At 46.8% G+C, this 83,906-nt stretch carries 63 protein-coding genes, 1 tRNA gene and 1 pseudogene; 40 read left to right on the forward strand and 25 right to left on the reverse strand.

Translation table 11 applies throughout. From position 1 onward, the window contains the following. Window positions 1-175 precede the first annotated feature (175 nt). Window positions 176-1,660, reverse strand: a complete 1,485-nt coding sequence (locus tag Xets_RS14970; protein WP_187652037.1) for an MFS transporter — start codon at window positions 1,658-1,660, stop codon at window positions 176-178. Window positions 1,661-1,759: 99 nt separating this feature from the next. Between Xets_RS14970 and Xets_RS14975 the strand changes: the two genes are divergently transcribed. Together Xets_RS14975 and Xets_RS14980 are read left to right on the forward strand one after the other, a co-directional pair. After that, a complete protein-coding gene (locus Xets_RS14975; RefSeq protein ID WP_099131776.1) occupies window positions 1,760-2,299 on the forward strand; it encodes a TetR/AcrR family transcriptional regulator in 540 nt (179 codons plus the stop codon). A 202-nt stretch (window positions 2,300-2,501) separates the two neighbouring features. Continuing rightward, on the forward strand, window positions 2,502-3,839 hold the full coding sequence (locus Xets_RS14980; RefSeq protein ID WP_187652038.1) for an NCS2 family permease: 1,338 nt from the start codon (window positions 2,502-2,504) through the stop codon (window positions 3,837-3,839). A gap of 62 nt (window positions 3,840-3,901) precedes the next feature. On the opposite strand, the gene Xets_RS14985 is transcribed toward Xets_RS14980, so the two are convergent. Beyond that, window positions 3,902-5,371 carry a glycosyltransferase family 39 protein gene (locus tag Xets_RS14985; protein WP_187652039.1) on the reverse strand — a complete coding sequence of 490 codons (1,470 nt, stop codon included), beginning with the start codon at window positions 5,369-5,371 and terminating at the stop codon, window positions 3,902-3,904. Window positions 5,372-5,520: 149 nt separating this feature from the next. Between Xets_RS14985 and yihI the strand changes: the two genes are divergently transcribed. Both yihI and hemN read left to right on the forward strand, forming a co-directional pair. Then, window positions 5,521-6,069: a Der GTPase-activating protein YihI gene (yihI, locus tag Xets_RS14990; RefSeq protein ID WP_099131773.1), complete on the forward strand. Its 549-nt coding sequence runs from the start codon at window positions 5,521-5,523 to the stop codon at window positions 6,067-6,069. A gap of 219 nt (window positions 6,070-6,288) precedes the next feature. Next, window positions 6,289-7,662: an oxygen-independent coproporphyrinogen III oxidase gene (gene hemN / locus Xets_RS14995; RefSeq protein WP_187652040.1), complete on the forward strand. Its 1,374-nt coding sequence runs from the start codon at window positions 6,289-6,291 to the stop codon at window positions 7,660-7,662. A gap of 145 nt (window positions 7,663-7,807) precedes the next feature. Here the strand turns inward: hemN and glnG are convergent, their stop codons facing one another. The 3 genes from glnG to glnA form a co-directional block, all read right to left on the reverse strand. Then, on the reverse strand, window positions 7,808-9,238 hold the full coding sequence (gene glnG, locus Xets_RS15000; protein WP_099131770.1) for a nitrogen regulation protein NR(I): 1,431 nt from the start codon (window positions 9,236-9,238) through the stop codon (window positions 7,808-7,810). Between the two features lie 20 nt (window positions 9,239-9,258). Beyond that, window positions 9,259-10,308, reverse strand: a complete 1,050-nt coding sequence (gene glnL, locus Xets_RS15005) for a nitrogen regulation protein NR(II) (protein WP_099131769.1) — start codon at window positions 10,306-10,308, stop codon at window positions 9,259-9,261. A gap of 201 nt (window positions 10,309-10,509) precedes the next feature. Next, a complete protein-coding gene (gene glnA / locus Xets_RS15010; protein ID WP_099131768.1) occupies window positions 10,510-11,919 on the reverse strand; it encodes a glutamate--ammonia ligase in 1,410 nt (469 codons plus the stop codon). A 693-nt stretch (window positions 11,920-12,612) separates the two neighbouring features. Here glnA and typA point away from each other — a divergent pair. The 4 genes from typA to fabY all read left to right on the forward strand — a co-directional run bounded on the left by typA (window position 12,613) and on the right by fabY (window position 16,746). Further along, window positions 12,613-14,442 carry a ribosome-dependent GTPase TypA gene (gene typA / locus Xets_RS15015; RefSeq protein ID WP_099131767.1) on the forward strand — a complete coding sequence of 610 codons (1,830 nt, stop codon included), beginning with the start codon at window positions 12,613-12,615 and terminating at the stop codon, window positions 14,440-14,442. 265 nt (window positions 14,443-14,707) lie between these two features. After that, window positions 14,708-15,325 (forward strand): glucose-1-phosphatase, encoded by a 618-nt coding sequence (gene yihX, locus Xets_RS15020; protein WP_099131766.1) that lies wholly within the window; start codon window positions 14,708-14,710, stop codon window positions 15,323-15,325. A 39-nt stretch (window positions 15,326-15,364) separates the two neighbouring features. Then, window positions 15,365-15,802 (forward strand): D-aminoacyl-tRNA deacylase, encoded by a 438-nt coding sequence (gene dtd, locus Xets_RS15025; RefSeq protein WP_099131765.1) that lies wholly within the window; start codon window positions 15,365-15,367, stop codon window positions 15,800-15,802. A 26-nt stretch (window positions 15,803-15,828) separates the two neighbouring features. Beyond that, window positions 15,829-16,746, forward strand: coding sequence for a fatty acid biosynthesis protein FabY (gene fabY, locus Xets_RS15030; RefSeq protein WP_187652041.1), 918 nt, complete (start codon window positions 15,829-15,831; stop codon window positions 16,744-16,746). Here the strand turns inward: fabY and Xets_RS15035 are convergent. Both Xets_RS15035 and Xets_RS15040 read right to left on the reverse strand, forming a co-directional pair. After that, window positions 16,736-18,517 (reverse strand): AsmA family protein, encoded by a 1,782-nt coding sequence (locus Xets_RS15035; protein WP_099131763.1) that lies wholly within the window; start codon window positions 18,515-18,517, stop codon window positions 16,736-16,738. The two genes, fabY and Xets_RS15035, sit on opposite strands and share 11 nt — an antisense overlap. A gap of 139 nt (window positions 18,518-18,656) precedes the next feature. Further along, on the reverse strand, window positions 18,657-20,042 hold the full coding sequence (locus tag Xets_RS15040; protein ID WP_099131762.1) for an NCS2 family protein: 1,386 nt from the start codon (window positions 20,040-20,042) through the stop codon (window positions 18,657-18,659). A gap of 241 nt (window positions 20,043-20,283) precedes the next feature. Here Xets_RS15040 and gltS point away from each other — a divergent pair, with 241 nt between their 5' ends. Next, on the forward strand, window positions 20,284-21,498 hold the full coding sequence (gene gltS / locus Xets_RS15045; RefSeq protein WP_187652042.1) for a sodium/glutamate symporter: 1,215 nt from the start codon (window positions 20,284-20,286) through the stop codon (window positions 21,496-21,498). Between the two features lie 68 nt (window positions 21,499-21,566). On the opposite strand, the gene recG is transcribed toward gltS, so the two are convergent. Genes recG through gmk form a run of 5 tightly spaced genes read right to left on the reverse strand, consistent with a single transcriptional unit; the run spans window position 21,567 to window position 27,488 of the window. Then, the gene (gene recG / locus Xets_RS15050; protein WP_187652043.1) at window positions 21,567-23,648 is read right to left on the reverse strand and encodes an ATP-dependent DNA helicase RecG; all 2,082 of its coding nucleotides are present in this window, start codon (window positions 23,646-23,648) and stop codon (window positions 21,567-21,569) included. A 22-nt stretch (window positions 23,649-23,670) separates the two neighbouring features. Further along, the gene (gene trmH / locus Xets_RS15055; protein WP_099131759.1) at window positions 23,671-24,396 is read right to left on the reverse strand and encodes a tRNA (guanosine(18)-2'-O)-methyltransferase TrmH; all 726 of its coding nucleotides are present in this window, start codon (window positions 24,394-24,396) and stop codon (window positions 23,671-23,673) included. A 5-nt stretch (window positions 24,397-24,401) separates the two neighbouring features. Then, window positions 24,402-26,516, reverse strand: a complete 2,115-nt coding sequence (gene spoT / locus Xets_RS15060; protein ID WP_099131758.1) for a bifunctional GTP diphosphokinase/guanosine-3',5'-bis pyrophosphate 3'-pyrophosphohydrolase — start codon at window positions 26,514-26,516, stop codon at window positions 24,402-24,404. Window positions 26,517-26,534: 18 nt separating this feature from the next. Beyond that, a complete protein-coding gene (gene rpoZ / locus Xets_RS15065; protein ID WP_074020086.1) occupies window positions 26,535-26,810 on the reverse strand; it encodes a DNA-directed RNA polymerase subunit omega in 276 nt (91 codons plus the stop codon). A gap of 54 nt (window positions 26,811-26,864) precedes the next feature. Next, on the reverse strand, window positions 26,865-27,488 hold the full coding sequence (gene gmk / locus Xets_RS15070; RefSeq protein ID WP_099131757.1) for a guanylate kinase: 624 nt from the start codon (window positions 27,486-27,488) through the stop codon (window positions 26,865-26,867). A gap of 333 nt (window positions 27,489-27,821) precedes the next feature. On the opposite strand from gmk, the gene Xets_RS24805 reads away from it, so the two are divergent. Both Xets_RS24805 and ligB read left to right on the forward strand, forming a co-directional pair. After that, a complete protein-coding gene (locus tag Xets_RS24805) occupies window positions 27,822-27,995 on the forward strand; it encodes a hypothetical protein (RefSeq protein ID WP_255430671.1) in 174 nt (57 codons plus the stop codon). Between the two features lie 48 nt (window positions 27,996-28,043). Then, complete coding sequence (gene ligB / locus Xets_RS15075) at window positions 28,044-29,603, forward strand: NAD-dependent DNA ligase LigB (RefSeq protein ID WP_370588250.1); 1,560 nt, start codon at window positions 28,044-28,046, stop codon at window positions 29,601-29,603. 31 nt (window positions 29,604-29,634) lie between these two features. On the opposite strand, the gene Xets_RS15080 is transcribed toward ligB, so the two are convergent. Then, the gene (locus Xets_RS15080) at window positions 29,635-30,252 is read right to left on the reverse strand and encodes a trimeric intracellular cation channel family protein (RefSeq protein WP_074020083.1); all 618 of its coding nucleotides are present in this window, start codon (window positions 30,250-30,252) and stop codon (window positions 29,635-29,637) included. A 135-nt stretch (window positions 30,253-30,387) separates the two neighbouring features. On the opposite strand from Xets_RS15080, the gene Xets_RS15085 reads away from it, so the two are divergent. After that, window positions 30,388-31,677, forward strand: a complete 1,290-nt coding sequence (locus tag Xets_RS15085; protein ID WP_187652044.1) for a DUF3748 domain-containing protein — start codon at window positions 30,388-30,390, stop codon at window positions 31,675-31,677. 78 nt (window positions 31,678-31,755) lie between these two features. Here the strand turns inward: Xets_RS15085 and Xets_RS15090 are convergent, their stop codons facing one another. Beyond that, window positions 31,756-32,103: a YceK/YidQ family lipoprotein gene (locus Xets_RS15090; protein WP_167450636.1), complete on the reverse strand. Its 348-nt coding sequence runs from the start codon at window positions 32,101-32,103 to the stop codon at window positions 31,756-31,758. A 369-nt stretch (window positions 32,104-32,472) separates the two neighbouring features. Between Xets_RS15090 and Xets_RS15095 the strand changes: the two genes are divergently transcribed. Continuing rightward, the gene (locus Xets_RS15095; protein WP_187652045.1) at window positions 32,473-34,134 is read left to right on the forward strand and encodes a putative transporter; all 1,662 of its coding nucleotides are present in this window, start codon (window positions 32,473-32,475) and stop codon (window positions 34,132-34,134) included. A gap of 355 nt (window positions 34,135-34,489) precedes the next feature. Here the strand turns inward: Xets_RS15095 and Xets_RS15100 are convergent, their stop codons facing one another. Next, the gene (locus tag Xets_RS15100; RefSeq protein ID WP_099131752.1) at window positions 34,490-35,746 is read right to left on the reverse strand and encodes a valine--pyruvate transaminase; all 1,257 of its coding nucleotides are present in this window, start codon (window positions 35,744-35,746) and stop codon (window positions 34,490-34,492) included. Between the two features lie 130 nt (window positions 35,747-35,876). Then, the gene (locus Xets_RS15105; protein WP_187652046.1) at window positions 35,877-36,440 is read right to left on the reverse strand and encodes a DNA-3-methyladenine glycosylase I; all 564 of its coding nucleotides are present in this window, start codon (window positions 36,438-36,440) and stop codon (window positions 35,877-35,879) included. A 193-nt stretch (window positions 36,441-36,633) separates the two neighbouring features. Here Xets_RS15105 and glyQ point away from each other — a divergent pair, with 193 nt between their 5' ends. The 11 genes from glyQ to Xets_RS15160 all read left to right on the forward strand — a co-directional run bounded on the left by glyQ (window position 36,634) and on the right by Xets_RS15160 (window position 50,913). Further along, window positions 36,634-37,542 carry a glycine--tRNA ligase subunit alpha gene (glyQ, locus tag Xets_RS15110; RefSeq protein WP_074020078.1) on the forward strand — a complete coding sequence of 303 codons (909 nt, stop codon included), beginning with the start codon at window positions 36,634-36,636 and terminating at the stop codon, window positions 37,540-37,542. A gap of 9 nt (window positions 37,543-37,551) precedes the next feature. Further along, complete coding sequence (gene glyS / locus Xets_RS15115; protein ID WP_187652047.1) at window positions 37,552-39,621, forward strand: glycine--tRNA ligase subunit beta; 2,070 nt, start codon at window positions 37,552-37,554, stop codon at window positions 39,619-39,621. Window positions 39,622-39,818: 197 nt separating this feature from the next. Next, window positions 39,819-39,895, forward strand: a tRNA-Pro gene (locus Xets_RS15120). A gap of 584 nt (window positions 39,896-40,479) precedes the next feature. Beyond that, window positions 40,480-42,090 (forward strand): dipeptide ABC transporter periplasmic-binding protein DppA, encoded by a 1,611-nt coding sequence (gene dppA, locus Xets_RS15125; protein ID WP_187652048.1) that lies wholly within the window; start codon window positions 40,480-40,482, stop codon window positions 42,088-42,090. A 142-nt stretch (window positions 42,091-42,232) separates the two neighbouring features. Continuing rightward, window positions 42,233-43,252, forward strand: coding sequence for a dipeptide ABC transporter permease DppB (gene dppB / locus Xets_RS15130; RefSeq protein WP_099131748.1), 1,020 nt, complete (start codon window positions 42,233-42,235; stop codon window positions 43,250-43,252). A 9-nt stretch (window positions 43,253-43,261) separates the two neighbouring features. Next, entirely contained in the window at window positions 43,262-44,164 is a 903-nt protein-coding gene (dppC, locus tag Xets_RS15135; RefSeq protein WP_187652062.1) for a dipeptide ABC transporter permease DppC, read from the forward strand. A gap of 13 nt (window positions 44,165-44,177) precedes the next feature. After that, window positions 44,178-45,158, forward strand: coding sequence for a dipeptide ABC transporter ATP-binding protein (dppD, locus tag Xets_RS15140; protein ID WP_099131746.1), 981 nt, complete (start codon window positions 44,178-44,180; stop codon window positions 45,156-45,158). Beyond that, window positions 45,155-46,171 (forward strand): dipeptide ABC transporter ATP-binding subunit DppF, encoded by a 1,017-nt coding sequence (gene dppF / locus Xets_RS15145; protein ID WP_099131745.1) that lies wholly within the window; start codon window positions 45,155-45,157, stop codon window positions 46,169-46,171. The genes dppD and dppF overlap by 4 nt, the downstream gene beginning before the upstream one ends. A 217-nt stretch (window positions 46,172-46,388) precedes the next feature. After that, window positions 46,389-47,096, forward strand: coding sequence for a HAMP domain-containing protein (locus Xets_RS15150; RefSeq protein WP_099131744.1), 708 nt, complete (start codon window positions 46,389-46,391; stop codon window positions 47,094-47,096). Between the two features lie 106 nt (window positions 47,097-47,202). Further along, window positions 47,203-48,672 carry a pitrilysin family protein gene (locus tag Xets_RS15155; RefSeq protein WP_099131743.1) on the forward strand — a complete coding sequence of 490 codons (1,470 nt, stop codon included), beginning with the start codon at window positions 47,203-47,205 and terminating at the stop codon, window positions 48,670-48,672. 96 nt (window positions 48,673-48,768) lie between these two features. Further along, the gene (locus tag Xets_RS15160) at window positions 48,769-50,913 is read left to right on the forward strand and encodes a phosphocholine-specific phospholipase C (RefSeq protein WP_187652049.1); all 2,145 of its coding nucleotides are present in this window, start codon (window positions 48,769-48,771) and stop codon (window positions 50,911-50,913) included. 110 nt (window positions 50,914-51,023) lie between these two features. Here Xets_RS15160 and Xets_RS15165 read toward each other — a convergent pair whose 3' ends face one another. The 5 genes from Xets_RS15165 to Xets_RS15185 all read right to left on the reverse strand — a co-directional run bounded on the left by Xets_RS15165 (window position 51,024) and on the right by Xets_RS15185 (window position 59,815). Continuing rightward, window positions 51,024-51,230, reverse strand: coding sequence for a 2-hydroxymuconate tautomerase family protein (locus tag Xets_RS15165; RefSeq protein ID WP_045957420.1), 207 nt, complete (start codon window positions 51,228-51,230; stop codon window positions 51,024-51,026). A 76-nt stretch (window positions 51,231-51,306) separates the two neighbouring features. Beyond that, window positions 51,307-52,284 (reverse strand): inner membrane protein YhjD, encoded by a 978-nt coding sequence (yhjD, locus tag Xets_RS15170; RefSeq protein WP_099131741.1) that lies wholly within the window; start codon window positions 52,282-52,284, stop codon window positions 51,307-51,309. Between the two features lie 138 nt (window positions 52,285-52,422). Next, entirely contained in the window at window positions 52,423-56,871 is a 4,449-nt protein-coding gene (locus tag Xets_RS15175; protein ID WP_187652050.1) for a hemagglutinin repeat-containing protein, read from the reverse strand. A 108-nt stretch (window positions 56,872-56,979) separates the two neighbouring features. Then, on the reverse strand, window positions 56,980-58,671 hold the full coding sequence (locus Xets_RS15180) for a ShlB/FhaC/HecB family hemolysin secretion/activation protein (protein ID WP_099131739.1): 1,692 nt from the start codon (window positions 58,669-58,671) through the stop codon (window positions 56,980-56,982). Between the two features lie 625 nt (window positions 58,672-59,296). Next, the gene (locus Xets_RS15185; RefSeq protein WP_099131738.1) at window positions 59,297-59,815 is read right to left on the reverse strand and encodes an Hcp family type VI secretion system effector; all 519 of its coding nucleotides are present in this window, start codon (window positions 59,813-59,815) and stop codon (window positions 59,297-59,299) included. Between the two features lie 918 nt (window positions 59,816-60,733). On the opposite strand from Xets_RS15185, the gene tssB reads away from it, so the two are divergent. The 16 genes and pseudogenes from tssB to vgrG form a co-directional block, all read left to right on the forward strand. Beyond that, window positions 60,734-61,231, forward strand: a complete 498-nt coding sequence (gene tssB, locus Xets_RS15190; protein WP_099131737.1) for a type VI secretion system contractile sheath small subunit — start codon at window positions 60,734-60,736, stop codon at window positions 61,229-61,231. 20 nt (window positions 61,232-61,251) lie between these two features. Continuing rightward, entirely contained in the window at window positions 61,252-62,730 is a 1,479-nt protein-coding gene (gene tssC / locus Xets_RS15195) for a type VI secretion system contractile sheath large subunit (RefSeq protein ID WP_099131736.1), read from the forward strand. A gap of 2 nt (window positions 62,731-62,732) precedes the next feature. Further along, window positions 62,733-63,173 (forward strand): type VI secretion system baseplate subunit TssE, encoded by a 441-nt coding sequence (gene tssE / locus Xets_RS15200; RefSeq protein ID WP_099131735.1) that lies wholly within the window; start codon window positions 62,733-62,735, stop codon window positions 63,171-63,173. Continuing rightward, the gene (tssF, locus tag Xets_RS15205; RefSeq protein ID WP_187652051.1) at window positions 63,174-65,006 is read left to right on the forward strand and encodes a type VI secretion system baseplate subunit TssF; all 1,833 of its coding nucleotides are present in this window, start codon (window positions 63,174-63,176) and stop codon (window positions 65,004-65,006) included. Beyond that, complete coding sequence (gene tssG / locus Xets_RS15210; protein WP_099131733.1) at window positions 64,970-66,022, forward strand: type VI secretion system baseplate subunit TssG; 1,053 nt, start codon at window positions 64,970-64,972, stop codon at window positions 66,020-66,022. Before tssF ends, tssG begins: the two co-directional genes overlap by 37 nt. A 5-nt stretch (window positions 66,023-66,027) precedes the next feature. Next, the gene (gene tagH / locus Xets_RS15215; RefSeq protein ID WP_099131732.1) at window positions 66,028-67,323 is read left to right on the forward strand and encodes a type VI secretion system-associated FHA domain protein TagH; all 1,296 of its coding nucleotides are present in this window, start codon (window positions 66,028-66,030) and stop codon (window positions 67,321-67,323) included. After that, window positions 67,307-67,861 (forward strand): type VI secretion system lipoprotein TssJ, encoded by a 555-nt coding sequence (tssJ, locus tag Xets_RS15220; RefSeq protein WP_099131731.1) that lies wholly within the window; start codon window positions 67,307-67,309, stop codon window positions 67,859-67,861. Before tagH ends, tssJ begins: the two co-directional genes overlap by 17 nt. Window positions 67,862-67,863: 2 nt before the next feature. Next, window positions 67,864-69,216: a type VI secretion system baseplate subunit TssK gene (tssK, locus tag Xets_RS15225; RefSeq protein WP_099131730.1), complete on the forward strand. Its 1,353-nt coding sequence runs from the start codon at window positions 67,864-67,866 to the stop codon at window positions 69,214-69,216. Window positions 69,217-69,218: 2 nt separating this feature from the next. After that, window positions 69,219-69,986, forward strand: a complete 768-nt coding sequence (gene icmH / locus Xets_RS15230; RefSeq protein ID WP_099131729.1) for a type IVB secretion system protein IcmH/DotU — start codon at window positions 69,219-69,221, stop codon at window positions 69,984-69,986. 9 nt (window positions 69,987-69,995) lie between these two features. Beyond that, window positions 69,996-72,704 carry a type VI secretion system ATPase TssH gene (gene tssH / locus Xets_RS15235; RefSeq protein ID WP_187652052.1) on the forward strand — a complete coding sequence of 903 codons (2,709 nt, stop codon included), beginning with the start codon at window positions 69,996-69,998 and terminating at the stop codon, window positions 72,702-72,704. Then, window positions 72,704-73,501: a Fis family transcriptional regulator gene (locus Xets_RS15240; protein ID WP_099131727.1), complete on the forward strand. Its 798-nt coding sequence runs from the start codon at window positions 72,704-72,706 to the stop codon at window positions 73,499-73,501. Before tssH ends, Xets_RS15240 begins: the two co-directional genes overlap by 1 nt. Next, window positions 73,498-74,166 (forward strand): type VI secretion system-associated protein VasI, encoded by a 669-nt coding sequence (vasI, locus tag Xets_RS15245; RefSeq protein WP_187652053.1) that lies wholly within the window; start codon window positions 73,498-73,500, stop codon window positions 74,164-74,166. The genes Xets_RS15240 and vasI overlap by 4 nt, the downstream gene beginning before the upstream one ends. A 5-nt stretch (window positions 74,167-74,171) precedes the next feature. After that, entirely contained in the window at window positions 74,172-75,617 is a 1,446-nt protein-coding gene (gene tssA / locus Xets_RS15250; RefSeq protein WP_187652054.1) for a type VI secretion system protein TssA, read from the forward strand. Next, the gene (tssM, locus tag Xets_RS15255; protein ID WP_187652055.1) at window positions 75,614-79,222 is read left to right on the forward strand and encodes a type VI secretion system membrane subunit TssM; all 3,609 of its coding nucleotides are present in this window, start codon (window positions 75,614-75,616) and stop codon (window positions 79,220-79,222) included. The genes tssA and tssM overlap by 4 nt, the downstream gene beginning before the upstream one ends. Before the next feature lie 81 nt (window positions 79,223-79,303). After that, entirely contained in the window at window positions 79,304-80,710 is a 1,407-nt protein-coding gene (locus Xets_RS15260) for a VasL domain-containing protein (RefSeq protein WP_187652056.1), read from the forward strand. Window positions 80,711-80,725: 15 nt separating this feature from the next. Continuing rightward, a pseudogene (vgrG, locus tag Xets_RS15265) lies at window positions 80,726-81,433 on the forward strand (type VI secretion system tip protein VgrG); the annotation flags it as partial. A gap of 267 nt (window positions 81,434-81,700) precedes the next feature. Here vgrG and Xets_RS15270 read toward each other — a convergent pair. The 4 genes from Xets_RS15270 to Xets_RS15285 form a co-directional block, all read right to left on the reverse strand. Next, the gene (locus Xets_RS15270) at window positions 81,701-81,970 is read right to left on the reverse strand and encodes a helix-turn-helix transcriptional regulator (protein ID WP_187652058.1); all 270 of its coding nucleotides are present in this window, start codon (window positions 81,968-81,970) and stop codon (window positions 81,701-81,703) included. 260 nt (window positions 81,971-82,230) lie between these two features. Further along, complete coding sequence (locus tag Xets_RS15275; RefSeq protein WP_187652059.1) at window positions 82,231-83,100, reverse strand: integrase domain-containing protein; 870 nt, start codon at window positions 83,098-83,100, stop codon at window positions 82,231-82,233. Beyond that, window positions 83,097-83,249: a hypothetical protein gene (locus Xets_RS15280; RefSeq protein ID WP_187652060.1), complete on the reverse strand. Its 153-nt coding sequence runs from the start codon at window positions 83,247-83,249 to the stop codon at window positions 83,097-83,099. The genes Xets_RS15275 and Xets_RS15280 overlap by 4 nt, the downstream gene beginning before the upstream one ends. Window positions 83,250-83,699: 450 nt before the next feature. Next, a partial coding sequence (locus Xets_RS15285; protein WP_222941612.1) for a hypothetical protein occupies window positions 83,700-83,906 on the reverse strand: 207 nt, incomplete at its 5' end.

Consider the following 83,906-nt stretch of genomic DNA (forward strand, 5'->3'; position numbering starts at 1 on the left):
TTATCCTCTACCCAACAAAACACCCAAATGATAAAATCTTGTTGTGACATAGCCTTTTGTTCCTTTATTTCTCTTTGTTTGTCAACTTAAAGTTATAAAAGAGCGGCTATGTCATTTCAACTCACCATAAAAGTCGAGCATCGCGTTTATTTAGAAAATTACCTAATTGATTCAATTAATGGCGTTTCTCTTTTCCAAACACAGCAATGAGCACAGAGGACAACAACAGCAATGTCCCTGCTGCGATCAATACCGACAGGAATGAGTGATTGAAAGCCTGTTTTGCTGCTTGGATCAGCGACAGTGCGGCCTCTCCCTCCTTTAGCCCTTCTGCGACAATAAGAGCCTCATCAATACTGTTTCGTGCCAATTCTGGGATGCTCATAGCAGCTGGAAGGGTGAATGAGGCAGAATAAACTGCGACCATCAGGCTGCCGAGAACGGCTATCCCAATTAGGCTTCCCAACTCATAGGCGACTTCTTCGATAGAGGCGGCGGTGCCTGCGTTGTTTTCTGGTGCATTCAGCATGATGGATGTGGAAGCGGCGGTCATTGCCGCACCAATACCAAATCCAATTATGCAAAATGCAGTGATTTGCACGAAAAGCCTGGATTGCAGGCCAGCGAGATAAACAAAGATCCCCAGTCCGGCAAAGGCGAGCGAGAGCCACATGATCCGCTCAGAGCCAAATTTTGGTATCGCAATCCCAGCCAGGGGGCCGGCAATAAAAGAGGCAATCGGAATGGGCAGAATAAATAATCCCGCCAGCAAGGGAGATAGGCCCATGGCGAGTTGGAAGCGTTGGCTAACAGCAAGTTCCATACCGACCAGTGCTGCAGTGGAAACGAAAGCAGCGGCAACTCCCGCGGTGAAAGTACGATTGCGGAAAAGCTTGAAATCGATCATGGGGGTTGATGAACTTAACTGGCGACGAATGAATATGGCCGTAAAAATAATGCCTACAATGCCCACTGTCGCGGCAGTTACTAATGAAGGTACTGGTTTGCTTAACTCCTTGATCGCATAGGTGATACTTACCAGGCCAATCATGATTTGCACAGAAGCAATAAGGTCAAAGGAATGGTCTGGATTGTTTGGGCTTTTAGAAATAACGACCAGTGCAAAGCCAAATGCAATGAGGGCAATCGGGATGTTGATCAGGAAAACCGAACCCCACCAGTAATATTCGAGCAGGAATCCGCCGATAACCGGACCAAGTGCGGCCCCGCCTGAAGCTATGGCAGACCAGATGCCAATGGCAAGTGCCCTTTCGTTTGGATCTTCAAACTCTTGCCGGACTATCGCGAGTGTCGCAGGCATCATCATTGCCGCGCCAAAAGCAAGCACCACACGTGCAGCAATCAGGGTGGCAGGATTGGGGGAAAATGCAGCCATCAGCGATGCAACACCGAAAATGGCTAACCCGTTAGTAAACAGTTTCTTTGCACCAAAACGGTCACTCAACGCCCCCATAGCGGGAAGTAACCCTGCAATGGTCAACGTATAGGCATTCATGATCCACAATTTCTCTGAAGCAGAAGCATGTAAATCATGTGTCAACCGTGGCAAAGCGGTGTATAGCACGGTCATATCAATAACAACTAAGAAAAGTGCACTGGAAATAATAGCAAGTACAAGCCAGCGGATATTCGATTTCATAAGCAAATTCACCAATGCGGTTCGGCAACTTTGCCGAACCTTGACTAAATTGTTGGCGATCATTATAAATACATACGTATTTAATGAAAAGGGATTCGCATGGGACGACGTAAAACAATTGACCGGGAAGCTCTGCTGGATGCAGCGGAACATATTGTCACAACACATGGTGCTGCGGCTCTCACGATTGATGCGCTGGCGAAGGCGGTTGGCATTACCAAGGGGGGAGTGCAATACAGTTTTAGCACAAAAGATGGCCTTATTGATGCGATGTTTGAGCGTTGGGAGGCGAGTTATGATAAACAGTTTCATGAAATTGCCGGGAATGATCCCCACCCTCTAACAGCCGTGCGTGCGCATATTGAAGCAACCAAGCGATCTGATGAAGCATCGACCGCAAAGGCGGCTGGTTTGATGGCTACTTTATTACAAACACCAGAACATCTCGAATCAACCCGTATCTGGTATCGACAACGCATAGCAGGCTTGGACACAACGACGGAAGAAGGTCGGCAGGCGCGTTTGGCATTTTTAGCGACAGAGGGGGCATTCGTTCTGCGTTTCTTCGGTTTAATGGATATGACAGAAGATGAGTGGGGAAATATCTTTAACGACATTCTTGCTGCTATGTCACCCTGAATTTTTTTTGCAAGACCAATAACGGACTAATCGAATAAAATATCGTCACAAAATGAATTCCCTCAAGAATCATAATGTTATTTAACCTATTGATTACACGTGTCGCAAACGTTTTCTTTTTTTGCTGTTTCAGGGTAACGATTTATATGGGTTTCCTGTAGGATAGGTCGAAAACTTCGCTTTTTTTGGGAAACAATATTACATGAGCACAATAAATTCTGGCTCTGCTCATCGTCAGGGCTTGCTTCAGCGCGTGTTTAAATTAGGGGAACATGGCACAACAGTTCGTACTGAAATAATTGCCGGGCTGACAACTTTTCTAACGATGGTTTATATCGTCTTTGTTAACCCGCAAATTCTGGCGGTTGCAGGCATGGATATTAAAGCGGTATTTGTCACGACCTGTTTAATCACCGCAGTTGGCAGCATTATGATGGGATTGATGGCGAATCTGCCTGTTGCTGTTGCACCTGCGATGGGACTGAATGCGTTTTTTGCCTTTGTTGTGGTCGGTGCGATGGGGCTTTCATGGCAGGTGGCGATGGGGGCCATTTTCTGGGGTGCAGTGGGGTTGTTTATATTGACTCTCTTTCGTATCCGTTACTGGATGATCGCTAATATTCCATTGAGCCTGCGTGTGGGTATTACCAGTGGTATCGGTCTTTTCATTACCATGATGGGGCTGAAAAATGCGGGTATTATCGTGCCTAATCCCGACACGATTGTCTCAATCGGTAACTTTGCTTCCCATAACGTTTTGTTGGGAACATTGGGCTTTTTCATTATTGCCATTTTAGCGGCACGTAATTTCCATGCTGCGGTGTTGGTTTCGATTATTGTGACAACCGGCATTGGGTTGATGATGGGATATGTGGAATATCACGGTATTTTTGATCTGCCGCCTAATGTGATGAGCGTGGTGGGTAACGTTGATATAAAAGGCGCATTGGATGTCGCTTTGGCTGGCGTTATTTTCTCATTTATGCTGGTGAACTTATTTGATTCTTCCGGCACATTGATTGGTGTGACGGATAAAGCGGGTATTGCTGACAGTAATGGCAAATTCCCACGTATGAAACAAGCCTTATACGTGGACAGTATCAGTTCGGTGGCGGGTTCTTACATTGGAACGTCTTCGGTTACCGCTTATATTGAAAGTTCTTCGGGCGTTTCTGTTGGTGGCCGGACGGGTTTGACGGCGATTGTCGTGGGTATTTTATTCCTGCTGGTCATGTTTATCTCTCCACTGGCAAGCATGGTGCCTGCCTATGCCACAGCGGGAGCCTTGATTTATGTGGGCGTCTTGATGACTTCCAGCCTGACAAGGGTGAAATGGAACGATCTGACTGAATCCGTCCCTGCTTTTATTACCGCAGTGATGATGCCATTTAGCTTCTCCATTACCGAAGGCATTGCACTGGGTTTTATCGCCTACTGTGCCATGAAATTGGGCACGGGCAAATGGCGTGAAGTTGGCCCATGTGTTTTTGTCGTGACACTATTGTTTGTATTGAAAATGGTGTTTGTGGATGCCTACTGATCACGACCGAAACAGTGGTTAAGAGAAAGCCTGACAGCAATTTATGTCAGGTTTGCAACTTATCATTGAATATTTTTAGGTGCGACAAAGCCAATGCAAACAGTATCTAACTCAGCATTTGGTTGGGCTTGGAAGGAGAACTCTTCTTTGTGACTGAGCACCAATGATGGCCATTCTGCAAGCGTATGTTGAAAATCTTCCTCTGCACAACTCTTTCCTCGCTCTCCCACTAGCAAGGCACCATATTTCACAATATTGTCCTGTTTGATATGGCGGTTATAGATATTCGGTGGCGCACCATTATCTAATTCCCAGGGTTGTATCGTTTCTGGGTGATAGTGGCTATAAAATGTCAGCCATTGATGCAGATATTCGCCACCAACATAACGTAATGGTGTTGGATACAGTTCGTTCCAACGTTGATCAAGTTGGCTGGCAAAGGTTTTTATACCAACAAATTTTTGCCCCGCATCACGGACATTTGCCATCATTACACCGACATAACCAATCAACACGAATACCCCAAACACGGTCAATGCTCGTAATGTGCCTCGCAGGGGTTTGTTGGGAAAGACCGTTATCGATCCCACCAACAGTGCTGGCGAAACGACCATAAAAGGTTGTACCCATTCGGTCATACGTCCACCCTGATTGAAGGAGAACCAGCCGTAAATAATCAGCAGAGGCAGCAGTATCACGATATTAGCCAGCGCATTGGATTGCTGCCTGGGCCAGCCAATCCGGCCACTCAGCAGATAAATAATGACACTGAGGATAATTAACGGGTAGAACACGGAAAATAGGGCGCGTGTAGTATGTAAGTTGAATCCTTTCTGAATTTGGGAACCTACCCACTTAAATGCGACAAAGTCGTTATGCACCAGCCACCAAACATTCGGCAGTATCAGCGCGAACCAGATGACAATGGCGAGATAAAACAGTGGCTCCCGATAGTTGCGGCGTATTTTAGGCACAAACAGGGAGAGCAAAAAGACCGAGCCGACGATAGCAAGCGAAGAGTACTTTGCCATTGTTGCCAGCCCTGTGGTAAGGGCGAATGCCAGCCACCATTTGGGGTGATCGTCAATGGCACGCAGAAAAAACAGCAATGCCCAAGGCCAGAGCATAACTAAAAGGTAATTATCATTATAAGGAATGATATCAAAATTGATGACACCGGATAGGTTCAAAGTCAGCATAGCAAGCCATGCGAGTACAACTTTGCCCGTCAACCGGAAAGCCAGTTGCCAAACCCCAAGCATACCGATGGCAATAGCAACAAAGTGGGTGAAATACCAATAAAAATTGAGAGAAATGTCACTGATAGAGATAGCGGGTAGCATGATGGCTCCCACTAGCCATGGGTTTTTGGGCGAACCCCATTCCCCATTAATGCCCCAGTTTAAAGCTTCTACGGCATCATAAGGAACGGTGGGATCGAGAGAGTAACTTGCTATTATCCACAAAACGGCATAACCAGTGACCCAAAGATACAATGGTATGCGATAAGAAGGAGTATCAAAAAAACGCATGGTAGTCTGATGATCATATTATTTGAGTTAAATCTATCTAGAATACTAGACGAAATTTAAACTATAGGTGAATGACATTGGATGTTAAAGGGAGTTTCTGTTAGATTCCGCCGAAAATATCTTGATAAAAATGAGTTGAGTCACAAGCTATGAGCCCGTTAAAGAAAAAATCACCAGCGAAGTTTTCCGCTGGTCAGCAAAAGCAAAAAAGAAAAAGTCGTGCAGAGCTGGATGCAGAAGGACGCGAGCGTAAGCGCCAGAAGAAACGTCGTGGTAATGGTAATCCGACCGGTAGCCGTCAGAGCGATAATGGCAGCAATAAAAAGCGTTCAGTAGTCAAACAGGAAAAAGATCCACGTATCGGTAGTAAAGTTCCGGTTCCTCTGTTCGTTGATGGGAAAGTCGCAGGTGAAAAAGCACCAACGGTGAAACCAACGACTAAGCCGGCTATAGAGCAACAGAAACCTCGCCTGTCCCCACAGGAAGAGCTGGAAATGCTGGAACATGATGAGCGATTGGATGACTTGCTGGCACGTCTTGAGCAAGGTGAAAAACTGTCCCAGGAAGACAATGCTTATGTCGACAATACGCTCGATCGCATTGATACCCTGATGGAAGAGTTGGGCATCGAGCTGGAAGAAGAGGACAGTGAAGAAGAACCACAGGAAGATATCATGCAATTACTGAAGGGTAAGTAACACCTTCAAGCAATGAATTGTGATCGTAAAAGGCGGGTTCATACTGATAACCATGATATTAATAACCACAGTATTAGTATGTTATTTATTGTGGTTATTGGGTAAACTATGGCAGCTATCGCGACGTAAGTGTCGGTTGCGCACGATCATCATGGCACGGCATTTCAGTTCCACGAAAATGTTGCGTTTTGATGGGCGAAAACAGCGGAAGGAATAAGCATGTCAGAGCAAGCCATTGTTTGGGATCTGCCTTTGATCCAAAAATACAACTATTCAGGGCCTCGTTATACGTCGTATCCAACAGCATTGGAGTTTAATCAACAGTACGATGCGACTGCTTTTGCACAGGCCGCTGCCCGTTATCCTGGGCGCCCGCTTTCCCTCTATATTCATATCCCGTTCTGCCATAAGCTTTGTTATTTCTGTGGTTGCAATAAGCTGGTTACGCGCCAAAAGCACAAGGCGGATGAATATCTGAATGTGTTGGAAAAAGAGATTGCTGCCCGTGCCAAATTATTTTCCCAGCGGAAAATTAGCCAGATGCACTGGGGCGGAGGCACGCCAACCTATCTGGATAAAACACAGATCAGCCGATTGATGTCGATGCTGCGCAACCATTTCCATTTTCTGCCCGATGCTGAGCTTTCCATTGAAATTGATCCGCGTGAAATTGAGCTTGATGTCATTGATCATTTGCATCACGAAGGCTTTAACCGCCTGAGTATGGGCGTGCAGGATTTTAATAAAGATGTGCAGCGCTTGGTTAATCGAGAGCAAGATGAAGCATTTATTTTCGAACTGATCAAACGTGCTCGTGAAACAGGCTTTACATCCACCAGCATTGATTTGATTTATGGTCTGCCGAAACAGACACCTGAAAGTTTTGCTTTTACATTGCAGCGGGTATTGGCATTGTCTCCTGATCGTTTAAGTGTATTTAACTATGCTCACTTACCGGATTTATTTGCGGCACAGCGCAAGATTAAGGAACAGGATTTACCAACTGCAACACAGAAGCTAAATATTTTGCACGAAACGATTGTGACCCTGACAGGTGATGGCTATCAGTTTATTGGTATGGATCACTTTGCTCGCCCTGATGATGAATTGGCAATTGCCCAACGCCAAGGCATCTTACACCGAAATTTTCAGGGATATACCACGCAGGGGGAATGCGATTTACTTGGTATGGGCGTTTCTGCGATCAGTATGCTGGGAGATAGCTATGCCCAGAACCAGAAAGACCTGAAAACCTACTACGCTGCGGTGGCAGCACAAGGCCATGCTTTGTGGCGTGGTTTAGCGTTGACACAGGATGATTGCATTCGTCGTGATGTGATTAAGGCGTTAATCTGTAACTTTCGGCTGAATTTTGCGGATATTGAGCGGCATTATGGGCTGAATTTCGCGGGTTACTTTGCCGAAGATCTGCAATTATTGGCACCATTGGCAGAAGATGGGTTGGTTGAAGTAACCGAATCGCAGATTCAAGTATCCCCGAAAGGCCGCTTGTTGATACGTAATGTTTGTATGTGTTTTGATAGTTATCTACGTAATCAGATGCGACAGCGGCAATTTTCGCGGGTGATATAAATATCAGTGAGAATAGGGTTGAGTGTGTTGCTGGTTTGTACTAAATACGAACAGTATCCAGCGTGAGCTGCAACTATGAGAATTGGTCTCTCAACGGGGTTAACCTTTAACCTGACGGTCACTTGGGATAGCAAAGCAACATGTATCACAACCCCAGTTCCTTCAATTTCCGCGTTATTGTATTTCTTCCCCAGCCCAGCAGGCGAGCGGCTTCTTGTTTATGTCCATTTGTATATTCCAGTGCGCAATTAAGCAGAGTGCGTTCCAGCAATGGCAGAGCATCGGCAAGGAGATCGGTTTTTCCCTCTTTTAAGGCATGTTGCGCCCATTCAGCCAGCAGTTGTGGCCAATCCTCCGATGGTGATGTAGAGCGTGTAACAGAGGCGTTCCCTGCCTGCCCTGCGAGTTGGTTGCCAATCAGGTCAGCGGGTAGATCCTGTACCAGCACCTCCTTGCTTGCCGCCATCACGGTCAGCCAGCGGCAAACATTTTCCAACTGGCGGACATTGCCTGACCACGGCAGGCGCATCAAGGCAAGTTCAGTATCAGGATGCAGCACTTTGGCTTCAACACCTAGTTCTTTGGCGGTTTGTTGCAGGAAATGGTGTGCCAGACGAGGAATGTCTTCCACTCTGTCCCGCAAAGGGGGTAACTGAACACGAATCACATTCAGGCGATGGTAGAGGTCTTCCCTGAATTTACCTTCTGCAACACGTTGCTCAAGGTTCTGGTGAGTGGCGGCGATAATACGGACATTAACTTTCACGGGTGCATAGCCCCCGACTCGATAGAATTGTCCTTCGGCCAGCACTCGCAGTAGGCGAGTTTGGATATCCAGCGGCATATCACCAATTTCATCCAAAAACAGTGAGCCACCATTGGCTTGCTCAAAACGACCGTGACGTACTTGATTTGCACCTGTGAACGCGCCTTTTTCGTGACCAAAGAGTTCAGATTCAATCAGGTCTTTCGGGATTGCCGCCATATTCAGGGCAATAAATGGTGCAGAAGCGCGTGGACTATGACGGTGAAGGGCATGGGCAACCAGCTCTTTTCCTGTGCCGGATTCACCATTGATTAACACACTGATGGAGGAACGGGAAAGGCGGCCGATAATCCGGTATACCTCCTGCATGGCAGGGGCTTCTCCGATCATATCTGAAACTGATACCGGCAACTGCGGACTCGAAGCTGATTGATGTTGTTCCCGATAATGACTTAGTGCCCGTTCAACCAATGCAACAGTTTCATCAATATCAAAAGGTTTTGGCAGATAATCAAATGCACCGTGTTGATAGGCACTGACAGCGGCATCCAGATCAGAATGGGCAGTCATAATGATGACCGGAAGCTGTGGATGGCTCTGCTTTATCTGGTTGAGTAAACTAAGTCCGTCTAATCCTGGCATACGGATATCCGACAGAATAACCTCTGGATTACTTTGTCCTAGCGCGGTTAATACGGCATCGGCATTTTCAAAACTGATACACTCCATGCCAGCGCCACTCAGCGCCCGTTCAAGTACCCAGCGGATAGAACTATCATCATCAACGATCCAAACTTTCCCTCGTTGCATTGTCACCCCCTACTTAACGGTTATTTCTTGATCGGCAGGTAAATGGAGAATTCCGTATGTCCTGGCCAACTGGTAAATTCAATTTTGCCAGCATGTTGGTCGATAAGATTACGTGCTATGGATAAGCCAAGTCCAGTTCCTCCTGCATACCCGCTGACCATCGGGTAAAAAAGCGTATCCTGAATATTGGGAGGAATACCTGGCCCATTATCTTCAATATCAATTCGGGCTGCCAATCGGTAACGTTCACCCTGTAAGGTAATCTGGAATGCTGTTCGTGTTCTCAGGGTGATAATCCCTCCCTTCTCACCCAGTGCTTGTAGGGCATTGCGGGTGATATTCAGTAATACCTGCTCAACTTGGTCAGGATAATGTGCCAGCTCAGGCAAGCTCGGATCATAATCTTTAATCAGCGTGACATTGGCAGGCATTTCCAGTGAGACCAGTTGATAGACCCGTTCGACTACATGGTGAATGCTTTGGCGGGTTTGGGAGCCTGGATGCTGTGGCCCCAATAATCGATCAACGAGGTTGCGTAGCCTGTCTGCCTGCTCAATGATCACTTGGGTATATTCCCTCAAGGCCGGATCTGGCAGTGCTTTGGCAAGCAACTGTGCGGCTCCCCGCAATCCGCCAAGAGGGTTCTTGATTTCATGTGCCAGCCCCCGAACCAGTTCCCGCGCAGCCGCCTGCTGTGCTTGTTGGATCTGCTCTTGGCTTAACCGGCGTTGACTGTCCATAGATGCCAGTTCCAGCAGGATAAACTGTTCGGAAATTGGTTGGGCACTGAGCGACATCACATGAGAGTGATTATTGATCACTAATATGACTTCGTTATCGGTAAAGCCATGACCGTTGATCAAACTGGAACGCATCAATTCTGTATCCAGTGAAATATAGCTAAACAGGATGGGAAGAGGCGTGCCGAATAATTTACGGGAACTTTGTGCCAGAAGTTGCATAGCAGAATGATTGGCGTAGCGAATAACCAAATCATTATCCAGTACCAGGACGCTGTTTATCTGTGAGTCGAGAATCTGTTCTGCTTTGGGCAAACTAACCATTGTCATTCAGTTCCTGCACTTTTTTGGTGCATTGTAGCTTATTCAAGCATAGTTTGATAAATCCTTCCGCTCAGCATATATCCTCATGGGTAATACAATTGTGTATATATGAGGAAAAAAGCCCATCCAAGGATGGGCCAAAAGTTTCACGGCAACAAAAAAACAAGAGTAATGCCATCACGTTATGGGGCATTACCTGATAAGGCACTACACACTGTAATACAGTTCAAACTCCAGGGGATGTGGTGTCATGCGGACACGTTCAATTTCCCCATTCAATAAATTGATATAAGCATCAATCGTGTCGTCAGTGAAAACACCACCGCGTGTCAGGAATTCGCGGTCTGCATCCAATGCGGCCAGCGCTTCTTCCAAAGAAGAGGCCACAGTTGGGATCTCTTGGGCTTCTTCTGCGGGCAGGTCATATAAGTTTTTATCCATTGCATCACCTGGATGGATTTTGTTGATGATGCCATCCAAACCTGCCATCAACAGCGCAGAGAAGGCCAGATAAGGGTTCGCTGCGGGATCAGGGTAGCGCACTTCAATACGGCGAGCTTTGGCGCTGGCGACCACAGGAATACGGATAGAAGCAGAGCGGTTACGAGCAGAATACGCCAGCATAACCGGGGCTTCAAAACCAGGTACCAGACGTTTGTACGAGTTAGTGGTTGGGTTGGTAAAGGCATTTAGCGCACGGGCGTGTTTGATGACGCCGCCGATATAGTAAAGCGCCATTTCGGACAGGCCGCCGTACTTGTCACCCGCAAACAGGTTAGTGCCATTTTTGGACAGTGACATGTGACAGTGCATACCTGAACCATTATCGCCCACCAACGGTTTTGGCATAAATGTGGCGGTCTTACCAAATTTATGGGCAACGTTATGAACCACATATTTATAAATCTGGGTTTCATCCGCTTTTTTGGTCATGGTATTAAAGCGGGTGGCAATTTCGTTTTGTCCGGCAGTTGCGACCTCATGGTGGTGGGCTTCAACTACCAAACCCATTTTTTCCATTGTTAAGCACATGGCTGAACGCAGGTCTTGGGAAGAGTCCACAGGAGGAACAGGAAAATACCCTCCTTTAATGCCAGGACGATGGCCTTTGTTACCGCCTTCATAACGTGTGCCGCTGTTCCATGCAGCTTCCGTATCATCAATATGGTAGTAAGAGCCAGAGATGGAGCTGCCGAAACGGATATCATCGAACAAGAAGAATTCGGGTTCTGGCCCAAATAAAACGGTATCAGCAATATCGCTTGCCCGCAGGAAATCTTCGGCGCGTTTCGCAATGGAGCGAGGATCGCGGCTATAGCCTTGCATGGTGCCAGGTTCGAGGATATCACAACGCAGGATCAGGGTGGCATCATTAAAGAAGGGATCAAGCATCGCGGTGCTCGGATCTGGCATTAGCACCATGTCGGATTCATTGATACCTTTCCAGCCACCGATAGATGAACCGTCAAACATTTTGCCATCTTCAAAGAAGTCTTCATCAACTTGGTGGGCAGGAATAGTGATATGTTGTTCTTTACCTTTAGTGTCGGTAAAACGTAAGTCAATAAACTTCACCTGATGTTCTTCAATCATGGACAAAACATGTTCAGCGGACATACTGGCTCTCCTGGTTACGTCGGCCTGATAAAACAGGGCAAGAAATAAACTGTTTTATCTTAAAAGTTAAGGACAATTGTGGATCTCTGTGTGATCAATTTTATGAAACCACTATTGCCAGGAATAAATGCGAAAAGTGTGCCAATATTTAAAAAATATTTAATATCAATATGATAAAAATATATGGCGGGGGGGAGAGAAAAAAGTGAATAAGATAAGTGTGTGGTTTTAGGCGTTTTGCACCAAAGTGGTGAATAATGGCAGCGTGATTGCATTATTATAGTGCGACTGGCCGACTGAAATTTCGTGAACTTGCTCGTTACGTCATCAATTGATATGTTAATACTATATCAATTGACTATTTGGCTCTCCCCAACGTAAACGTAGTTGTCCCGCGTGACTTGAACTACATAATCAATCCAGCTCACCCCCTGTTCTAGCAGGTCACTGGTGACGCTACTGAGCTTGATTTCCAGCCAGATGGATGCCTCTTTATACCTCAATAGGTATAGATTCCAACGATGTTTCTAAATAAAGAGAAAACCACCAATACTGTACAACTTTTAATACCAGTGCAACCATCCAAAGTGTATAATGCTGCACTTTTGTTCGGCGGCGGCCAAGTAAAACAGAATTCTTTTTGTGTACTCAATCTGAGTACATAAATGATTTTAGCATTATTGGAATTTTTAAATGTCAAATGAAATCAGTAAATTAAGAAATATAGCAATTATTGCTCACGTCGACCATGGCAAAACCACGCTGGTTGATAAACTCCTGCAGCAGTCCGGTACCTTTGGGGAGCGTGCTGCAACAACTGAGCGTGTGATGGATTCCAATGATCTGGAAAAAGAACGTGGTATTACCATCCTTGCAAAGAACACTGCCATCAGATGGAATGACTATCGTATCAATATCGTAGACACCCCAGGCCACGCCGACTTTGGTGGCGAGGTTGAGCGTGTAATGTCAATGGTAGACAGTGTCCTGTTGCTGGTTGATGCGATGGATGGCCCAATGCCACAGACTCGCTTTGTAACCCAGAAAGCGTTTGCTCACGGCCTGAAGCCTATTGTGGTGATCAACAAGGTTGACCGTCCTGGTGCTCGCCCTGACTGGGTGGTGGATCAGGTGTTTGATTTGTTTGTGAATCTCGGTGCAACCGATGAACAGTTGGATTTCCCAATCATTTATGCTTCTGCGTTGATGGGGGTTGCTGGTAACGAGCATACCGATATGGCTGAAGACATGACTCCGCTGTATCAGGCAATCGTTGATCATGTTGAGCCACCTAAGGTTGACCTTGATGGCCCATTCCAGATGCAAATTTCGCAGTTGGATTACAACAACTATGTTGGGGTTATCGGTATCGGTCGCATTAAGCGTGGTATGGTAAAAACAAACCAAAATATCACTATCATCGACAGCGAAGGTAAAACTCGCAACGGTAAAGTCGGCAAGGTCTTTAGCCATCTGGGATTGGAGCGTATTGAGTCTGATAAGGCGGAAGCTGGTGATATCATCGCCATTACCGGCCTGGGTGATCTGAACATTTCCGATACCCTGTGTGAAGTCAATGCGGTTGAAGCGTTGCCAGCACTGGCAGTTGATGAACCTACCGTAAGCATGTACTTCTGTGTTAATACTTCACCGTTCTGTGGTCGTGAAGGTAAGTACGTGACTTCTCGCCAGATCCTTGATCGTCTGAAAAAAGAGCTGGTTCATAACGTAGCACTGCGTGTTGAAGAAACTGAAGATCCAGACGCCTTCCGTGTATCAGGCCGTGGTGAACTGCACCTGTCCGTTCTGATCGAGAACATGCGTCGTGAAGGTTTCGAGTTAGCGGTTTCCCGTCCAAAAGTTATTTTCCGTGAAATTGATGGCCGTAAGCAGGAGCCTTTCGAGCAGGTAACTCTGGATATCGAAGAACAGCATCAAGGCGATGTAATGCAGGCATTGGGTGAGCGTAAAGGTGAAATGCGTGACATGCTGCCAGATGGCAAAGGTCGCGTTCGTCTTGATTACGTCATTCCAAGCCGTGGCCTGATCGGCTTCCGTACTGAATTCATGACCATGACTTCGGGTACTGGTTTGTTGTATGCCACATTCAGCCACTATGATGACATCCGCCCAGGTGAGATTGGCCGTCGCCAAAATGGTGTGCTGATTTCCAACGGACAAGGCAAGGCAGTTGCTTACGCGCTGTATGGTTTGCAGGAGCGTGGTAAATTGTTCCTGGGTCATGGTACTGAAGTGTATGAAGGCCAGATTATTGGTATTCACTCACGTTCAAATGACCTGACTGTTAACTGTCTGACCGGTAAGAAACTGACTAACGTGCGTGCATCAGGTACGGATGAAGCAACAACACTGTCTCCACATATTAAGAAAACATTGGAGCAGGCGTTGGAGTTTATTGACGACGACGAGTTGGTTGAAGTAACTCCAGTGTCAATTCGCTTGCGTAAGCGTCATTTGACCGAAAACGATCGCCGTCGTGCAAATCGTAGCAAAGAAGTTTAATTTCTGGATTATGCGTTGCATATGACAGTTTGAACATCAACGGCTTAGGGCGCTTCGGTGCCCTGAGTTCTTTTATGATATCCCCTTCCAACCATTTTGTTATCTATTCCTACTGATCGGTCGGTAGCCAGTCAAGAGCTTCAACGACGATTTATAAGACGCTTCATAAGAAGAACAATTTATTTGTTTTTTTATCTCTTCATTCTTTTTTCTTAATAAAAGTATGATAAAAGTACTAAACAATAAGCGTCAGTCAGGAGGGATTATGTTGTATATTTTCGATCTGGGTAACGTGATTATTGATATTGATTTTAAAAGAGTACTGGCTGTTTGGAGTAATCTGAGTGGGACACCACTGGCAACATTGACCCCAAAATTTTCTCAGGGAGAGACTATTGAAAAACATGAGTGTGGACAAATTAGTGACACTGAATTTGCAGAAATGATGTGTGATGAAATGGAGGTCTCACTCAGTTTTGAACAATTTGCGGAAGGCTGGAATACAATCTTTATCGGTGTCAGGCAGGAAGTCATTGAGTTAATGAATAAATTGCGTGCTCAAGGGCATCGTGTGGTTGTGCTGTCAAATACAAATCGTCTGCATATTGATTACTGCTCAGTGCATTATCCTGAGATTGCAGTATCAGCGGATTTCCTTTACCTATCCCACGAATTGAGGATGCGTAAACCCAATCTTGATATTTTTAACTATGTGCTTGCAGTGGAAGGCGTGACAGCAGATCAAGCCATATTCTTTGATGATCTTTTAGAAAACGTCGAAGCAGCAAAAAAATCAGGCATCAATGCAATTCATGTGGCTGACAGGAGTGTAATCCCTGATTATTTTCAGTCACATGATTTCTCGCTTCCCTCAAAAAATTAACATCGTTTGCTTATTGCAACGGAATAACAGGCAAGAGAAATGATCGCATTAATTCAGCGTGTAACACAGGCAAAGGTTGTTGTTGAAGGTGAGACGATTGGAGAAATTGGACAAGGGTTGCTGGTGTTGCTGGGGGTTGAAAAAGACGATACCCCACAGAAAGCGCAACGTTTATGCGACAAGGTAATGGGATATCGGGTATTCAGCGATGAGCAGGGAAAAATGAACCTTAATGTTCAGCAGGCTGGCGGTAGTTTGTTGGTGGTATCGCAATTTACATTAGTCGCGGACACACAGAAAGGCTTAAGACCCAGCTTTTCTGGCGGTGCTGAGCCACAAAAAGCAGAAGAGCTTTATCGCGATTTTGTTGAACAGTGCCGTGTAACTGGTGTAAAAACAGAAAAGGGGAAATTTGCGGCAGACATGAAAGTCAGTTTGACAAATGACGGGCCGGTAACTTTCTGGTTGCAAGTATGATGTGTTTCAAGAAAGGGGTTGTTTCTATGTACCATCTGAGAGTACCTCAAACAGAACAAGAGTTGGAAATTTATTACCAATTTCGTTGGGAGATGTTGCGTAAACCGCTTCATCAGCCCGTCGGATCAGAGAAAGATGGTTACGATTCGATGGCTCATCACCAAATGGTGGTGGATGAACAGGGTAATCCGCTGGCTGTTGGGCGTTTATATATAAACGCGGATAATGAAGGCGCTATTCGTTTTCTGGCTGTTCATCCCCATGTGCAACGAAAAGGTTTGGGGACACTGATTGCGATGGCATTGGAATCGGTAGCCAGACAGGAAGGTGTGAAACGAATTGTTTGCGGCGCACGGGAAGATGCGGTTGATTTCTTCGACAAGTTGGGTTTTCAAAACCGTGGTTTGATCAATGGTGCTAAGGCGTCACCGATTAACCACTTCCTCATGATAAAACCGATAATAAGCCTTGATGATATCTTGCACCGTCCTGATTGGTGTGCAGAGTTGCAGCAGGCATGGCATAAGCAAATCCCTTTGAGTGAAAAGATGGGGCTGAGGATCACCCAATATACCGGGCAACATTTCATCACAACGATGCCCGAAGCCGGAAACCAGAATCCACATCATACTATTTTCGCCGGTAGCTTATTTTCTCAGGCCACCTTAACGGCATGGGGATTGATTTGGTTGTTGCTACAGGAGCGCCAGTTAGGGGGAGATATCGTTTTGGTGGATGCCAATATTCGTTATCGGCAACCGATTACAGGGCGCCCCTGTGCAACTGCCGATTTCAATAATATGAGCGGAGACCTTGCCCGTCTTGCCCGCGGCAATAAAGCCCGCGTAACGGTGGAAGTGCAGGTTAGCGGTGAACATGGCGTAGGTAGTGTGTTCACCGGTACTTATATCGTCCTGCCTCCCGAACGTCTTACTAAAGCTTGATTTTTGCGCAGGTTTGGCTCTCCGTAGAATGGCCTGTTGTTGAGTTCCCAGCTTCAGGGTTATCTACGGAAGAGGGGACTGTTAGGGTACAGCGGTTCGTTGAGATCAAACCTTGCTCAACAGATTGTGACTCTTTGTCCGATGATTTATCTTCAGCAACTAATGTCCCGGTTATTGTTCCCTTCACATCGTCAGCGGAGAGATCTCCCGTGATAGCGAGTGAGAAATTTCCTTCTCCCTGAATCTTAAGCGGTATCCAACCCCATTGTGGCAAGATGTTCAAATCCGCATTCATACCTTTGAAATTGAGGTTAAAAGGCGTATGAGCAGTTTGTTGTTCCGCCGAGCCAGTAACTTGCAGCAGTCCTTCATGTGTAAAGCCATTCAATTTATCAATGATGACTTTGCCGTCGGTGGCGTGTAGTTGCAGATAAGGACGGGTTATTTCGATTTTGTTAAATGTTCCCGCAGCCGCTTGCAGCGATGCCTGACCATTCCACAATCCCCACTTGCCATTTTTCAAGATATCCATATTGTCAATATGGGCTGAAAGAGTGGTGAGCTGGAACGGGAAATTGGGATTGGTATCAATCAGCAGCGTATTATTGATAGTAATATCATTGAGTTTTACTCCTGAAATCCATTCTGGCGCAGGCTGTTTGAAATAGTTGAGCCATGTTGGTGGCAGAGCATAAAGCAGCCCTGTTACAGAGCTCTCTTTGAGGGTAAGGAGCCGACTTTTGCGATCCCATTGAGACTGGATATTGAACAACCCTTTTTGATAGTGGGTTGTCAGGTTTGCGATGGTAAAGGTATCACCAGAAAAGCGGAATTTTCCAAGCGTGTCGCTGAACTGTGCATTATCCAACGTCATGTTCATCGCATTAAAATCAATCAACCCATCTTCGGCGCTCCAACTGCCGTTGACTAAGCCTAAATTTTTGATGGCGCTATCCAGATAATCAACAGACCAATTTTGCCCTTGCAGTTTGGCATTAGTGATATTGAGATTTTTGATATACATAGCCGGCAGATGGCTGATTTTTTCTTTCAACTCACCCAGTGTCATTGGTGTTTGCCAGCGAATGTCACTGAGCAGGATATTGTTCCAGCGCCAACTGCCGTCCGGCAATTGCTGACCATCGCCAGAAATGGCGCCTCGCAGAAATGTTGCGCCAAAAGAGTCGATAGTCAGGGCTTTATTCTGGTAACTACCTTGTACAACGGCGTTTTTAACAGATATGTCATTTAAACGGATCGTACTGGCACTGAATTGATATTTTCCATTACCAAATGGGTTGCCCACAGCAGGAACCCAAGGTGTAATTCCGCCTGTGATATTCTCCCCCTGGATACGCGTGTTGGGACTCTCTAGCTGAATATTCATCTGGTTTAGTTGCAGGATATCCGCTTGTAAAAGAGGAGGAAGCTGATTTCCAGAGAGTATCAATGTCCCTTGTTGCAATGTCAGACGACGGAGATTTTGGGGGGACAGTAAATGCTGCCATTTGAAATCGAGATTAATGGTATCGGCATTGAGTGAGAAAGGACTTTGTTTGTCACTAATGTCAATGTAGTTAAGTGATATGGTAGCAGGCTGCTGCCAGCTATGGCTGATGTGTTCAATACTGACTTGATAATGTCCTTGTCTGCTGAGCCATTGGCTTAACTGTTTGGCTCCCCAATGCGTCTGGGCAACAACATAAATAACTATGATTGCCAAAATTAGCACTAATAGAAGAGTGACAAAAAATTTCCCTAACCACCTCATATTTCACCTCAACAGTGTGACCTTCCAATAGAAGTCCTTTTATGCCGTAAAATAGAGCAGCACTCAATAGAGGATTTAGCTAAAAAAGAAAACTCCCGCGAGTAAGGCGGGAGAAAAGTATCATATAAAAAACGGCTAATTATTTATCTTGGGGAAAAATTAGGTTAAGCAGAATGGCGGTTAACCCACCTGCGGCAATACCTGAAGAGAGTAAATTTTTCACCCAATCAGGGGCAAACTGTAAAATCAGCGGTTGTTGAGAGACACCTAACCCGACGGCCAGGGACAGTGCGATGATCATAATGGAACGTCGATTCAGAGGTTCACGAGAAACAATTCTGACACCAGATGCGGCGATAGTACCAAACATCACAATCGTCGCCCCTCCCAGAACAGGCTCAGGAATATGTTGTACAAAACCAGCCACAGCGGGAAACAGCCCCAATAGAATTAACATTAAAGCAATCATGTAACCAACATAGCGACTGGCAACACCGGTTAGCTGGATCACACCATTGTTCTGGCCAAAACAGGAGTTTGGAAATGTATTGAACACGGCTGACACCATAGAATTGAGGCCATTTGCCAGCACACCGCCCTTGATACGTTTCATATAGAGCGGACCACTGACAGGCTGTTCAGAGACATCTGAGGTAGCTGTGATATCACCAATCGTTTCCAGTGATGTCACCATAAAAATCAGAATCAGTGGGATCAACAGATTCCAGTCAAAAGACAAACCATAGTAGAGTGGCGAAGGGACGGTGATGATTGGTGTACCTTCTTTTGGTGTTGAAACGGGCAACATATCCATGTACCAGGCCAGCAGATAACCCACTGCCATGGCAATGACCAGAGAAGCGACACGCAAGTAAGGGTTATTTTGGCGATTCAGTAACACGATGACGGCAAGAACAGTTCCTGCAAGCAGCAGGTTTTCAGGTGCGCCAAATGTGCCGTTTTGAATTGCAGAATAACCGCCACCAATCGAAGTTAACCCCACTTGAATTAACGACAGGCCAATAATCATCACCACGATACCGGATACCAGCGGTGTAATGATCCGTCTTGCTAAATGCAGCACTCGTGAAAGCAGCACTTCCGTCATTGAGGCGAGCATCAGTGTACCGAACAGAGCTGCCATCATGGTGGGAATATCCGCACCGCCATTTTTTAATGCTAAGCCACCCATAATCAGTGGAGCAACAAAATTAAAACTGGTGCCCTGAATTGAAAGTAATCCAGAGCCAATGGGTCCCCAAGAGCGAATTTGAATAAGTGATGCCAAACCTGAAGCAAACAGGGACATACTGATAATACGTTGGGTATCCTGTTCTGGAAGCCCCAGAGCCTGGCAAATCAGCATTGCTGGCGTAATAACAGCTACAAACATTGCTAGTAAATGTTGGCATGCAGCAAATAGGGCATGTGGGAACGGTGGTTTATCTTCCAGGCGATAGATAAGTTCATTGTTTGATTTATTGGGAACTTCTGATGAATTGGATTCACGGGGTAAATTGACCATATTGTGAAATTCCAGATAGACAAAAAGTGCATTTTAACGATTCTTATCATCAAAGCAATCGTTTGCTTAAAGTTTTCATAATGAAATACAAATTAATTTCGTCACATTTTTAAATGTTTTAACTTGTGTTTATGCGTAATTTTCTTTCTAATCCAACCCTTACCTGCTCTTGGCGTTTTTATAGGATGATTATAACGTCACATTAAATTCACATAATATTAACAATGGATGAGGTACATCGATGTATCATCTGGATATTTATGGCACGCTCGTTGCTGCCACACTGGTTTTGCTACTAGGAAGAAAACTCGTACAATCAGTCCCATTCCTTGAGAAATATACGATCCCTGAGCCAGTCGCAGGTGGATTATTGGTTGCGCTAGTTCTGCTGGCGGTTAAACAATCCACGGGTTGGGAAGTCAGTTTTGACTTGTCTCTCCAAGAGCCTCTCATGTTGATGTTCTTTGCCACCATCGGCTTGAACGCTAACCTTGCCAGCCTGAAAGCAGGCGGAAAATTCTTGGTCATTTTTGTCTGCGTGGTTGTTGGCCTGTTATTTGTACAGAACACCGTAGGCATTGCGTTGGCGAAAATGCTTGGTCTCGATCCATTAATGGGATTGCTGGCAGGCTCTATTACACTGTCTGGTGGGCATGGAACAGGAGCCGCTTGGGGCAAGGTATTCACTGAACGCTATGGTTTTGAAAATGCTACAGAAGTGGCAATGGCATGTGCAACATTCGGTCTGATTTTAGGTGGCTTAATTGGCGGCCCAGTTGCCCGCATGTTGGTGAAAAATACCAAAACTCCAGGATTGGGAGCTGAGGATACCGAGCTGCCGACGGCATTTGAGAAACCTTATACTGGTCGGCTTATTACGCCATTAGTGATGGTGGAAACTATTGCTATGGTTTCCATTTGCTTATTGGCCGGTAAGTTTATTGAGAAACTGCTACAAGGCACAGCCTTTGAATTACCGACATTCGTATGTGTCCTGTTTGTTGGTGTCATTCTCAGTAACGGCTTATCCCTGCTTGGTTTTTATCGGGTCTTTGACCGAGCGGTGTCGGTCTTGGGTAACGTTAGTTTATCGCTGTTCCTGGCAATGGCATTGATGAGCCTGAAACTGTGGCAGTTGGCTTCCCTTGCGCTGCCAATGTTGATCATTCTTGCCGTGCAAGCAGTGGTTATGGCTTTATATGCTGTTTTCGTCACTTACCGCATCATGGGCAAGAATTTCGACGCGGCAGTCTTGTCAGCCGGCCACTGTGGTTTTGGCTTAGGGGCAACACCAACAGCCATCGCGAATATGCAAGCGATCACCGACCGTTTTGGACCATCGCATATGGCATTCTTACTCGTTCCCATGGTGGGGGCATTCTTCCTTGATATTGTCAACGCTGCTGTCATCAAATTGTATCTGTTATTACCGGTGTTCCCATCTGTAGCAGGTTAAATTAATTTACTTTTGGTTCGCTCAATATCTTGGTGAAATAGGCCGCTGAAATTCTCAGCGGCTGGAACTTAAGCATGACTATATTGAGAACGCTCCGGCAACCAGCGTTCAATTAGCGCCTTGGCATGTTCAGGGTAGCGTTGGTGGATATAGTGGGCGATACGCTGAACTTCAGGAAGCATACTTTGATCCCGTAATAAATCCGCGATCCTGAATTCTGCATTGCCCGTTTGGCGCGTACCAAGTAATTCACCTGGCCCGCGGATCTCCAAATCTTTCTGGGCAATCACAAAACCATCGTTACTGTCCCGTAAAACTTGCAGGCGAATTTTGGCTGTATTGGTCAGTGGAGTTTTATAGAGCAGGACACAGTGAGAAGCGATGGCTCCACGCCCGACGCGTCCTCGAAGCTGGTGCAACTGGGCTAACCCTAGCCGTTCGGGATTGTCGATGATCATCAGGCTGGCATTGGGCACATCTACCCCGACTTCGATTACTGTCGTGGCAACCAGCAATTGTATTTCACCTTGTTTGAACGCCTCCATGATGGCTTGTTTTTCTGCCGGTTTCATCCGCCCGTGCACTAAGCCGATTTTCAATTCAGGCAATGACAGTGTCAGCTCTTCGCTGGTTGCTTGCGCTGCTTGCGCTTCTAGCACTTCCGAATCTTCGATCAAGGTACACACCCAGTAAGCCTGACGGCCTTCATCCAGACAGGCGCTTTTGATACGTTGGATAATGTCATTCCGGCGAGTATCTGGGATAGCAACCGTTGTGACTGGTGTTCGGCCTGGTGGCAATTCATCAATGATAGAAGTATCCAGATCGGCGTAGGCGGTCATTGCCAATGTACGTGGAATAGGGGTTGCAGTCATGATCAATTGATGGGGATAGAAGCCTTGTTCGCGCCCTTTTTCCCATAATGCCAGACGTTGATGAACACCGAATCGATGTTGCTCATCAATGATAACCAGTGCTAATCCGGCAAATTTTACTTGCTCCTGAAACATGGCATGAGTACCGACAACCATGCTCACTTGACCGCTTGCTATCGCCTCTTGCTGTGCCTGACGTGCCTTGCCTTTCTGTTTGCCAGCCAACCAACCGACCTGAATACCGAGTGGTTCAAGCCATTGACGGAAGGTATTGGCATGTTGCTCTGCCAAAAGCTCAGTTGGTGCCATCAGAGCCACTTGTTTGCCGTGAACAATGGCACGGACGGCTGCCAGTGCTGCCACCAATGTTTTTCCCGAACCGACATCCCCTTGTATCAGACGCATCATGGGGACATTTTTTGCCAAATCATGTTCTATTTCTGCAACGACACGGGCTTGTGCGCCTGTGGGTGAGAATGGTAACTGGCTCAGAAGCTTCTGCTTTAGCGAATCATCTGCCGTTAAGGGGGATGCATGAAAGCGCTGGGTTCCAGCCCTGACTGCCAACATACTTAAATGATGCGCCAGCAATTCTTCCAGAATCAACCTTCGCTGGGCTGGATGTCGGCTATTCTCCAAATCGGCCAGAGAAGTATCCGGCGGGGGATGGTGCAATGTACGCAGTGCATCAGGCAGGCTAATGATATTCTGGCTAAATTCTTCCGGCAGCAATTCATTTATGGCACAGGTAGTTAATATTTCCAATGCCTGATCGATTAACTTGCGCAGCGTCGTCTGGCGTACTCCCTCGGTCGTGGGATAGATGGGGGTTAACGTCTCTTGCAGGTGGATACGGCTGGCGTGTTGCTGGACTTTATATTCAGGATGGATAATCTCTGGCCCTTGATTGCCGCGACGAATTTCCCCATAAGCAACAATGTGCTTTCCTGCGGCCAGATTATTTTTCATGGCGGCAGTAAAATTGAAGAAACGCAGGGTCAATATACCTGTGCTATCACTGATTTGGCAGGTCATGATGCGCCGACGCCCAAACGTCACATTGGTGCGTAATATTTCACCTGTTACCGTAGCATAAGTACCGGGCAGTAATTTATTAATGGTATACAGGCGGGTTTGATCCTCATAACGGAGAGGCATATGCAAAAGCAGATCCTGTAGATTGACCAACCCTAACTTAGCGAGTTTAGTGACCTGATTGGCTCCAACACCACGCAATGTGGTTAAGGGGATGGCATCAAGTAGTTGGCCTTTCATACGATTTCTCCGTCAGTGTGATTTATTTCCTTGCTGATGGTGCAGTTGTTTTTTGCGCGGCTGATGTTGCTTGCATAGCTGACCACCATGATTCACTTGCGATAATTTGCCCTTGTTTATCTATCAAAGGTTGCTCCAGGCCCTTACGACGAGAAACAGCAGCCAACACGGGATATCCTCCTTCGAACAGTAACCTTTGCTGTTCCTCTTCTGGCAGAATGCTTTTCTCCCGTTGGTACATGTCTGCCAATTGGCGCTGCCGTTGTGCTTCATACAGAATCAAGGCAGAGGCGACAGAGACATTCAATGATTGCACCATACCTGCCATCGGAATAATGATATCGTGATCTGCCAGGGCGATGGCTTGTTTTGAGATACCTTTTTTCTCCTGCCCCATAATGATGCAGGTAGGTTTAGTGTAATCAATTTGACGGAAGTCGACGGCTTTATCAGAAAGATGGGTCGCCAGCACTTGCATTCCATCAGATTTAAATTGGTGAATAGCCTGTTCAGTTGTGGAATGTGTTTTCACCTGAACCCAGCTATTACTACCCGCCGCCGAAGAGAGCTGGGTTCTTAATTGCTCAGTAGGCCAAATAGCATGGATTTGGTGAATACCAACAGCATCCGCAGTACGAATAACGGCGGATACGTTATGGGGTTTGTGAACTTCTTCTAAACAGATTGTCAGGTCAGGTTGACGCATTGCCATCATCTGGCAAATGCGTGCGTAACGTTTAGGATTCATAACCTCTAGTTTCGGTTACGGCTGACTCGCATCACGTCTGGCATGATACGTATCTTACGCATGATATTCGCCAGCTGGATACGGTCTTTGGTCGTCAGCCTGATGAAAGCACAATAGACACGGCCATCTTTTTCCTCTGTATTCATGCTTTGAATACTGGAGTTTACATCGTTAATGGCAGCAGTCAGATTTGCCAATGCTCCCTGATGGTTAAACATATCGACTTTAATTTCAGCAATAAAATCGCTATTGATATCTTTATCCCACTCAACAGGCATGAATTTTTCTGGTTCTTTCTGATATCCACGGATATTGCGACAGGATTCGTGGTGGATTACCAAACCTTTTCCGGGGCTGATATGGGCAATAATCGGGTCGCCTGGAATTGGGCGACAACATTTAGCAAAGGTAATCAAAATACCATCAGCGCCCTTGATAGGCAGCTTACGGGAAGTATTGCTGTTGTTGTGCGGTCCTTTTTCCGGTGAGCCCAATAATAAGTTGCGGGCGACAACCACGCTCATGGCATTACCCAATCCGATTTCCGCCAACAAATCATCCAAAGTAGCGAGCTTCATCCTTGCCAGCTCTTTGTTGATATTTTCTTGCGGAATATCGGCAACTTTGGTGCCGTTACCGAGTGCATGATTGAGCAAACGACGCCCCAAACTAATGGAATCATCCCGTTTCAGATTTTTCAATAACTGGCGGATCTTGGCACGTGCTTTGGAACTAACGACAAAGTTCAGCCATGCAGCATTAGGGCGAGCCCCTGGCGCAGTAATAATTTCGACAGTTTGCCCACTGCTAAGCGTTTGTGAGAGAGGATAAGGCAGACGATCAACGCGTGCACCAACACAGGCGTGGCCGATATCGGTATGGACGGCATAAGCAAAATCGACAGGGGTCGCGCCAGCCGGTAACTCAACAATTCGTCCTTCAGGGGTAAAAACGTAAATCTCATCAGGGAACAAATCAGATTTAACGCTTTCAATAAATTCAAAAGAGCTGCCGGCACTTTGCTGGAGTTCCAATAGGCTCTGCATCCAGCGTTGGGCACGAACCTGCGCAGTTGTACCGGATTCCCCTTGTTCTTTATAGGCCCAGTGTGCGGCAACCCCCATTTCCGCCATTTGATCCATATCTTCGGTACGGATCTGAACTTCGACGGGCACCCCATGCGGGCCTATCAGGGAGGTATGGAGGGATTGGTAACCGTTGGCTTTAGGGATGGCAATATAATCTTTCACTCTGCCGGGGCGTGGTTTGTACAAACTGTGCATTTGCCCCAATACGCGGTAGCAGGTATCAAGATTATTGACGATGACACGAAAGGCGTAAATATCCATGATGGAATGGAAACGCTGCTCTTTCAGACGCATCTTACGATAGATCGAATAGAGATGTTTTTCACGGCCACTGACTGTGCATTTGATACCGGCATCCGTTAACCTGCCTTCAATCTCCGACAGAATTTTCTGGATCATCTCTTTGCGATTACCGCGAGCGGCTTTCACAACTTCTTTAATTACGCGATAGCGGTTTGGATACAGGGCTTCAAACCCAAGTTCCTCCAGCTCGGTTTTTAGGTGATGAATACCCAGACGATGAGCCAGCGGACTATAAATTTCCAGCGTTTCCCTGGCAATGCGCCGCCGTTTATCGGGGCGCAGGGAGCCAAGGGTTCGCATATTGTGAGTACGGTCTGCCAGTTTGATCAAAATGACGCGGATATCCTGCACCATCGCCATGATCATTTTGCGGAAGTTTTCAGCCTGTGCTTCCTTTTTGTCGCGGAAGTTCAGTTTATCCAGCTTGGATACACCTTCCACCAATCCGGCAACGGCCGTGCCAAATAACTGTTCTATATCCTGAAATGTTGCAGGAGTATCTTCAATGACATCGTGCAAAAGTGCCGCCATAAGTGTTTCATGGTCAAGGCGCATTTCAGCCAAAATACAGGAAACGGCGACGGGGTGAGTGATGTATGGCTCACCGCTGGAACGGGTTTGCCCTTCGTGAGCATCCCGCGCAACCACATAGGCCTGTTTAAGCAGATCAATTTGATCTTCAGGCAAATATTTCAGAACCAGCTGATTCAGGCTTTCAAACAGGTACAAGGCAGACCTACCGTAAAATTAACGACGACCTTCAGCGATGGCAGAAACGGCTTTGATTTCTGCGGCTTCTTGCTCTTGCTGTTCCTGGCGCTCACGAACATCGAGAATTTTGTTGTTGATAAGACCTTGCTCGATTTCACGCAGGGCAATAACAGTCATCTTATCGTTTTCTTCTGGAACGAGGGGATCTTTGCCACCTACTTGCAATTGGCGTGCTCGGCGAGCAGCGACCAACACCAGGTCAAAACGGTTACCAATTTTTTCTACTGCGTCTTGAACAGTTACGCGTGCCATATGAGTGCTACTCCACAGATAAATAAATGACTGGGCATAATACTGAAACTTGGTTCAGTCTGCCAATAATTTGCTGATTAAGGCATCATGCCGCTGGGTCTGACGATCTAATCGTAGACGCTCTGAACGAATAATAGATTGTAAATCGGCCAATGCCGTATTGAAATCGTCATTGATGATGACGTAATCATATTCGTTGTAATGTTCCATTTCCGCGACAGCCTGAGCCATTCGTTTGGCAATGATTTCTTCGCTGTCCTGACCACGCCCACACAGGCGGCGGAGCAACTCTTCCTTAGAGGGTGGAAGAATGAAAATGCTGCGAGCTGTTGGCATTTTCTGGCGGATTTGCTGTGCACCTTGCCAGTCAATATCAAGAAAAACATCAACGCCACTGGCGAGTGTATCTTCGATGACTTTTCGGGATGTGCCGTAATAGTTACCAAAAACACAGGCATATTCCAAAAATTCATCATGGTTGATCATATTTTGAAATTCATCCACCGTGACGAAAAAATAGTGTTCACCATGATTTTCGCCTGGGCGAGCTTGCCGTGTCGTATGCGAAACAGAAACCTGAGTGTCATACAAGGGCTGGGTTTTTAATAAAGCCTGAATAAGGCTTGATTTGCCTGCTCCACTCGGCGCAGAAACAATATATAACGTTCCTTGGTTCATGATGATTTCTTGACTGATTGGGTATAAATAAATGCAAGCGCAGGAATATAAGATCCCGCATAGTATACACGGATACATTAATCCATGCAGCGCTACAATACATGCCAACAGGTATTTCACCAAAATATTTTCTTAACAAACTGGCATTAATGAGATTTTTTGCGAGACATTTTCAGCAAAAATAGTTGGTTGCAGAAATTGCATATTTATTTTTCGAAACTTCTCGCAAACTTCTTTTTTGCCACTTGGTAAAAATTCTCCTGCTTTTTATTCTCTGTCCGTGTCTTGGAATCAATTTTTAGGAAGCCGTTTTAAGGAAGCCAAGGAGCAAGGATGCTTAATTTTCTCGTCAGTTTTTTAATAACAGTATGGATATTGCTATCTGGTATGCCAATGGCATTTGCAAATAAGGTTCAGTGTCCTGACTGGCAACAAGAAAAATTTCAGAATGAAATTAGGCACCTGATACAGCAGGTGGCTAAGTGGGATCATCTTTATCGCCAGTAGGGAATTAGTGAAATAGATGATGAAATTTACGATCAATTATTGGAAACCTTGAGAATTTGGCAAAGTTGTTTAAATCACGGATCAGACAGCACTTTACTCTCTGTTAGCCCTGTTGCCGACATTTCTGTGATTCCTGTGTTTTCCTCTGAGATACAGGCAGGGAAACAGCTTCATCCTGTCCAGCATACAGGCTTGCATAAGTTGAAAGGAATACAGGAGATTCGACAGTGGTTTCAGGGGCGCACAGGGGTGTGGCTGCAACCTAAAATCGATGGTGTTGCGGTGACTTTGGTGTATGAAAAAGGTCAATTAGTGCAGTTAATCAGCCGTGGGGATGGTATTGAAGGAATAGACTGGATGGAGAAAAGCGAGTTTATTCCCAGTATTCCTCAGCGGATTAAAAATGCCCCTGAACATTTGGTATTACAAGGTGAGCTTTTCTGGCAGCAGGAACAACATCGGCAGTTTGCTTCGGGGAGTCAAGGTGCGCGCAGTAAAGTTGCGGGCTTAATGATGCGTAAAACTCCAGCACCGGAACTGAAACAAGTTGGTATTTTTATTTGGGGCTGGCCGGATGGGCCAAATGAAATGGCGGTGAAACTGGAAAAATTGTCTGCAATGGGTTTCCCCATTACACAGCAATATAGCCACTTCATTGCCACAGCAGAAGATGCCGAAAAAAGATGGAAAGATTATTTTGTCCGACGCCTCCCTTTTGCTACGGATGGTGTTGTGTTACGCCAGGAGATTGAGCCAGCAGGCCGACAATGGCGAACCGGATCAAACAGTTGGGCGATTGCATGGAAATATCCACTGCGGCAGCAAGTGACAGCTGTAAAAGGTGTTAATTTCACAATAGGCCGGACAGGGAGAATAACCGTTGTATTAGAGCTGGAAAAAGTAAAGGTGGATGATCGACAGGTGAGTCGAGTCAACATCGGTTCGATCAAACGTTGGAAGCAGTGGAATGTCTATCCTGGCGATAAAATTACGGTGGCATTAGCGGGGCATGGTATACCTAAACTCGATAAAGTGGTGTGGCGTATGATGGAACGTCCTGATATTCAACCACCTAATGAGCAGGATTATCATTTCCTGAGTTGCCTGACATTCGAACATCAAAATGAAACTCATGATGATCATTATTGCCAGCAACAGTTTATCGCCCGTCTGACATGGCTTGGAGAAAAATTGAAAATGAAAGGCATTGGGCAAGGAACGTGGTCAGCTTTGGTAAAACATGGGCTGGTGGCAAATTTAACGGATTGGTTGGATTTGGATAAGGAACAGCTTGAGGCCGTGACTAATATTGGAACTCAACGTGCAAAATTGATCTTCTCCCAATTCCAGCAGGCAAAGTTACAGCCACTTTCGCTATGGCACGAAGCCATTGGCCTGCCTTATGCCAAGCACTTTACGGATAAGCAAGCAGATAGACTGGGATGGCAGTGGGAAACGATATTATCCGACGCAAAGGCGAAACACGCATTAACAGTAAAACAAAGAGAAAAAATCTTGGCTTTTTTACAGCATCCTGAGATTAAGGCGGTAATGCATATTTTGTCTTTGCGGGATATTGAGAATAAACAAGAGATATTAAGTGAATAGGGGCAAAAGGTTGCTCCTATTCACTACGGTATCAGTGGTCTGTGCCATCGTAATTGAAGATAGGTAATCCAAGACGATAACGAATAGCAATCAATCGTGCAGCTAGTCCTGCAACAAGCGTAATCAAGATGACGATGTCCGGGGGTAATGGCGTATGTAGTAAAGCAATATAAAGCCATGCGGCGGCAAAAGAGACACCGGCATAAATCTCTTTTTGGAATACCAGGGGGATGGTATTGCAAAACATATCGCGCAATACACCACCAAAAACGCCAGTGATGACGGCGGCAATGGCTGCGATGATCGGGCTATAGTGCATATCTAACGCGATTTGTGCACCAATGATGGAGAAGACAATTAAGCCAATGGCATCAAGAATGAGAAACAGACGGCGTAGGTGTTTCATCATGGGAGCAACCCAGATAGTGAGCACGGCAGCACAGGCAACGGTCACTATATACTCTGGATTTTTTACCCAGCCAAGGGGATAGTGCCCCAAAATAATATCACGGACGGTGCCACCACCGATGGCTGTCACGGAAGCAATAATGATAACGCCGAATACATCCATTTTTCGACGACCTGCGGCTAAGGCGCCTGTCATGGCTTCAGCCGTAATACCAATGATATAAAGGACACTGAGTAACATAAATTTAATTACATAAAATATAACGTAGAAGTAAAGGGTACTGTTGAAATAATAACGTCTCGACTGAAATTTTTTAGCCGAATTTGAATAAAATTAGTTTTTATTATCCGAAACCTCGCAAAATAAGGCAGTAAAATGGTTTTTAAGGAACGTCAGATTACATTCGATAGCCGTAGCCATCAGATAACTAATATAAATGTTTGGACGCCAGACAGCCAATGGTTGGTATACGATGTTCGTCCCGATGGTGCATCTTTTACCGGTTTAACGATAGAAAAAATTCATGTTAATCATGGGAAAACTGAAATTATCTATCAGGCAAAGGATGGCGCGCATGTCGGTGTTGTGACTGTGAGTCCGCAAGAGCCAGTTCGTTATGCCTTTATTCATGGCCCGGAAAAACCCGATGCGCAGTGGCAATATGATTTTCATCATCGCCGTGGTGTCATTGTTTCCGATATGCAGCCAAATGTGGCAATTAACATTGATGCCATGGATATCACTCCACCTTATACCGCTGGCGCTTTGCGCGGTGGAACACATGTCCACGTTTTCAGCCCCGATGGCAGCCGCCTAAGCTTTACTTACAATGATCATGTGATGCATGAGTTAGATCCTGCGCTTGATTTACGTAATGTGGCGGTGGCCGTTCCTTTGCGAGCTGTAATGCCAGCCAAAAAACATCCGAGAGAATACGGTGGTAGCTATTTCTCGGTTGTGGTTAGCGAGACGACGGCCTGCCCGCATCCCGGCAGTGATGACATCAATCGAGCTTATGAAGAAGGATGGATTGGGCAGCGAGGATATCGCAAAGATAATGGTCAATGGCAACGTTGGGCACTGGCTTTTATTGGGGATACATACGCCACCAATGGCGAAAAAATACCGGAAATTTATCTCGTTGATCTGCCAGAAAATAACGATGAATACGCCATTGCGGGCGACCAACTTTTGGCTGGTACAGAAACAACATTACCGGCACCGCCTGCGGGAGTGAAACAGAAACGCCTGACTTTTACGCACGATAATCGCTGGCCGGGAGTGGTGAATGTTCCACGTCATTGGCTAAGAACATCGCCAGATGGCAGTAAAATCTGTTTTCTGATGAAAGATGAAAAAGGGATTGTCCAGCTATGGTATGTCTCACCAAATGGTGGTAAACCCATGCAGATAACTTATAGCAAGCACAGTATACAATCCGCATTTAGCTGGGATAGCCGTGGGCGGTTGATTGCCTGTGTTTGTGATAATAGTGTTGTCCTTTGTGATAGCCAGACTGGAAAAATTCAGCGTTTAACGGAACGCACTGATGATGCACCTTCCGCTGATGCGATAGTGATATCACCGGATGATCGCTATGTTGCTTTTATGCGTGATATTGGTGGTTACCGACAGATATTTGTGGTGGAAACAGGGATTATCTGAAAACAAACAGAGCAGAATGGGCATTGCCGATTAATGGTGATGCCCGATAATACGCTGATATAGCTCATAGTTTCTATTCTAAGTATCGTGGTCTACAGTTTCTGGTGCAGGCAGTATGACGATTGGCTTTTTATCGAGCTGCTCTATACGGTGTTTGGGGGATTGCTTTGCGCTATCTTGATCGGAACGAGCATAATCGTAGGGAAGCAGAAGAGTGTCTAAGAAGGCAGAAAACGGCAGATCGATCGCAAGCAAGGGCTTCATAAGCCATCCCGTTTTGTCATCTTGCAACATGCCAATATTGGCTTTTGCTCCAGAATAATAACCTTGATAGGGACCGCTGTGGGTCATGATGCTGGAACAACCAGTAACCAGTAACCATCCTAATGTGGTACATAGTAATAGAAGCACTTTACAATTTTTCATCGTTTCCATGATCTCAATGAGTTAATTTGCCAATGTCCAAATACTTTATTCGCTATTAACGCCACTTTTCCAAAGCATGACAGGTATTTTAAAGCTGTTTACCCTTTAAAGCTGTTTACCTTTTAATACTATTTACTATAGTCAGGTAATATTCAGTTTGCTATAGCATTTATCGCTAAATTTGATAATTTTTTGTGATGTGAATTTAAATTTCTTTTTTAAGTTCAAAGCACACAGTATGTGGTTTAAAACACATAACTTGAGGTTAATTCGTGCCAATATTTAATTGATGGTAAGCCATCATTTATGGGTGACAAGGGAAAATGATCAATTTTTCGAACGATTAACCTTTGGTAAAGGAAGCGGGTCATGAGTGATATTGCATTAACAATGAGCTTGTTGGCGCTGTCTGCCGCATTGGGGTTATGGATAGGCAACTGGCGAATACGGGATATTGGTCTTGGAATTGGTGGGGTTTTGTTTGGTGGGATTATAGTTGGTCATTTTGCCCAGATGTATTCTCTGTCTCTCAGTAATGACATGCTGCATTTTATTCAGGAATTTGGCTTAATTCTGTTTGTTTATTCTATTGGTATTCAAGTTGGGCCGGGCTTTTTTTCTTCCCTGCGAGTTTCTGGCCTTAAATTAAATGGTTTTGCTGTCCTGATTGTTATTATTGGTGGATTAGTTGCTGCAATTATTCACAAATTGTTTGATGTTCCTTTACCCATTATTTTAGGTATTTTTTCCGGTGCAGTGACAAATACGCCATCTTTAGGGGCAGGGCAGCAAATTCTGGCAGATTTAGGATCTGACTCTTCACTGGTTAGCCAAATGGGTATGGGGTATGCGATGGCGTATCCTATGGGAATTTGCGGTATTTTGCTGGTTATGTGGTTGGTTCGCCTTTTTTTCAGAGTGAGAATTGAACAGGAGGCTAATTCGTTTGATAACCAAAACAATCAGGGGCGAGAACTGCTCCAGACAATGAATATCGCTGTACGTAATCCAAATTTGAATGGATTAATGATGCAAGACATTCCGTTGCTCAATAATAATGATGCAGTGGTATGCTCCCGCCTAAAACGGAAGGATTTGTTGATGGTTCCCCAGCCAGCTACCGTGATTCAGAGTGAGGATCTGCTGTATCTGGTGGGGCAGCGGGAAGCGTTGAACCAGGTCAGGCTGGTCATTGGGGAAGAGGTTGATGTTTCCTTGTCTACTGCCGGTGATATTTTTCAATCTGTCAGGGTTGTGGTGACGAATGATGAAGTATTGAGCCAGAGGCTTGGGGCACTCAATTTAAAACAGAAATATGATGTTGTCGTGACACGCCTTAATCGTGCAGGAATTGAACTGGTTGCCAGTAATAATGCCAGTTTACAGTTCGGCGATATCCTGAACATTGTCGGTCGTCCTGAAGCTGTAGAAGCTGTCACAAAGCTTTTGGGTAACTCACAGCAAAAACTCCAGCAAGTTCAGATGTTGCCTGTATTTATTGGAATAGGGTTAGGGGTTTTATTAGGTTCGATTCCTCTGTTTATTCCTGGTTTTCCAGCCGCGTTACGCTTGGGATTGGCAGGAGGGCCCTTGGTTATTGCGTTAATTTTGGGACGAATTGGCACGATCGGTAAACTTTATTGGTTTATGCCTCCCAGTGCGAACCTTGCATTACGCGAACTGGGGATTGTTATGTTTCTGGCGGTTGTAGGGCTGAAATCTGGCGGTAATTTTATTAATACACTGGTGCATGGCGAAGGGCTGGCATGGATTGGTTATGGTGCATTGATAACAATAGTCCCCCTGTTAGTTGTAAGCCTGCTGGCACGTGTTGTTATAAAAATGAATTATCTCAGCTTATGTGGGGTGCTGGCAGGTGCCATGACCGATCCTCCCGCCCTGGCTTTTGCTAATGGAATTCATAGTACCAACGGGGCTGCTGCGTTGTCATATGCGACAGTTTATCCATTGGCAATGTTTTTAAGGATTATGTCTCCCCAAATTTTGGCCGTTATTTTCTGGGCCTTATGATTTAGTTCATTAAGTATAATTGTTTGATTTATTAAATGTGCTTTAGATCACAGAATGCTGTCCAATTGTCTTAATTTGACTTCAATTTGAGATAGCAGAGGCAATTTAAAGTAAAAAATTCCTGCCTATTCAATTCATTAGAATAAGGTTTTTCTGGTTAAATATACGCAGTTCAGGGAAGGTATAAAAACAGGGAGTGTTTTCCTTTCCTATTGTGTGTGAAGAATTCTTTTGGGATTCTAATAACTACTGTCCTGTTCGCAGGTAAAAGTCCTCGTTATCATCTTGCTCCCTCCCCCCTAAAATGAGGGAGCTTTTTTTTATTTTATTGCTAAGGACAGATTGCGATGCAAGATTAGCGTCCTGCTTCTTGATGTGCGATCTCAATCTCTTCAGACAGAATACGAATACCTTCTTCGATCTTCTCAATATCAGGAACATAGTTCATTCGCATACATTGATGGGCATGTGGCCAATCATGTTCCAGTCCCGGAAAGAAGAAATGTCCCGGCACCATCAGCACGTTACGTTTCTTTAATCGCTGATAAAGCTCTTCTGTCGTGATTGGTAAGTCCTTGAACCAAAGCCATAGAAATATGGCACCTTCCGGTTTATGGATAAGGCAGCGATCTTCCGATATATGGCGCCGAATGATTGTAATTACGTTATCTACCCGCTGCTTGTAAAACGGTTGAATAACATTTTGTGACAAACGGAATAGGTCGTTGCGCTTAATCATTTCCAGAGCGATAGCGGGCCCAACTCCTCCAGGAGCCAGACTGATAATACCATTCATATTACTGATAGCACTGACGATTTTTTCATTAGCGATAATGATACCGCAGCGGGAGCCTGGCAGACCCAGTTTGGACAGACTCATGCACAGAATAATATTGTGATTCCACAGCGGGGTAGCTTCGCTGAAGATAATACCGGGAAATGGTACACCGTAGGCATTGTCTATCAGTAGGGGGATTTGGTGCTGTTGAGCCAGACTATCCAAGCGCAGTAGTTCTTCGTCGGTGATCACGTTGCCTGTTGGGTTGGTAGGACGAGAGACACAAATCAGGTTAATGTCTTCGGTAATATTCAGGTGATCGAAATCAACGTGATATTTGAATTGGCCATTGGGCAGTAATTCAATATTCGGCTTATTAGCGACAAATAATCCTTCATCCAAACCTGAATCTGAATAGCCAATATATTCTGGAGCAAGAGGAAATAAAACACGCTTCATTGAGCCGTCTTTAGCGCGACCTGCCAGTAAGTTAAACAGATAGAAAAAGGCGCTTTGGCTGCCATTAGTCAGAGCAATGTTTTGTGGTTGGATATCCCAGCCGAGCTTTTCTCTTAGCTCTTGGGCCAGTGCCGTTATCAAGGTATTTTTCCCTTGTGGCCCGTCATAGTTGCATAGGGTTTCGCTTAATTGACCGCCTAACGCCATGTCAGCCAATATCTGCTGGAAATACTCATCCATTTCTGGGATATGTGCAGGATTACCGCCGCCTAGCATAATTGCACCAGGCGTTCTCAGACCTTGGTTGAGATCATTCATCAGACGGGTAATTCCCGAATTTTGTGTAAATTTGTTTCCGAATTGCGAAAATTTCATAATGGCGTTAGCGTCTGTTTTTTGTATGAGAAGAAAACACCATACTCTGCTCATTACTAGGGTGCAATGGGGTCAAAGTGTTATTTCTGTTTATTCTTATGCAAGAATTTTAATTTTTCACCACAGTAAGTTATTTTCGACATAAACAATTTATGAGGTGATCATTTACTAAACCTGCTGCTTGCATAAAAGCATAGCAGGTGGTGCTGCCAATAAATTTAAATCCCCGTTTTTTCAGTGCCTTTGCAAGTGCATCGGAAGTTGCAGTTTTGGCAGGAACTTCTGATAAATTTTGCCAGTGATTAATTTGTGGAGAGTCATCAACGAAACTCCAGATAAAAGCGCTGAAGTCTTCACCTTGTTCAGCCATTTTTAGGTAAGCGCGGGCATTGTGAATAATTGCATTGATTTTGCCATGATTACGCACGATGGTCGGTTCTTCCATCAGTCTCCTAACGTCTGTTTCATCCATGTTGGCTATTTTGACCGGATCAAACTGATGAAAACATTTTCTATACCCTTCCCGTTTTTTCAGAATAGTGAACCATGATAAACCCGCTTGTTGTCCTTCCAGACAAATCAGTTCGAAAAGTTGTTGGCTATCTCTTAAAGGGGTTCCCCATTCGTTGTCGTGATAGGCCAGATAATCAGGGTCAGATGTTACCCAACCGCAGCGAGTTATTTCTTTGCTCATGAACTGCACTTGCCTCAGATAATGGTTGATAATTACACCAATGTTAGCTGTATAAATATACAAGTAAAGAGACTTGAATAAGATTTTTTTATATCGCGGCGAAATTGAGAGTGATCAGTGCTGTATATCTTACATCCAAAGGGTATACTGGCCTCTTTCGTTTAAATTCATATGTATCGCGTGCGGGTTCAACATGCAAAAGTTTGATACCAAAACCTTTCAGGGGCTCATCCTGACACTACAGGATTACTGGGCGCGTCAAGGCTGTACCATTGTCCAACCACTGGATATGGAAGTCGGCGCAGGAACCTCTCATCCTATTACCTGTCTGCGTGCTTTGGGGCCAGAGCCTATTGCTGCAGCTTATGTGCAACCTTCTCGTCGTCCAACTGACGGTCGTTATGGCGAAAACCCAAACCGCCTCCAGCACTACTATCAATTTCAGGTTATCATCAAGCCATCTCCAGATAACATTCAGGAACTCTATCTTGGCTCTTTGAAAGCGTTAGGGCTCGATCCGACTGTTCATGATATCCGCTTTGTTGAAGATAATTGGGAAAACCCAACTTTGGGCGCATGGGGGCTGGGCTGGGAAGTTTGGCTGAATGGTATGGAAGTCACCCAGTTTACTTACTTCCAGCAAGTTGGCGGCCTTGAATGTAAGCCAGTAACTGGTGAGATTACTTACGGGTTGGAACGTCTTGCGATGTATATTCAAGGCGTGGATAGCGTTTACGATCTGGTATGGAGTGATGGCCCGTTGGGTAAAACCACTTATGGTGATATTTACCACCAGAATGAAGTTGAACAGTCTACTTACAACTTCGAGCACGCCGATGTGGATTTCCTGTTTACCTGCTTTGAGCAATACGAAAAAGAGGCACAGGAATTACTGGCGCTGGAAACTCCGCTGCCATTGCCCGCTTATGAGCGCATTTTAAAAGCGGGTCATACCTTCAATTTGCTGGATGCCCGCAAAGCGATTTCTGTGACAGAACGTCAGCGCTATATCCTGCGCATCCGTACCCTGACTAAATCGGTTGCTGAAGCTTATTATGCCTCCCGCGAGGCGCTTGGCTTCCCTATGTGTAACAAGAAATAAGAGGCCATCATGATTCAACAGACTTTCCTTGTGGAAATCGGTACGGAAGAGCTACCGCCAAAGGCGCTGCGTTCATTGGCTGAATCTTTTGCGGCCAATTTTGAAGCCGAACTGAATAACGCCAATCTGGGTCATGGTGAAGTGAGTTGGTTTGCGGCTCCTCGCCGTTTGGCACTGAAAGTAGCAAATTTGGCAGCAGCACAGGCTGATCGTGAAGTTGAAAAGCGTGGCCCTGCGATTGCTCAGGCGTTCGATGCAGAAGGTAAGCCAACTAAAGCCGCAGAAGGTTGGGCGCGTGGTTGCGGTATCACCGTTGATCAGGCTGAACGCATGGTAACGGATAAAGGGGAATGGCTGCTCTATCGTGCCCAGGTCAAAGGCCGCGAAGCAAAAGAGTTGCTGGCGGATATGGTGAGCAGTTCTCTGAGTAAGTTGCCAATCCCTAAGTTGATGCGTTGGGGCGATAAACAGACCCAGTTTGTTCGTCCGGTCCATACGGTCACTATGTTGCTGGGCAGCGACGTGGTTGAAGGCGAAATTCTGGGTATTCAATCGGATCGTATTATTCGTGGTCACCGCTTTATGGGTGAGGCGGAATTTACCATTGAGAACGCGCAGCAGTATCCCGCTATTTTGCAGAAGCGTGGTCGGGTTATCGCAGATTATGACGCTCGTAAGACGATGATCAAGCATGATGCAGAACAGGCCGCAATGCAGCTTGGTGGGGTTGCAGATCTGAGCGATGGTTTGTTGGAAGAAGTGACTTCTTTGGTGGAATGGCCGGTTGTACTGACTGCGAAATTCGAAGAAAAATTCCTGCAAGTTCCTGCTGAAGCATTGGTTTATACCATGAAAGGTGACCAGAAATATTTTCCGGTTTACGACAAAGCCGGCAAATTGATGGCGAACTTTATTTTTGTCACCAATATTGAATCTTCTGATCCTCAGCAAATTATTTCAGGTAACGAAAAAGTTGTTCGCCCACGTCTGGCGGATGCGGAATTCTTCTTCAAGACTGACCGTAAACAACGTTTGGAAGACAACCTGCCTCGTTTGGAAACTGTACTGTTCCAGAAACAATTGGGCACCTTGCGTGACAAAACTGATCGTATTCAAGCCTTGGCTGGCTGGATTGCGGAAAAAATCGGGGCAGATGTCAATCATGCGACTCGTGCGGGTCTATTGTCCAAATGTGACCTGATGACCAATATGGTGTTCGAATTCACCGATACGCAGGGCGTGATGGGGATGCACTATGCACGTCATGATGGAGAAGCGGAAGATGTGGCGCTGGCACTGAATGAGCAGTATCAGCCACGTTTCTCTGGTGATGCACTGCCATCAACGGGGGTTTCCTGTGCCGTTGCCATTGCAGATAAAATGGATACCTTGGCTGGGATCTTCGGGATTGGTCAGCATCCAAAAGGGGATAAAGACCCGTTCGCTTTACGCCGTGCGGCACTGGGTGTTCTGCGCATTATCGTTGAGAAAAAATTACCTCTTGACCTCCAAACGTTGGCAGAAGAAGCGGTGCGTTTGTATGGCAACAAGCTGACCAACGAAAAAGCGGTGGATGATGTGGTTGAGTTTATGCTCGGCCGTTTCCGCGCTTGGTATCAAGAATTGGGTTATAGCGTTGATGCTATTCAGGCGGTATTGGCACGTCGTCCGACTCAACCGGCAGACTTTGATGCCCGTATGAAAGCGGTTACGCATTTCCGCACCCTGGATGCAGCCGTTTCTTTGGCTGCGGCCAATAAACGCGTTTCCAACATTCTGGCAAAATCAGAAGAACAGTTGAATGACACTGTTCTTGCTTCCGTATTGAAAGCAGCAGAAGAGATCCAACTGGCGACACACCTTGTGGTGTTGAAAGAGAAACTGGCTCCTTTGTTTGCCGAAGGTAACTATCAGGATGCGTTGGTTGAATTGGCTTCCCTGCGTGAAGTGGTGGATGCGTTCTTCGACAATGTGATGGTTATGGATGAAGACAGCCAAGTCAGGGTCAATCGTTTAACGTTGTTAAGTGAATTGCGTGATTTGTTCTTGCGTGTCGCAGATATTTCACTGCTCCAGTAATTTCTGATTTATTGAAATAGTATAAATCAGTTTAATTGAAAGGCCTTACCTTTTGGGGTAGGGCTTTTTGTGGCCTGTAATAATGTCCGTGATATCGTTTACAACGGTTATTTTGGATGCTTTGTCGTCAAACAATCGCTTATCTTTAAAAAGGTATTGACGGTTTGTGGCGCTGGCAGTAATATGCGCTTCGTTTTCGGCGAGTAGCGCAGCTTGGTAGCGCAACTGGTTTGGGACCAGTGGGTCGGAGGTTCGAATCCTCTCTCGCCGACCAGAATTCAGAACCCTGCTTTTTATAAGCAGGGTTTTTTTTATATATCAGACAACCAAATAAAAGCCTTTTCATAAAGACCTTGCAAACATTTCTTGTATATTGCCGCAAGCTTAGAAAAATTTTTCATCTATGTTGACATCATCGTCGAATCCTCCTGATATTTTTTCTGATTGGTGAACTCCGTCAAAAGTTTTATATGCAAGTTTGCTCAAGTGTATTTTTTCCTCGTTAACTTAACTGTTTATATTTAAATCAATTCTCCTGATTAGCTCATATTCTCATCTTATATATTCCCGCCTTTTTTATAAGCTATTCTGCTCATCATTTAAGCATGTGGTCACAAATTCAAAATTATCATCACCAGAGATTTATTCTTTCTATTTGCTTTATTTTTGGTTTATTTGTCTATTTAATGTGCTTCATGTCATGTTTTTTAACCATCATTGTTAATGATTCTTTTCTTTTATGTTTTTCTTATGTTTCTGGTGTTGTGTTTGATGATATTGACGTCAGGCATAACAATTGATTAATTGGTAAGCGAAAAATAATAAAACAAGCTAAACATCACAAACGGGGTTCAAGTAATGACAATTTCCAAGAAAAAACAGTCCAGTTTGTTAAAACTGGGTGTCGGTTTTGTCGCATTGGCTGTTACAGCCAGTATTCAGGCAAAAACATTGGTCTACTGCTCTGAAGGTTCTCCTGAAGGCTTCAACCCACAGTTATTCACTTCTGGTACAACTTATGATGCAACTTCCAGACAAATCTATAACCGTCTGGTGGATTTTAAAGCGGGTACAACCAATGTTATTCCAAGTCTGGCCGAAAGCTGGGATGTGAGTGACGACGGCAAGGTTTATACCTTTCATTTGCGCAAAGGTGTGAAGTGGCAAAGTAATAAGGAATTCAAACCTACCCGTGATTTTAACGCTGATGACGTGATTTTTACTTTTATACGCCAAAAAGATAAAAATCATCCGTACCATCAGGTTTCGGGGGGCAGCTATGAATATTTCATCGGTATGGATATGGGGAATATCATCAGCAAAATAGAAAAAGTCGACGATTATACTGTTCGCTTTATTCTTTCACGCTCAGAAGCACCTTTCATCGCTAATCTGGCGATGGATTTTGCTTCTATCCTGTCCGGGGAATATGCTGATGTGATGATGAAAGCAGGAACTCCCGAAAAAGTTGACCTGAATCCAATTGGTACAGGTCCATTCCAGCTAGTGCAATACCAGAAAGACTCACGGATTCTCTATAAGGCCTTTAAGGATTATTGGGAAGGACCAGCAAAAATCGACCGCTTAGTATTTTCTATTACTCCTGATGCTTCTGTGCGTTATGCAAAATTGCAGAAAAATGAATGTCAGGTTATGCCGTATCCAAACCCTGCGGATATATCCCGTATGAAGCAGGATAAAAATATCGTCTTGACGGAACAGGCTGGCTTGAATGTGGGATATCTTTCTTTCAATGTCACCAAGCCGCCACTGGATAATGTGAAAGTGCGTCAGGCATTAGCAATGGCAGTGGACAAAGACGCCATCATTGAGGCTGTCTATCAGGGTGCTGGGCAGAAAGCGAAAAACCTGATCCCGCCTACCATGTGGGGCTATAACACAGATATCAAAGACTACTCCTACGATACTGCCAAGGCGAAGGAACTGTTGAAAGAAGCTGGCTTCCCGAATGGTTTCGAAACTGATCTGTGGGCGATGCCAGTACAGCGTCCGTATAACCCGAATGCCCGTCGCATGGCGGAAATGATTCAGGCCGATTGGGCGAAAATTGGTGTTAAGGCCAAGATTGTCAGCTATGAATGGGGTGAATACCTGAAACGAGCCAAAGATGGTGAACCGAAGACCGTGATGATGGGATGGACAGGGGATAATGGCGATCCTGATAACTTCTTCGCAACTCTGTTTAGTTGTGCAGCTAAAGAGAAAGGCTCTAACTATTCAAAATGGTGTTACAAGCCATTTGAGGCCGCTATCCAACCCGCGCGTGCAACCGCTGATATTAACAAGCGCACGGAATTTTATAAGCAAGCGCAGGTTGTCATGCATGAACAAGTACCCGCATTGATCATTGCCCACTCCACGGTTTATGAACCAATCCGTAAAGAAGTGAAAGGATATTTGGTTGATCCACTTGGCAGACACCTTTTCTACTACGTTGATCTCAAATAATTCTTGCTGTTGAGCTGTTGTGATTAACCATCCCCCAGAGCTTTCTGTGGGGATGGTTTCGCTTCTCTGATGGGCAAGTCGACTCTGTATACACCAAGCGGTCTGAAGAGCCGCACTGGTATTTAAAAAGGGAACTCAGGATATGCTGCAATTTATCCTCCGACGTCTAGGGTTAGTGATCCCGACGTTTATTGGTATTACGCTGCTGACTTTCGCGTTTGTGCACATGATACCTGGTGATCCCGTGCTGATTATGGCGGGAGAGCGTGGTATTTCTTCTGAGCGTTATGCCCAATTAATGGCTGAAATGGGGTTAGATAAGCCTCTCTGGGAGCAATATTTTCATTACATCAATGGCGTATTGCATGGTGATTTGGGGATCTCGTTGAAAAGCCGCATTCCTGTATGGGATGAGTTTGTTCCGCGTTTTAAAGCGACTTTCGAACTGGGCATGTGTGCCATGTTATTCGCCATCGCTGTCGGTATTCCAGTAGGGGTATTGGCGGCAGTCAAACGGGGTTCTGTCTTTGATCACACTGCGATTGGCTTGTCATTGACAGGCTACTCCATGCCAATTTTCTGGTGGGGGATCATGTTGATCATGCTGGTCTCCGTTCACTGGAACTTAACCCCTGTTTCTGGCCGAATCGGTGATAGTGTATTTATTGATGACAGCAATCCCCTGACGGGATTTATGCTGATTGATACGCTGATTTGGGGTGAGGAGGGCGATTTCACTGATGCTGTAATGCACATAATCCTGCCTGCCATTGTGCTGGGAACGATCCCGTTAGCCGTCATCGTGCGTATGACTCGCTCTTCCATGCTGGAAGTGCTGGGCGAAGATTATATCCGTACTGCCCGGGCAAAAGGGTTGAGCCGCCTTCGTGTCATTATCGTTCATGCGTTGCGTAATGCTTTATTACCCGTAGTCACAGTGATTGGTCTGCAAGTGGGCATCATGTTGGCAGGTGCCATTTTGACAGAAACGATTTTCTCATGGCCAGGATTAGGGCGTTGGCTGATTGATGCCCTGCAACGTCGTGACTATCCAGTGGTACAGGGGGGAGTATTGTTGGTGGCGACCATGATTATTCTGGTCAATCTGGTGGTTGATTTGTTGTACGGCATTGTCAATCCGCGCATTCGTCATAAGAAATAGGAGCACATGATGACTCAAACAACTGAGCCTGCAGTATCGGGTGCACCGAAAATAATGACGCCGATACAAGAATTCTGGCATTACTTTAAACGTAACAAAGGCGCAGTGATTGGTCTTGTCTATATTGTTCTGATGCTGCTGGTTGCACTATTGGCTGGGGTATTAGCGCCGCATGGTCCGGCAGAACAGTTTCGTGATTCCCTGCTGATGCCTCCGGTATGGCAGGAAGGTGGAAGCTGGCAATTTATTCTCGGCACTGATGATGTTGGGCGCGATATTTTGTCCCGTCTAATGTATGGGGCACGCCTTTCATTATTGGTTGGCTGTCTGGTCGTGGTGATGTCACTCATCATGGGTATCATTCTGGGGGTATTGGCTGGATATTTCGGCGGTGTGGTGGATACCATTATCATGCGTATCGTCGACATTATGTTAGCCTTGCCAAGCCTACTGCTGGCATTGGTGTTGGTGGCGATCTTTGGCCCATCGATTATCAATGCGTCATTGGCACTGACTTTTGTCGCCTTGCCTCATTATATCCGCCTGACAAGGGCAGCGGTATTGGTGGAAGTTAATCGTGATTATGTGATGGCTTCCCAAGTAGCCGGTGCGGGAGCCATACGTCAGATGTTTATCAATATCCTGCCAAACTGCCTTGCGCCGTTAATTGTGCAAGCGTCATTAGGGTTTTCAAACGCTATTCTTGATATGGCGGCCTTAGGGTTTCTGGGAATGGGGGCACAGCCACCGACTCCGGAATGGGGAACCATGCTGGCCGATGTTTTGCAATTTACCCAGAGTGCGTGGTGGGTTGTGACCTTTCCGGGGCTGGCTATCCTGTTGACGGTACTGGCATTTAACCTGATGGGGGACGGGTTGCGTGATGCACTTGATCCCAAGCTCAAGCAGTAGGGGGGATTGAGAAATGGCATTATTGAATGTAGACCAATTGTCGGTGCATTTCGGGGATGAAGGTGTACCATTCCGCGCCGTTGACCGTATTAGCTACCGTGTTGAGCAGGGGGAGGTTGTCGGCATCGTTGGAGAATCCGGCTCAGGTAAATCAGTCAGTTCATTGGCGATTATGGGGCTGATTGATTATCCGGGCAGAGTTATGGCAGAAAAACTGGAATTCGGTGGCCGTGACCTGACTAAAATTTCAGAAAAAGAGCGCCGTCAGTTGGTGGGTGCGGAAGTGGCGATGATTTTCCAAGATCCCATGACCAGTTTGAATCCGTGCTACACCGTCGGTTATCAGATTATGGAAGCCTTGAAAGTTCATCAGGGTGGCAACCGGAAAACGCGATACCAACGGGCAATCGACTTATTGACCCTGGTGGGTATCCCTGATCCGGTCTCTCGTCTGGATGTTTATCCGCATCAATTATCGGGAGGGATGAGCCAGCGTGTGATGATTGCGATGGCTATCGCGTGTCGTCCAAAACTCCTGATTGCCGATGAGCCGACGACGGCTCTGGATGTCACCATTCAGGCGCAAATCATCGAATTGTTGCTGGAATTGCAGCAGCAGGAAAACATGGCATTACTTTTGATCACCCACGATTTGGCGCTGGTGGCGGAAGCCGCCCATCATATTATTGTGATGTATGCCGGACAGGTGGTGGAAATTGGCAAGGCCACGGAAATCTTCCGTGCGCCACGCCATCCTTATACACAAGCATTATTGCGGGCTTTGCCGGAATTTGCGGTGGATAAATCCCGTTTGGCATCGTTGCCCGGCGTTGTTCCCGGAAAATATGATCGCCCAATGGGATGTCTGCTCAACCCCCGTTGTCCCTATGCCAATGCGCATTGTCGTCAGGAGGAGCCGTCATTGCAATCAATGAGAGGGCGTCAGGTTAAATGTCACATGCCACTAGATGATGAGGGGAGGCCAACAGTATGAACATTCCACAAAACAGGGAACAAGAGAAAACGACAGCACCTTTACTGCAAGCCACTGAATTGAAGAAATATTATCCGGTGAAAACAGGCTTATTCTCGCCTGAACGTATGGTTAAGGCGTTGGATGGTGTCTCATTTGAACTGGAAAAAGGTAAGACGCTGGCGGTTGTCGGCGAATCGGGCTGTGGAAAATCCACATTGGGCCGCCTGCTGACCATGATTGAAAAACCGACCGATGGGGAACTTTATTATCTGGGGCAAGACCTGTTGGTGCCAAATAAAGAAGCAGAAAAACTTCGTCGCCAGAAAATCCAGATTGTATTTCAAAATCCTTACGCTTCCTTAAATCCCCGTAAAAAAGTGGGACAGATTTTGGAAGAGCCATTGCTGATTAATACTTCACTTACCGCGGGTGAACGCAAGGAAAAAGTCTTACAGATGATGGAGAAAGTGGGACTAAAACCGGAACATTATGCGCGTTATCCACATATGTTTTCTGGTGGTCAGCGTCAGCGTATCGCCATTGCCCGTGGGTTAATGTTAAACCCAGACGTAGTGATCGCAGATGAACCCGTTTCAGCGTTGGATGTTTCAGTGAGAGCACAGGTTCTGAATTTAATGATGGATTTGCAGCAGGAGCTGGGATTGTCTTATGTTTTTATATCCCATGATCTCTCGGTCGTCGAACATATTGCTGATGAAGTGATAGTGATGTATTTGGGGCGCTGTGTTGAAAAAGGCAATAAGGAAATGATTTTCAACAATCCGCGCCATCCTTACACACAGGCATTATTGTCGGCGACGCCTCGCCTTAATCCTGAACTGCGCCGTGAACGTATTAAGCTGACGGGAGAGCTGCCAAGCCCGATGAATCCGCCAGCGGGGTGTGCTTTTGCTGCTCGTTGTCGTCGCGCATTTAGCCAGTGTACCCAATTCCAGCCTAAGTTAAAGCAATATGGCGGACAACTGATCGCGTGTTTCGCGGTCGAACAGGATGAAACCCCATTCACCTAATCATATCTGACCGTGGTATAACGTTTGACATCCTCTGAACGCCGGTTAACGTTATACCATCGCTTTATTTGATGCCGTTATATCCCGGTCATTTTCTCTGTTGCATTGCCATTCATCAAAATAAGACGACCGCAAGTAAAATCAAGTATACTCACTCACATTATTAAGATGTGTTGGTCAGTGTTTTCACTATTAGTTTGGTATTGGTTTGGATAAGATGAAATTGCGTGTCAAACGTTCGTTAACCATTAAACAGATGGCCGCAGTGACCGGAGTCACTTTGGTTACCATTGCTATTTTCATCACCATCCAGTTATCTCACCTATTACAGCAGCGGAAAGATGACTATATCAGCCAGCTTAACAATGCGGCTGTACAAATCCAGACACCTTTGGCGGAAGCGTTGTTAAGTTCAGATCTCAATAAAGCGAAAACGCTGTTGATTGGGTTGAAGACCTCAGGCATTCTGGGGCGAGCCGATGTGTTATTACCTGATAACGTTCGGGTAATGAGCCTGGATTTTGCCACTCATCGCCCCATACCTGAACTGGCAAAGAAGGTTTTTGGTATTCCTGTTGAGGTCAATATTCCTCTCTACGTTTATGGTGTTGCGCCAAAAACAGCAGAATCACAGGGACACCTTATTTTGCAGGTTGATTCCAATCGGGTGTATCGTTTTGCCTTGAATACACTTGCATTAATGTTGACCACTTATTTATTACTCGTACTTATTCTTACGGTGTCGATAAGCTGGTGTGTAAATCGCATTATCATCCATCCATTGCGCGATGTTGCGCGGGAACTGAATGAAGAACAGCCGCCAGTGACTATGTCTTGCCCTAAAAGCCATCAGGATGATGAATTGGGGTTGCTGGTAAAAGGCTATAATCGTCAGGTTAATAAGCAGAAAACGCCATCAAAATGAAACCTTACAAGATGAATAACGGTCTAATCCTTGATGATAATATTCAGGAATGGCGGATTGTCTTAGGTTTCGCAGGATAAAATTAAACAGGTAGGGGTAAGTGAGAATGCTGGGCAACAAAATCGAATATCTTATTGGTGGTGCGATTCTGGCTACGACTTGTTTGGCACAGGCTGAGACCTTGCAACCTGATCCAGCCTGGCAACAAGGCAAACTCGAAAATGGATTTAGTTGGCAAATCCTGCAAACACCACAGCGGCCTAATGACAGAGTGCAGTTGCGGTTATTGGTAAAGACCGGCTCCTTGTCTGAAAAAACCCAACAACGGGGCTATACCTACCTGATTCCGAAAATCGTCTTATCCAGCAGCAAAGATTTATCATCGCAGAAATTGGAAAATCTATGGCACAATGCGATAGATACTAAAAATCTCTTTCCACCTGCCATTGTTTCCTATGATTTCACCCTTTACAGTCTGAGCCTGCCAAATAATCGTCCCGAGTTATTGCAAGATGCATTGATATGGTTATCCGACATTGCTGGTGGTGCGGTATTTACACCAGAGACACTGGCACAGGCCATAAAAGGGGATGAACATCTTGTGACGACTTTCCCATCTGATATCCAAGACCCAGTGTGGCGTATGCGCCTGCAAGGTTCGACGCTTATCGACCATGATCCTGGGATGGCCGTATCAGTGCCTGTCGATGTAAAAAAAGTCGAAAATTTTTATCATCAATGGTACACGCCGGATGCGATGACGCTGTATATCGCAGGACATGTTGACAACCGATTACTGTCAGAGCGGATTAATCGGGCCTTTGCGTCATTGGAGGGGAAACGTCAGACACCAGAGCCTGTTCCTACCTTGCTACCGCTGAAAGCAGCAACGATTGGCGTAGTGAGTGATAAGGCCAAACAAGATCGCTTGTCTTTGACCTGGAACCTGAACTGGTTGCCGATTAACGATTCGCAAACCCTGATTCAGTACTGGTTAAATGACCTGACGCGTGAAGCGCTTTATCGTTACCTGCAATTAGGGCTTAAAGACAAACAGAATGACATGCAATTAGGCCTGGATTGCCGTGTGCTATACCAGCGGGCGAACTGCTCCTTAAATCTGGATTCCCCTGCGGACAAGTTGATGGAGTCCACGCTTTATCTGGCCTCACAACTGTCATCATTGCGGGAAAATGGATTGCCGCAGGCACAATTTGATGAACTCTATGCTCAGAAGCGGGGTCAGCTCCAGCAGCTATTTGCCATGTATGCCCGCACAGATACCGATATTTTGATAAACCAACGTCTGTTGTCACAGCAAAATAATGTGATAGATATTGCCCCTGAACAATTCCAGCGGTTAAGACAAGCGTTTTTATCCTCCCTGACACCACAACTTTTGAATAAAAAGCTGCAAGAGATGTTGTCTCAAGAAATCTCTTTTATTCTGGTGCAACCAAAAGGTGAAGCGACGATTGATGTTAATCACATCAAAAATAGCTTTAATCAAATTATGAGACCGGGGCCACAGCCGGAGAAACCGAAAGAGCCTAAAACAGTGAACGGTAGGGAGTAAGAGGGTAAACGGGAGCTCTGGTTTCATTCCCCCCGTAATATTTGGGCATTACCCTCGAGACTCTTTTCAAAACACGTCTCAGGAGGTTAATAACTTATGCCTGACTTTTCCCGCAGAAAAATATTACAAGCAGCTGTGGTCGGAGCAGCGGGTTCATTACTGCCCGCTTCGATTCGCAAGGCTCTAGCCATACCCGCCAATAACAGTACTGGTACTATTGATGATGTAGAACATGTGGTGATTCTGATGCAGGAAAACCGCTCCTTCGACCATTATTTCGGCACGTTGCCTGGCGTACGTGGCTTTAGCGATCGCATCACTATTCCACTCTCCGGTGGTCGCAACATTTGGCAGCAGCAGGGAAATTGGCGGCTGGTCTTGCCTTATTATCTGGACAGCCGACGCGGTAATGCACAGCGGGCTGGAGGTACGCCTCACTCCTGGAATGATGAACATTCCGCCTGGGACAATGGCCGTATGAGTGCCTGGCCAACCTATAAAACGACAACCTCAATGGGCTATTACTGCCAGACTGAGCTGCCGTACCAGTTTGCTTTGGCCAACGCCTTCACCTTGTGTGACGCATACCATTGTTCGATCCATGCAGGAACCGATCCCAATCGTCTGTTCCACTGGACCGGCACCAACGGTCCCAGTGCCGCTAACGTTGCTGCAGTGATCAACGAATGGGACTCTCCCGGCCCTCCAGAGGAAGGGTATACATGGAAAACCTACCCAGAACGACTGGAGGAGAGCGGCATTAGCTGGAAAATTTATCAATACCTGCCGGACAACTTCGGTGATAACCCGTTGGCCGGTTTCCGCCAGTACCGTGCCGCCAGTGTCAGAGCCGGTAATCCGGCACAACCACCGGAAGGTTTCCACGATTTTGTGCCTTACAGTGATGAACTTGACGAGAGAATTCCACTGTACAAGGGCAACGGCAATACTCTGCCGGCTGCCAGTGATGGCGATCTGGAGACGATACTGGCCGGATTCCGCGACGAGGTGAAGAAAGGCAGGCTGCCGCAGGTAAGCTGGATCGTTGCACCGGCGGCCTATTGTGAGCACCCAGGGCCTTCCTGCCCTGTACAGGGTGGCTGGTTCATTCAGGAGATCCTCAATGCGCTGACAGACGATCCGCAGGTGTGGAGCAAAACGGTATTGCTGGTGAATTACGATGAGAATGATGGTTTCTTTGACCACATTCCTTCACCCTCCGCACCGTCGCTACGGGAAGACGGTAGTTTCGCCGGCAAGTCCACGCTACCCTTCGACACCGAAATCTTTCAACACGTAGCTCCAGAGGGATCGCAGGGGCAACCGCCACCAGATGGACGTATTTATGGTCCTGGACCGAGAGTGCCTATGCTAATCCTGTCGCCCTGGAGTCGCGGAGGTTGGGTTAACTCACAGGTATTCGACCATACCTCAGTCCTGCAATTTTTGGAAAAACGCTTCCGGGTATGCGAGCCGAATATCAGTGCCTGGCGGCGTGCAGTGTGCGGTGATCTCACTTCAGCGTTCAACTTTGTCAATCCCAACAGTGAAGTGCCCCATTTGCCTGACATCACGCGACAAACAGCAGACAACCTGCGCCGGAGCCAGGAGGCGTTACCACGGGTGCCGTTACCGGAGGTTGAAAAGCAGCAATTGCCGTTTCAACGGCGACAGATTCGCCCGTCCCGCGCGTTGCCTTACCGACTTAATGTTGAAGTCTCGGCTTATCCTGATAAGGGCTTACTGACACTGAGTTTTCACAACACGGGCGAACAGGGTGTGGTATTCCACGTTTACGATAAGCTACATCTGGATGAGATCCCGCGGCGTTATACCGTTGAAGCAGGTAAGTCGCTCAGTGATGACTGGCAGACGGCAGATGACTATGATCTTTGGTTGCTAGGACCCAACGGCTTTCACCGTGCGCTGAGCGGTTCACTGACACAGCGGCAGCCAGAAGTGCGTCAAATCATGAATGATACCTGCCTGCACCTGGAACTGAACAATCCGAGTGACAAAACGGTGGAGATCATCATAAAACGCTGCCCTTATACATTGCAGGGGCCGTGGCGCATTAAAATGCCAGCGGGAAGCTGTCACAGTCAGACTTTTGACACCCGTATCAGTGGTGGCTGGTACGATATTTCACTGGCAGGGCCGAAAGGATGGCACCGCCGCCTGGCTGGCAGACTGGAAAACGGTGAGCACAGCATCAGCGATCCGTTGATGGGAAAGGAATAAGATAATCGTGCCTGATATGCGAAAAACGGAAAATGGATTCTATCTATCGTCTTAAGGGGCGGTTTAACCCGCCCCGATTTAAATAATTAATGTTTTCTGAAACCATTAATTTATTTCTTCGCGGCAGCCCGTAACTCAGTCACGTTTTTACCCCCAATGCCCCAGTTATCTGTTTCTACTTCATCAATGATCACAAAAGTCGTTGCCGGGTTTTTCCCAAGTACATCGACCAGCAATTGGGTTGCACCTTCAATCAGTTGTTTTTTCTGCTCAGCGGTGGCGCCTTCACGGGTAATTCTGATGTTCACAAATGGCATAAAAATGACTCCTCTTTGGTTTGTTATAGACAAGTGGGTACAGAAAGAACAGTCTTATTTATTGATATATGGATGTTTATCTGGCTTTCTTCTCTTCCGCAGTGGCGATCCAGGCGGCGCAAAACAGTGTCAGACGAGCGAAAAAATAGAAGAATGCCATTAAGCCAATCACCGAACCAAAAGCAGCACCCGAAGGGGAACTGGCAAGGCGTGGCAGCATCATAGTCATAATATATTTAATAATTTCAAATCCAATTGCGGCCATTAGAGTGCCTTTAAACAGCGCTTTTCTTTCAGGGCGATGACGCGGCAAGATCCACAATATCCAAAGGAATAGCAAATAATTGGCTGAAATGGAAATAGTCATGCCAATTGATGTCCATACCGGCCGGAGCCATTCTATACCTTCCAGTCCGAGGGCGTGGACGATGGTGGCCTGGGCAGAGCCTGCTATGGAAGTCAGCGAAAGGGTGATGACCAACGCAAATAGCAGACCGAATAAGGAGAAAAAGTCGCGAATATATTGAAAGTAAATTTTCTCTTTATCTTCATGATTACGTTCCCAGACATCTCTGGATTGGGCGAGTATTGCCTCACGTAAATTACCAACCCAGTTCATCCCTGAATAAAGTGCAATCGCCAGACCCGTCAATCCCACGGTTGTTCTTTGGTTGATTGCCGTGTCTACGCTGTTTTTCAGGGTAGTGGCGAGAGCGGGATCACTGATGCTGTTGGCGATGCCATTGATCAAACGTGCCAGTAAGTCAGGATTAGAGGCCAATACAAAACCTACGACGGCAAAAGAGAGCATCAGGATTGGGATTAAGGATAGAAACGAGAAATAGGTGATGGCAGCACCAAATTGGCTACCCATTCGGTCGTTGAAACGTTGTGCTGCCCTAATAAAGTGGGCAATAAAAGAAATTCGGCGGATGGCATTGCCAATACGGATGGTTACGGAAAGTGCTTTTTTACTGCCATATAGCCCTTTCTTTAATGGTGTAAGTTCCTTCCCTGTATTGAGTTGTTCCCTTTTTTCATGGTTAGCTGGCATTACATCCCCTGGCGAAAAAATATATATGCGAAAAAAGAGTAACAGGCAAAATGAAAAAGGCAACTGGTCAGGGAACGTGAAGAAGTACGGTAACCTTATATGGCTACCGTACAGAAAATCAACCGTTGATCACGATGATCAATCTAATTGACGCCCCTTAACTTCACTGTGGACTGTCGGAAGTGTCGTATCGTGGTTCTCATTTTTCACAAAAGGTACTTTACCGGAGAAAATATCTTTTTGTGCAGAGGCTGCCAGACCTGTGAGGGAACCTGGTACATCAATGCCTAAGTTTTTGCCTTTATCGTATCCTGCGATAGATTGTTGGTTAATTTGCGGGGTATTCAGCGAGACAGCACCTTGTGCGCTATCAATTTTGCTGCCCACTAAATAGGTTGTTCCAGAAACATCCAGATTAACCCCTTGAGTACCGGTTAATGTTGTTTGCTTACCTACAGCTTCTCGATCGAGAGTATCGTAATTGCCTTTGAATTTGCCATCGAAGCCCTTGAATGTGGCTTTCAATTGATCTGTCAAACTGGGTGCCTTATCTCCGGTTTGAGCGTTGTCGGCAGTCGCGGTTTCAGTTGTGGCCGTCGCTGGGTTTTCTGGAGAGCCTTCCGCTACGGTAGGAATAGCTTCTTTAGAAGCGGCATCTCCTTTGATGGTTTTGCTATAACCCAAGCCAGCATCCAGACCTACATTCAGGCTATGAGTGCTGTCCTTGCGGCTTTCGACATTGAAATTGCCACCGACGTTGCCCGTTACCTGGTCAGCATCGACATTGGCGCCTTTAAGTGAGGTATCTCCTGCACTGGTCAGGTTGACATTGCCGCCGGAAACCTGTGCGTTACGGTGTGTAGTCTGATCCAGTTGGTTAACGCCAAATTTCAATTCACCGCCAATGTTATATTTGCTATCGATAATTCTGTTGGCCGGATCGTCTGTTGTTGCAGCATCACCTGTCGCACCATCACCCCCTTCTTTGCGGGCGGTAGAAGACATACCACCTTTAGCTTTAGCACCGACATTCCAGCCATTGGCGTTGGCAGTATCCTGAGCCGAAGTCAGTTCGATTTTCCCACGCTGTGCGGTTAAATCTACCTGTTTGCCGGAAACGTTGGCACCTTGTAATGTCAGATTATTGCCTGCATTCAGATTTACCCCTTGTCCACCAGTGATATTGCTGATTTGGGCGGTAGTGTTGTTCTGATTGTCGGTGTTATAACCGCCACCGAGGCTGCCACTGAAATTCTTGCCATCAGGGTTGGTTCCCACAGTCAGGGAAATCTCCCCATTGTAACCATTGCTTTGTTTCTCATTGCGAGTGGTGGCTTGGTTAAACTGAATATTTCCACCTGCATTAACGTTGGCTGAACCTTCACCTGCATTGATTGAAGTGCCTTGATAGCGCGCATCTCTGGTCACCTGAACATGAACGCCGTTTTGGGTGTTGATACTGCTGGTCACTGCGCTGCTGGTGGTGTTGGATGTTTCCTGGTAACTGCCATTGCCTTTGCCATTGACGGAGATATCTGCACCGGTTGTGGTGTAGACGCGCAAGCTGGCATTGCCAGTCGTATCAGCGGCATGAGCGTTTTGGCTGTTGGTTGCCGCTTCACTGGTATGGCTGCCAGCAGTTAGCGAGACACCGCCTTTGTGTGCCTGGTATTGCGTACCTTGGTCATAGATATCACCGTTTGTAGTGACTTTGACATCACCCGCCTTAATGGTAGTCACTACCGCATTAGACTGATGATTGTTGGTGTAACGGCTGTTGCCATTCATCGCCAGTTCAATACCTGCATTAGGCAACCCCGTCTTCGTGATGGAAGCATCCAGTTTTTTATCTGCGGCGGCCTTAGCTGTTTTTTCTACAGGGCGGGTAGTGGCACTGTAATCAGCAGTTCCGCTGATCTCACCACCTACCTGTAATCGATTGGTTGAGCTGGATTCGGTATTGGCCGTTGCCACATTTTTAATGCTACCGGCATTAGCCTGGTAGGAACCTTGCACTTGATGATCCGTACCCTGTTGCTTCAATTCACCCATTGCATTCAGCTCAAGGTTGCCTGAAATCTGGGTTTTCGCCACCTCTGCTGTGGTTCGGCTGTCGGACTTTCCATTGCTGTTGTAAGTTCCTTCAACACCACTGCCGAGTTTGTCCATACCGCCAGTGACAAACACACTGCTGCTCAGTTTTTCTTGTGAGGTTGAGGTTGAGGTGCTGTTTTCACCAGCCAGCAACGCAATGTTATTCCCAGTAATTTTCGCATCGCCCTGGGTTGTGACCAACTTAGAGCCAGTCACGGTGACATTCTGGCCCGCATTTACGCTAAGATGACCCCCATTCAGTTCTGATGGGCGTTGCGTTGTATTTTCATCTTTCTGTTTGTCAGTTGTGTGTTCAAAACCTACGCCAGCACGGTATTGGTTATCTTTCATATCCTTGGCGTAATACTGCCAGTCAAGATTGGTTTTTTCCTGTTGGTACTGATTCTTCTCACCATAATTCAGGATATTGATATTGCCTGACGTATTCAGTTGTAGTTCGCCAGCACTTTTTGTCAGACTGCCAATGACATTGATGTCTTTATCACTGAGTAATTTCAGATCTGCATCAGAAATCAATTGACTGCCGGAAGATTTTTCATGCTTGTTGTGTTCTTGGTTAGTATTTTTGGTGATATTGAAGATGGTTCCCTTTCTTTCATCCACCTCTTTAGAAATATGGCTGACGGCATTATCGATAGTTAGCTGCCCTTCATGGGTTCTAACATAGGCACCTTTTTGGGCTTTGACTTTACTGCCCGTAATGGTGACACCATTTTCACCAGTCAGCAGCAAGAGTTCGCCAGCCGTCACTTCGGAAATATGATGGGTTTCTGATTTATCGCGGTTATCTTTTTTGCTGCCACCAGCAATACCGCCCCAATAGGTTTTATCTTTGGCAAGGATCTGATCATCAACAAGGGATTGCACAGTAATATTGGCTTGTTGACCCGCAGAAATAATCAGGTTTTTGCCTGAGTTAATGTGGGTTCCTGCAATGTCAATATTCCCTTTCGCATCAATACCTAAAATTCCGCCTGCGCTTAATTCATTGCCGGTACTTCTTTGTGTGGTATTGACCTGATTCCAATGACCCGTTTGCAGTGATGCAGAATGGTTCTTTTTATATCCTTTCTCTGAGGTTATTTCTGATTCTATCAGACCTGCCAGTTTCACATCTTTCTGGGCTGATAGGGACAACAGGTTACCGGCTTTGATCTTACTGCCAAGGACTTCTACATTGCTTTCATCGGCGATCAAATGAACATTTTCACGAGCGTTGATGGTATTGCCTTCGTACTGGTATTTTTCACTCTCATTGGTGACATCATACTGCCAAACAAATTTCTGTTGATTATTAGTGTTGCGGTCAAGCTGGTGAAGCTGTTGCCCATCCAGTTTTAGGTTGGCGCCAGTCAGTTTGACATTATCCCCTTCAATATCGGTTGCCATCACTTGGTTGTTTTGTTTGGCCACCAGCGTGATGTTCTTGCCTGCCAATTGGGTACGGGCAACAGATTCACTGATTTGCTTTTGTTCGGTATAAATACCACTAAAAGTGCTTTGGTGATTATTGCTGCCTGTTTTGTCTGATGAAGATTGATTCAGGCGTCCTTGGGACAGCACATTATTGCCGCGCAAGGTGATATCCCCGCCTTTTAGCGCCGCAGCTTCCAACTTCACATCGCCGTGGGATTCAACATCAATGCCATCACTAGCGGTTATTTTGCCTTTTAAATTGACTCCGCTCCCTTCCGCCGTGTTCAGCAGCCGAATGCGTCCTGCCCGCATACTGCCCAAATAATAGCTGTCGAGTGCGCCAATATCCGCTTGCTGGGTATCTAGGATGCGACCATCGGCCGAAATCTTGTTATTCCCCGTTGTGATATTGAGGTTTTTGGTGGTGATCACCTGACCATTAATGTCAATTTTAGGGGCAATCAGATTCAGCACGTCATTATGGGATAAGCCATTGTTTCTTACATTCAGGGCGTTCAGGTTATCAAAGGTGTTGAAGCCTTGCAGGATCCCATTTTCCACCAGTGGATTACCGACAACCAATGACGCCTGATTGGTATTAATAAAACCACAGCCGTTACAAGTGATACCGTTAGGGTTTGCCAGTATATAATCGGCGGCGATACCAAATATTTCCTGTTCGCCGAGCAAGAATGAAGGGTTACGGCTAATCACCTCATTTAAGATCACACTGGCAACTTGTCCATTGAGGTTACTGTTGGCAGATAATTCCCCTGCCAATTGTGATGTTCCATTCTCCAGGGAGTTATTGAACACCGCCCCCATTTGATTGACGTTGAAGTCTTGGTATTGGTTATGTGATAACCCTGATTCGGAAGGCGCAACGATATTGACTACTGTTGCACCGGTATCAGCTTGCATAACATCCGGGCTGTGGGTGGCATCTCCACCAGGCGTAATATCATTGGCAAAACTGACTGAACAGCTTGCCAGAATAATTGCCATAGCGGCGGCAAGTTTGCCCGTGGGAGACAGTTTAAATTTTTTACTTTTCATATAATTTCCTTATTTGCTTCTTTAATTGCCATGTGCAGCGCTCTGGGGATCATTGTTCTAATAATCCCCACAACTGGCTGCGGTTAAAAAATCAAATGGTTCAAAAAATTAAAAAGTGTAAGAGAAACGGGTTAACAGTTGCATAGGTTCATCCGTGTGCCTATTTTGGTGAGAAAGCAATTTGCCTCGGCTGAACTCAACATCCGCAAACAGTTTCTGATAGCGTAGTGTCAAACCTGCACTTAATCCGGCACTGCTTTTCCAGCCGTCCTGACTGCGATAGCCTTTAACCTGGCCAATATCCACGCCGGTACGCAATAAAAGTGAACCTTTGGCAATGGGGATTGAGTGAGAAAGTGTATTTCTTAAATACCAGCCGTTATCAGCCGATGACACATTTTTGCTGAATCCTCGCACCGCATTACGGTCGGTCACATTGAGCCACTCAACACCTGGTAGCCCATCTTGACTATATTGGGCATAAAATTGGCTGCTAAATTGGTAAGGCATATCTAAGAGTGTGAAACGCTGTTGTAAATTTGCCGATAATTTCCCTTTGATAAACTGCTTATTCAGGCTGGCTGTAGCGGTTTGGGCACCAAACCACGGCATTCCCCGCTCAATACTTATATTGAGGGAGATCAACCCTGAAGGGATAATTTGTAAGTGGTTAATACCCAGTTCGAGGACACTCAATGTCTGGCTACTAACGGTGAGCTTGGCTTCTTGGAAATGGTTGGTGTAATTCTTATAAACCAACTGGGTGTTTAATGTACTAATTTGCGACTGGTTACGATGAAAAACCCAATCAGCGCGAATGCCTGTTTGTTGTGAATTCCCGTACAATTTGGCCGAATGTATTTGTAAACGGGGATGGCTGGTGTATTGGGAATAACTGTTGAATCCACTCAATGTTACGGCTCCATAGGGGAGCGAATAGAGTAGAGTATAGGCGCGATTATATTGGGTATTGGGTTTATCTACGGTACTGGCGCCGCTGAGGCTAACAAAGTCAGATAACCCCAATGGGCTATCGACACTGGCATTGAGTCGCGTGATCCATTTTCCTGTGCTTTTCTGTCCATAATTATCGGTTGTGGTGGTTATTCTCCACGGGGAAGCGTGCCGATTGTGTAGCCTGACGATAGAACCACCATTAACGGTACCCGGTAGAATATCGAGAGTGGTTTTGTTTGATTGCAGGCGATTCGCTTGATCCAGCCCTTGATCAAGTTGATTCAGGTTGAGTGGTTTATTTGTCAAACCTGGGAATAGTGTTTGGCTATTGACCCAACGGTCATCTCCTTCTATCGCCTCGACAAAACCTTCAACGACATTGATCCCCAGTTCGCCATTGGTGTTGGGGGGAATAAACTGAACTCGCGCCGTAATATAACCTTTAGCAATATAAAGGTTGGTGATTTCCGCTGACAGCTTGTTGATGTCATTGCTGGTGATACAGCTATCGGGCAGGGCACTGAGTGTATTCAGATCTCCCAGAGAGAGTAAGGTAATGCCTTGAAGATAAACCCCATTAACCGCCAAACAGGGCGGTGCTTCCATCACTACGGGTGAAACGGTTTGTGGAGAAACGTTATCTGTGCGATTAATCAATCCTTGATGACGGCGCTCTTCAATTAATTGGTCTATTTCCCGCGAACTATCCTGTAAGGTTCTTCTTGCTTCATCTGTAGAGAAAGCGGTTTCATCTGTAGGGAAAGCTGGATTAAGCGCATCAGGCGATGCGTTCACCTGAAATGCAGTACATAATAAGATGAAGATTGTCGTCCTTTTAATCATGGGAATACCCAAATGACAATAGTTGATGGGAAATGTATCGTGTTGGGTTAGGCTTAAACATCCTAGTCTATTAATTAAGCATTAGAGCATAGAAAATCTTTTATGTTGTTCTGATTAACAAATGTGTTTTGTTAAGAATTATAATTTCTAGTTATAAATTTACATTAGTGATTTATGATAATTCATTTTAGTTATGTATTATCTCAATGTGAAGAATTAAGTGAAATTTAATTTGGTTAATCAATGTATCAGCAGAATAATAAGGTGTAATTAGGAACTTTTTCTGTATTTCTGGTCTATTAATTTAAAAGTTTTACTTATGGAGTGTTGATGAAATATATTGAAGTGGAAGAAATGTAAAAGGTAAGAACAGATATTTTTTAGTCAGATTGTTTGGCTGAAAATTAATCATGCATGTAATTATAAATTCATCTATCTTTATTTATTGTGAAAATAATTACTATATGAAAATCTGACAGCGGAAAAAAATCAGAAAAATAAATATAAAAAAGAAAAACAGGAATTAAAGTAAATTGGCGGGAATTTTGAGATGTTAGAATGATTCAGCCAATGAATAATATTCATTGGCTGAAAGGTTACTACTTAATACTTAATTAATAAGATATTAAGCAGAAATCGGTGCGCGCCAGTCGTCAGAACCAGAAGTACCCGCAGTAGTGTGTTCCCAGGTAATCTTACGATAAGCAAGAGATACACGAACTAATTGAGTGAATTCTGATTTAGCTGGATCTTGGCAGTGTGGCATTTTGCAATCGATATCAACGATAGTTGCATCTTCCAGTTTTGTAGTAAAGAAATGCTCTTGTTTACCTTCGATTGAAGTACGGTACCATTTCAATTCTACAGTTGGCAGCATTTCGCCAGAAGCCAGTGCGTTGTACAGCAGAGGAACTGATTTATTCAATGCAACGGTAAAGCGGAATGGCTTATGCGCACGCTGACCAGAAGGCTGTCCTGACTGTGGATCAGTTGGGACAGTGACAATGTGGTCAAATTCTTGCACCAGCATTTCGTCTTCATGACCCTGAACAAAGATATTACCTACGGATTCAGCAGTGAATGAGCGAGCGGTAATATGGCCCTGAGTTTTACCACGGATGGAAATATAACATGGAGTTGGCATATGAATATCCTATAAAATTTACCAATATTAGTGTAAGTGTTCATTCCTTGCGTGATTATTCCATATGTTAATCAAATGAAATTATCGCTTACCAAACACTCGATGCGAATAATAAAGCTGAAATTGTCTGATGCAAAGTCATTTGAAAAATGCAATATTCACTCTAATTCAATGACAAATAATAATTTTATAATTATTGCCGTTACAAAATTTATAGCTGATTTTTTATAAACAATAAGCCTATCTAACTGGTTTAAAAATGAGCTATGACTTTTTGGTTTTTTTAACTTTTTGATATTTCTTGTTTTTTATTTTTTTGTTTAAATGTTTTTCATGATCATTTGAAAAGTGTTATCTAGATCAAAAAAATGAAAATAACCTGGATTGTTATGACACATAATTAATCAAGATAAAATAAAAAATGATATTGATGATGATTATTGATAACGGCCTATAAGGTTATATTTTATTCAAGTGAAGATGAAAAATATTTCTTTTAACGCAAATTATAGGTAATCGAATTACATACTCTTACAGAGAGTAAAACCAAACTTTTCTCTATTTTTAGAGCAAAAAAATGTTTATAACTTGATATGGGTTTTGATAGGAAGATTAAAAGCTTGAATAGAGGTCTTTATCAATTTGTGTTTAGGCTTTACATCAAAAAAATAAAATGTCAAACTCGAACTTGACGATTTTTCGTATCGATGTTATTTCCACGATTGGATAGGGTATATCTGATTATTTAACTATATGTTGATATAAAACTATTCGTACCTTCAAATATAGTTGTCTTCTTTATCTTATTTTTTTAGGAAGATCTTCTGTATTTATTATATGGGTGAACATTGGAATCATTCTCTCACCAATAATGAGTTGTTAGACAGTTCATGGTTGTATTAGCCAAAGGATTCAAATATGAGTAAGAATAGTCCAGGTAGCGTAGCTCCGAAAGAAAGAATTAATATTAAGTATGTTCCTAATAATGGTGACCAGACTGCAGAAGTTGAATTACCTCTGAATCTTCTGGTTGTGGGTGACTTGAAAGGAAAAAGCGAAGATACGCCAATTGAAGAGCGGCAGGCAGTTTCTATCAATAAGAACAACTTTAATGCCGTAATGAATGAAGCGAACATCAACATAACTTTTAACGTTCCTAATCGTCTTGATGGAAAAAGCGAAGAAGATATGCCGGTTAATCTGGAAATAAAATCGCTGAGTGATTTTTCACCAGATAATATCGCGAAGAAAGTACCTGAATTAAATAAACTTCTCGAACTTCGTGAGGCATTGGTTGCATTAAAAGGTCCATTGGGAAATATCCCAGCATTTCGTACTCGTTTGCAGTCACTGCTGGATGATGAATCCGTTCGTGAGCAACTCCTGAAAGAACTTGAAATCGTCAATAAAAAATAACTGGTTAAAGGAATTTTTAAATGGCTCAGCACGAAGAAAACAGCACAGCTATTGCTTCTGGCGCAACGACTTCCTTGCTTGATGAAATTATGTCTCAAGCGAGAATGACTCCAGAAAATGACGGCTACTATATTGCTAAACAAGGTGTTGCTGCGTTTATCGGTAGCATCCTGGATACTGGCTCTAACGACGAACCAGTCAACAAACTGCTTGTTGATAAGATGATCGTTGAGTTGGATAAAAAGCTAAGTGAGCAGATGGATGAGATCATGCACGCTAAGCCGTTCCAGGAATTGGAATCTTCCTGGCGTTCACTGAAAATTTTGGTGGATCGCACTGATTTTCGTGAAAACATCAAAATCAACATCCTTCATGCCACTAAAGATGAACTGTTGGAAGATTTTGAATTCTCCCCTGAAATTATTCAGTCCGGCTTCTACAAACACGTTTATTCCTCAGGCTATGGTCAGTTTGGTGGTGAACCTGTTGCGTCCGTCATCGGTAACTACGCGTTCAACAATACTACGCCTGATATTAAATTGATGCAGTATGTCAGTTCGGTTGGTGCGATGGCTCATGCGCCATTCTTGTCTTCCGTTTCACCGGAATTCTTTGGCATTAACAGCTTTACTGAGCTGCCTGCTATCAAGGATCTGAAGTCCGTCTTTGAAGGCCCTTCACATACTAAATGGCGTGTGCTGCGTGAGTCAGAAGATTCACGTTACTTAGGTCTGACCGCACCCCGTTTTTTGCTGCGTCTGCCTTATTCCAGTGTTGAAAACCCAATTAAGAACTTCAACTATCAGGAAAATGTCAGCCGTGACCACGAACATTTCTTGTGGGGCAATACTGCGTACTTGCTGGCTAGCTGCTTGACTGACAGCTTTGCTAAATACCGTTGGTGTCCAAACATCATTGGTCCACAGAGCGGTGGTGCAGTAAGCGATCTGCCAGTTCACCTGTATGAAGCAATGGGTCAGATTCAGGCGAAGATCCCAACAGAAGTTTTAGTCACTGACCGTCGTGAATTCGAACTGGCAGAAGAAGGCTTCATTACCCTGACCATGCGTAAGGGTAGTGATAACGCAGCGTTCTTCTCGGCAAACTCGGTTCAGAAAACAAAAGTGTTCCCAAATACCCGTGAAGGGAAAGCGGCGGAAACTAACTACAAGTTGGGCACCCAGCTTCCATACATGTTCATCATTAACCGTCTGGCTCACTACATCAAAGTGTTGCAGCGCGAACAGATTGGCGCCTGGAAAGAGCGTCAGGATCTGGAACGCGAGCTTAACATGTGGCTGAAACAATATATTGCTGATCAGGAAAACCCACCAACTGACGTTCGTAGCCGTCGTCCTCTGCGTGCTGCTGAAATCAAAGTGCTGGAAGTTGAAGGCGATCCAGGCTGGTATCAGGTAGCGATGCAAGTTTGTCCGCACTTCAAATACATGGGGGCAAGCTTCGAACTGTCTCTGGTTGGACGTTTGGATAAGGAATAATCATGGCTGCGCTGTACAGTTGGAACAGAGGCAGCTCTGCCAGTCTGTTCGAGCGCATTCAAGGGAAGAGCTCCGGCTCTTCTCGTCAATCAAGGATGCGTGCACTACTTGATTCTATCAAGAAGCATTTGAATGAAGTGCTGAATTCCCGTCCCGGTGCTTGCCAAAGTGCCGTTGATTTAGGGGTCATTGATCTCAATGATGCGACCGCGACATCGGTGGATTTCAAGCAAAGTATCGAATGGGCGATTGAAGAGTGCATCAGAAATTATGAGCCAAGAATATCAGCGGTTTCTGTCAGCGCCATCAATGATGATTCAGATCCGTTGCTGTTGAGCTTTCATATCAGCGCTGAAATCTCTCTGGATGATATCAACGATCTTGTGGAATTTAGCATCCAGCTGGATAACAACCGGCGCTATTGCCTGGAGCGAACTCAATAAATGTCATTTGAAAAATATTTCAGAGATGAGTTGAACTATCTGCGACAACTGGGGAAAGAAGCCGCAGTTGAGCGCCCTCATCTTGCCGCATTTTTGTCAGAACAGGGTTCTGACCCCGACGTTGAGCGTTTGCTTGAAGGTTTTGCCTTCCTGACGGGCAACTTGCGGGCAAAGATTGATGATCAATTCCCTGAATTGACCCACGGCCTGCTCAATATGCTGTGGCCGAATTATCTGCGTCCAACGCCCAGTATGACCATCATCGAGTATACCCCGGATGAAAGTGTGGTGACGAAAGCGACACAGGTCAAGCGTGGCACACAGATTATGAGCCATTCGTTGTCGACTCAAGATGATATTTATTCGAACGAAAAATCGGACGGCAAAAAAGACGATCATGATCGCTGTACGTTTACGCTATGCCGTGATGTCTGGCTTTTTCCACTTTCTATCCGTGACATTACCGTCAATAACAGTAATGAGACCGGAATTATCGGTCTGGATTTTACGTCGAAAACAGAACTGAATCTGCATGAGTTGGAGCTGGACAAACTGCGTTTTTATTTAAGCGGTGATAACTATACCACCTCCCAACTCTATTTCTGGCTTTGTTACTACTTCAGAAAAGCAGAGTTGGTGGCAGGCGATACCGTGATCCCTCTGCCAGATTTTGATTTTGTGCCTGTGGGATTTGAGCGGGAAGATGCGTTACTGCCTTACCCCAAAAATGCCTATATGGGATATCGCATCTTGCAGGAATATTTCTGTTTCGCGGAAAGTTTCCTGTTTTTTGATGTGAAAGGCTTCCCGGAACTGCCGGAAGATCTGAAGACCAAAGATTTCAAACTGAATTTACATTTTTCTCAGGCATTGCCACCAGAAGCCAAGATTCGCCATGACACTTTTCGTCTGCACTGCACACCCGCAATCAACCTGTTCCCCATGGACAGTGAAGCAATTGAACTCAATGGCAGCCAGACTGAATACCCATTGAAAGCCAGTTACAGCTTTCCAGATAACTACGACATTTTCTCCGTTGATGGCGTAGAAAGCTGGCTGACAGGGGAAAATGGTGAACGCAGTCGTGCCCGTATTGGTGATCGAGTTTATACCCCGTTTGAAAGTTTCAATCACCAAATAGATAACGAAAATGAGCGTTCGATGCGTTATTACCGTATTCGGGTGAAAGAGTCACCTTTCCGCCGGGGATTGGAACATTTCATCTCATTGGTACGGGGAGATGAGGCAGATTTGCTCAGGCTCAAGCTGAAAGAAAATATTTCGATCAGTTTGACCTGTACCAACCGTGAACTGCCTTTAGAGTTGCGGGTTGGCGACATTAATTACCCCTCAATCGGCAGCCCGTCATTTGCGACATTCCGCAATATTACGCGGCCGTCAGTGCCTCTTTATCCCTTGTTGGATGGTGGTTTGCACTGGTCACTACTGTCAAATATGTCGCTCAACTATATGTCATTGCTGGATAAGGACGCACTGAAGCAGGTGCTGCGTACCTACGATTTCCCAAGTATTCATAACCGACAGTCCAAGCGTTCATCGCAAAAACGGCTTGATGCTATTGAAAAAATTGAAACAGAGCCGACAGATCGTCTGTTCCGTGGTCAGCCTGTACGTGGATTGCGCTCAACACTGTATATCCGGCAACAGGCATTCAACTCAGAAGGCGAGCTTTATCTATTCAGTACGATTCTGTCACGGTTTTTCTCACTGTATGCCAGCGTCAATGCGTTTCATATGTTGAAGGTAATCAATTTAGATAATCAGGAATGTTATGAATGGCCGGTACAGATAGGTCAACACTCGTTGATGTAATCACTGAACAGGATCCTGCCACGCCGCTGGCATTGGATATCTCACAGTACAACTTTTACCAATTGGTTGAGCTGCTTAATCAGTTAGCGGTAGCGTGGGATAAAACCGGAGAGACAGATCGTCCTGATCTGGAATCTATCCGTTTCCGTTCCAGCGCCAGCCTGGCATTTCCGACCCGGGATGTCATCTCGCTTACGCAATCCAAAAAGGGATACTTCGAACTGGAGGTTTCCTTTATGGGATTGCATGGCAGCCAGTCCCCGATGCCAGGCTATTATCTGGATTCACTGGCATGGGAAGAGGCCCAGGGGGAAAACCGTCTGACGGATTTTCTCAACATTTTCAACCACCGTTTAATTACGATCCTGCATCAGATTTGGCGGAAATACCGCTATTACATTTGTTTCAAGAAGGGTGGAGAAGATTATTTTTCCCAGCGTATGTTCTCTCTCGTTGGGTTAGGCAGTGATGTCAACCGCCGGATGCTGAACATCAACCACAGCAAAATGCTGGCGTACGCTGGATTGCTGGCAAGCCCCGGACGCTCGCCAGAAGTCATATGCAGCCTTGTTTCCCACTGTTTTGATTTGCAGGACGTTACGCTGCACGGCTGGCAATTCAGGAAAGTCATCATCCCGGTGGATCAGCAGAACCGTCTGGGGGTAACCAATAAAGGGCTGACAATTGGTGATACCAAGTTATCGGTATTAGGAGATAACTTCACCATTGGTTCTTGGGTTGGGGATTATAGTGGTAAGTTTTTGCTTAGTATCAATGACTTACCTCGTGATCGGTTCCTCTCATTCCTGCCTGATGGCAAAAACTATCTGCCGTTGGTGATGTTCATATCTTTTGTCATGCGCAGCCAGTTTGCTTGGGAACTGCGTCTTAGTCTGGCTGAAAATCAGGTCAGCGGTATGGTATTGGGGGCAAAGCAGAATAACCATTTGGGGTGGACCAGTTTTCTCGGCGAACCGGAAAAGAAACCCTCTGTCATCATTTCAGTTATGGAATAACGACCATGGAAAAACATCAACCAATCCTTTCATTGCGGGTTCTTAACAGTGAACAGCTAGAAAGTGGTAAAGCCGCCAACTGCCAGTTCTCGACACAGGGGGGTACGGTCGGTAGTAGTGAAAGCCACCTTTGGTCTGTGCAGGATCAGCAGGGCAATGTCTGCCCGTCACAATTCGCCATTAAATGGCAGGATGGGGCATTTTGCCTGCAAGTATTTGCTGAATCAGTGCAAATCAACAATGCAACTTTGACGCCTGAGTCGGGTTTGATCCTGTTACAACAAGGTGATCAAATCAAAGTAGGGAATTTGTCGATCAAGAGCCATATCAGTTTTTCTGAGGCAGATCGTGTTGATCCTTCAATGATATCCCCCGAATCGTTGGTTTCCAGCTATAGCAATCCGTTGGATGCCATGATGGAAGGTGCACCCGTACAAAAATCTGTGTTTGCCCACGATGAAGGCATTGCTCCAACGGTTATGCATCGTTTCAGTGATGATCCGCTACGGGTACTTGATAGCGAGAGCTTGACTACATTGAAACCCAAGGTTGAGGCTGATGATACGGAACAACTTTTGCCGCCGGATCATTACCAAAATCCCCCATTTGCTAACCCTATTTCTGATAACCGAGGCAGTGTTATGGATCAGGAGTTCCTTGATTTACCAGACATCGATTCCGACAGACAGTACGAAAGTATGGATGTTGACCATGTCGCCATTACTCCGCTCATGCGTGGGCTGGAAGCTCGTTTGCCTTTGCACGACAGCCAGCAGGCGAATGATTTTCTGCAGGAGATGGGTAAGACCATGAAAGCGGCCATTGAGGGGTTATTGGCCCTCCAGCGTGAACAACATGGGTTGCGTGATAAACAGCTCCGGCCTATCGAAGATAATCCACTGCGCCTGAATATGGATTATGACACGACTATGCAGGTGATGTTCTCTGATCAGAAAAGCCCGGTTCATCTCTCCGCTCCAGCCGCGGTAGCGGAAAGCCTGCAAAACCTGCAATTACATTATCAGGCTAACCGAATTGCCATCTCTGCTGCACTGGACACCATGCTGGAAGCTTTTTCTCCAGAGCAATTGCTCCGTCGTTTCTCACACTATCGTCGTAGCAACGAAGTCAGGAATAAAGACGCATCCTGGGCTTGGGAAATGTACACCAACTATTACCGCGAATTATCTTCCAGTCGCCAGCAAGGATTCGAAAAATTATTCCGCGAGGTGTATGAGCAGGCTTATGACCGCGCATTGCGTCAGGGCTTGGAGGAATCCAGCAATGACACATTCCGCTAGTCGCCGTATATGGGCTGTAGGGATTTTATTGCTGTCAGTGATGTTGCTAAACGGCTGTAGCAGTGCATGGAACGCAACAAAAAAAGTGGGCCAGGTCATTTGGGACCCTTCCACACCGGTAGGTAAACCCGATGAGCAAGCTTCTGTTGCCAACATTACATTGCTGGCCGAACCCGACATCAACCCCAATGAAAGTGGTGAAGCGGCCCCTGTTGAAATGCATTTGGTTTATCTCAGTGAGGATTCGCGCTTTCTGGCTGCCGACTATGACCAGCTTGATAGCGATAAGCTCGAAAAAGCACTGGGGAAAAACTACATCGATCATCAGGATTACACCCTGTTACCAGGGCAATACAAGCCTCTGGAACAGATCGCATTGGAAAAGAAAAACCGTTACATCGGTGTCATCGTTCACTATGCAGATGCAAATCAATCTGAATGGAAAAAGATCATCCGAGTAAAAGACATCGGTCGCCATTACCACATCTTGGTGCATGTCAGAAATAACGACGTCGAACTTAGAAAAGAGGAGGAGTAATCATGCCGGGCAAAAATCGGGTGATTTGGCACGAAGGATTATTCATCAAACCACAACATTTTCAGCAACAACAAAAACATATTGATTATCTGGCACATAGCCTTGTTTCAGTATTGACACCTTATGCTCACGGTTTCAGCTCCCTGAGCATCAATGATGATTTGCTCAAACTGGGCCGTATCGGGATTAACGAAGCCAGCGGCATTATGCCTGATGGCACCGTTTTTTCTGCCCCTAGCCAAGATTTACTGCCAAAACCGTTGGATATCGAAAATATCAATGACCTGAAAAGCAAAGATATTTATCTGGCGTTGCCAATGTCCAGCGATACCATTCGGGAAATTGCTGATCAGGGTGCAGAAACGCAAAGTGCAGTGCGTTATCGGGAACTTTCCACTGATGTCCGTGATCTTCACACCAAAGGCGGCGATTCCTTTGCCCTTAACCTTGCCCAACTGACGCCAGTTCTGATGCAAGGCTCTGAGGACATGAGTGCTTACACCACCATTCCACTGTGCCGCATCAAAGAAAAGCAAAAAGATGGCAACATTGTTCTGGATAACGAATTTGTTCCGACCTGTTTGTCGATCTTCGTGGCCGACAAGCTCAAGCGTTTCATGGTGGAAATTGATGGCCTGCTGACCGAGCGCTCAAGAACACTGGCTAAACGCATTGGTTCGCCGGGTCAGCAAGGGGTGGCGGATGTCGCAGAATTTATGATGCTGCAATTGCTCAACCGCGTTCAGCCGTTGTTCAACCATTATGCCAAACAAACCGTTTTGCACCCACTGCATTTATATACCGAGCTACTCCAGACTTGTGGCGAGTTGAGGACGTTCACCGATGCTAGCCGCCTGCCAGGGGATATATTGGCGTATGACCACAATAACCTGACCGATACCTTCCAGGATGTGATGCTCGCAATTCGTGATGCGTTGAATGTGGTTCTGACCCCACGTGCAACTTCAATTGCGCTGAAACAGAACGAAGGTGGCATTCGTGTGGCAACGCTTCACGACAACGATCTGTTGCGCAAGTCCGAATTCGTACTGGCAATCAGTGCCAGCACCCCACAGGAGCAGCTGCGTCGCCAGTTCGTCCAGCAAACCAAAGTCACATCGATGGAAAGGATCCGCGATCTGGTCAGCGTCCAGTTGCCGGGCGTGCCATTGATTGCCCTGTCCGCTGCGCCTCGCCAGTTGCCGTATCACTCTGGATATACCTATTTCCGTCTGGATCAGAAGAGTCCGGCGTGGAAAGAGATCCAGCAAGGAAATTCCATCGCGTTCCACGTATCAGGGGATTTCCCTGACTTAGATATGCAGCTCTGGGCTATCAGGGGCGGTAAGGAATAATCATGAGTGATATCAATGTTGACAGTCCGTCACTGGAAAAGTCTGAAACGCTGAAAACGTTTCAGCGCCAGTACCAGCTACCGTTGCGTGGTGAAAGCCTCAACCCAATGATCGATGCCGCCACCCCTTTGTTGGGGATGGTCTTGCGTTTGCAGGATATGACTGATCAGGCACTGCCAGACAAGCTTTACCAACAGGTTGTTACTGACATTCGAGCCATTGAGCAGTATCTGCAAACCAAGGGTTATGAACCCGGCGCGATTGTTTCATTCCGTTACGTACTGTGCACCTTCATTGATGAAACTGCGTTGGGGCACGGCTGGAACAGCCAGAATGGCTGGTTGAAGCAATCACTGTTGGTGCACTTCCACAATGAAACTTGGGGAGGGGAGAAGGTTTTCGTATTGCTTGAACGTTTGATGGGAGAGGCACAGCGCTACCAGCATCTGCTGGAGTTCATTTACCTCTGCCTCTGTCTGGGGTATCGCGGGCGCTACAAAGTCAGCACCCAGAAAAGCGATGACTTTGAGCGCTTGTTCCGTCGGTTGCAGCAACAGCTTCACTCACTGCGCGGGGATACTCCGCCGACCACGCTATATGTCAACGTCAACGAGAGTAATGCGCGTTATCGTTTGAGCAGACGATGGACTATCAAGCACCTGTTTGTGATTAGCGTGGGCTTGCTGGTGGCTGTTTACAGCTTTTATGCCATTCGCCTCGGTGATCAGACCCAAGACATATTAAAGCAGCTAAGTAACTTATTGAGATAGGAAGTCGCCATGATCCAGATTGATCTGCCTACCCTTGTAAATCGTTTAAACCCGATGACGCGCCATGCACTGGAAGCTGCTGCGGCATCCTGCGTCAGCCTGCAACAACCTGAAATCACGGTTGCGCAGCTGCTGCTCCAAATGATCGATACGCCACTCAGTGATGTGCGACTCATCCTCAGTCAAGCAGACATCGATAAAGATCTGCTGAAAGAACAGCTCGATCAGGTAATGACGCACCATCAATCGCTTGTGCAGACCTACCCAAATTTTTCCCCAATGCTGGTGGAGTGGTTACAGGATAGCTGGCTGTTGGCTTCCACAGAGATGCAGCACACCGAACTGCGCAGCGGCGTTATGCTGATTGCGTTGTTATTCAGCCCACTGCGTTACTTGGCACCACAAACGGCGCGTTTGCTGGCAGGTATCAACCGCGAATTATTGCGCCAAGACTTTGCAGAATGGACAAATGGTTCGGCTGAGCAGCCTTTTGCGGACAACAGTAATAAAGATGGGCAGGGCGTACATCCGGCAAACAGCGACAGTTTGCTGGCACGCTTTACCCAGAACATGACCGAACAGGCACGTCAGGGCAAGCTTGATCCGGTTTTATGCCGCGATAACGAGATTGATCTGATGATTGACATCCTTTGTCGTCGCCGTAAAAACAACCCCATCGTCGTGGGTGAAGCGGGGGTCGGTAAAAGTGCCCTGATTGAAGGTTTGGCATTGCGCATTATTAACGATCGCGTACCGGAAAAATTGCGCAACAGTGAACTGATGACACTGGATCTGGGAGCATTGCAGGCAGGGGCAGCGGTTAAGGGCGAATTTGAAAAGCGCTTCAAAGGTATCATGGCTGAAATTAGCCAATCGGCAAAACCAATCATCCTGTTTATTGATGAAGCCCATACTCTGATCGGTGCGGGCAACCAGGCGGGAGGTTTGGATATCTCCAACCTGCTGAAACCTGCTTTGGCACGTGGTGAGCTGAAAACTATCGCAGCCACCACATGGAGCGAATACAAGAAATATTTTGAAAAAGATGCAGCATTGTCCCGTCGTTTCCAACTGGTGAAAGTCTCTGAGCCAACAGCGGATGAAGCAACCGTCATCATGCGTGGCTTGCGTGCCATTTACGAGCAGGCGCACGGCGTGCTGATTGATGATGAAGCCCTAAAGGCCTCGGCGGTATTGAGTGACCGTTACCTTTCCGGTCGCCAACTGCCAGACAAAGCCATTGATGTGTTGGATACTGCCTGTGCCCGTGTTGCTATAAATCTGACTTCACCCCCGCGCCAGATCTCCTCATTAACTACCGACCTGCACCAGATGCAAATGGAAATCGACGTGCTGGAGAGGGAGCAACGCATGGGATTGAACATCCATGCTGAGCGATTGGAAGAGTTGCAAAACCAGCAGAAAGACGTTCAGCAGCAACTCACCGCGCTGGAAATTAGCTGGCAACAGCAGCAAGAGTTGGTGAAACAAATCATCGAACTGCGCCACCAATTACTGGCTGATGATTCTTTCGTTGAAAATGCGGTTGAAGAGATTACCGGGGATGAGGATAAACATGAAGCGACTAAGCCAGGCGAGACAACAGAAGAAGCCGAGGTAATAGAAGAAGTCGCCGACGAACAATCCTTGATCGAAAAACTGGCGACACTCAATACGCGGTTGGCAGAACTACAGCAGAAGCAAACGCTGGTTTCCCCACATGTGGATAAAACCCAGATTGCGGCGGTGATTGCTGAGTGGACGGGCGTACCATTGAACCGCTTGTCACAAAGCGAACTTTCCATTGTCACTGAATTGCCTACTCACTTGGGACAAAGCATCAAGGGGCAGGAAATTGCGATCCAGTGCTTGCACAAACACTTACTGACTGCTCGGGCAGATTTGCGTCGTCCGGGGCGTCCTCTTGGGGCATTCCTGTTGGTAGGGCCAAGTGGCGTCGGTAAGACAGAGACCGTCCTGCAAATTGCGGAACTGATGTTTGGTGGCCGTCAATACCTCACCACCATCAACATGTCTGAGTTTCAGGAGAAACACACGGTTTCCCGTCTGATCGGTTCACCTCCGGGTTACGTAGGATATGGCGAAGGTGGTGTACTGACCGAAGCCATTCGCCAGAAACCGTATTCAGTTGTCTTGTTGGATGAAGTGGAAAAAGCCCACCCTGACGTACTGAACCTGTTCTATCAGGCTTTCGACAAAGGGGAACTGGCAGATGGAGAAGGACGCATTATCGACTGTAAAAACGTCGTGTTCTTCCTGACGTCAAACCTGGGCTATCAAACTATCGTAGACAATGCCGAACAGCCAGCGCAGATCAACGACCTGCTTTACCCTGAATTAGCGGCATTCTTTAAACCAGCACTGTTGGCGCGTATGGAAGTGATCCCGTACCTGCCGTTGGGCCATGAAACGCTGAAAACCATTATTCAGGGCAAACTGGCTCGACTGGATACCCTGCTGACCCAACGTTTCAACGCAGAAGTCACCATCAGCGATGAGGTGTCCGAAGAGATCCTGCAACGTGCTACCCGCGCGGAAAATGGTGCCCGTATGTTGGAGTCCATCATTGATGGCGCACTGCTACCGCCAGTTTCATTACTGCTGTTGCAGAAAATGGCTGCGGGTACACCAATCAAGGCCATTCGCTTAACCGTGGTTGAACACGAATTCCATGCAGAGGTTGAGGAGGCAGAATAATGAAACAGCGGCTGAAAAGCGCGTTAGCGTTATTGGAAAATGACACTGTAGAACAACTGGTTGACCATTTTTTGCAGATCAGCCATAGCTCGCGTTTTGATGCCCTGTTGGTTTTCCTGCTGAACATCAACGAAAACAGGTTGGAATGCTACAACTTGCCGGAGACTCAGCAAACCAGTTCGCGCCGATTGCAAGTGGACATTGATGACGTCAATAACCCGTTGATACAGGTATTACGCAAGGGAACCCCAACTGTTTGGGATTTCCTTAATCACGGGGCACGCATTGACGAGCCATATTTCCGCACGTTTATTGCAGAACTTCCGCATAACTGTGGGTTGTACGGCATTCCCCTGTTTGATTGCAATGGGCAGGCTTGTGGTGTGATCGCTATCTTTGCCGAAAATGTCCGCTATTTCATCAACAATGAAAACATGTTCGGCATCTATTGCCATGTCATGCAGCATCGCCTGAAAAAATTGCAGGAACTCGAACAACTGCGCGGGCAGTTACGCCAAATCCGCCAGGTATTTCAGGTTCAACGCCAAAAAGAAAAACAATTGGATGAATTGCTTGCTTCCCTGAGTGAATCGAAAAACCCGGCGGTGGTCAGCAGTATCTCCGTGGATTACAGTCATATCGATAATCTGCCAAAGGCCATAGAAGAATTTGAAAGCGCCGTGTTGATTCAACGTCAGCGTCAGTTTGGCAACGACACCAGATTGATCGCACAAAGCCTGGGTATTGCTCAGCGGACGTTGGTTTACAAACTGGCTAAGTACGGGTGTAGATTATGAATATTGTTTTAATTATCAGTTCATTGCTCGCTTCATTGATAGGGAACCCCAAGCTTGCAGAGGTGGCAGAACCAAAGGAAGTGGTTGCGGTAAAGGAAGAGCAAAATTTAGATGAGTTGCATAAATGCCGCTTTGAGCCGTCTCCTCTTATTCGGCTGGCATGTTATGACAGAGCGTTGAATAACCTCAAGTTCAAAACGGTGCAAATCCCTATCGAAAATATGGGACCTCTATGGCGGCAAGCGATGGAACAGGAGATGAAACGTACCGATTACTCTACCAGCTTCATTATGACGCAGGGAGAGAATGGTGCGGCACCGATTATCTTGACCACGCCCGCGATTGGAGTGCCTCCCCCACGTCCCGTATTAATGCTCAGTTGCATTGACAGTATCACCCGCTTGCAGGTAGCACTGCCTAAGCCCGTAGAGTCAGGGGTTGTCACCGTGGCGACGGACAGAACTGAGTACCGTACTGAATGGTTCGTGCGGGAACAGGGTTACTTATGGGAATCCAGCCGTGGTTTACCGGGCATTGAAGAAATCAAGCGCCTGATGAACAGCGACCGGATGAGTATTACAGGCAGTAATGGTAGCCAGATAACCTTTAACATTTCTCAGTTGGAGCAGGCAGCGAAGCCATTACGTGCTGCTTGCCGTTGGTAATCGACATGGACATCAGAACACAATTCGATTGGTTCGGCTCCCTGCTGGCCCCCTTGTCCGACGAACAGATTGGCAAGGCACTGGGAGACAACGAACCTGCATGGGAATACATTGACAGCGAAATGATCAAATTTGGTTCGCTGTCACATGGAGCGCTGGATGTTGAAGAGATCCAACGTCAGGCACTGCAATTATTACGTGAAAACAGCAAAGACTTCCGGCTGGTGGTTCATCTGCTGCGTACCCTGCAACATGCTGGCAACGCGGCTGAACTGATCCTCGCAATGGAGCTGCTGACCGAGTATATCAAAAACTACTGGGAAAAAACCTGGCCAACCAAGCTACAGTTAAAACGTCGGCTGGCACAGCAAGTACTCAAGCGTTTCGACTCCGCCCAGAACAGTTTTATTGAACAGGCAAGCAAAAGTGAACGGGATGATGCGCAAGGGGCGTTGGCACATCTCGCTCAATGCTGGCATGCCAATGAACCGGATCTTGCTAAAGAAGTTGACCAACTGCGCGTTCGTTATAACCGTCAGCCAGAAGCTGTACCTGTGGAGACAAAGTCTGCTCCTGCTGCGGTGCCAGCATCCTCTTCAGCCGAATCTATGGCGCAAACGCCACAGGGTTTTCAAGCTGCACCGATGCCAGAAGTCGACGTCAACAGTTCGAGCGAAAAAGCGTGGAAGCAGACTTTGATAACCGTCGCAGATCTGTTGTGTGAACGGTATCCCGAATTACCTGTTGGTTATTCCCTACGCCGTCACGCGGTATGGCACACCATCACTACAGCCCCGATGGCGAATGCAACAGGCAAAACCCCATTGGCACCGGCTTCCGCCGATCGTACTGCCGACTATTTGGCGAGATTGCCGCTGGCGGACAACAAATTGCTCCAGCAAATCGAGCAAAGCCTGATGCTTGCTCCTTACTGGCTGGATGGTCATGCCATTGCTGCACAAGCCGCATTGCAATTGGGGTACGGGAACGTCGCTCAGGCTATTCGTGATGAGCTGAATGCCTTTCTGGAACGGTTGCCCGTGCTGAAAACCTTAAGCTTTTCTGACATGAGTGCGTTTATTTCCCCTGAAACCCTCGACTGGCTCACGCCTGAGCCTGTGGCAACGGGCAAGGGTTCCGTTTCTGCTGATCAGGAAGTTATCTGGCAATGTTTCCAGCAACAGGGATTGGAAGCAGCCCTGAAAATGCTGGAGGAACATCAGCAACAGTTAACGGAGCCACGGGATCAATTCTATGGCCAATTGCTCAATGCCCAATTGCTTGAAGAAGCCGGCATGACAGCGCTGGCCCAACAGCATTACCGGAATTTGTTACACACGGGACAACACATGCAACTTATTCAATGGGAACCCAGCCTGCTGGCTTTATTGGCTGAAAAACTCCCTTCTCCTCTCAAGGATACGGCTTCAAACAGGAGTGTTAACCCATGAAATGGCCCTCTTTGTCATCTTTGGCTCCATTGAAATCAGCCTTGCCGACACTGGCAAAGTTTAAATCCTTGCCACGCCTCAAGGCATTGATGGCACTGGTTCTGGCACTTATCCCCTGCTTGCTGTTAATTGCGGTCTGGTGGTGGGGGCCGGAATGGAAACTGCGCAACGATTATCCACTGGAAAGCCTTGCAGCGCGCTGGCTGGCAACAATTATCATTGTCATGATGGTCGTATTCTGGGTTGGCATGAAAGCATGGCGTCGTTTGCGGAAACTGGAAAAACTGAACCTTGATGTTGAACTGAAAGTGGTTGATCCGGTACGGGTGGATATTGAACATCAGGATCGCTATCTCGATCACTGGAAATCCCAGTTGCAACGCCATCTGGATTCGTACAATTACCTGTATGAACGTCCGTGGTACATCATCATCGGGAGCCAGAAAAGCGGTAAATCCGCACTGATCAAGGAAGGTTATAAACTATCCGAAATCGCGGCACCGGAATATTTACGTCAGGATAGCGAAGTGCCCCTGATGCTGCGTTGCTGGTTAGGGGAAAAAGCGGTCATCATCGATCCGAAAGGCCAGTTAATTGACCAGCCAGTCCCGCTTAACAGCGACAAACCGCAAATCAATAGCCGTCTGTGGGAAGCATTGCTGAACTGGTTGGCTGAAAACCGTCAGCGCCAGCCACTCAACGGCATTATTCTGACCGTGGATACCCTGCGTCTGATGGCTGATAGCCGTGAACAGCGTGAACGCTATGTGAGGGAGATCCACCAGCGCCTGCAAGACATTCGTCTGACCTTCCACAGCCAGTTGCCGCTCTATTTGGTGATGACTAAAATTGACTTATTGCACGGCTTTGAGGCGATGTACCAGTCATTGGATCGCAAACTGCGCGACCAGATTTTGGGCGTGACGTTCAGCCTTAACAACCGCGATGAAAAAGCGTGGCGCAGTGAACTGGAAGCGTTCTGGAAGCAGTGGATGAACAACCTGAATTCAGCGATGCCGGACATGATGCTGAACAATGTGGACGCTAACCAGCGCAGCGCCCTGTTCAGTTTTACTCGTCAGATTCAGGGGCTGTACAGCTATATCACCCAGATGTTGGAAGATATTTTGTATAACGATGAACACCACCGCCCTACTTTGCGGGGTGTCTATTTGACGTCGGCCCATCAACGGGGACAGATGGATGACCTGTTCACCCAGTCCGCTTCGGCCCAGTATCACCTGGGATCGCAGGCGTACCCGACCTGGCCGGCTGGCGATACCCTGCCGTACTTCACCCATTCGCTGTTCGAAAATGTCTTGCTGGCCGAGCCGAATCTGGCGGCGGAAAACCGAATCTGGCTGAGCCGCAATCGTCGCCAGTTATATACCTTCTCCGTGGTCAGTGCGTCGGTCATTCTGGCGATGTGGGGGGGCTGGCATTACTTCTACCAGAAAAACTATCGGGCTGGTGAAGAAGTGCTGGCGCAGGCGAAAAACTTCCTGTCCGTCCCGCCCCCGAAAGGGGATGACCGCTATGGTAACCTCCAGTTGCCGCTACTCAATCCCATCCGGGATGCGACCCTGGCTTACGGTAACTATCACAACAACAAATCCTTTCTGACTGACATGGCGTTATACCAGGGAGGCGGGGTCGGGCCGTATGTGGAAGGCACCTACCTGAAACTGCTGGAGCAGCGTTTCCTGCCGGCATTAATGCTGGGGTTACTGGATGACTTAAATCAGGCCCCGGCCGGCAGCGAAGAAAAACTCGAGATCTTGCGTGTGATGCGCATGATGGAAGATGCCAGCAAACGTAATAGCGGTCTGGTCGCCCAGTATATGCGTGAGCGCTGGAGTAAGGCATTCCACGGCCAGCGTGATGTGCAGGAAGCGTTGCTGACCCACCTGAATTACGCGCTGGAGCGTACTGACTGGAAGGACAAACGGGATAAAGGTGAACAGGATGCGATGGATCGCTTCTCTCCGTTTGTCAAACCGATCCGGCAGGCGCAGCAGGAGTTGAAAGCGCTCTCCGTCAACCAGCGAGTGTACCAGAACCTGCGTATCAAGGCCCAGGATGCCCTGCCCGCACCGATCAACCTGCGTGACCAGATTGGTCCCAGTTTTGACAGCGTGTTTGTGGCCAGCAACGAAAAACGGCTGGTGGTACCGCAATTCCTGACCCGCCACGGCTTGATGGATTACTTCGTCCAGCAGGGCAATGAGCTGGTGGAGCTGACGGCGATGGATAGCTGGGTGCTGAACATCAAGAATAACAGCCCGGAGAAATACTCTGAACAGGCGCCGTCACCGGTGAACGATAAGTACAGTGACACCGATCAGTCGCGGATCCAGCGCGAAATCACCGAACTGTACGTGGCCGAGTACACCGCGACCTGGCGGGCAGCGATGAACAACCTTGAAGTTCGTGACTTTGATGATTTGCCGCAAGCCATCAGTGCCATCGAACAGGTGATCAGTGGTGAGCAACCCCTCAAGCGGGCGCTGCAAATCCTGAGCGATAACACCAATCCGCCGCTGATAAGCAACTCGCTGAGTGACAAGGAGAAACAGGTACTGACGTTGAAAGAAGACTACCGCCTGTTAAACCGCATTAGCCGCGACTTTGCCCCGGAAACGGGAGTGCTGATTGAGCATGGTGATAAGGGCAGCACGTTACAAAGTGTCTACCAAAAACTGATGGCACTGCACCGTTACCTGCTGGCGATCCAAAACTCACCGGTCCCGGGTAAGGCTGCCTTGCAGGCCGTCCAGATGCGTTTGGACAAGAACAACAGTGACGCCATTTTTGAAGTGCAGCAGATGGCGAAAAACCTGCCGGAACCGCTGAACCGCTGGATTGGTGAGCTGGCTGAGCAGGCGTGGCGCGTGGTGATGATGGAAGCGGTCCGCTCGCTGGAAGTGGAATGGAACGGCACGGTGGTCAGGCAGTACAAGACCTATCTGGCAGGGCGCTATCCGTTCAATCCGAACGCCCGTGAAGAAGTGCCGTTGAGCGAGTTTGACCGCTTCTTCCGGCCGGGCGGGACGCTGGACGCCTTCTATCAGCAAAGCCTGAAACCGTTTGTGGAAAACAACCTGACTACGGGCACCGACGGCAAGATGCTGATCCGTCCCGACGTCATGAAACAGCTGGCCGTGGCGAACCGTATTCGCACCACCTTCTTTACCCCCCAAAACGGCCTCGGCACCCAGTTTGCCGTTGAACCGGTGAGCCTGACTGGCAACAAACGCCGGGCCTTGCTAAACCTCGACGGCCAGCTGGTGGATTATTCCCACGGGCGCAGCAATGTGGCACGTCTGGTCTGGCCAAACTCGATGCGTACCGGCACGGAAAGCCAACTGACCCTGATGCCAGCGAAAAGCAATCAGGCGCCGCGCTCTGTCAGCTTTAGCGGCCCGTGGGCCCAGTTGCGGCTGATTAACAGCGGCAAGCTGACTAACGTCCAGCCGGGCTTCTTTGATGTGCGCTTTAGCGTCGATAATGGCGAAATGACCTACCGCATCTATGTGGATGAATCGGATAACCCGTTTGCGGGCGGACTATTCAGCCAGTTCAAACTGCCGGACACCCTTTATTAAGGGGAAGGCAGCGCGTCAGTCTTGAGAGCAAACCCGCCCCCTGCCTTCGGGCAGGGGTTTTTTAAGGAGAAAAGCGAGAATATGGGCGAACATCCTGAAAACCTCATCATCCGGGCCGGCGGCAGTCCGCTGAATTTGCCGGAATTTGCCGTTATCCGCGATGAAATTAACAAAACCAGCCATCCGGCGCAGCCAGAAGTGAACTGGCCACTGGTGGAATCCCTGTCCCTGACGCTGTTCAAAACCAACGGAGTCGATTTACAGACCGCGATTTACTACACCCTGGCGCGGATGCAACTCAATGGGCTGGCGGGGTTCACCGAGGGCTGTGAACTGCTGGCGGGGGTTATCGTCAGTGAATGGGAGACCTTGTGGCCGACCCAGCCGCAGGTGCGCACCGACCTGCTGGAGTGGTTCCATGCCCGTACCAGCAGTGTGCTGCGCCAACTGGATTTTGCCGCCAGCGATCTGCGGATGATTTACCGCGCCGAACGGGCCCTCCAGTTGATTATCGACCGGTTGCAGCAATCCGACCTGAAACGCCTGCCGCGGGTGGAAAACCTGTTATGGTTCTTCCAGAACGCAGCGAAAAAACTGGAAAAACCCCGTCAGGCGGCGAAACCGGTGGCGCCATCGGTGCAGATGCCACCGCTGGTTTACCTGTCCCAGTCGGAAGCCGAGCCGGAAATGCCTCCGTCCCCGTCACCCTTGCGCCATGACCCTCAGCCTGTTCCCGATAATCAACCGCGGGTGCGGGTCCAGTTTCCTGAACAACCGCCTCAGGGACTCAATGCGTGGCAGGGCTTTGGCCTGGGCACCCTGTTGGGCTTATTGGTGTTGGTGGGCGGCTGGCTGCTGTGCTACAAGCCCCTGCAACAACAACTCCAGGCCATCACCGACCACCCCGCGGGAGCCCGGTTGGCGTGGTTATATCAGCCTGAACTGGCGAGTTATGCCCACCAGCTTGAACGGCTGACGGAGACCTCGCCCCGGGTCACCTGGGAAGCGGCCCGCCGCCTGACGGCGACCGCAGAACACCAGTGGCCGCAATCGCCCGCCCAGCAGCAGGCGACCCGCCAATGGCAGCAGCAGGTGACCGCCCGGATTGACAGCGTGCCGCTGACAGGCAGCTGGAATACCACCCGCGACCAGCTTCAGCAACTGGCAGACAAAATCCTGTTGCAGGAGCGTACCCGGGGCAGCTTCACTTTGTCCTACCTGAAAACCGCTATCTATGACATCCAGCGCAGCCATGGCAGTGAAGTGCCACTGGAAGAACAGTTGCGTCAGTTGAGCGTCTATGCGGCCAAAGGGGAGCTGGCACCGCCGGTACTGCTGAAAGGGATCGATGACCGCTTTAACGCCCTGCTCGGTCGCTATGACCGGCTGCGTCAGGCGACCGAACAACGGGAAAGCCATGATAACAATGCGGCCGAATATCCGGCCAAAGACCAGCCCCCTGCCGTGACACGGGACGGCGGGCATTAATCAGGGAGACATCCGATGTCATTGAAAAAGAACATGGCGAAACTTCAGCAAGGGCAGACTCTTGTCCGGCAGGGGCAGTCGTTTATCCGGCAGGGGCAGCCGGCCTCGCAGATGGCCGGCATCTTGGGGAGCAGGGGTATCGTCCCCGATGGCGCAGGGCAAACTGCGTCCGGCGGTCAGGGACTGGCCGAGCGGGCTGCCAGCGGCCAGCATGCCGCCGCCAGGGCGCTGCAAAAAGCCAGCCAGACGCTGCTCGACGGGGGGGACAGCGCCCCGAGCGGCTTGCAATTTACCCTGACGGCGGGCGGATTGCCGCCGCAGACCTTTGTCGTCACCGATTTTACCCTGGATGAACACTTTTCCCAGCCGTTCACGCTGGAAGTGGGGCTGGCGAGTGCGGATCCGGCCATCGACTTTCCGGTGGTACTCGACCGCACCGCCACCCTGACGATCACCCAGGATGGGGTAGAAAGCCGCAGTATCACCGGTATGGTCGCCAGCTTTGAACAGGGTAATACCGGGTTACACCAGACTACCTACCAGATGAGTATTCGCCCGGACCTGTGGCGCACCACGCTGCGGCAAAACTCGCGCATCTTCCAGCAACTGAACATTGCCGCCATTATCACCACTATCTTGAAAGAGCATGGTATTCGTGACGTCATCTTCAGTCTGCGCCACGCTCACCCGGAGCGGGAATTTTGTGTGCAATACCAGGAATCTTAAATCAATATAATCAATTGAATATAAAGGATATATTATCATTATTTTATTTTATGCCCCTTTTAATGCCCCCGAATTTTTTACTTACCTTTATTTTCCTATATGACTGATTTTTATTATTTATATCATTAATTGTGCGATTTTCAATCATCTTAAGGCAAAAAAGCCGTGAGGGTTAAAAATGGTCAGATTTTACTACCATTTTACGCTCAGGGCTTAAGATAAAAAATGTTCATTTTTACGACATTGATCACAAATTGAAGTGGGTTATTCCTGTGGCTGAGAGCGGGCTTTCCTTTCTAATAATTCTCCAGTATGAGAATCGAAATAACGGCTGGGCCAGATCTCTGAGGGATGGATGCCAAGGTAATTTGCGATAATCCATTCACCTTTCGGCCACGGTCTGCTGAATGCGTTTGCCAGTGTTGATGAACCGAGTCCCGCTTCACGAGAAACAGCCGCTAAGGTTGTACCGCGTTTACGTAATGCAGCGATAATATCGGCCTGATGCCAGTCAGTTCTAATGTTGTTATTCATTCCTGCTACCCCTTCCATTCATTAATATTGATGGTGGTGATTCAAGGTAGGGTTCGCATTACCGGTAGCTACCCTCCGGCGAGGTCGAAACCTCCCCTACCTGAACCACCATTGAATGGGTGTAAACAGGCGCACTGGTAGAAAAATCCTACCAGTGGGTAGCTATTTCAGGGATGCGAAGCCCCGACCATTAGATTTGGCTAATGGCGGGGACACTTTAACTGATTGTTTTAGCTTACTCAATAACTGAACGGCTAAGTTTAACGGCTATAAACCCGTTCAACGTAACGCCCGCGCCCATCACCGTGCCCCAAATCCATTGATACGAGTGCCCGTGCTTCCTGACGGCTAAAACCCTTCTGTTGGTAAAAACTCAGGGCATCCTGTGCCCACGCATAGCGCAGACTATGAGGAGAATAGCGGCCTGTTAAACCAATCTTTGTGGTATGTGTCCGCCAGTAATTCATGGCCTGCTTGAGATCGGGCTTATCAATCAACCTGCCGCCACGTTGTTCTGCAACAGCCATGGCCTGTTCTACAGCCTCTTTTACTGCTGCAACATCCAATACACGGGTTTGTCTTGGTCGGCCACCTTTTGTACCGAAAACAACATGCAGTTTCGGCTCTGGCTGTTCTAATTGTTTGCGCCAGCTTTTCAATGATGCACTGCATTGCACCGCTTCCTGAGAACGTAATCCCAGTAAGCGGGCAAGTTTCAAGGTGACGGCAAATCCAACATCACGTTCAAGCGCTTTCTGATAAACAACCTGAAACGTAGTATCAGGGATCGCTTGTTTCGTGCCTGCTCGGCTGGTGTCACTTAATCCCAATGACTGATTACTCAAACGCGGCGAGGTTTCCAGTTTTTCTCTGCCTGCAATGCGGAAGATATTACGCAGCGCGGACATTTCATTTTGTACTGTTCGTTTGGCAATCCCCTGAGATAAACGGGCATCAACGTATTGCTCTACATGTTTGGTTTTCAAATTCTTGAGACTTTTCACCTGAATATTCAGGCTTAACAACAACGCGCCCAAACGTCCTGCAATCCGAATACGATCATGACAGGTCTTATGGCTGCCACCACTCTGACGCGCAAAAAACTTTAATTCTTTAATCAATCGGCTCATTGTCTTCCCCTTGCTGATACCTGACAACCTACAATCTCTGGCGCTCGACCGTTCTGGCAAAACAGAAAATACCTGCTTTGCCCTTGATCGATATCTGTGCGCCAGAGTGAACGCAGGTTGAGGTATTGCGGGGTATCGGTTGAGTACACGGTACTGCCGCCTGCGTGTGCAGGTCATCCCCACCGGCAAAAAGCCAGCCTCGATATCGTCAAGTTCTCCTTTTTCAATCTAAAAATGCAGTGTCAGATTCACTGAGTGGTGAAACAGGCCTGAGCCTGTCAAGGTTGTGATGTTATTTGGCTGCGGCGTCACTTTCAGCGGTAAACCGGCAAAAAGTGACGCCTTAACTCCAGCAAACAGTCAGCAAAAATCATGCGAGCGTTGAAATGCCAACAGGCACAGCAAAATGCCGCAAGGTTCGGTGTCAAACGGGAACAATGAGTTAATTGTTTAGGTGTGAAATGGGTTCAGGACGTCACTCGATCTCACTATGCAAAAGTTAAGTGAAGATGAGGTCTGATGTTGATATGAAAGAAGTGCATGGCTCAATGTTCAATGCACTTGGGAGACAATATACAAACACCTTTTTGAGGTCTTTTTCAGTTTAAGAGACTTTCACCGCCAGACGAAGGGTTAGGTGTCTGACGATATCTGCTTCCAAAAGTGCGCAGATGTACCGCATGGTATGCACTCCCTTGCAGGCTACGGGAGTTAATGAGATGGTCTTCCCCACCTTGTGAACCATACTCTTTATAGAGTATTTTTTCTGGAGAGTCCATCATGCAAAACGTCACCCTTATTGGTAT

The sequence above is a fragment of the Xenorhabdus sp. TS4 genome (genome assembly GCF_014467265.1).
In the GTDB taxonomy this organism is placed as follows: domain Bacteria; phylum Pseudomonadota; class Gammaproteobacteria; order Enterobacterales; family Enterobacteriaceae; genus Xenorhabdus; species Xenorhabdus ehlersii.

Coding starts and splice junctions, on each gene's coding strand:
- Xets_RS15080 (WP_074020083.1), bottom strand. CDS start 30,252: ATGTTACTCAGTGTCCTTTATATCATTGGTATTACGGCTGAAGCCATG.
- icmH (WP_099131729.1), top strand. CDS start 69,219: ATGAGTGATATCAATGTTGACAGTCCGTCACTGGAAAAGTCTGAAACG.
- recG (WP_187652043.1), bottom strand. CDS start 23,648: ATGAAAGGCCAACTACTTGATGCCATCCCCTTAACCACATTGCGTGGT.
- Xets_RS14970 (WP_187652037.1), bottom strand. CDS start 1,660: ATGAAATCGAATATCCGCTGGCTTGTACTTGCTATTATTTCCAGTGCA.
- Xets_RS15105 (WP_187652046.1), bottom strand. CDS start 36,440: ATGAGCAAAGAAATAACTCGCTGCGGTTGGGTAACATCTGACCCTGAT.
- tssG (WP_099131733.1), top strand. CDS start 64,970: ATGGCCGGTACAGATAGGTCAACACTCGTTGATGTAATCACTGAACAG.
- trmH (WP_099131759.1), bottom strand. CDS start 24,396: ATGAATCCTAAACGTTACGCACGCATTTGCCAGATGATGGCAATGCGT.
- Xets_RS15175 (WP_187652050.1), bottom strand. CDS start 56,871: ATGAAAAGTAAAAAATTTAAACTGTCTCCCACGGGCAAACTTGCCGCC.
- tssJ (WP_099131731.1), top strand. CDS start 67,307: ATGACACATTCCGCTAGTCGCCGTATATGGGCTGTAGGGATTTTATTG.
- glnL (WP_099131769.1), bottom strand. CDS start 10,308: ATGACAATGGTTAGTTTGCCCAAAGCAGAACAGATTCTCGACTCACAG.
- tssK (WP_099131730.1), top strand. CDS start 67,864: ATGCCGGGCAAAAATCGGGTGATTTGGCACGAAGGATTATTCATCAAA.
- tagH (WP_099131732.1), top strand. CDS start 66,028: ATGGAAAAACATCAACCAATCCTTTCATTGCGGGTTCTTAACAGTGAA.
- tssC (WP_099131736.1), top strand. CDS start 61,252: ATGGCTCAGCACGAAGAAAACAGCACAGCTATTGCTTCTGGCGCAACG.
- Xets_RS15275 (WP_187652059.1), bottom strand. CDS start 83,100: ATGAGCCGATTGATTAAAGAATTAAAGTTTTTTGCGCGTCAGAGTGGT.
- dtd (WP_099131765.1), top strand. CDS start 15,365: ATGATCGCATTAATTCAGCGTGTAACACAGGCAAAGGTTGTTGTTGAA.
- tssF (WP_187652051.1), top strand. CDS start 63,174: ATGTCATTTGAAAAATATTTCAGAGATGAGTTGAACTATCTGCGACAA.
- typA (WP_099131767.1), top strand. CDS start 12,613: ATGTCAAATGAAATCAGTAAATTAAGAAATATAGCAATTATTGCTCAC.
- glyQ (WP_074020078.1), top strand. CDS start 36,634: ATGCAAAAGTTTGATACCAAAACCTTTCAGGGGCTCATCCTGACACTA.
- Xets_RS15090 (WP_167450636.1), bottom strand. CDS start 32,103: ATGAAAAATTGTAAAGTGCTTCTATTACTATGTACCACATTAGGATGG.
- yhjD (WP_099131741.1), bottom strand. CDS start 52,284: ATGCCAGCTAACCATGAAAAAAGGGAACAACTCAATACAGGGAAGGAA.
- hemN (WP_187652040.1), top strand. CDS start 6,289: ATGTCAGAGCAAGCCATTGTTTGGGATCTGCCTTTGATCCAAAAATAC.
- glnA (WP_099131768.1), bottom strand. CDS start 11,919: ATGTCCGCTGAACATGTTTTGTCCATGATTGAAGAACATCAGGTGAAG.
- glyS (WP_187652047.1), top strand. CDS start 37,552: ATGATTCAACAGACTTTCCTTGTGGAAATCGGTACGGAAGAGCTACCG.
- dppF (WP_099131745.1), top strand. CDS start 45,155: ATGAACATTCCACAAAACAGGGAACAAGAGAAAACGACAGCACCTTTA.
- Xets_RS15095 (WP_187652045.1), top strand. CDS start 32,473: ATGAGTGATATTGCATTAACAATGAGCTTGTTGGCGCTGTCTGCCGCA.
- gltS (WP_187652042.1), top strand. CDS start 20,284: ATGTATCATCTGGATATTTATGGCACGCTCGTTGCTGCCACACTGGTT.
- Xets_RS15270 (WP_187652058.1), bottom strand. CDS start 81,970: ATGAATAACAACATTAGAACTGACTGGCATCAGGCCGATATTATCGCT.
- Xets_RS15180 (WP_099131739.1), bottom strand. CDS start 58,671: ATGATTAAAAGGACGACAATCTTCATCTTATTATGTACTGCATTTCAG.
- tssH (WP_187652052.1), top strand. CDS start 69,996: ATGATCCAGATTGATCTGCCTACCCTTGTAAATCGTTTAAACCCGATG.
- yihX (WP_099131766.1), top strand. CDS start 14,708: ATGTTGTATATTTTCGATCTGGGTAACGTGATTATTGATATTGATTTT.
- dppD (WP_099131746.1), top strand. CDS start 44,178: ATGGCATTATTGAATGTAGACCAATTGTCGGTGCATTTCGGGGATGAA.
- fabY (WP_187652041.1), top strand. CDS start 15,829: ATGTACCATCTGAGAGTACCTCAAACAGAACAAGAGTTGGAAATTTAT.
- yihI (WP_099131773.1), top strand. CDS start 5,521: ATGAGCCCGTTAAAGAAAAAATCACCAGCGAAGTTTTCCGCTGGTCAG.
- glnG (WP_099131770.1), bottom strand. CDS start 9,238: ATGCAACGAGGGAAAGTTTGGATCGTTGATGATGATAGTTCTATCCGC.
- tssA (WP_187652054.1), top strand. CDS start 74,172: ATGGACATCAGAACACAATTCGATTGGTTCGGCTCCCTGCTGGCCCCC.
- Xets_RS14980 (WP_187652038.1), top strand. CDS start 2,502: ATGAGCACAATAAATTCTGGCTCTGCTCATCGTCAGGGCTTGCTTCAG.
- tssE (WP_099131735.1), top strand. CDS start 62,733: ATGGCTGCGCTGTACAGTTGGAACAGAGGCAGCTCTGCCAGTCTGTTC.
- tssM (WP_187652055.1), top strand. CDS start 75,614: ATGAAATGGCCCTCTTTGTCATCTTTGGCTCCATTGAAATCAGCCTTG.
- Xets_RS15160 (WP_187652049.1), top strand. CDS start 48,769: ATGCCTGACTTTTCCCGCAGAAAAATATTACAAGCAGCTGTGGTCGGA.
- Xets_RS15165 (WP_045957420.1), bottom strand. CDS start 51,230: ATGCCATTTGTGAACATCAGAATTACCCGTGAAGGCGCCACCGCTGAG.
- Xets_RS14975 (WP_099131776.1), top strand. CDS start 1,760: ATGGGACGACGTAAAACAATTGACCGGGAAGCTCTGCTGGATGCAGCG.
- Xets_RS15150 (WP_099131744.1), top strand. CDS start 46,389: ATGAAATTGCGTGTCAAACGTTCGTTAACCATTAAACAGATGGCCGCA.
- Xets_RS15035 (WP_099131763.1), bottom strand. CDS start 18,517: ATGAGGTGGTTAGGGAAATTTTTTGTCACTCTTCTATTAGTGCTAATT.
- vasI (WP_187652053.1), top strand. CDS start 73,498: ATGAATATTGTTTTAATTATCAGTTCATTGCTCGCTTCATTGATAGGG.
- Xets_RS15185 (WP_099131738.1), bottom strand. CDS start 59,815: ATGCCAACTCCATGTTATATTTCCATCCGTGGTAAAACTCAGGGCCAT.
- Xets_RS15100 (WP_099131752.1), bottom strand. CDS start 35,746: ATGAAATTTTCGCAATTCGGAAACAAATTTACACAAAATTCGGGAATT.
- rpoZ (WP_074020086.1), bottom strand. CDS start 26,810: ATGGCACGCGTAACTGTTCAAGACGCAGTAGAAAAAATTGGTAACCGT.
- dppA (WP_187652048.1), top strand. CDS start 40,480: ATGACAATTTCCAAGAAAAAACAGTCCAGTTTGTTAAAACTGGGTGTC.
- Xets_RS15260 (WP_187652056.1), top strand. CDS start 79,304: ATGGGCGAACATCCTGAAAACCTCATCATCCGGGCCGGCGGCAGTCCG.
- Xets_RS15085 (WP_187652044.1), top strand. CDS start 30,388: ATGGTTTTTAAGGAACGTCAGATTACATTCGATAGCCGTAGCCATCAG.
- dppC (WP_187652062.1), top strand. CDS start 43,262: ATGACTCAAACAACTGAGCCTGCAGTATCGGGTGCACCGAAAATAATG.
- Xets_RS15240 (WP_099131727.1), top strand. CDS start 72,704: ATGAAACAGCGGCTGAAAAGCGCGTTAGCGTTATTGGAAAATGACACT.
- Xets_RS14985 (WP_187652039.1), bottom strand. CDS start 5,371: ATGCGTTTTTTTGATACTCCTTCTTATCGCATACCATTGTATCTTTGG.
- gmk (WP_099131757.1), bottom strand. CDS start 27,488: ATGAACCAAGGAACGTTATATATTGTTTCTGCGCCGAGTGGAGCAGGC.
- Xets_RS24805 (WP_255430671.1), top strand. CDS start 27,822: ATGCTTAATTTTCTCGTCAGTTTTTTAATAACAGTATGGATATTGCTA.
- dppB (WP_099131748.1), top strand. CDS start 42,233: ATGCTGCAATTTATCCTCCGACGTCTAGGGTTAGTGATCCCGACGTTT.
- Xets_RS15040 (WP_099131762.1), bottom strand. CDS start 20,042: ATGGTCAATTTACCCCGTGAATCCAATTCATCAGAAGTTCCCAATAAA.
- tssB (WP_099131737.1), top strand. CDS start 60,734: ATGAGTAAGAATAGTCCAGGTAGCGTAGCTCCGAAAGAAAGAATTAAT.
- Xets_RS15155 (WP_099131743.1), top strand. CDS start 47,203: ATGCTGGGCAACAAAATCGAATATCTTATTGGTGGTGCGATTCTGGCT.